The organism is Curtobacterium sp. 8I-2, from assembly GCF_902506155.1.
GTDB classification, from domain to species: Bacteria; Actinomycetota; Actinomycetes; order Actinomycetales; family Microbacteriaceae; genus Curtobacterium; species Curtobacterium poinsettiae.
Genome location: NZ_LR732827.1, coordinates 1352347 through 1465530 on the forward strand (window position 1 = coordinate 1352347; position 113184 = coordinate 1465530).

General features: G+C 70.1%; 108 protein-coding genes, 4 tRNA genes and 2 pseudogenes (2 of these 114 cut by a window edge). 62 read left to right on the top strand and 52 right to left on the bottom strand.

What is annotated here, in order from left to right:
* On the top strand, positions 1 to 646 hold the 3' portion of the coding sequence (locus BOSE127_RS10220; RefSeq protein ID WP_159557091.1) for an aldo/keto reductase family protein. 365 nt of this gene lie to the left of the window's left edge; the window shows 646 of its 1011 coding nt (coding positions 366-1011); its start codon lies beyond the left edge, outside the window; its stop codon occupies positions 644 to 646.
* 140 nt (positions 647 to 786) lie between these two features.
* Here the strand turns inward: BOSE127_RS10220 and BOSE127_RS10225 are convergent.
* From BOSE127_RS10225 to BOSE127_RS10235, 3 genes are all read right to left on the bottom strand, one after another.
* Positions 787 to 859, bottom strand: a tRNA-Phe gene (locus BOSE127_RS10225).
* Position 860: 1 nt separating this feature from the next.
* A tRNA-Asp gene (locus BOSE127_RS10230) sits at positions 861 to 937 on the bottom strand.
* Positions 938 to 990: 53 nt separating this feature from the next.
* Positions 991 to 1063, bottom strand: a tRNA-Glu gene (locus BOSE127_RS10235).
* Positions 1064 to 1321: 258 nt separating this feature from the next.
* Between BOSE127_RS10235 and BOSE127_RS10240 the strand changes: the two genes are divergently transcribed.
* Complete coding sequence (locus BOSE127_RS10240) at positions 1322 to 2599, top strand: M23 family metallopeptidase (RefSeq protein WP_042537946.1); 1278 nt, start codon at positions 1322 to 1324, stop codon at positions 2597 to 2599.
* Between the two features lie 34 nt (positions 2600 to 2633).
* Entirely contained in the window at positions 2634 to 4106 is a 1473-nt protein-coding gene (locus BOSE127_RS10245; RefSeq protein ID WP_159557093.1) for a C40 family peptidase, read from the top strand.
* A 113-nt stretch (positions 4107 to 4219) separates the two neighbouring features.
* Here the strand turns inward: BOSE127_RS10245 and BOSE127_RS10250 are convergent, their stop codons facing one another.
* A complete protein-coding gene (locus tag BOSE127_RS10250) occupies positions 4220 to 4711 on the bottom strand; it encodes an inorganic diphosphatase (RefSeq protein ID WP_017887688.1) in 492 nt (163 codons plus the stop codon).
* A gap of 64 nt (positions 4712 to 4775) precedes the next feature.
* On the opposite strand from BOSE127_RS10250, the gene tilS reads away from it, so the two are divergent.
* From tilS to BOSE127_RS10320, 15 genes are all read left to right on the top strand, one after another.
* On the top strand, positions 4776 to 5795 hold the full coding sequence (gene tilS / locus BOSE127_RS10255; RefSeq protein WP_056072440.1) for a tRNA lysidine(34) synthetase TilS: 1020 nt from the start codon (positions 4776 to 4778) through the stop codon (positions 5793 to 5795).
* Positions 5796 to 5804: 9 nt separating this feature from the next.
* A complete protein-coding gene (gene hpt, locus BOSE127_RS10260) occupies positions 5805 to 6356 on the top strand; it encodes a hypoxanthine phosphoribosyltransferase (protein ID WP_017887686.1) in 552 nt (183 codons plus the stop codon).
* A 162-nt stretch (positions 6357 to 6518) separates the two neighbouring features.
* Positions 6519 to 8507, top strand: coding sequence for an ATP-dependent zinc metalloprotease FtsH (ftsH, locus tag BOSE127_RS10265; RefSeq protein WP_042537940.1), 1989 nt, complete (start codon positions 6519 to 6521; stop codon positions 8505 to 8507).
* A gap of 6 nt (positions 8508 to 8513) precedes the next feature.
* Complete coding sequence (gene folP / locus BOSE127_RS10270) at positions 8514 to 9482, top strand: dihydropteroate synthase (protein WP_197068627.1); 969 nt, start codon at positions 8514 to 8516, stop codon at positions 9480 to 9482.
* Entirely contained in the window at positions 9479 to 9868 is a 390-nt protein-coding gene (gene folB / locus BOSE127_RS10275) for a dihydroneopterin aldolase (RefSeq protein ID WP_042537938.1), read from the top strand. Before folP ends, folB begins: the two co-directional genes overlap by 4 nt.
* Positions 9865 to 10419, top strand: a complete 555-nt coding sequence (folK, locus tag BOSE127_RS10280; protein ID WP_159557095.1) for a 2-amino-4-hydroxy-6-hydroxymethyldihydropteridine diphosphokinase — start codon at positions 9865 to 9867, stop codon at positions 10417 to 10419. The genes folB and folK overlap by 4 nt, the downstream gene beginning before the upstream one ends.
* Positions 10416 to 10907, top strand: a complete 492-nt coding sequence (locus tag BOSE127_RS10285; RefSeq protein WP_017887681.1) for a DUF3180 domain-containing protein — start codon at positions 10416 to 10418, stop codon at positions 10905 to 10907. Before folK ends, BOSE127_RS10285 begins: the two co-directional genes overlap by 4 nt.
* A gap of 23 nt (positions 10908 to 10930) precedes the next feature.
* The gene (locus BOSE127_RS10290; RefSeq protein WP_056072434.1) at positions 10931 to 11452 is read left to right on the top strand and encodes a PH domain-containing protein; all 522 of its coding nucleotides are present in this window, start codon (positions 10931 to 10933) and stop codon (positions 11450 to 11452) included.
* A gap of 9 nt (positions 11453 to 11461) precedes the next feature.
* Positions 11462 to 13228 carry a PH domain-containing protein gene (locus BOSE127_RS10295; RefSeq protein ID WP_159557097.1) on the top strand — a complete coding sequence of 589 codons (1767 nt, stop codon included), beginning with the start codon at positions 11462 to 11464 and terminating at the stop codon, positions 13226 to 13228.
* Positions 13225 to 13917, top strand: a complete 693-nt coding sequence (locus BOSE127_RS10300) for a Rossmann-like and DUF2520 domain-containing protein (protein ID WP_031260037.1) — start codon at positions 13225 to 13227, stop codon at positions 13915 to 13917. The genes BOSE127_RS10295 and BOSE127_RS10300 overlap by 4 nt, the downstream gene beginning before the upstream one ends.
* Positions 13918 to 14174: 257 nt before the next feature.
* Complete coding sequence (gene lysS / locus BOSE127_RS10305) at positions 14175 to 15701, top strand: lysine--tRNA ligase (RefSeq protein ID WP_159557099.1); 1527 nt, start codon at positions 14175 to 14177, stop codon at positions 15699 to 15701.
* A 29-nt stretch (positions 15702 to 15730) separates the two neighbouring features.
* Entirely contained in the window at positions 15731 to 15934 is a 204-nt protein-coding gene (locus tag BOSE127_RS10310; RefSeq protein WP_017887676.1) for a hypothetical protein, read from the top strand.
* 58 nt (positions 15935 to 15992) lie between these two features.
* Positions 15993 to 16175 carry a hypothetical protein gene (locus BOSE127_RS10315; protein ID WP_139179570.1) on the top strand — a complete coding sequence of 61 codons (183 nt, stop codon included), beginning with the start codon at positions 15993 to 15995 and terminating at the stop codon, positions 16173 to 16175.
* Positions 16176 to 16238: 63 nt separating this feature from the next.
* Positions 16239 to 16373: a hypothetical protein gene (locus tag BOSE127_RS17450; RefSeq protein ID WP_258320880.1), complete on the top strand. Its 135-nt coding sequence runs from the start codon at positions 16239 to 16241 to the stop codon at positions 16371 to 16373.
* Between the two features lie 353 nt (positions 16374 to 16726).
* Positions 16727 to 17785: a sigma-70 family RNA polymerase sigma factor gene (locus tag BOSE127_RS10320; RefSeq protein ID WP_017887673.1), complete on the top strand. Its 1059-nt coding sequence runs from the start codon at positions 16727 to 16729 to the stop codon at positions 17783 to 17785.
* 150 nt (positions 17786 to 17935) lie between these two features.
* On the opposite strand, the gene BOSE127_RS10325 is transcribed toward BOSE127_RS10320, so the two are convergent.
* Positions 17936 to 18868 (bottom strand): NAD(+)/NADH kinase, encoded by a 933-nt coding sequence (locus BOSE127_RS10325; protein ID WP_017887672.1) that lies wholly within the window; start codon positions 18866 to 18868, stop codon positions 17936 to 17938.
* A 70-nt stretch (positions 18869 to 18938) separates the two neighbouring features.
* Between BOSE127_RS10325 and BOSE127_RS10330 the strand changes: the two genes are divergently transcribed.
* Complete coding sequence (locus BOSE127_RS10330; protein ID WP_159557101.1) at positions 18939 to 19415, top strand: Clp protease N-terminal domain-containing protein; 477 nt, start codon at positions 18939 to 18941, stop codon at positions 19413 to 19415.
* 280 nt (positions 19416 to 19695) lie between these two features.
* Positions 19696 to 22215 (top strand): ATP-dependent Clp protease ATP-binding subunit, encoded by a 2520-nt coding sequence (locus BOSE127_RS10335; protein WP_027467068.1) that lies wholly within the window; start codon positions 19696 to 19698, stop codon positions 22213 to 22215.
* 304 nt (positions 22216 to 22519) lie between these two features.
* On the opposite strand, the gene BOSE127_RS10340 is transcribed toward BOSE127_RS10335, so the two are convergent.
* The 5 genes from BOSE127_RS10340 to BOSE127_RS10360 all read right to left on the bottom strand — a co-directional run bounded on the left by BOSE127_RS10340 (position 22520) and on the right by BOSE127_RS10360 (position 26033).
* Positions 22520 to 23542 (bottom strand): hypothetical protein, encoded by a 1023-nt coding sequence (locus tag BOSE127_RS10340; protein ID WP_159557103.1) that lies wholly within the window; start codon positions 23540 to 23542, stop codon positions 22520 to 22522.
* Positions 23539 to 24489, bottom strand: a complete 951-nt coding sequence (locus tag BOSE127_RS10345; RefSeq protein WP_071249840.1) for a hypothetical protein — start codon at positions 24487 to 24489, stop codon at positions 23539 to 23541. Before BOSE127_RS10345 ends, BOSE127_RS10340 begins: the two co-directional genes overlap by 4 nt.
* Positions 24490 to 24493: 4 nt before the next feature.
* Positions 24494 to 24949 carry a hypothetical protein gene (locus BOSE127_RS10350; RefSeq protein WP_071249838.1) on the bottom strand — a complete coding sequence of 152 codons (456 nt, stop codon included), beginning with the start codon at positions 24947 to 24949 and terminating at the stop codon, positions 24494 to 24496.
* Positions 24946 to 25389, bottom strand: a complete 444-nt coding sequence (locus tag BOSE127_RS10355) for a hypothetical protein (protein WP_017887666.1) — start codon at positions 25387 to 25389, stop codon at positions 24946 to 24948. The genes BOSE127_RS10350 and BOSE127_RS10355 overlap by 4 nt, the downstream gene beginning before the upstream one ends.
* 191 nt (positions 25390 to 25580) lie before the next feature.
* A complete protein-coding gene (locus BOSE127_RS10360; protein WP_071249837.1) occupies positions 25581 to 26033 on the bottom strand; it encodes an SRPBCC family protein in 453 nt (150 codons plus the stop codon).
* A 77-nt stretch (positions 26034 to 26110) separates the two neighbouring features.
* Between BOSE127_RS10360 and BOSE127_RS10365 the strand changes: the two genes are divergently transcribed.
* On the top strand, positions 26111 to 26653 hold the full coding sequence (locus BOSE127_RS10365; protein WP_042536938.1) for an amino-acid N-acetyltransferase: 543 nt from the start codon (positions 26111 to 26113) through the stop codon (positions 26651 to 26653).
* A 64-nt stretch (positions 26654 to 26717) separates the two neighbouring features.
* Positions 26718 to 27419, top strand: coding sequence for a hypothetical protein (locus BOSE127_RS10370; RefSeq protein WP_159557105.1), 702 nt, complete (start codon positions 26718 to 26720; stop codon positions 27417 to 27419).
* A gap of 147 nt (positions 27420 to 27566) precedes the next feature.
* Here the strand turns inward: BOSE127_RS10370 and cspE are convergent, their stop codons facing one another.
* Entirely contained in the window at positions 27567 to 27776 is a 210-nt protein-coding gene (cspE, locus tag BOSE127_RS10375) for a transcription antiterminator/RNA stability regulator CspE (protein ID WP_017887662.1), read from the bottom strand.
* Positions 27777 to 28056: 280 nt separating this feature from the next.
* Between cspE and BOSE127_RS10380 the strand changes: the two genes are divergently transcribed.
* Positions 28057 to 28440 carry an SseB family protein gene (locus BOSE127_RS10380; RefSeq protein WP_017887661.1) on the top strand — a complete coding sequence of 128 codons (384 nt, stop codon included), beginning with the start codon at positions 28057 to 28059 and terminating at the stop codon, positions 28438 to 28440.
* A 4-nt stretch (positions 28441 to 28444) separates the two neighbouring features.
* Here BOSE127_RS10380 and radA read toward each other — a convergent pair whose 3' ends face one another.
* Together radA and BOSE127_RS10390 are read right to left on the bottom strand one after the other, a co-directional pair.
* On the bottom strand, positions 28445 to 29806 hold the full coding sequence (gene radA / locus BOSE127_RS10385; protein ID WP_017887660.1) for a DNA repair protein RadA: 1362 nt from the start codon (positions 29804 to 29806) through the stop codon (positions 28445 to 28447).
* A gap of 10 nt (positions 29807 to 29816) precedes the next feature.
* On the bottom strand, positions 29817 to 30824 hold the full coding sequence (locus tag BOSE127_RS10390; protein WP_071249833.1) for an SGNH/GDSL hydrolase family protein: 1008 nt from the start codon (positions 30822 to 30824) through the stop codon (positions 29817 to 29819).
* Positions 30825 to 30967: 143 nt separating this feature from the next.
* Here BOSE127_RS10390 and BOSE127_RS10395 point away from each other — a divergent pair.
* The 4 genes from BOSE127_RS10395 to BOSE127_RS10410 all read left to right on the top strand — a co-directional run bounded on the left by BOSE127_RS10395 (position 30968) and on the right by BOSE127_RS10410 (position 32963).
* Positions 30968 to 31057, top strand: a tRNA-Ser gene (locus BOSE127_RS10395).
* A 438-nt stretch (positions 31058 to 31495) separates the two neighbouring features.
* The gene (locus BOSE127_RS10400) at positions 31496 to 32098 is read left to right on the top strand and encodes a hypothetical protein (RefSeq protein WP_159557107.1); all 603 of its coding nucleotides are present in this window, start codon (positions 31496 to 31498) and stop codon (positions 32096 to 32098) included.
* Positions 32099 to 32113: 15 nt separating this feature from the next.
* Positions 32114 to 32290, top strand: coding sequence for a hypothetical protein (locus BOSE127_RS10405; protein WP_159557109.1), 177 nt, complete (start codon positions 32114 to 32116; stop codon positions 32288 to 32290).
* A gap of 160 nt (positions 32291 to 32450) precedes the next feature.
* Positions 32451 to 32963: an AAA family ATPase gene (locus BOSE127_RS10410; RefSeq protein WP_111032591.1), complete on the top strand. Its 513-nt coding sequence runs from the start codon at positions 32451 to 32453 to the stop codon at positions 32961 to 32963.
* A gap of 40 nt (positions 32964 to 33003) precedes the next feature.
* On the opposite strand, the gene BOSE127_RS10415 is transcribed toward BOSE127_RS10410, so the two are convergent.
* A complete protein-coding gene (locus BOSE127_RS10415; protein WP_159557111.1) occupies positions 33004 to 33255 on the bottom strand; it encodes a hypothetical protein in 252 nt (83 codons plus the stop codon).
* A 268-nt stretch (positions 33256 to 33523) separates the two neighbouring features.
* On the opposite strand from BOSE127_RS10415, the gene BOSE127_RS10420 reads away from it, so the two are divergent.
* Entirely contained in the window at positions 33524 to 35221 is a 1698-nt protein-coding gene (locus BOSE127_RS10420; protein WP_159557113.1) for an acid phosphatase, read from the top strand.
* A 52-nt stretch (positions 35222 to 35273) separates the two neighbouring features.
* Here the strand turns inward: BOSE127_RS10420 and BOSE127_RS10425 are convergent, their stop codons facing one another.
* Complete coding sequence (locus BOSE127_RS10425) at positions 35274 to 35771, bottom strand: MarR family winged helix-turn-helix transcriptional regulator (RefSeq protein ID WP_159557115.1); 498 nt, start codon at positions 35769 to 35771, stop codon at positions 35274 to 35276.
* A 98-nt stretch (positions 35772 to 35869) separates the two neighbouring features.
* On the opposite strand from BOSE127_RS10425, the gene BOSE127_RS10430 reads away from it, so the two are divergent.
* Positions 35870 to 36811: an EamA family transporter gene (locus BOSE127_RS10430; RefSeq protein ID WP_236559591.1), complete on the top strand. Its 942-nt coding sequence runs from the start codon at positions 35870 to 35872 to the stop codon at positions 36809 to 36811.
* Here the strand turns inward: BOSE127_RS10430 and BOSE127_RS10435 are convergent.
* On the bottom strand, positions 36771 to 37142 hold the full coding sequence (locus tag BOSE127_RS10435) for a hypothetical protein (RefSeq protein WP_159557119.1): 372 nt from the start codon (positions 37140 to 37142) through the stop codon (positions 36771 to 36773). The genes BOSE127_RS10430 and BOSE127_RS10435 overlap by 41 nt on opposite strands.
* Before the next feature lie 668 nt (positions 37143 to 37810).
* Here BOSE127_RS10435 and BOSE127_RS10440 point away from each other — a divergent pair.
* The 6 genes from BOSE127_RS10440 (at position 37811) to BOSE127_RS10465 (ending at position 45149) form a co-directional block, all read left to right on the top strand.
* The gene (locus tag BOSE127_RS10440) at positions 37811 to 38494 is read left to right on the top strand and encodes a hypothetical protein (protein WP_017887644.1); all 684 of its coding nucleotides are present in this window, start codon (positions 37811 to 37813) and stop codon (positions 38492 to 38494) included.
* Positions 38495 to 38577: 83 nt separating this feature from the next.
* Positions 38578 to 39744: a non-hydrolyzing UDP-N-acetylglucosamine 2-epimerase gene (gene wecB, locus BOSE127_RS10445; protein WP_017887643.1), complete on the top strand. Its 1167-nt coding sequence runs from the start codon at positions 38578 to 38580 to the stop codon at positions 39742 to 39744.
* Positions 39745 to 39764: 20 nt separating this feature from the next.
* Entirely contained in the window at positions 39765 to 40964 is a 1200-nt protein-coding gene (locus BOSE127_RS10450) for an MFS transporter (protein WP_017887642.1), read from the top strand.
* Positions 40965 to 40980: 16 nt separating this feature from the next.
* Entirely contained in the window at positions 40981 to 42243 is a 1263-nt protein-coding gene (locus tag BOSE127_RS10455; protein WP_017887641.1) for an FG-GAP repeat domain-containing protein, read from the top strand.
* Positions 42244 to 42246: 3 nt separating this feature from the next.
* Entirely contained in the window at positions 42247 to 43977 is a 1731-nt protein-coding gene (locus BOSE127_RS10460; RefSeq protein ID WP_017887640.1) for an FAD-dependent oxidoreductase, read from the top strand.
* Positions 43974 to 45149 carry an acyltransferase family protein gene (locus tag BOSE127_RS10465; protein WP_017887639.1) on the top strand — a complete coding sequence of 392 codons (1176 nt, stop codon included), beginning with the start codon at positions 43974 to 43976 and terminating at the stop codon, positions 45147 to 45149. Before BOSE127_RS10460 ends, BOSE127_RS10465 begins: the two co-directional genes overlap by 4 nt.
* Positions 45150 to 45198: 49 nt before the next feature.
* Here BOSE127_RS10465 and BOSE127_RS10470 read toward each other — a convergent pair whose 3' ends face one another.
* Positions 45199 to 46083, bottom strand: a complete 885-nt coding sequence (locus tag BOSE127_RS10470; protein WP_017887638.1) for a helix-turn-helix transcriptional regulator — start codon at positions 46081 to 46083, stop codon at positions 45199 to 45201.
* 214 nt (positions 46084 to 46297) lie between these two features.
* Between BOSE127_RS10470 and BOSE127_RS10475 the strand changes: the two genes are divergently transcribed.
* Positions 46298 to 47683, top strand: a complete 1386-nt coding sequence (locus BOSE127_RS10475; protein ID WP_040419874.1) for an MFS transporter — start codon at positions 46298 to 46300, stop codon at positions 47681 to 47683.
* Between the two features lie 81 nt (positions 47684 to 47764).
* On the opposite strand, the gene BOSE127_RS10480 is transcribed toward BOSE127_RS10475, so the two are convergent.
* The 14 genes from BOSE127_RS10480 to msrA all read right to left on the bottom strand — a co-directional run bounded on the left by BOSE127_RS10480 (position 47765) and on the right by msrA (position 62679).
* Entirely contained in the window at positions 47765 to 48478 is a 714-nt protein-coding gene (locus tag BOSE127_RS10480) for an NADPH-dependent F420 reductase (protein WP_071249825.1), read from the bottom strand.
* A 26-nt stretch (positions 48479 to 48504) separates the two neighbouring features.
* Positions 48505 to 49125 carry a TetR/AcrR family transcriptional regulator gene (locus tag BOSE127_RS10485; protein WP_017887635.1) on the bottom strand — a complete coding sequence of 207 codons (621 nt, stop codon included), beginning with the start codon at positions 49123 to 49125 and terminating at the stop codon, positions 48505 to 48507.
* A 104-nt stretch (positions 49126 to 49229) separates the two neighbouring features.
* Positions 49230 to 49571 carry a hypothetical protein gene (locus BOSE127_RS10490; RefSeq protein ID WP_017887634.1) on the bottom strand — a complete coding sequence of 114 codons (342 nt, stop codon included), beginning with the start codon at positions 49569 to 49571 and terminating at the stop codon, positions 49230 to 49232.
* Positions 49572 to 49620: 49 nt separating this feature from the next.
* Positions 49621 to 50151 (bottom strand): DUF6611 family protein, encoded by a 531-nt coding sequence (locus BOSE127_RS10495; RefSeq protein WP_071249819.1) that lies wholly within the window; start codon positions 50149 to 50151, stop codon positions 49621 to 49623.
* On the bottom strand, positions 50148 to 50729 hold the full coding sequence (locus BOSE127_RS10500) for a hypothetical protein (protein ID WP_156463869.1): 582 nt from the start codon (positions 50727 to 50729) through the stop codon (positions 50148 to 50150). Before BOSE127_RS10500 ends, BOSE127_RS10495 begins: the two co-directional genes overlap by 4 nt.
* Positions 50730 to 50814: 85 nt before the next feature.
* Positions 50815 to 51408, bottom strand: coding sequence for a biotin transporter BioY (locus BOSE127_RS10505; protein ID WP_159557121.1), 594 nt, complete (start codon positions 51406 to 51408; stop codon positions 50815 to 50817).
* A 43-nt stretch (positions 51409 to 51451) separates the two neighbouring features.
* Complete coding sequence (locus BOSE127_RS10510; protein WP_031260015.1) at positions 51452 to 52144, bottom strand: TetR/AcrR family transcriptional regulator; 693 nt, start codon at positions 52142 to 52144, stop codon at positions 51452 to 51454.
* Between the two features lie 26 nt (positions 52145 to 52170).
* Positions 52171 to 53871, bottom strand: a complete 1701-nt coding sequence (atzF, locus tag BOSE127_RS10515) for an allophanate hydrolase (protein WP_159557123.1) — start codon at positions 53869 to 53871, stop codon at positions 52171 to 52173.
* Positions 53868 to 57587 carry an urea carboxylase gene (gene uca / locus BOSE127_RS10520; RefSeq protein ID WP_442873456.1) on the bottom strand — a complete coding sequence of 1240 codons (3720 nt, stop codon included), beginning with the start codon at positions 57585 to 57587 and terminating at the stop codon, positions 53868 to 53870. Before uca ends, atzF begins: the two co-directional genes overlap by 4 nt.
* Positions 57584 to 58294 carry an urea amidolyase associated protein UAAP2 gene (locus tag BOSE127_RS10525; RefSeq protein WP_071249811.1) on the bottom strand — a complete coding sequence of 237 codons (711 nt, stop codon included), beginning with the start codon at positions 58292 to 58294 and terminating at the stop codon, positions 57584 to 57586. The genes uca and BOSE127_RS10525 overlap by 4 nt, the downstream gene beginning before the upstream one ends.
* The gene (locus tag BOSE127_RS10530) at positions 58294 to 59133 is read right to left on the bottom strand and encodes an urea amidolyase associated protein UAAP1 (protein WP_159557125.1); all 840 of its coding nucleotides are present in this window, start codon (positions 59131 to 59133) and stop codon (positions 58294 to 58296) included. The genes BOSE127_RS10525 and BOSE127_RS10530 overlap by 1 nt, the downstream gene beginning before the upstream one ends.
* A gap of 15 nt (positions 59134 to 59148) precedes the next feature.
* The gene (locus BOSE127_RS10535) at positions 59149 to 60798 is read right to left on the bottom strand and encodes an APC family permease (protein ID WP_017887625.1); all 1650 of its coding nucleotides are present in this window, start codon (positions 60796 to 60798) and stop codon (positions 59149 to 59151) included.
* A 161-nt stretch (positions 60799 to 60959) separates the two neighbouring features.
* Positions 60960 to 61868, bottom strand: coding sequence for a polyphosphate kinase 2 (gene ppk2 / locus BOSE127_RS10540; protein ID WP_017887624.1), 909 nt, complete (start codon positions 61866 to 61868; stop codon positions 60960 to 60962).
* Between the two features lie 289 nt (positions 61869 to 62157).
* Positions 62158 to 62679 carry a peptide-methionine (S)-S-oxide reductase MsrA gene (gene msrA / locus BOSE127_RS10545; RefSeq protein ID WP_159557127.1) on the bottom strand — a complete coding sequence of 174 codons (522 nt, stop codon included), beginning with the start codon at positions 62677 to 62679 and terminating at the stop codon, positions 62158 to 62160.
* 181 nt (positions 62680 to 62860) lie between these two features.
* Here msrA and BOSE127_RS10550 point away from each other — a divergent pair, with 181 nt between their 5' ends.
* Positions 62861 to 63238 (top strand): hypothetical protein, encoded by a 378-nt coding sequence (locus BOSE127_RS10550; RefSeq protein WP_042536973.1) that lies wholly within the window; start codon positions 62861 to 62863, stop codon positions 63236 to 63238.
* 147 nt (positions 63239 to 63385) lie between these two features.
* Here BOSE127_RS10550 and BOSE127_RS10555 read toward each other — a convergent pair whose 3' ends face one another.
* The 8 genes from BOSE127_RS10555 to BOSE127_RS10590 all read right to left on the bottom strand — a co-directional run bounded on the left by BOSE127_RS10555 (position 63386) and on the right by BOSE127_RS10590 (position 71090).
* A complete protein-coding gene (locus BOSE127_RS10555; protein WP_159557129.1) occupies positions 63386 to 63544 on the bottom strand; it encodes a hypothetical protein in 159 nt (52 codons plus the stop codon).
* Positions 63545 to 63666: 122 nt separating this feature from the next.
* Positions 63667 to 63939 carry a MoaD/ThiS family protein gene (locus tag BOSE127_RS10560; RefSeq protein ID WP_159145889.1) on the bottom strand — a complete coding sequence of 91 codons (273 nt, stop codon included), beginning with the start codon at positions 63937 to 63939 and terminating at the stop codon, positions 63667 to 63669.
* The gene (gene moeB / locus BOSE127_RS10565) at positions 63936 to 65060 is read right to left on the bottom strand and encodes a molybdopterin-synthase adenylyltransferase MoeB (protein WP_159557131.1); all 1125 of its coding nucleotides are present in this window, start codon (positions 65058 to 65060) and stop codon (positions 63936 to 63938) included. The genes BOSE127_RS10560 and moeB overlap by 4 nt, the downstream gene beginning before the upstream one ends.
* Positions 65057 to 66403 carry a CapA family protein gene (locus BOSE127_RS10570; protein ID WP_159557133.1) on the bottom strand — a complete coding sequence of 449 codons (1347 nt, stop codon included), beginning with the start codon at positions 66401 to 66403 and terminating at the stop codon, positions 65057 to 65059. Before BOSE127_RS10570 ends, moeB begins: the two co-directional genes overlap by 4 nt.
* Positions 66400 to 67104, bottom strand: a complete 705-nt coding sequence (locus tag BOSE127_RS10575; protein WP_159557135.1) for a hypothetical protein — start codon at positions 67102 to 67104, stop codon at positions 66400 to 66402. The genes BOSE127_RS10570 and BOSE127_RS10575 overlap by 4 nt, the downstream gene beginning before the upstream one ends.
* Before the next feature lie 59 nt (positions 67105 to 67163).
* A complete protein-coding gene (locus BOSE127_RS10580; RefSeq protein WP_159557137.1) occupies positions 67164 to 68309 on the bottom strand; it encodes a YcaO-like family protein in 1146 nt (381 codons plus the stop codon).
* Entirely contained in the window at positions 68306 to 69457 is a 1152-nt protein-coding gene (locus tag BOSE127_RS10585; RefSeq protein WP_159557139.1) for a TfuA-like protein, read from the bottom strand. Before BOSE127_RS10585 ends, BOSE127_RS10580 begins: the two co-directional genes overlap by 4 nt.
* 301 nt (positions 69458 to 69758) lie before the next feature.
* A complete protein-coding gene (locus BOSE127_RS10590) occupies positions 69759 to 71090 on the bottom strand; it encodes an MFS transporter (protein WP_159557141.1) in 1332 nt (443 codons plus the stop codon).
* 235 nt (positions 71091 to 71325) lie between these two features.
* Between BOSE127_RS10590 and BOSE127_RS10595 the strand changes: the two are divergent.
* From BOSE127_RS10595 to BOSE127_RS17375, 3 genes and pseudogenes are all read left to right on the top strand, one after another.
* Positions 71326 to 71934, top strand: a pseudogene (locus tag BOSE127_RS10595) (recombinase family protein).
* 84 nt (positions 71935 to 72018) lie between these two features.
* Positions 72019 to 72270: a leucine zipper domain-containing protein gene (locus tag BOSE127_RS17370; protein WP_236559533.1), complete on the top strand. Its 252-nt coding sequence runs from the start codon at positions 72019 to 72021 to the stop codon at positions 72268 to 72270.
* Positions 72271 to 72395: 125 nt separating this feature from the next.
* Positions 72396 to 72638, top strand: a pseudogene (locus tag BOSE127_RS17375) (Mu transposase C-terminal domain-containing protein); the annotation flags it as partial.
* Positions 72639 to 73046: 408 nt separating this feature from the next.
* Here BOSE127_RS17375 and BOSE127_RS10605 read toward each other — a convergent pair.
* The gene (locus BOSE127_RS10605; RefSeq protein ID WP_017887612.1) at positions 73047 to 73868 is read right to left on the bottom strand and encodes an aldo/keto reductase; all 822 of its coding nucleotides are present in this window, start codon (positions 73866 to 73868) and stop codon (positions 73047 to 73049) included.
* A gap of 200 nt (positions 73869 to 74068) precedes the next feature.
* Positions 74069 to 74530 (bottom strand): DUF4383 domain-containing protein, encoded by a 462-nt coding sequence (locus BOSE127_RS10610; RefSeq protein ID WP_017887611.1) that lies wholly within the window; start codon positions 74528 to 74530, stop codon positions 74069 to 74071.
* Positions 74531 to 74762: 232 nt separating this feature from the next.
* On the opposite strand from BOSE127_RS10610, the gene BOSE127_RS10615 reads away from it, so the two are divergent.
* Positions 74763 to 75377 (top strand): GNAT family N-acetyltransferase, encoded by a 615-nt coding sequence (locus BOSE127_RS10615; protein WP_017887610.1) that lies wholly within the window; start codon positions 74763 to 74765, stop codon positions 75375 to 75377.
* Positions 75378 to 75462: 85 nt separating this feature from the next.
* Complete coding sequence (locus BOSE127_RS10620; RefSeq protein ID WP_159557143.1) at positions 75463 to 75819, top strand: VOC family protein; 357 nt, start codon at positions 75463 to 75465, stop codon at positions 75817 to 75819.
* Between the two features lie 84 nt (positions 75820 to 75903).
* On the opposite strand, the gene BOSE127_RS10625 is transcribed toward BOSE127_RS10620, so the two are convergent.
* Positions 75904 to 76926 (bottom strand): LacI family DNA-binding transcriptional regulator, encoded by a 1023-nt coding sequence (locus BOSE127_RS10625; RefSeq protein ID WP_017887608.1) that lies wholly within the window; start codon positions 76924 to 76926, stop codon positions 75904 to 75906.
* 213 nt (positions 76927 to 77139) lie between these two features.
* On the opposite strand from BOSE127_RS10625, the gene BOSE127_RS10630 reads away from it, so the two are divergent.
* From BOSE127_RS10630 to BOSE127_RS10645, 4 genes are all read left to right on the top strand, one after another.
* On the top strand, positions 77140 to 79173 hold the full coding sequence (locus tag BOSE127_RS10630; protein ID WP_159557145.1) for a beta-galactosidase: 2034 nt from the start codon (positions 77140 to 77142) through the stop codon (positions 79171 to 79173).
* Entirely contained in the window at positions 79170 to 80084 is a 915-nt protein-coding gene (locus BOSE127_RS10635; RefSeq protein WP_017887606.1) for a carbohydrate ABC transporter permease, read from the top strand. Before BOSE127_RS10630 ends, BOSE127_RS10635 begins: the two co-directional genes overlap by 4 nt.
* Entirely contained in the window at positions 80081 to 81031 is a 951-nt protein-coding gene (locus tag BOSE127_RS10640) for a carbohydrate ABC transporter permease (RefSeq protein ID WP_235517738.1), read from the top strand. Before BOSE127_RS10635 ends, BOSE127_RS10640 begins: the two co-directional genes overlap by 4 nt.
* Positions 81032 to 81092: 61 nt before the next feature.
* A complete protein-coding gene (locus BOSE127_RS10645) occupies positions 81093 to 82430 on the top strand; it encodes an ABC transporter substrate-binding protein (protein WP_017887604.1) in 1338 nt (445 codons plus the stop codon).
* Between the two features lie 142 nt (positions 82431 to 82572).
* Here the strand turns inward: BOSE127_RS10645 and BOSE127_RS10650 are convergent, their stop codons facing one another.
* The 4 genes from BOSE127_RS10650 to aztB are packed head-to-tail and all read right to left on the bottom strand — an operon-like array spanning position 82573 to position 86769.
* Positions 82573 to 83751 (bottom strand): hypothetical protein, encoded by a 1179-nt coding sequence (locus BOSE127_RS10650; protein ID WP_071251786.1) that lies wholly within the window; start codon positions 83749 to 83751, stop codon positions 82573 to 82575.
* A gap of 26 nt (positions 83752 to 83777) precedes the next feature.
* Complete coding sequence (locus BOSE127_RS10655; RefSeq protein ID WP_020381113.1) at positions 83778 to 84662, bottom strand: metal ABC transporter substrate-binding protein; 885 nt, start codon at positions 84660 to 84662, stop codon at positions 83778 to 83780.
* Positions 84663 to 84676: 14 nt separating this feature from the next.
* A complete protein-coding gene (locus tag BOSE127_RS10660; RefSeq protein ID WP_159557147.1) occupies positions 84677 to 85879 on the bottom strand; it encodes an ABC transporter in 1203 nt (400 codons plus the stop codon).
* The gene (gene aztB, locus BOSE127_RS10665) at positions 85876 to 86769 is read right to left on the bottom strand and encodes a zinc ABC transporter permease AztB (protein WP_017887599.1); all 894 of its coding nucleotides are present in this window, start codon (positions 86767 to 86769) and stop codon (positions 85876 to 85878) included. Before aztB ends, BOSE127_RS10660 begins: the two co-directional genes overlap by 4 nt.
* A 50-nt stretch (positions 86770 to 86819) precedes the next feature.
* Here aztB and aztA point away from each other — a divergent pair, with 50 nt between their 5' ends.
* Complete coding sequence (gene aztA / locus BOSE127_RS10670) at positions 86820 to 87464, top strand: zinc ABC transporter ATP-binding protein AztA (protein WP_236558898.1); 645 nt, start codon at positions 86820 to 86822, stop codon at positions 87462 to 87464.
* Positions 87465 to 87672: 208 nt separating this feature from the next.
* Complete coding sequence (locus BOSE127_RS10675; RefSeq protein ID WP_236559534.1) at positions 87673 to 88854, top strand: Fic family protein; 1182 nt, start codon at positions 87673 to 87675, stop codon at positions 88852 to 88854.
* Between the two features lie 108 nt (positions 88855 to 88962).
* Here BOSE127_RS10675 and BOSE127_RS10680 read toward each other — a convergent pair whose 3' ends face one another.
* From BOSE127_RS10680 to BOSE127_RS10690, 3 genes are read right to left on the bottom strand one after another with little or no spacing between them, the layout of a single operon-like run.
* Entirely contained in the window at positions 88963 to 89700 is a 738-nt protein-coding gene (locus BOSE127_RS10680; RefSeq protein WP_017887596.1) for a copper homeostasis protein CutC, read from the bottom strand.
* The gene (locus BOSE127_RS10685; protein WP_201300447.1) at positions 89697 to 91265 is read right to left on the bottom strand and encodes a M81 family metallopeptidase; all 1569 of its coding nucleotides are present in this window, start codon (positions 91263 to 91265) and stop codon (positions 89697 to 89699) included. The genes BOSE127_RS10680 and BOSE127_RS10685 overlap by 4 nt, the downstream gene beginning before the upstream one ends.
* Entirely contained in the window at positions 91258 to 92442 is a 1185-nt protein-coding gene (locus BOSE127_RS10690; protein WP_159557151.1) for an ROK family protein, read from the bottom strand. The genes BOSE127_RS10685 and BOSE127_RS10690 overlap by 8 nt, the downstream gene beginning before the upstream one ends.
* 248 nt (positions 92443 to 92690) lie before the next feature.
* Between BOSE127_RS10690 and BOSE127_RS10695 the strand changes: the two genes are divergently transcribed.
* The 5 genes from BOSE127_RS10695 (at position 92691) to BOSE127_RS10715 (ending at position 99092) form a co-directional block, all read left to right on the top strand.
* On the top strand, positions 92691 to 94484 hold the full coding sequence (locus BOSE127_RS10695; protein ID WP_159557153.1) for a peptide ABC transporter substrate-binding protein: 1794 nt from the start codon (positions 92691 to 92693) through the stop codon (positions 94482 to 94484).
* Positions 94485 to 94580: 96 nt separating this feature from the next.
* Positions 94581 to 95540, top strand: a complete 960-nt coding sequence (locus BOSE127_RS10700; protein ID WP_017887592.1) for an ABC transporter permease — start codon at positions 94581 to 94583, stop codon at positions 95538 to 95540.
* Complete coding sequence (locus BOSE127_RS10705; RefSeq protein WP_159557155.1) at positions 95537 to 96430, top strand: ABC transporter permease; 894 nt, start codon at positions 95537 to 95539, stop codon at positions 96428 to 96430. Before BOSE127_RS10700 ends, BOSE127_RS10705 begins: the two co-directional genes overlap by 4 nt.
* Positions 96430 to 98172, top strand: coding sequence for a dipeptide ABC transporter ATP-binding protein (locus BOSE127_RS10710; protein ID WP_017887590.1), 1743 nt, complete (start codon positions 96430 to 96432; stop codon positions 98170 to 98172). The genes BOSE127_RS10705 and BOSE127_RS10710 overlap by 1 nt, the downstream gene beginning before the upstream one ends.
* The gene (locus BOSE127_RS10715; protein WP_159557157.1) at positions 98169 to 99092 is read left to right on the top strand and encodes an ROK family protein; all 924 of its coding nucleotides are present in this window, start codon (positions 98169 to 98171) and stop codon (positions 99090 to 99092) included. Before BOSE127_RS10710 ends, BOSE127_RS10715 begins: the two co-directional genes overlap by 4 nt.
* A 15-nt stretch (positions 99093 to 99107) precedes the next feature.
* On the opposite strand, the gene BOSE127_RS10720 is transcribed toward BOSE127_RS10715, so the two are convergent.
* Complete coding sequence (locus BOSE127_RS10720; RefSeq protein ID WP_159557159.1) at positions 99108 to 99842, bottom strand: hypothetical protein; 735 nt, start codon at positions 99840 to 99842, stop codon at positions 99108 to 99110.
* A 122-nt stretch (positions 99843 to 99964) separates the two neighbouring features.
* On the opposite strand from BOSE127_RS10720, the gene BOSE127_RS10725 reads away from it, so the two are divergent.
* The 5 genes from BOSE127_RS10725 to BOSE127_RS10745 all read left to right on the top strand — a co-directional run bounded on the left by BOSE127_RS10725 (position 99965) and on the right by BOSE127_RS10745 (position 108733).
* Positions 99965 to 101260, top strand: coding sequence for a HupE/UreJ family protein (locus tag BOSE127_RS10725; protein ID WP_175470764.1), 1296 nt, complete (start codon positions 99965 to 99967; stop codon positions 101258 to 101260).
* A 138-nt stretch (positions 101261 to 101398) separates the two neighbouring features.
* Entirely contained in the window at positions 101399 to 103534 is a 2136-nt protein-coding gene (locus tag BOSE127_RS10730; RefSeq protein WP_159557160.1) for an Ig-like domain repeat protein, read from the top strand.
* A 341-nt stretch (positions 103535 to 103875) separates the two neighbouring features.
* Positions 103876 to 105123, top strand: coding sequence for an ice-binding family protein (locus BOSE127_RS10735; RefSeq protein ID WP_056073284.1), 1248 nt, complete (start codon positions 103876 to 103878; stop codon positions 105121 to 105123).
* A gap of 302 nt (positions 105124 to 105425) precedes the next feature.
* Positions 105426 to 108227, top strand: a complete 2802-nt coding sequence (locus BOSE127_RS10740; protein ID WP_159557162.1) for a hypothetical protein — start codon at positions 105426 to 105428, stop codon at positions 108225 to 108227.
* Positions 108228 to 108229: 2 nt separating this feature from the next.
* Complete coding sequence (locus tag BOSE127_RS10745; protein ID WP_017887583.1) at positions 108230 to 108733, top strand: GNAT family N-acetyltransferase; 504 nt, start codon at positions 108230 to 108232, stop codon at positions 108731 to 108733.
* Between the two features lie 13 nt (positions 108734 to 108746).
* On the opposite strand, the gene BOSE127_RS10750 is transcribed toward BOSE127_RS10745, so the two are convergent.
* Positions 108747 to 109484 carry a GAF and ANTAR domain-containing protein gene (locus BOSE127_RS10750; RefSeq protein ID WP_017887582.1) on the bottom strand — a complete coding sequence of 246 codons (738 nt, stop codon included), beginning with the start codon at positions 109482 to 109484 and terminating at the stop codon, positions 108747 to 108749.
* A gap of 166 nt (positions 109485 to 109650) precedes the next feature.
* On the opposite strand from BOSE127_RS10750, the gene BOSE127_RS10755 reads away from it, so the two are divergent.
* The 3 genes from BOSE127_RS10755 (at position 109651) to BOSE127_RS10765 (ending at position 112115) form a co-directional block, all read left to right on the top strand.
* On the top strand, positions 109651 to 110802 hold the full coding sequence (locus BOSE127_RS10755) for a fatty acid desaturase family protein (protein WP_159557164.1): 1152 nt from the start codon (positions 109651 to 109653) through the stop codon (positions 110800 to 110802).
* Between the two features lie 82 nt (positions 110803 to 110884).
* Complete coding sequence (locus BOSE127_RS10760) at positions 110885 to 111061, top strand: hypothetical protein (protein ID WP_017887580.1); 177 nt, start codon at positions 110885 to 110887, stop codon at positions 111059 to 111061.
* 49 nt (positions 111062 to 111110) lie between these two features.
* Positions 111111 to 112115 carry a diacylglycerol/lipid kinase family protein gene (locus BOSE127_RS10765; protein WP_056073268.1) on the top strand — a complete coding sequence of 335 codons (1005 nt, stop codon included), beginning with the start codon at positions 111111 to 111113 and terminating at the stop codon, positions 112113 to 112115.
* Here the strand turns inward: BOSE127_RS10765 and BOSE127_RS10770 are convergent.
* On the bottom strand, positions 112112 to 112825 hold the full coding sequence (locus BOSE127_RS10770) for a GAF and ANTAR domain-containing protein (RefSeq protein ID WP_056073265.1): 714 nt from the start codon (positions 112823 to 112825) through the stop codon (positions 112112 to 112114). The two genes, BOSE127_RS10765 and BOSE127_RS10770, sit on opposite strands and share 4 nt — an antisense overlap.
* Before the next feature lie 199 nt (positions 112826 to 113024).
* Here BOSE127_RS10770 and BOSE127_RS10775 point away from each other — a divergent pair, with 199 nt between their 5' ends.
* Positions 113025 to 113184, top strand: partial view of a S1 family peptidase gene (locus BOSE127_RS10775; RefSeq protein ID WP_042541243.1) — the start only. It continues 572 nt past the right edge of the window; 160 of the gene's 732 nt are visible here — the first part of the coding sequence; the start codon lies at positions 113025 to 113027; the stop codon falls past the right edge of the window.

Here is a 113184-nt window from a genome sequence, read left to right on the forward strand (position 1 = left end):
CCGCTACGACCACGAGACTCCGCTCGAAGAGACGATGCAGGCCTTCGCCGACATCGTGCGCCAGGGCAAGGTCCTGTACGTCGGCGTCAGCGAGTGGACCGCGGACCAGCTGCGGGCCGGTGCTGCGCTCGCGAAGGACCTCGGCTTCCAGCTCATCTCGAACCAGCCGCAGTACTCGGCACTGTGGCGGGTCATCGAGGACGAGGTCGTCCCCACCTCGAAGGAGCTCGGCATCTCGCAGATCGTCTGGTCCCCGATCGCCCAGGGTGTGCTCACCGGCAAGTACAAGCCGGGTCAGCCGCTGCCCGAGGGTTCCCGTGCAACCGATGACAAGGGCGGCGCGGACATGATCAAGCGCTTCATGCGCGACGAGGTGCTGTCCTCGGTGCAGGAGCTCGAGCCGATCGCGAAGGAGCTCGACCTGTCGATGGCGCAGCTCGCGGTCGCCTGGGTCCTGCAGAACGAGAACGTCGCCTCGGCGATCATCGGGGCATCGCGCCCGGAGCAGGTGCACGACAACGCGGGCGCTGCCGGCGTCACGATCCCGGCGGAGCTCATGTCGCGGATCGACGATGCCCTGGGCGCCGTGGTCGAACGCGACCCGGCGAAGACGAACGACAGCAGCCCGAAGACCCGCGAGGCGTAGGCCCTCCGCGAAACACCGGTGTTCGCCCGTTGAACACGCGCATGCCGCGGCTCGATGCGCGAACACCGGTGTTTTGCGAGCAGGTCACACTGGCCGGACAACGGAAAAGGCCCCCTGCCGAAGCAGGGGGCCTTCACCGGTGGCTGGACACGGCATCGATCCGTGGACCTTTCGATTTTCAGTCGAACGCTCTACCAACTGAGCTATCCAGCCGTGGCGACCCTGACGGGACTTGAACCCGCGACCTCCGCCGTGACAGGGCGGCACGCTAACCAGCTGCGCTACAGGGCCATATTGAATTGCTGTGGTGTTGCTCAGTACTACTTGCTCGCTCACTCTAGGAGTGACCCCAACGGGATTCGAACCCGTGCTGCCGCCGTGAAAGGGCGGTGTCCTAGGCCACTAAACGATAGGGCCGCAAGCAGTGCATCGCGCTACCGATGGACAAGCATACGGATGCCCTCGGGGTTTCACAAATCCGACCTCGCCAACCGTGCATCCCCGGCGTGTCGCGCCGACCGTGCACGGGTCTCCGAAGCGGTCGGTGCGAGCATCGACGGCGGTCGCGCCCCTCGTCCGAGGGGCTGTCGCGCCTGCGACCGGTGTTGTTACTGTTGCAACTGTTAACAGTGTTACGTGCGTGAGCCTTGCCGCGCTGTTACGAAATCGAGATACATGTCGACCTCCACTCCGCTCTCCCTCAGCACCCGCAGCCGCCTGATCGCCGCCGCGGTCGCCGTCGCGCTCACGGCCGGCACGCTCGCGGCCCTCGCCCCGACGTCGTCCGCCAGCGCTGCGAGCTACCCCAGCTGGGACGAGGTGCAGCAGGCGAAGTCGTCGACCAGCGCCCAGCAGGCGAAGGTCAGTGAGATCAAGTCGCTCATCTCGTCACTGAAGAGCGAGGCCGCCGCCAAGCAGAAGGCCGCGCAGGCCGCCGGTGAGGCGTACCAGGCAGCGCAGAACAAGTACGACGAGGCGACGCTCAAGCAGAAGAAGTTCCAGTCGCAGGCCGACGATGCGAAGCAGACCGCCGCGCAGTCCGAGGCGCAGGCCGGCCAGCTCGCCGCCCAGCTCGGGCGCACCAGCGGCGACGACGTGACGACGGACATCCTCACGCACCCGTCCGACTCGGGCGACCTGCTGTACGAGCTCGGCGCCATGTCGAAGCTCAGCGAGCAGTCCGAGGGCATCTACGCACAGGCCTCGCAGGACCGTGGCGTGGCCCAGGGGCTCGCTGACAAGGCCGATCGTGCCAAGCAGGCCCTCGGGGACCTCGCCGACGCCGCGCAGTCGAAGATGCAGCAGGCCCAGGGCGCAGCCGACGCCGCACAGACCGCGGTCGACGCCCAGAACGACAACGAATCCCGGCTCGAGGCGCAGCTGACCGCGCTCACCTCGAAGCAGCGCGGCGTCGAGGCCGACTACCGCAAGGGCGTCGCCGCCGAGAAGGCCCGCCAGGCCCGCCTCGCCGCAGCCGCCGCGAAGGCAGCGGCCAAGGCCGCGGCGACCAGCCAGGGCGGCACCGGCGGCGGCAGCGCCAACCCCGCCGGGTGGGTCCGCCCCGCCGGAGGGTTCCAGACGAGCCCGTACGGCTACCGCGTCGACCCGTACACGCACATCAGCGCCCTGCACGCGGGCGTCGACCTGGCCCCGGCCTGCTACGCCCCGATCTACGCGGCACACGACGGCACCGTCACCTTCGCCGGCAACGGTGGCGGGTACGGCAACGAGGTCATCCTCGACAACGGCGGCGGCATCTCGACCGCGTACGGCCACGTCGTCGACGGCGGGATCATGGTCACCGCCGGCCAGCACGTCACCGCGGGGCAGCAGATCGCCAAGATCGGTTCGACCGGTTGGTCGACCGGGTGCCACCTCCACTTCGAGACCCGGATCAACGGCGCTGCCGTCGACCCGGTCCCCTTCATGGCAGCGCGGGGGATCTCGGTATGAGCATCAGCGCCACCGGAACGAGTCGTCCCACGTCATGACCACCTCCGCTCGCTCGTTCTCCTGCGGGATCGCGACCATCGCCGTGCTCGGCATCGGCCTGTCGGTCGTCATCGCCGGACCGGCCCAGGCCGCGCCCTCGGGCCCCTCCTGGGACGACGTCAAGGCCGCCAAGTCCGACGCGGCCGACGCCCAGCAGACGGTCGACGAGCTGAGCGACCGGCTCAGCACGCTGCAGGATGCCGCCGACCAGGCCGGCGTCGCCGAGCAGCAGGCCGGGCAGGCGTACGCCCTTGCCGCGTCGCAGCAGCAGGAGGCGAAGGACGACCTCGCCGACCTGTCCGCGCAGTCGAAGCGCGCGAAGGCCCGGGCGGACGACTCCGCCGGCCAGGTGGCCGGGCTCGTGGTCGAGCTGTCCCGCACCGGTGGCGGCGACCTGTCGACGACGATGCTCATGGACTCGTCGGACTCCAAGGACCTGCTCTACCGGGTCGGCACGATGTCGCACCTGTCCGAGCGCTCCGCGACGGTCCTGGCCGAGGCCCGCGCCGACCAGAAGACCGTGGAGTCCCTGGCAGCCCAGCAGTCCGCCGCCGAGAAGGCCCTGAGCAAGGCGACGAAGGCGACGAAGACCACCTTCGCGACGGCCAACGCCGCCGCTGCCGGCGCCCAGGAACGGGTGCAGAAGCAGCAGGAGCAGCAGGGCGAGGTCCTGCGCCAGCTCGCGTACCTGAAGGGCACGAGCGTCGCGACGGAGACCGCGTACTGGAGCGCCCAGCAGGCGAAGGCAGCCGCGGCGGCCATCGCGAAGCAGACGCGCAACTCCGGTGGCGGCACCACCGGCAGCTCCTCCGGCGGCACCGGCAGCACCGGCGGCGGCAGCAACTCCGGCACCACCGGCGGCACCGGCGGCACCGGCAGCACCGGCGGCGGCAGCAACTCCGGCACCACCGGCGGCACCTCCATTCCGGCCCAGCCCAGCACCCCGTCGAACCCCGGCACCCCGAGCAAGCCCAGCACGCCGACGCGGCCGAGCAACCCCGCCCCGGCTCCTGCACCGGCCCCGGCTCCCGCTCCTGCTCCAGCCCCAGCCCCGGCGCCCGCACCCAGCAGCCCCTCGAAGGCCGCCGGTGCGATCGCGTTCGCCCGCGGACAGCTCGGCAAGCCGTACGTGCTGACCGGTGCCGGCCCGAACACCTGGGACTGCTCCGGCCTGGTGATGATGGCCTACAGCTCGCAGGGCATCGCGACCGGCGGGCACAACGTCGTCTGGCAGTACAACTACTTCAAGTCGATCGGTCGCCTCGTCCCGCTGTCCCAGCGCCAGCCCGGCGACATCCTGTTCTACTCGTCGAACGGCACGTCGTCGGGGGCGTACCACGACTCGATCGTGACGAGCTACGGCACCATGGTCGAGGCTGCACGCCCCGGCGTCGGCGTCGTCGAGCGAGCGATCTGGCTGCCGAACCAGCTCATGCCGTACGTCGCCCGCCCGAGCGGCTCCCTGTAGCCAGCTCCCGGTGTGCCCGTTCCCTCCCAGAGCGGCTGCGGGAGCAGGCACCAGCACAGAACGGCGCCCGCCCTCCGGATGGAGAGCGGGCGCCGTTCGTCGTCAGGGGATCGTCAGTGCGAACCGGGCACGTACGCGGCCTGACCGGCCTGCACGATGCGCTCGGCCTCGGCGGCGTCGCCCCAGCCCTCGGCCTTGACCCACTTGTTCGGCTCGAGGTCCTTGTAGTGCTCGAAGAAGTGCGCGATCTCGGCCTTCGTCTGCTCCGGCACGTCCGCGATGTCCTGGATGTGCGCCCAGCGCGGGTCCTTGGCGGGGACGACGAGGACCTTCTCGTCGATGCCGGCCTCGTCGCTCATCTTGAAGACGCCGACCGGGCGGACCTTGACGCCCACGCCGGGGAACGTCGGGAACTCGAGCAGCAGCAGGGCGTCCACGGGGTCACCGTCGTCGGCCAGGGTCTTCTCGAAGAACCCGTAGTCGGTGGGGTAGACGAACGAGGTGAACAGCACGCGGTCGAGGTAGACACGACCGGTCTCGTGGTCCACCTCGTACTTGTTGCGGCTGCCCTTGGGGATCTCGACGACGACGTCGTACGCGGCCATGTTGCGCTCCTGTGTCTGCTTCGGGGACTGTCGTGTGTTGCGAAAGCGCGGCTAACGTTACCGGGTGAACTCTCCGCGTCCCCGGCTCGACCCCGCCGTCGCCGAGACCCGTCTGGCCGTCCGCGACCTGCTCGCCGCAGCCGTCGACGGCGGCGTGGTCGCCGAAGGCGACCTGGTCCTCGTCGCACTGAGCGGCGGACCGGACTCCCTCGCCCTCGCCGCGGCCACCGCGTTCGAGGCGGGCAAGCAGGGTCTCCGGGCCGGGGCAGTGGTCGTCGACCACGCGCTCCAGGCGGGCTCCGAGGCGGTCGCGAGCCGTGCCTCCCGGCAGGCATCCGAGCTGGGACTCGACCCGGTGACGGTCCGCAGGGTCGCGGTCGGCTCCGACGGTGGCCCGGAAGGCGCCGCCCGGGAGGCCCGCCACGCGTCGATCGCCGAGGTCGCGGCCGCCACCGGGTCACCCCTGGTGCTGCTGGGGCACACCCTGGACGACCAGGCCGAGACGGTGCTGCTCGGCCTGCTGCGCGGCAGCGGGCCGGACAGCCTGTCCGGCATGCAGCCGCTCGCCCGGCGTGACGCCGGTCCGGCCTACGGCCGTCCGCTGCTGACCGTCCGGCGGCACGCGACCCGGCAGGCGTGCGCCGCAGCGGGGCTGGCACCCTGGCACGACCCGCAGAACGACGACCCCGCGTACGCACGGGTGCGGGTGCGGAACACCCTGCTGCCGGTGCTCGAACGGGAGCTCGGCGCCGGGGTCCCCGAGGCCCTGGCCCGGACGGCCGACCAGCTGCGCGAGGACTCCGCGGCACTCGACCACTTCGCCGAGGAGATCGCGGAGGACATCGCCGAGCACTCCGAGGCGGGCATCTCGCTGTCGGTGCGGGCGCTCGGGGCGAACCCGCCGGCACTCCGGCAGCGGCTCGTGCGCCTGGCGGTGGAGAGCGAGTTCGGGGTGACGCTGTCCCGCGTGCAGACGCTCGAGGTCTGCCGGCTCGTCACGGACTGGAGCGGACAGGGCCCGATCGACCTGCCGGGCGTCCGTGCCACGCGGACCGGCGACCGCATCGAGTTCAGCGCCGGTTAGGCTGGCGTGGTGGAACTCTCCGACGTCCAGGCAGACCTGTCCGAAGTGCTCTTCACCCCCGAGCAGATCGACGAGAAGCTCGCCGAGCTCGCGGCGGTCGTCGACGCCGACTACGCGGGCCGCGACCCGCTGCTCGTCGGGGTGCTCAAGGGTGCCGTCATGGTGATGGCGGACTTCTCGCGCCACCTCAAGATGCAGGCGCGGATGGACTGGATGGCGGTGTCGTCGTACGGCTCCGGCACGAAGTCGTCCGGCGTGGTGCGGATCCTCAAGGACCTCGACACCGACCTGCACGGGCGCGACGTCCTGATCGTCGAGGACATCATCGACTCCGGCCTGACCCTGTCGTGGCTCAAGCAGAACCTGCAGTCGCGTGGTGCCGCGAGCGTCGAGATCGTCGCCCTGCTGCGCAAGCCCGAGGCAGCCAAGGTCGAGGTCGACGTGAAGTACGTGGGCTTCGACATCCCCGACGCGTTCGTCGTCGGGTACGGCCTGGACTACGACGAGCGTTACCGCAACCTGCGCGGCGTCGGCGTCCTCGCCCCGCACGTCTACTCCTGACCGACGAGCGACCCGCTGCGCGCGGGTCGCACTCGGCCGACTCTGGCCCGGGGGTGAGTTCGCCCGCAGAGGACACCCATTCTCGCCACAGAATCGCGGCCGTATGCTGACCTGCACGCAACTTCGGCAGAGAAAGGTGTCGGGCACTCGCGCCCGGATCACATGAACTTCAAGCGCATCTTCCGCGGCCCGTACCTCTACGTGCTGATCGCGCTGGCGGGCATCTTCATCGGCTGGAGCGTCATCAGCCAGGGCAGCACGCAAGAGATCAACACCCAGAAGGGTCTCGAGCAGCTCGCCGACGACAAGGTCTCGTCCGTGACCGTCAACTCCACGGAGCAGCGGGTCGACCTCGTCCTCAAGGACGGCGACAAGCAGGAGCAGTTCTACTACTCCACGCCCCGCGGCGAAGAGGTCATCCAGGCGGTGAACGACTCCAACCTGCCCAAGGGCTACAACGACACCGTGCAGCAGGGCAACTGGTTCCTGTCGCTGCTCAGCATCCTGCTGCCGTTCCTGATCATCGGTGCCCTGTTCTGGTTCCTGCTCTCGAGCGCCCAGGGCGGCGGCTCGAAGGTGATGCAGTTCGGCAAGTCGAAGGCCAAGATCAACAACAAGGAGAACCCGCAGGTGTCGTTCGCCGACGTCGCGGGTGCCGACGAGGCGATCGAGGAACTCCACGAGATCAAGGAGTTCCTCAAGGAGCCCGCGAAGTTCCAGGCCGTCGGGGCGAAGATCCCCAAGGGCGTGCTGCTCTACGGCCCTCCCGGAACCGGCAAGACCCTGCTCGCCCGCGCCGTCGCGGGTGAAGCCGGTGTGCCGTTCTACTCGATCTCCGGTTCGGACTTCGTCGAGATGTTCGTCGGTGTCGGTGCGAGCCGCGTCCGTGACCTCTTCGAACAGGCCAAGGCGAACTCGCCGGCCATCGTCTTCATCGACGAGATCGACGCCGTGGGTCGTCACCGTGGTGCCGGCATCGGCGGTGGCAACGACGAGCGCGAGCAGACGCTGAACCAGCTCCTGGTCGAGATGGACGGCTTCGACGGCAAGACGAACGTCATCCTCATCGCCGCGACGAACCGTCCCGACGTGCTCGACCCCGCGCTCCTGCGCCCCGGCCGCTTCGACCGCCAGATCGGCGTCGACGCCCCGGGCCTCGCCGGCCGCAAGCAGATCCTCGAGGTGCACGCGAAGGGCAAGCCGCTCGCCGCGAGCGTCGACCTCGAGCTGCTCGCCCGCAAGACGCCGGGCTTCACCGGCGCCGACCTGGCGAACGTCCTGAACGAGGCGGCCCTGCTGACCGCCCGCTCGAACGCGCAGCTCATCGACAACCGTGCCCTCGACGAGGCCGTCGACCGCGTGATGGCCGGCCCGCAGCGCCGCACCCGGATCATGTCCGACCAGGAACGCCTGATCACCGCGTACCACGAGGGCGGCCACGCCCTGGCGGCAGCGGCGATGCGGCACACCGACCCGGTCACGAAGATCACGATCCTGCCCCGCGGCCGTGCCCTCGGCTACACGATGGTGCTCCCGCTCGAGGACAAGTACTCGGTCACCCGCAACGAGCTCCTCGACCAGCTCACCTACGCCATGGGTGGTCGCGTCGCCGAGGAGATCGTGTTCCACGACCCGACCACGGGCGCCTCGAACGACATCGAGAAGGCCACCGGCACCGCCCGCAAGATGGTGACGGAGTACGGCATGAGCCAGGCCGTCGGGTCCGTGAAGCTCGGTTCCGGGTCCAGCGAGCCGTTCGTCGGCCGTGACATGAGCGGTGGCACCGGTCGGGACTACTCGGAGAACATCGCCCAGACGGTCGACGCCGAGACCCGCGCCCTGCTCGAGGCCGCGCACGACGAGGCCTACCAGGTCCTCAACGACAACCGCGACATCCTCGACCGCCTGGCCGGTGAGCTCCTCGAGAAGGAGACGCTCGACGCCCCGGAGCTCGTGGAGATCTTCAAGGACGTCCGCAAGCTGCCCGAGCGCCCGCAGTGGCTCTCGAGCGACAAGCGCCCGGTCAGCAACCTGCCCGCGATCGACGTGCCCGGCAAGGCCGCCGCGACCGCAGCGGACCCGACGGACTCCGAGTCGACCTCGAAGACCCGTCGTCGCCCGTTCGGCAACCCGGGTATCGCCCCCGCGTAGGCCCGCATGTCCGAGCTGCCGACGCGACGAGAGCGTCGACTCGCCGAGGTGAGTCGTGCCCGCGCCGCCGCCGCCGAACCGGCGACGGTCGCGATCGACGTCCGTGCACCCCAGCCGGTGCCCGAGGTCGTGACCGGCCGTCGCCGTGACCGCGGTGGTCCGGCCGAGGAGCGCACCCGGGTGCTCGGCATCCTCAACGTCACCCCCGACTCGTTCAGCGACGGCGGTCTGCACCAGGCCTACGACGCCGCCGTGCAGCACGCACGTGACCTCGTCGCCGCCGGTGCCGACGTCATCGACGTCGGTGGCGAGTCCACCCGGCCCGGGTCCGAGCGCGTGCCCGTGCCCGTCGAGCAGGAACGCGTGCTGCCGGTCGTGCAGCAGCTCGTCGCCGAGGGCATCCCGGTCAGTGTCGACACGATGAACGCCGCGACGGCCGAGCGTGCCGTCGACCTCGGTGCCGCCATCGTCAACGACGTCTCCGGTGGCCTCGCCGACCCGGACATGGCCCGCGTCGTGGCGTCCACGGGCGTCGGCTTCGTCGTCATGCACTGGCGGGGACACAGCGACCGGATGTACCGCAACGCCGAGTACACCCACGCCGTCGAAGAAGTCCGTCGCGAGGTCGAGCTCCGCGTCGCCGAGCTCATCGTGCTCGGCGTCCGGCAGGAGCAGGTCGTCATCGACCCGGGCCTCGGCTTCGCCAAGCACGGCGTGCAGAACTGGGAGATCCTGGCCGGCTACGAGCGCTTCGCCTCCATCGGCCTGCCGGTGCTCGTCGCCGCCTCACGCAAGCGGTTCCTCGACGGTGTCGGGAGCCCCGAGGGCGCTCCTCCCAGGGAGCGCGACCTCGCCACCGCCGCCATCAGCCTGCTCGCCGCCGAACGCGGCGCGTGGGGTGTGCGCGTGCACGACCCGGCACCGACCCGTGCCGTGCTCGACGTCTGGGACGCCTGGAGGGCAGCTCGATCGTGAACGACACCATCCGACTCACCGGGGTCCGCGCCCGCGGACACCACGGCGTCTTCGACCACGAGCGCGAGGACGGCCAGGACTTCGTCGTCGACGTCGCCGTGGAGCTCGACGCCCGTGCGGCCTCGGGCAGCGACGACCTCGACGCCACCGTGCACTACGGCGTGCTCGCCGAGCAGGTCGTCGCCGAGATCGAACGCGACCCCGTCGACCTGATCGAGACGCTGGCCGAGCGCATCGCCGCGGCCGTGCTCACCCACCGTGCCGCGCTGGCGACCGAGGTCACGGTGCACAAGCCGCAGGCGCCGATCACCGTGCCGTTCACCGACGTCTCGATCACCATCCACCGCAGCCGCGGCACCACGGTGCCGGACGAGGAAGAAGAATGACCCACCGGGTCGTCGTCGCCCTCGGTGCGAACCTCGGTGACCGGGGGAGCACCCTCCGCGCGGCGGCCACCGCGATCGCCGCCCTGCCCGGGGTGGTGCCGGTGGCCTCGAGCCGCGAGGTCGAGTCGGTCGCCGTGACCCTGGACGGGCTCGACACCTCGAAGCCCCGCTACCGGAACGCCGTCGTGGTCGTCGAGACCGACCTCGAGCCGCAGCCCTTCCTCGACGCCCTGCACGGCATCGAGGACGCCCACGGCCGCACGCGCGAGGTCCGGTGGGGCGACCGCACCCTCGACCTCGACGTCGTCGCCGTGGACGACCTGCGGATCGCCACGGACACACTGGTCGTGCCGCACCCCCGGGCAGCGGAGCGCGCCTTCGTGCTCGCCCCGTGGCTCGACGCCGACCCCGATGCCGTCCTGCCCGGCGCCGGACCGGTGGCCGACCTGCTCGCCGCCGTGGGGGACGACACCGAGCGCGTCGACGAGCCGCGCCTGTTCGCGGAGCCGGCACGGGCCTCCAGACCGGCGGGGAGCGCGACCAGCGCATGAAGCCCACCCGCGCCTCCACGCTGCTCAGCATCGCCGTCGTGACGGTGGCCGCCGGGTTCGCCCTCGACGCCGTCCTGGCGTCGCGCCAGCTGCCGACGTTCCTGTTCTCGCTCCCGCTCGGCATCACGCTCGCGTTCATCGGCGTCGCCGTCGTGCTGATGGCCAGACCGGTGCGCCGCCACGCACGCGAGGGCGCCGGGCGGCAGCGGCCCGTCGACCCGCTCTACGCGACCCGCGTCGTCGTGCTCGCGAAGGCGTCCAGCATCTGCGGCACGCTGCTCGGTGGGTTCGCCCTGGGCCTGGTGCTGTACCTGCTGACCCGTTCCGCGACGCCTTCGCTAGGCTCGACCCTGCCGAACGTGATCGCCGTCGGGGGCGGGATCGTCCTGACGGTCTGCGCACTGGTCGCGGAACGGATGTGCGTCGCACCCCCGGGTGACGACGACGACCGTGACGATCCCCGCAACGGCTCGACGACGGTGAACTGACCGAGCAACCCCAGGAGGCCGCGATGCCGCGTGAACGACTCGACGAGCCGGGCCTCGGCCTCGGTGGGATCTCCTGGCACCGGGTGTCCACGAAGCTCGTGTGGACCGAACTCATCGCCACGCTCGTGATCGGTGTCGTGCTCACCGCGGGCTTCGTGCTCATCGGGGTCGTCAACGACGGCTTCGGTTCCGGGGCCGGCACCGTCTGGCTCTCCGTCGGCATCGCGGTCGCGGTCACCACGGCGATCACCGCCGCGCTCACGCCCCGACGGGTCCGGGCCATCGGCTACGCGCTCCGCGACGACGACCTGGTCGTGCGCCGCGGGCTGATGTGGCAGCGCTTCACGGCCGTGCCCTACGGCCGGATGCAGCTCGTCGACGTCGCCCGGGGCCCGCTCGACCGGGCGCTCGGCATGAGCGAGCTGAAGTTCGTCACCGCCGCCGCCGCGACCAACGTGCGGATCCCCGGTGTGCCGGCAGCGGACGCCGACGAGCTGCGCGACCGCCTCGTCGAGCTCGCCGAGTCCCGTCGCGCCGGACTGTAGGGGCCGTTCGTGACCTTCCGACCCGGCACCCCGCCGCCCGCTCCGCCCGCGCCGCCCACCGGGGGCAACGCGGCCGCCGCGGCACCCCTGACCGACGGCCAGTGGCACCGCCTGCACCCGCTCACCCCGCTGCTCAAGGGCGGGATCTTCCTCATCGTCGTCCTCGGCTACGTGCTGAACAGCCTGCGGGACCAGCTCGTCGAGTTCTTCATCCCCGGCGACCAGCAGGAGGACGGTGACCCGGTCCGGTACGTGTACGAGCACGGCGTCGTCGGCTGGGTCCTGCTCGGCATCGTGGTGCTGCTCCTGGTGCTGATCGGGCTGTTCTACCTGTCCTGGCGCATGCACGAGTTCCGCGTCACCGGCGAGATCGTCGAGGTGCGCTCCGGCGTGCTGTTCCGGAACCACCGCAAGGCCCGGCTCGACCGGATCCAGGGCATCAACATCCAGCGGCCGCTCGTGCCCCGGGTGTTCGGTACCGCCAAGCTCGAGATCGCGCAGGCCGGCAACGACGCCAACGTGCAGCTCGCCTACCTCGGGGTCCGCGCCGCCGACGACCTGCGGCAGCGGATCCTGGTGCTGGCGTCCGGCGCCAAGGACGACGACGGCCACGGTGGTCCGTCGCGGCAGTCGCACGGCGCACTGCAAGACCGCGTCGACGAGATGTTCTCGCCCGAGCTCGACCCGGTGGCCGTGCACGCCACCCGCATCGTCAAGGTGCGCCCGGGGCGGCTGATCGCGTCGATGCTGCTGTCCGGCACGACGCTGTTCCTGCTGCTCGTCATCGCCGGCATGATCGTCAGCGTCGCCCTCACCGGCGAGTTCGCGGTGCTGTTCGGGCTGTTCCCCGCCGTCCTCGGTGCCGGCGGGTACTACGTCCGCAAGTTCTCCCGCTCGTTGCAGTACACGATCGCCGAGACGCGTGACGGCATCCGGATCGGCTTCGGGCTGGTCTCGACGTCGAACGAGACGCTGCCGCCCGGGCGCATCCACGCCGTGAGCGTCGCGCAGCCGCTGCTGTGGCGCCCGTTCGGCTGGTGGGACATCCGCATCAACCGCGCGACGAGCGCCGGCAACGGGGCATCCAGCAACCAGCAGGTGTCCTCGATCGTGCTGCCCGTGGGCACGACGGCGGACGTCCGCGAGGTCCTCGACATCATCCTGCCGGGGCTCGTCGGCACCGTCGTCGCCGGCCCCGAGGCCTCGCCGGAAGCCCTGCGCGAGGGCGCGGCCGAAGCCGTGGACGTCGTCGACGACAGCCTCACCACCTCGGGTGACCGCGGCGGCTTCGTGCACTCCCCACGGCGAGGCGCGTGGCTCCGCCCGTTCGCGTTCCGGCGCAACGGCTACCGGTTCGTGCAGGGCGCGGTGCTGCTGCGGCTCGGCGCCGTCTGGCGGTCGCTCGTCATCGTGCCGCTGCCCCGCGTGCAGAGCGTCAAGGTCGAGCAGGGACCGCTCGAGCGTGCCCTGCGGGTCGCGACCGTCCACGTCCACACCGTCGCCGGTCCGGTCTCGGCACGCATCGGCGCGCTCGACGCGCGTGACGCGCAGCGCTTCTGGTCCGAGACCACCCAGCGCGCCGTCGATGCCGCCGCCGTCGACACGACCCACCGCTGGCGCGAACGGGAGGCCCGCCCCGCGTCCGCCACACACGCTGCGGACGCACCGTGGCCCGGGTCCGGAGCCCCTGCCGGGCCCGCCGCGGCCCACCGGCAGGACGCCGCGCCTCCCGGCCCGGGGTGGGGCGACGTCCCGCCCACCGGAGCCGCACGATGAGGGCCGGGCGTCTCGGGGTCGGCATCGTCGGCGCCGGACGGGTCGGACCCGTCCTCGGAGCAGCCCTGGCGAACGCGGAGCACGCCGTCGTCGGCGTGACCGCCGTGTCGGAAGAGGGCCGCGACCGTGCCGAGGCGATGCTGCCCGGCGCCCCGGTGCTCGCGACGCCCGACCTGGTCGAGCGCAGCGAACTCGTCCTGCTCGCGGTGCCGGACGACCAGCTCGCCTCGCTCGTGCAGGGGTTGGCCGACGCCGGCATCTGGCAGCCCGGGCAGCTCGTCGTGCACACCAGCCCGGACCACGGCGTCGGCATCCTCGCCCCGGCGATGGCGGCCGGCGCGATCCCGCTCGCGATCCACCCCGCGATGGCGTTCACGGGCACCAGCGTCGACCTGTCACGGCTCCGTGACGCGTACTGCGCGGTGACCGCTCCGGCACCCGTGCTCCCCATCGCGCAGGCCCTGGTGGTCGAGATGGGCGCCGAGCCGTTCGTCGTGGCGGAGGGCGACCGGCCCGCGTACGCCGATGCGGTGCGGGCGGCCGTGAGCTTCTCGACGGCGATCGTCGACCAGTCCGCAGGCACCCTGTCCGGCATCGGTGTCGAACACCCGGGTCGCGTCCTCGGGGCGCTCGTCCGCTCCGCCGTCGACAACGCGCTGACCGCGGCCGACGGGCAGTCGACGCTGTAGGTCGGGGTCGGGGTCGGGGTCGGTCGGGGTCGCGGTCGGTCGGCGGTCGGTCATGACTCCCCGCTCAGTTCCCCCGAGTGGTCACGACCTGTCGGCTGCGAGCGCTCCGGCCGACAGATCGTGACCGGCGGGCGTGATGCATGCGGGGTGTTGTGACCGCGGCCTCGGCTCCTGGTCCGGCGGGCACGGTTCCGGGGCGGGAGCGTGGCGCGGGTAGCATTTCCCCCGACCCCCACGACCATCGGAGCCGCACCCGCATGACCGACGAGACCGTCACCCCCGACACCGCGATCACCGACGCCGCCGCACTGGCCGAGCAGGAGACCAGCGAGCAGCGACAGGTCCGGCTCGACAAGCGGGCGAAGCTGCTGGAGTCGGGCATCGAGGCGTACCCCGCCGAGCTCCCCCTCACCACGACGATCCCGGCCGTGCGCGAGCAGTACGCGCACCTGGAGACCGGCGAGGAGACCCAGGACGTCGTCGGCATCGCCGGCCGTGTCGTGTTCTCGCGCAACACCGGCAAGCTCTGCTTCGCGTCGCTGCAGTCCGGCGACGGCGCACGCATCCAGGCGATGGTCTCCCTGGCCGAGGTGGGGGACGACTCCCTCGCCCGCTGGAAGGAGTTCGTCGACCTCGGTGACCACGTGTTCGTGCACGGCCGCGTGATCTCCTCGCGCCGCGGCGAGCTGTCGATCATGGTCGACGACTGGGCGATCGCGGCGAAGGCGATCCTGCCGCTGCCGAACCTGCACAACGAGCTCAACGAGGAGACGCGGGTCCGCCAGCGTTACCTCGACCTCATCGTCCGTGACGAAGCCCGCGCCACCGTGCGTGCTCGAGCTGCCGTGATGGCGTCGCTCCGCCAGACCTTCACCGCGCACGAGTACCTCGAGGTCGAGACCCCGATGCTGCAGACCCAGCACGGCGGCGCCTCGGCCCGACCGTTCGTGACGCACTCGAACGCCTTCGACACCGAGCTGTTCCTGCGCATCGCCCCCGAGCTGTTCCTGAAGCGGGCCGTCGTCGGCGGCATCGACCGGGTGTTCGAGATCAACCGCAACTTCCGGAACGAGGGTGCCGACTCGTCGCACTCGCCCGAGTTCGCGATGGTCGAGGCGTACCAGGCGTACGGCAACTACGAGCAGATGGCCGACCTGACCCAGGAGCTCGTGCAGAACGCGACCCGCGCCGTCACCGGTGGTGCGCTCGAGGTCACCCTGCCCGACGGCAGCACCTACGACCTGGGCGGCGAGTGGCCCCGCATCGACATGTACGGCTCGCTGTCCGAGGCCGCCGGGCGCGAGATCAGCCCGGAGACCCCGCTGTCCGAGCTGCAGGCGCTCGCCGAGACCGAGGGCGTCGAGGTCGCCCACGCCACGCACGGCAAGTACGTCGAGGAACTCTGGGAGCACTTCGTCATCGACTCGCTCGACCGTCCGACCTTCGTGATGAACTTCCCGGTCGACACCTCGCCGCTCACCCGGCAGCACCGCACCCGTCCGGGCGTCGTCGAGAAGTGGGACCTGTACGTCCGTGGCTTCGAGCTCGGCACGGCGTACTCCGAGCTCGTCGACCCGGTCGTGCAGCGGGAGCGCTTCGTCGAGCAGGCGAAGCTCGCGGCCGGCGGCGACCTCGAAGCGATGCGTGTGGACGAGGACTTCCTGCGGGCGCTCGAGCACGCGATGCCCCCGTCGGGCGGCATGGGCATGGGGATCGACCGCCTGCTCATGGCCATCACGGGCCTCGGCATCCGCGAGACGATCCTGTTCCCGCTGGTCAAATAACTCCGAGTCCACCGGGGTACGATGCTCGGGTGCCTGATGGAGTCGTAAGCGGGATCGTCTTCGCCCTGACGCCGACCATCGTCGTCGGCCTGATCTTCTGGTTCGTGATGCGCGCGATCATGCGTGCCGACCGGACCGAGCGCGCTGCGTACGCCAAGGTCGAGGCCGAAGAGCGCGCCCGCTTCGAGCGCGAGCACGGTCGTCCCGCGCCGGCTCCGACCCCCGGCGAGTAGCCGCCCGCGCACGATCCACTTCACCCCGTGTTCACCGCGCGGTGTGATCCTGTCGCGCATGCCGACCTCCCCCGATCCCGTCGACGACCTCGACGACCTCGACGTGGAGGACGCCTTCGGCCACCGGGTGTCGGGCACATCCGGCGCGCCGAACGGCACGGACGGACCCGGCGGAGCCACCGGCGTCGCCGACGGTGGAGCCCTCGACGACGAGGGCGACGTCGACGACCTCGACGTCTGAGCGCCGACGGACCGTCACACACCGTTCACCTCGCCGACGCGTGCCGGGGTGAGCATCGTCCGCATGGCAACCACCGCACATCCCTTCACGGGCCGCAGCCTCGTCGGGGACATCGAGAGCGAGTACGACGAGTTCGACCGAGACGCCGACCTCGAGGTGTCCAAGCGCCGGGACGGGTGGCTCGAACCCTCCTGGTGACCCCCACCCATCCCTTGTTCGGGGTACGACGACCAGATCGCACTGATCGGGTCGCACGTACCCCTTTTGCATGTCCGGAGTACGCAGTCGCTCGGGGTACACGGTTGGAAACGCTGGTGAAACACGTCTGCAACGCCGGAAACACGGCAGTTCCGGCTTGATCCGGGGCCTGATGGGGGACCAGACTGGCGGTGTGCTGTACCCCGCTGGGGATGCTGCCGAGGGTGAAGCACGGAGATCCCTGAGAATCGCTCCGAACGATTTGTGGGGTACACCTCCGGGCCGCTTTACTCATCAGCACCCCCCGGTACCACCCCACGAAGCCATCACCGTCGAACGCAGGGAGAAACACCATGACGATCGCAACGGCTGCACCCAGCACCACCCGCCGCACCGCCACCAAGAAGGCATCGGCATCGAAGACCGCGACCGCCGAGTCCGCCACCACCTCCCTCGACACCGAGGTCGAGGCCGACGAGCAGCTCGCCGGTGTCCGCGGTGCCTCGGTCGACCAGGTCGGCGACTACCTCCGTCACATCGGCCGTCTCTCGCTCCTCACCGCCGAGGAAGAAGCGCAGATCGCCCGCCGCATCGAGGTCGGGCTCTTCGCCGAAGAGAAGCTCGCCACCGAGAAGGGTCTGGCGAAGACCCTGCAGCGTGAACTCCGCTGGCTCGTCCGCGACGGTGAGCGCGCCAAGGAGCGCATGATCACCTCGAACCTCCGCCTCGTCGTGAGCATCGCCAAGCGGTACTCGCAGCGCGGCCTGCCCTTCATGGACGTCATCCAGGAAGGCAACCTCGGCCTGGTCCGCGCGGTCGAGAAGTTCGACTTCACGCAGGGCTACAAGTTCTCGACCTACGCCACCTGGTGGATCCGCCAGGCGATCTCGCGTGGTCTCGCCGACAAGGCGCGCACGATCCGCATCCCGGTGCACACCGTCGAGCTCATCAACAAGATCTCGCGCACCGAGCGTGACCTGACCGTCGACCTCGGCCGCGCGCCGATGCCGGAAGAGGTCGCGGCCGAGCTGAGCATGAGCGTCGAGGAACTCGTCGACCTCAAGGGCCGCTCGCACGAGCCGGTCTCGATCCACACGGTCGTCGGCGACTCGGACGACAGCGAACTCGGTGACTTCATCGAGGACGAGGACGCCGCCAGCCCGAACGAGCTCACCGAGACGACGCTGCTGCACCGCGACATCCGCTCCATCGTCTCCGAGCTGCCGAGCGACGAGGCCAACGTCATCCGCATGCGCTACGGCCTGGACGACGACAAGCCGATGACGCTCGACGAGATCTCGAAGATCGTGCACACGACCCGCCAGGCGGTCAGCCGGGTGGAGTCGCGCGCCAAGCTGCGCCTGTTCGCCAAGGCGGTCTCGCAGGACATGCAGCTGTACCTGACCGACTAGGTCAGTGGACTTCGGCCGGCACGCTCACCCGTGTCGGCGCGGGGAAACCGGGTCGTTCTGTGGGAAGACGATCCGGTGGGGTGATGGGACGGCCCGCTCGAGCACTGCTCGAGCGGGCCATTCACGTTCCCGGGGCACCCGCCCGCGGTGTCAGTCGTCGATCTCGCGCCGGAGCTTCTGCCGCAGGTCGCTCGGGATGAGCTCGACCAGCTGGTCGGGCCGCACCGGCAGGTCGAGCAGGCTGAGTTTCACGCGGCCGGTGCGCCCGTGCCGCTCGGCATCGAGGCGCACCACGCTGCCGGCGTCCTTGCGGAGTCGCATGTCGATCTGCGCCCCGGTCGCGACCTCGCCGACCACGAGCCCGTCGACCTCGAGCGCTGCGCTCCTGGTGCCCTCGGCGATGTCGAAGCGGTAGCGCTCGCGCGCGGAGAGCACCACGGAGCGGTCGATCCCCGCCATCGGCGCGACCGGGGTCACCACGGAGCCGGAGAGTGCGGGGGAGAGCACCGGGCCGCCGGCGGCGTAGTTGTACGCGGTGGAGCCCGCCGGAGTGGCGGCCACGATGGCGTCGGCGCGGTAGTACCCGTACCCGAGGCCGCCGACGCTCAGGTCGGCCGAGACCTGCCCGGAGCCGGGCCGCCGCACGATGGTCAGGTCGTTGAACGCCAGGTAGTCGGTGCGAGCGCCGCCCCAGGACAGCCGGGCCTCGAGCGCGTGGTGCGGCTCGAGCTGGTACTCGCCGGCGGACAACCGGTCGAGCGCGCTCTCGAGTTCGGGCGGTTCGATCTCGACCAGGAACCCGACGTTGCCGTAGTTCACGCCGAGGACGGGCACGGGGCGGCTCGCCACGAGCCGCATCGCGCCGAGCATGGTGCCGTCGCCGCCGAGCGCCACGACCAGGTCGACGCGGTCGGTGAAGTCGTCGTCGTCGACCACCTCGACCCCGCCACCGATGCGCTGGGCGTCCGCGCGGCGGGCGAGCAGTTCGCCCTGGCCGGACGCGTTCCAGCGCTGCAGGGTCGTGACGGACTCCTGCACGTTCTTGGTCGGGTGGACGACGAGGCCGACGACGGGCTGCTCCATGAGCGGATCGTACCGAGCGGACCTCCGATACGGGCTGGTCGATCGAACAGGTATGCGATATTCTGAATACATGCAGACCGCTCAGCTCTCCGTCGCCCTCCCTTCCGTCCGGCACGGCCGCGAGATCGTGCTGCTCGCCGACCTCGAATCCCACGAGTCCGGCTTCGGGTTCGTCGACGCCGAGCACCTGCTCCTCGCGGCCGTCACCCTGTGTGCCGGTGCGCCCCGCTTCCGGCCGGTCCTCGACGCCCACCGGGTCTCGCCCGACGCCGTCCGGGCGAGCATCCGCGCGTTCGTCGGGGCGCACACCACCTGCCCCGGCGAGCACGACCGGGTCGCCTGCACACCCGCTGCGATGCGCGTGCTCGCCCGAGCCGCGACGATCGCCGGTCGATCGGAACGCATCCGGCCGCCGCACGTCGTGCTCGCCGTGCTCGACGCCGTCGACGACCCGCTCGCCGGATCGGCGCACGACGTCCTCGACGCCCTCGGCGTCGACCCGCGCCGCTTCCGACGTGACCTGCGTCGCGCGGTGCGGCGCGCCTGACCCAGCGCGGCCACAGAGCAGACGGGAGGCCCGTGGCGGGATCGCCACGGGCCTCCCGGCTGTACGGCGGACCCGCCGCTGGCGCGTCGGTTCGGTACCGGCGGCGGGGCCCGGTCCGTCTCGTCGTTCGCTCACTGCGCACAAGACGCACGTCGGTCACGCCCACGGCGAACAGGGGCAGCCCGCGGGGGGAGCGCTGGTTACTCTCGAAGTACTTGGCCGGACTCACACGAGACCGGCACAGCGTCGGCTCCGCTCATCAGGGGCCAAGGGAGAGCACATGTTCGAGAGATTCACCGACCGGGCCCGTCGTGTTGTCGTCCTCGCTCAAGAAGAAGCGAAGATGCTCAACCACAACTACATCGGCACCGAGCACATCCTCCTCGGCCTCATCCACGAGGGCGAGGGCGTCGCCGCCAAGGCGCTGGAGTCGCTGGGCATCTCGCTCGACGCCGTGCGCGAGCAGGTCCAGGACATCATCGGGCAGGGCCAGCAGCAGCCGACCGGGCACATCCCGTTCACGCCGCGCGCCAAGAAGGTGCTCGAGCTGTCCCTGCGCGAGGCGCTGCAGCTCGGCCACAACTACATCGGCACGGAGCACATCCTGCTCGGCCTGATCCGCGAGGGCGAGGGTGTCGCAGCCCAGGTCCTCGTGAAGCTCGGCGCCGACCTGAACCGGGTGCGCCAGCAGGTCATCCAGCTCCTGTCCGGCTACCAGGGCAAGGAAGCGGTCGCCGTCGGCGGCGAGCAGCAGCAGAACGCGCAGCAGGGTTCGCAGGTCCTCGACCAGTTCGGTCGGAACCTCACCCAGGCCGCGCGTGACGGCAAGCTCGACCCCGTCATCGGGCGCGAGAAGGAGATGGAGCGGGTCATGCAGATCCTCTCCCGCCGCTCCAAGAACAACCCCGTCCTGATCGGTGAGCCCGGCGTCGGCAAGACCGCCGTCGTCGAGGGCCTCGCCCAGGCGATCGTCAAGGGCGACGTGCCCGAGACGCTGAAGGACAAGCAGCTCTACTCGCTCGACCTCGGGTCGCTCATCGCCGGGTCCCGCTACCGCGGCGACTTCGAGGAGCGCCTGAAGAAGGTCACGAAGGAGATCCGCACCCGCGGCGACATCATCGTCTTCATCGACGAGATCCACACGCTCGTCGGTGCCGGTGCAGCCGAGGGCGCGATCGACGCCGCGTCGATCCTCAAGCCGCTCCTCGCCCGCGGTGAGCTCCAGACCATCGGTGCCACCACGCTCGACGAGTACCGCAAGCACTTCGAGAAGGACGCCGCACTCGAGCGTCGCTTCCAGCCGGTGCAGGTCAACGAGCCGTCGCTGCCCCACGCGATCAACATCCTCAAGGGTCTGCGCGACAAGTACGAGGCGTTCCACAAGGTGTCCATCACCGACGGTGCGATCGTCGCCGCGGCGAACCTGGCGGACCGCTACGTGCAGGACCGCTTCCTGCCCGACAAGGCCATCGACCTGATCGACGAGGCCGGCGCCCGCCTGCGCCTGTCGATCCTGTCGGCGCCGCCGGAGCTCCGTGAGTTCGACGAGAAGATCTCGACGGTCCGCGGGTCGAAGGAAGCCGCCATCGAGGAGCAGGACTTCGAGAAGGCCGCGAGCCTGCGCGACGAGGAGAAGAAGCTCCTCGGCGAGCGTCTCCGCCTCGAGAAGCAGTGGCGTGCCGGTGACGTCGCCGCGTCCGGCACCGTCGACGAGGGCATCATCGCCGAGGTCCTGGCGCAGGCCACGGGCATCCCGGTGTTCAAGCTCACCGAAGAGGAGACCTCGCGTCTCGTCTTCATGGAGAAGGCACTGCACGAGCGCGTCATCGGTCAGGAAGAGGCCATCTCGGCCCTGTCCAAGACGATCCGCCGTACCCGTGCCGGCCTGAAGGACCCGAACCGTCCCTCCGGCTCGTTCATCTTCGCCGGCCCCACGGGCGTCGGGAAGACCGAGCTCGCCAAGGCACTCGCCGAGTTCCTGTTCGACGACGAGGGTGCGCTGATCTCCCTCGACATGTCGGAGTTCGGTGAGAAGCACACCGTGTCCCGCCTGTTCGGTGCCCCTCCCGGGTTCGTCGGGTTCGAAGAGGGCGGCCAGCTCACCGAGAAGGTGCGCCGCAAGCCGTTCTCCGTGGTCCTGTTCGACGAGATCGAGAAGGCCCACCCGGACATCTTCAACTCGCTGCTGCAGGTGCTCGAGGAAGGCCGTCTCACCGACGGTCAGGGCCGCGTGGTCGACTTCAAGAACACCGTCATCATCATGACCACGAACCTCGGTTCGCAGGGCATCGCCGGTGGCCCGGTGGGCTTCCAGGTCGAGGGCGACTCGGCCGTCGGCTACGACCGCATGCGCGGCAAGGTCAACGAGGAGCTCAAGAAGCACTTCAAGCCCGAGTTCCTGAACCGTGTCGACGACACGATCGTGTTCCCGCAGCTGTCGCAGCCCGAGCTGCTGCAGATCGTGGACCTGTTCGTGAAGCGTCTGGCCGACCGTCTGCTCGACCGCGACATGACCGTCGAGCTCACGCTGCCGGCCAAGGAGCAGCTCATCAAGGTCGGGTTCGACCCGTCCCTCGGTGCTCGGCCCCTGCGTCGCGCGATGCAGCACGAGGTCGAGGACCAGCTGTCCGAGCACATCCTGCAGGGTGAGCTCAACGCCGGTGACCACGTGAAGGTCGACTTCGTCGACGGTGCGTTCCACTTCGAGACCGGGCGTCAGCCGGGCCGCGAAGAGGTCCTCGCCGGTGCAGCCGCGGTCGAGGCCGCGACCGACACACCCCAGGGTGAGATCGAGTCCTAGGACCTGACACTCCACGAACAGGAGGCTCGGTGCCAGCTGGCACCGGGCCTCCTGTCCGTTCTCGGGTCGCGTCCAGATCTCCACCCGCCGATCTGCGCGTCGTGCGCCCATCGGCCCCCGTCCGGGGGTACTGTTGTGGCAACGCGCGAGACGTTCCCCCCAACTCCTCGCGCGTCGCGCTCGACCGGTTCCCCCCAACGGGTCGAGACGCAGCCGGCCCCGGTCTGTTCGCAGACCGGGGCCGTTGCACGTTTCAGGGGTGGTGCCGCCGGTCGGCCGTGCGTGCGGGCGGGCGTCCGCCGCGTCAGGCGGCGTCGGGCAGCTGTGCGGCGAAGTCGCGGACGGCGCGCTCCCAGCGCTCCGGGTCCTCGTTCCACTCCAGCGTGTGCGGAGCCGTGCGGAAGGCGAGGGTGGTGGCACCCGACCGTGCAGCCACCGTGGCGACGTCGTCGGCGGCGACCAGGGCGTCCGCCTCGGAGTGGATCAGCAGCGTCGGCGTCGCGGAGTCCTGCCAGGTCGTCGTCGTGACGGGCGTCGAGGCCCCGGCGAGACGGGACAGCACGTTCGTGGTCGCGATCCGGCCGGCGACGGTCCCGACGAAGGCGGGCAGGCGTGCACCACGGACGGCGCCGCGGAGTGCCGAGGCGACGTCGAGCAGCGGGGAGACGGCGACGATCCCGTCGACGTCCACCCGGCCGGCGGCGACGGAGCAGGCGAGGGCTCCGGCGGACCAGCCCTGCAGGACGACGCGCCGGGCACCGCGGGCACGGGCGGCGCGGACGGCGGCGACGATGCGCTCGGCGGCCCCGGCATCGAGGGAGCGGAGCGGCAGGTCGGTGGTGTCGATGACCTCGGACGAGGCGCCGAGCGAACGCCAGACCCCGACGCCCCGCAGCACCTGGCGCGGGCCGAGGGACTGTCCGTGTACGTGGACCACGTGGGTCGTGGGGGCCTCGGGCTCGGTGCCGGGCACGTCGTCCGGCCCGTCGTACCGCATGGCGTCCCAGGCCCACTCGCCGGTCGGCACGGGGCCGGTCGCACTGCGTCGGACGGTGTCGCCGTCGCCGCTGGCCCCGTCCTGGGTGCTCGCGGTGGTGATCGCGCCGACCTGCACCCGGGTACCGTCCCGCTGCAGGTCGTAGGTGCCCGGCAGGCGGGTGTCGCGGGTGGCGGTGAGCTCGACCTCGGTGTCCGTGGCACTGCGGACCGTGGCGGTCGCCGTGTAGGGCGTGGGGAACAGCAGCCGCCGTGCGACGAAGGCGCTGAGGCCGAGCGTGCCGACCGCCCCCGCTGCGGTGCCGAGTGCCGTGATGCGTGCGCCGGTCATGTGATCTCCCTGAGTCGTGCCGTGGTGAGCGTCGCAGCGGCCGGCACTGCCTGCCCGGCCTCGCGCGCGCGGTCTTCGATCTCGACGGAGAGCCGGTGCTGCCGGCTCCGCCACTGGCGACGCTGCCACACGATCGTGAAGTAGAGCCCGGTGTTGCCCGAAGCCGTCTCGAGCCGACGGAGTTCCGGCTCGAGGGCGCGGAACCGGCGTCGGGCGGCCCGCCAGTCGCGGAACTCCCGAGCGGCGTCGGGCAGCACACCGCCGGCCGCACCGATGGCGAGCAGGACCATCGAGCCGAGGAACACCGGCGTGTAGAGCTTCGACAGCACCCCGACCGCGCCGTCGGCACCGGCGACGTGCACGGCGTCCAGGGCGATCGCGATGCCGGCGAGGAGCACCAGACCGGCTGCCCCGACGACGAAGAGCCAGTACAGGCGGCCGAGTCCGTCCCCGCTCCGGAACCCGCGCAGCACGGCGACGGCGGACCGGGCGATGACGATGGCGATGTAGGTCATCTCGACGGCGGAGTACAGCGCGGTCGGCAGCTGGTCGCCGTAGACCACCATGAACTGCGCCGTCGGGGTCGGTGCGTCGATGCGACTGAACAGCACGACGAGGGCGACGAGCACGAGCACGCAGCCGATGATGCGGCTGGCGCGCAGGAGCTTGGCGGAGCGCGCCGCTGCCTCGACGGACTGCGCGAGGGCGAACATGCCGCACACCATCAGGCAGCGGCCGATCAGGTCGGCGATGTTCGGCACGTTCGTCACGCCGGCGAGGAACGTGGTGACGTCGGGCTGGTTGATCGTGAGCCCCACCGCGACACAGCTGCAGCAGACCATCAGCCAGGTGACGCTGGCCGACTGGGTGCGCACGAGGAACAGCCGGACGACCAGGACCGCCAGGATGAGCCAGACCGGGATCGATCCCCAGACGTGCAGTGTCATCGCATCACCGGAAGATCCCGGGGTGACCCTCGGGGTCGAGCAGCCCGATCCGCAGCGCGAGCTGGTCGGCGACGAGTTCGACGGCCTGCTCGTGCGGGGTGTCCAGCGAACGGGTGAACGCCGTCCGGCCGGTGAGCAGCCCCGTGTACGCCTGGTGGTCGCAGCCGGTGTCGTCCATGAACACGTGGGCGAGCTCGTGCAGCACGCAGGCGACCCGGGAGCGCTCGGACAGCCCGGGGCGGGTCTCGAGCAGGGCGTGGTCGGTGCGCTGGATGAGCCGCGCCGACAGGTCGCCCGGCAGCTCGGTGGTGCGCACGTGGATGGGCTTGCCGAGCGCCGCCTCGGCCCGCGCGGTCAGTTCCGGCAGGGTCAGCCGGCGGGGGAGCCCGAGACGCTGCACGCGACGACGGGCCTCGGTCTGCCGGCGCAGGGCGCCGAACCGGTCGCGGTACCCGCTCACGGGGTGCCGCCCGACTCGTCGAGCCGACGCAGGTGGTCGGTGAAGTCGCGGATCTCGTCCGCCGAGGCGAACTCGCCCAGACGCCGGGTGGCGAACGCCACGACCTCGCGCTTGCGCAGTTCGAGCACGAGTTCGAGCTGCGCCTGCACCCGCTCGGGCACGTCCGTGTTGCCGGCGGCGTCGGTCAGGTACTCCGCCGGGACGCCGAAGTAGGCCGCCAGGGCCGCCAGGAGTCGCTGGTCACGGACGGCCGGACCGTTGCCGCCGAGCATGTAGCCCCAGCGCGGTCGGCTCATCGACGCACCCTGCGCCTCGATCTCGGCGGCGATCTCCTTGTACGGGGGTCGCTGACCCGAGTTGGCCTCGACGACGTCCATCAGGAGCTGCAGTTTGCGCGACAGTTCCCGACGGTGTGCGTCGTCGTCGTTGTACTCGATCACGTGTCCCCACTCTCACATCTGTCTCAGACATGATAAAACTGATCCAGCGCGTCAGCCGGTGTCACCACTCTGCCAGGCTCGCGCTCGCTCGTCAGGTCGGCATTTCGATGGGGGGATGCCGAACGGGGGACGACGAACGGGAGGCGCGGTGCCAGCTGGCACCGCGCCTCCCGTTCGTCGTGTGGTGCGGACTACGCCTGCACGTCGCCGCGCCAGCCCGGCTGGGTCGGCGCGTTCTCGACGCGCTCCTTGTAGTTCTGCAGGTCCTTCTTGACGGCGTGGCCGCCGACGCCCACGGCGGAGCCGAGCTTCTCGAGGAAGCCGGACGGCTCCCAGTCGATCTGCACGGTGACGCGCGTCTCGTCGTCCGAGAGCTTGTGGAAGGTGACGACACCGGCGTGGTCGGTCTCGCCGTCCTTCACGGTCCACGCGACACGCTCGTCGGGGTGCTGCTCGGTGATCACGGCACGGAACTCGCGCTCCTGGCCTGCGACCTTCACGGTCCAGTCGGTGGTCTTGTCGTCCACCTGGACGATCTTCTCGACCTCGTCGAGGAAGTGCGGGAACTCCTCGAAGCGGGTCCACTGGTCGTAGGCCGGGCGGACGGGGACGTTGACGTCGACGGTTTCGATGATCTGAGGCATGTACCGGACGGTAGGCCGATCGACCTGGGCGGCACTCAGCAGCGCTGTCCCCCTGCGACACCAGTAGTGTGGGGCGGATGACAGAGCACGGGAAGCACGCGTTCCACGAGCGCGACGACCACGGGATCCTCGTGCGTCCGGCGCTCGCCTCGGACGTCCCGCACATCCAGCGGCTCATCGCCCCCTACGTCGACCGGCGCATCCTGCTCGGCAAGGAGAACGTCGCCCTGTACGGTTCGATCCAGCAGTTCCGGATCGCCGAGGGTCCCGACGGCACCCCCATCGGGTGCGGCGCGCTCGCCGTCTTCTGGGACGACATCGCCGAGGTCCGCACCCTGGCCCTCGACGAGCAGTGGATCCACAAGCGCGTCGGGCACCGGATGCTCGAGGCGCTCGAACACGACGCCCGCGAACTCGGCGTCGCCCGGATCTTCTGCCTGACCTTCGAGGTCGACTTCTTCACGAAGCACGGGTACCTGGAGATCGGCGAGAGCGTCGTCCCGCCGGAGGTCTACGCCGAACTGGTCCGCTCGTCGGACGAAGGGGTCGCGGAGTTCCTCGACCTCGCCCGGGTCAAGCCGAACACCCTCGGCAACACCCGGATGCTGAAGAACCTCTGACGCTTTCTCGTGCCGCCCGGCGGGGTGGCCGTGCGTGGCCCGCGCCGTTGTCTACCCTGTGCGCATGTCGTCGTTGCGTCACCCCGTCGGACCCGAGAAGCCGGTCGTCTACTGGCGTCGCCGGGCGCTCGTGCTCGGGGCGCTGCTGGTCGTCGTCCTGGTCGTGGTGCTCATCGTCGTCGGGCGGGGGAACGGGGCCACGTCGGCGGCGCCGAGCGCGTCGGCCTCTGCCGGCGCCGGGTCTGGTGCCGGTGCATCGTCTGCCGGGTCTGCCGGTTCCGGTTCCGGTTCTGGGTCCTCGCGGTCTGCGGCGCCGAAGCCGTCCGCCTCGGCTGCTGCGACGAAGCCCGCTGCTGCCGACGGCTCGACCTGCACGAAGGACCAGATCGTCCTGACCCCGGTGCTCGACAAGTCGGCGTACGGCCCCACCGAGGACCCGAAGATCGCGATGTCGATCAAGAACTCCGGCACGAACTCCTGCCACCTGGACCTCGGTTCGGCGCAGCAGGTGCTGACGATCAGCTCGGGCCAGGAGCAGTACTGGTCGTCGAAGGACTGCCAGACCGGCGGCACGAACCAGGACGTCACGATCAAGTCCGGTCAGACGCTCACGACGCCCGCGATCGCGTGGGACCGCACCCGCTCGTCCACGTCGACGTGCGACTCGTCACGGCCGGCCGTCACCGCCGGGGGAGCGAGCTACCACCTGCAGGTCGCCGTCGGGAACCTCGAGTCGAAGACCTCGGTGCAGTTCATCCTGCAGTAGGCGGCGGGTTCGCGGTTCGCGGTTCGCGGTTCGCGGTTCGCGATTCCGATCCGTTCCCTTCCGGCTGCGCTGTGCCGATCAGGGGCGCCGGGAACAGCAACAGGCCCCGTCGTCCGAAGACGACGGGGCCTGTTCAAGCTGATGTGATCAGCCGAGGACGGTGATGTTCTCCGCCTGCGGGCCCTTGCGGCCCTCGGTGATGTCGAACTCCACCTTCTGGTTCTCCTCGAGCGACTTGTAGCCGTTGCCAGCAATCGCAGAGAAGTGCGCGAAGACGTCAGCGCTGCCGTCGTCCGGGGCGATGAAGCCGAAGCCCTTTTCGTTGTTGAACCACTTGACGGTACCGGTAGATGCCATGATGGCGTTTCCTTAGCTTTCTTGCTTCCGCCAAGGTGCAGATGCACCGACGGAGACCCCGACGTACGTCGACGGGGGTAATGCGCCACGCGGGCAGGTGCCGGCGGGACGGGTTCGGGGTCAGGCCTGTCGGCCAGTGACCCTGGGGCCCGGGTTGAGGGGCAAACCACCTCGCCCGGACGTTGAGCGCCGCCGAAGCGGTTCCATCAGGCTAGCGTGCTCTGGGCCGACTGGCTACCCGTGCGTCCCGGAACGTCGAAAATCTGGTGGAATTGAGCTGATGGCAGACAAGGAACAGCGCTTCCGCAGCGAACAGCTCGAGGAAGCCCTCGCGAAGCAGGACGTCGCCGCGGTGGCGTTCGCGCTCCGCCACGACATCGTGATCGTCCCCCGGCTCGTCACCGGCAAGAAGGACATGCAGGTGCGGGTGTTCGGCCGTGAGGGGTCGGACAAGCGCATCCTGCTGCTGTTCTCGTCGGCGGACGCCTACACGGCGATGGTGCCGGACGAGAAGATCCGGCAGGTGATGGTCTACGACGGACCGCGGCTGGAGGAGTTCCTGGCCGCCCACCTCGACATGCTCGAGGGCGTGTTCTTCGACATCGCCGGCCCGCACACCATGCAGGCTGCACCGGCGGACCTGCTGGCCGCTTTGCGCGCGTAGCGCCTCAGAACGCGCGGTCGAGCTCGCGTTCGCGCGGGGACTGCGTCATCGAGAAGGCCACCCGCAGGGCTTCGCGCAGGTGCCCGGAGTCCGAGCCGAGCACCGTGGTGAACCCGAGGCGGGTGGCCTCGTTCACGCGCTGCTTCGTGCCCGTGGCCGGACGGATCTCGCCGGCGAGGCTGATCTCGCCCACGGCTGCGAGCGTGTGCGGGTACGGACGGTCTCGTGCGGCGCTCGCGAGGGCCAGCGCGATCGCCAGGTCGGCGCCGGGCTCGGTGAGCTTCATGCCGCCCACCGTGGACACGTACACATCGGCGTCGGACAGCTTCAGGCCGGCGCGTCGTTCGAGGACCGCGAGCAGCATCGCCACACGCGAGGCATCGACACCGTTCACGACCCGGCGTGGCTGTGGCGCGGAACTGGGGACGATGAGGGCCTGCACCTCGACCGGCAGTGCTCGACGCCCTTCGAGTGCGACGGTGACGCAGGTGCCGGACACCGGGGTGGTGTTCTTCGACATGAACAGGCCGCTGGGGTCGGGGACCTCGTGGATGCCGTCGCCGCCCATGTCGAAGCACCCGACCTCGTCCGTGGGGCCGAAGCGGTTCTTGAGCGCCCGGACGAAGCGCAGGGCGGTCTGCCGGTCGCCCTCGAAGTGGCAGACGACGTCGACCAGGTGCTCGAGCAGCCGCGGGCCGGCGATCGTGCCGTCCTTCGTGACGTGGCCGACGATGAGGACGGGCAGGGCGCGGTCCTTCGCGATGCGGATCAGGGTCGAGGCGACCTCGCGCACCTGGGACGTGCCGCCCGCGATGCCGTCGATCGAGCTCGACGAGATGGTCTGCACGGAGTCGGCGATGAGCAGGTCGGGCTGCACCTGGTCGATCTGGCCGATGATGACGCCGAGGTCCACTTCGCTCGCCAGGTACAGGTCGTCGTGCATCGCCCCGGTGCGTTCGGCACGGAGCCGGACCTGGTCGACGGACTCTTCGGCGCTGACGTAGAGGACGCGCTTGCCCGAGGCCGCGGCTCGCGAGGCCACCTCGAGCAGCAGGGTCGACTTGCCGACACCCGGCTCGCCGCTCAGCAGGACGGCCGCACCCGGCACCACGCCGCCGCCGAGGACGCGGTCGAACTCGCCGATGCCGGTCTGCCAACGCTGCACCGAGGTGCCGCGGGCTTCGGTGATCGGTCGTGCGGCCCGGGCACCGGTGACGGCGACCGCGGACGTGCCCCGGGTGCTCGCCGACGCCGCAGAGCTGTCTTCGACGGTGCCCCAGGTCTGGCACTCACCGCACCGGCCGACCCACTTGATGCTGGTCCAGCCGCACTCGGTGCAACGGTAGAGGGACTGCGGGCGCGCCATGTCGTCGAGGCTAGGCCGTACGGCCGACATCACCGGCGCGGTCGCCCGGCTCGTCCGGTCCGCCGTGTCCGCCCGACTCGTCGCCGTCGTCGGGGACCGCGATCGACCCCGTCATCCGGTGGCGCAGGCGCTCGACCGGTCCCGGAGCCTGCCGTGAGGCGTGGTCGAGCGCCTCGGCGCCGTCGGTGTCCTGCTCGGCGCGGGCGTTCGCCACCGCCCCGGCTTCACGACCGAGGTTCTCGGCCTCGCGCACGGACAGGTAGTGCCGGATCGCCGCCACGGTGTCGACCCGGGCGTCGACCGCAGGCTCGAACGCACTCGCCCAGACCTCGTAGCCGCGGTCGTTCGGGTGGAAGAGGTCGCCGTAGCTGTTGAAGAAGGTGCGGCGGACACCGACGCGCTTCGTGATGGTGTGCAGCGGCGCCACCGTCAGCCCGAACTCGTCGGCCACCCGGTGCACGATCTCGTTCGCCACCGCCACCTTGCGCTCCCGGTCCGGCACGAACATGCACGGCAACTCGGCCACCACGGCGTGCGAGGGGACCGCGCCGTAGATCGCCCGGATGTTCCGCTCGAACTTGTCCGGGTCGAAGTCGGCGATGTCGTTCGCCCCGATCGACACCGTGCAGATGTCGGGCGCGTAGTGCCGGAGCTTCGGCAGCTGATCACGCTTCGCGCCCCACGTGGTCGAACCGGAGACGCTGAGGTTCACCACCCGCACGGACATGTGCGAGCGGTGCCGGATGCGCCGGGTCAGGAGCCCCACGTAGCCACGGCCGGGGGCGGTCGCGCCGACCCCCTGTGCCGCAGAGTCACCGATCGCCACGTAGAGCAGCTGCCCCTCGTGCTGCTGTCGTTCCCGCCACCAGTCGGCGTGGATCGGGAGCATGTCGACGACCCGTTGCGCCGCTGCCCGTTGGCCCTTCACGCCAGCGCGGGCACCGACGGCTGCGGCGCCGACGACGCCGAGGCTGCCGATGACGGAGGTGAGGAGTGCGATGAGCGTGCGGGATCTCATGCCGTGGACGGTACGCCCGCCGGTCTTGCCGGAGACGAGGAGGACCTGTGGGTGTGGGGAGAGCCCTGCAGGGGACCGCCTGTGGAGGGGGAGCCGACCCGGGGTGTCATCACGGGCCTCCCGGATCGTGTAAACTCTTTCCCGGTACCGTGTCCGAGCGGCCGAAGGATCATGTCTCGAAAACATGTGTGGGGGCAACTCCACCGTGGGTTCAAATCCCACCGGTACCGCCAACGCAAAGAGCCCCAGATCCCCGTCACAACGGGGATCTGGGGCTCTTTCGCTCTGTCCCGGGAAGGTGTGAGCAACCGCAACTTCCGGGCCGTTACTCGGTGGCCGTCGTCCTCCTCGACGAAGGTGACACCCGACTCCGTTGCGGTCGTGGGCTCCGGAACTTGCGATAGGTGGCACTATGCGTTGGTTTGAGTCCCACCCTTTGAAGTGACCTGATGCTGCGTCTGTCTGCGGACATCGACGACGTCGATCGCTCCGGCGGTGGTCGGTCGAGTGCCCGCGGCTCCTAGGCTCGACGCATGGGGATGCACAGGGACCAACGACTCGCCGTGATCATCGGGAGCGCCACGGCGGTGCTCGTCGGTGGCGGGCTGGTCATCGCAGTGGCTCTCGGCCTGATCGGCTCGTAGCCTGAGCAGCGAGCACGAGGAGGGGTGATGGCGCAGACGGCAGAACCGCCGGCGGCCGCGGATGGTCATCAGCAGCTCGGCTCGAGGCACAAGAACGGCGATCGTCGCTTCGGTGTCGCGGGGCTCATGGCAGGTGTGTACGCCGGCCGAGGAACGCCGATGCTGTCGAGCCTGCATCACTCGACGGTCACCGAGCACATCGGATCAGTCCGCGTCGGCGACGAGCTCCACGTCGAGTGGCGAGGGACCCACTGGTGGGCGTCGTCGGACGAAGGCGCCGTCGGCCGGCTCTCCTGGTCGAAGGGGCTTCGCGAGCAGACGGCGTACGCACCGGACGGGCCCAGCCCCTACGACTTCGACGACGGGACGCTGTACGTGCAGCACGTCACGGTGAACGCCGCCGGCGAGGTCGTCGACTGCGGCGGGTACGTCGTTCCGGACAACTACGAGCCGTCGGACTGGCCGATGACGCCGATCCCGGACCCTGCGGAGCGCGAGCTGACCATCACGATCGGCGCGCCGGCGCCCATGACTCGGCCCGTGCCGGCGGCGGGGGAGTCACCACCCCAGGCGAGTAGCGAGACCACTACGCGCTCCGGCTGGCTTCGGCGGCTGCGCGGGCGCGGCTGAGAGGGAGAGCAACCGATGACGACGTACACACCGCGAGAGCTGGCAGCCGAGCTCGGCTACACGAACGAGTCTCGTCCGGGGCGGGCCGTGCGGGCCTACCTGCGGGAGCGTTACCCGGAGCACACCGGATTCTGGGTACTCGACGAGGCGCAGGCCGACGACGTGCGCGCGAACGTGCCCCGCGCGTCGTGACGTGCGTCAGCCGCTGCGACGGTGCAGATCTCGCCCGTCCGAGGGCTTCACGGCGCGTCATTCGGACACGTCATCGGAAGCCGACGAAGGTATCCACTTCGCTGGTGCTGCGTGTCCAGGACCGATAGACAAGGAGCTCCGGGGAACGAAGGAGTTGCCGATGCTGGTTCAGGTTTGTGGTCTTCCCGGTGCAGGGAAGTCGACGCTGTCTGCTGCGATCGCGGAGCTGACGCCTTCACTGACGCTTCGCGTTGATGCGATCGAGGGCGCGATGTGGAAGTACCAGATTCCGCGCGAGCAGTCCGGGATCGCCGCCTACTCGATCATGCACGCCATCGCGGTGCCGAATCTGCTTCGCGGACAGGTGGTCATCGCCGACGCGGTGAGTGGTGTCGAACCCGCTCGGGCTGGATGGGCGTCGACAGCGGAAGCCGCCGGGGTTCCGCTGCGCGTGATCGAGGTCGTGTGTGCGGACGTCAACGAGCACCGTCGCCGGGTGGAGCAGCGTGCGAACGACCTGCCCGGGTTCATCTTGCCGACGTGGGACGAGGTACAGCGGGCCGCCGACGAGTACGAGCCCCGCACGGACGATCGACTCGTCATCGACAGCACCCGCCCGCTTGAAGAGACGGTGCGCCGGGCCCTCGACTACCTCGAGCTCCACGTCCGGTAACGGACAGTTCGACGGTCCGGCAGGAGTGACGGGTGCGCGGCTACTTCCTCTCGTACCTGCTCCAGTAGCGCACGAGCGCCGCCTGACCCGGTCGCGCCGTTGTGAACAGGAGCAGAGCAAACCCGACGACGACGAGAACCGCCGCCAGACGGTCGAGCCTGCCGTCCGAGTGGGCCATCAACACGAAGCCGATGATGATGACCAGCAGCCCCAGCGTCATGAGTGCAACGCGTCGAGGGGTCATGAGGGCGAACCTGTCGTCGCCGTACCCGGCGGGGTCCGTGGTGAGCAACAGCGCGAGTACGGCGGTGGTTCACACACCTGCCACTTCCGGTTCACGCGCCTGCGCCACGCTTCTGCTCTGTGTCACCGAATCGTGTGACCACGCTTCGAGTGGAGAGAACGCCATGCGCCGGTTCCTGATCGCTGTTCCGAGACGTCGGGCCCGCACGGTGATGGGGGTCCTGGCGGTGGCGTGCGCCGTGTCCTTGATCGCTCCGGCGGGCGCATCTGCGGCGACATCCCGGACCGCGCCGCGTCCAGGCGCCTACGGGTACTTCGTGGACACCTACAAGACGAACACCCCTGCCGCCACGACGCCGGAGACGAACGCCGCGACCGGGGTGCTGTCGCAGTTCGGCACCCTGTGGCGCCCGGGATCGTCGTGGGACAACGGGGTCGCCACCAGCGCTGCAGCGCAGCGGATCCTGGACTCGAACATCGCGCAGGCAGCGCGGACCACGCAGACCCGGACGGATGCGCAGGGGCACGAGGCGTACCTGATCGACCGACGGAACCAGAGTTACTCGGCCATCGCGGGTTTCGGTGACCTGTCCGACGCGGTGCGGACCGCGACGAACGCGGGCACGACGATCCCCGACGAGATCCCGGCGGACGCCACGACGAAGCAGTACGCCGACCAGGGCAACGCGAAGGGCGCGTGGGCGGACACCGATTCGGAGCTCGGCGACGTCGTCCAGCTGGTGAACACGCTGCGGGGCGACTACTCCTCTGCCAGCAACGCGAAGAAGTACTACCAGTACCCGCGGCCGTACCGGCAGAGCCAGGACGTCAAGGTGCTGCCGCAGCTCGTCCCCGAGAAGTCCCCGACGCCCGCCACGGACGGCGGCTTCCCCAGCGGACACACCAACGCCGGCTACCTGGCATCTCTGGCCTTCGCGTACGCGTACCCGGAGAAGTACACCGAGCTCCTCACCAACGGCTCGGAGATCGGCAACAGTCGGATCGTCGCGGGGATGCACTCGCCGCTCGACGTCATGGGCGGACGGGTCCTGGCGACTGCGCTGGCAGCGGCCGTCCTGAACGACCCGGCCAACACGCAGCTCGAGCAGCAGGCGCACCAGCAGGCGGAGAAGGTCCTCGCCGCAGCCGGCCCGAGCGCGGTCGATCGGTACGCGGACTACGCAGCGGACAAGAAGAACTACCGCAAACGTCTGACGTACGGGTTCGCGCGCACCGGCGCGAAGACCACCCCGGCCACGGTGCCGAAGGGTGCTGAAGCGCTCCTGCGGACCCGCCTGCCGTACCTCAGCGACGCCCAGATCCGAGAGGTGCTCCGGACGACCGCGCTGCCGTCGGGCTACCCCCTGCTGGACGATGCGGAAGGGTGGGGGCGACTCGATCTGTTCTCGGCAGCGTCCGGCTACGGAGCGTTCGACAGCGCGGTGTCGGTGTCGATGAACGCCGCCGAGAAGGGCCTGGACGCCGCCGACACCTGGCGCAACAACATCGGCGGGAACGGGTCACTGACCAAGCGGGGTACCGGCAGCCTCGCCCTCGCCGGCTCGAACCGCTACACCGGGGGCACCATCGTCCGCGGTGGGACGCTGACGGCGGACTCCGCTGCTGCCCTGGGCAAGGGGTCGGTGGCCACTGTCTCCGGCACGCTCGCCGATGCCAGCACCAGGGTGATCCGAATCGGCGGCAACCTGACGCAGCGCTCGCACGCTGCACTGTCGCTGAGCGTCTCCGGGTCCCGTCCAGCCATGCGCGTCGACGGCACGGCGTCGTTCGGCGGGACGCTGCGGGTGCACGTCGCCAAGGGCACGGCCGTGTCCAACGACGTGGTCCTGATCACGGCGGACCGGCTCGCGAAGGGCTCGAGCTTCAGCAGGGTCCGCGTCGCCGGCCTGCCCGCCGGGTACAAGCCCGTGTTGGAGCGCCACGGCAACGAACTGCACCTCGTCAACGCCAACGCGACGAAGCACGGCCACGGCCGGGGCCACGGCGCCGCCTGAGACGGAGCGCGTCAGGCGACTCTCCGGGGCCGGTGGCCACGGCGGGCTGTGCTCAGTCCGCCCCGTCACCGAGGCCGAGCAGCAGCTTCCGGAGGAGCCCGGCCAGCTGCTGCTCCTCGTCGCTGCTCAGCGTGCCGAGGAGCTCCCGTTCGTTCTCGACGTGCCGGGCCAACGCTGCGTCCACCACCGTCAGCCCGTGATCGGTCAACGTGACCAGCACGCTGCGTCGGTTCGAGGGGTCGGTCTGCCGCGTGACGAAGCCCTTCGCGACGAGCCGGTTCAAGCGGTTCGTGACGGCCCCGGAGGTCACCATCGTCGAGGCGAGCATCTGTCCGACGGCCAGCCGATGTGGCGATCCCGAACGTCGGAGGGTCGCGAGGAGGTCGAACTCACCCGGGAGCAGGTCGTGCTCGGCGAGGACGGCACCGACCTTCCGGTCGAGGATCGCTTCGGCGCGCCCGATGCGCCCGATGACGGCCATCGCGCGGACGTCGAGGTCTGGTCGTTCCCGGCCCCACTGGGCCAGGACTCGATCGACGGCATCCTCCATCAGAGCACTCCTTCACGCTGAACTGTTTGACGCGAGCCTATCGGGGCCATAATGTCTCAACGTTGAGAAGTTCAGCCTGAAGGAAAGGCGGTGTGCAGATGACCGACCGCTCCCGATCCACGTCCGCGTCTGCCGGCATCACGCTCACCGCGGCCGTGGCGCCGATCGTCTGGGGATCCACCTACGTGGTCACCACGGAGCTCCTGCCCGCTGATCACCCGATGACTGCGAGCGTCCTGCGTGCACTCCCCGCCGGCCTGCTGCTGCTCGCGATCCGGCCGGGAGTCCCACCGCGGGGCTGGCGCCTCCGGACGTTCGTGCTCGGCATGCTCAACATCGGGTGCTTCTTCCCGCTGCTGTTCGTCGCGGCCGACCGGTTGCCGGGAGGCCTGGCGGCCATCGTCGGTGCGCTCCAGCCGCTCGTCGTCGTGGCACTGACCGTGGCGCTGCGGTGGGGGCGGCCCGCGATCGCCCACGTGGTGTGGGGCGTCGTGGCCCTGGTGGGCGTCGCGCTCGTCTCCCTCAGCGGAGATGCGGTGTTCGACGTGCTCGGGCTCGGGGCGGCGGCGCTCGGGACGGTGTCCATGGCGTTGGGGCTCCTGCTCACTCGTCGGTGGGGCACCCCGGAGGGCACGCACCCCCTGACCTCGACCGCATGGCAACTCATCGCCGGGGGAGTGGTGATCGCCCCGCTCCTCCCGTTCGTCGACAGCGGACCGTGGGAACCGACCGCCGCCGGGTACGCGGGGTACGCCTGGCTCATGCTGGTCGGTGGAGCCCTGGCCTACGGCGTCTGGTTCCGAGGCGCACGGGCGCTGCCGTCGGCCCGGATCGCGTTGTTGGGCGTCCTCAGTCCGTTGACCGCTGCGGTGCTCGGGTGGGTCGTCCTCGGCCAGGCGCTGTCGCCGCTGCAGATCGTCGGCTTCGTCGTCGCACTCCTCGGCTCCCTGGGTGGGCAGCTCGGACAAGCGGGGTCTCGGGGCCCTTCTTCCGAGCCGCTCAGCCGTAGATCGAGTCCGGGATCTCCGGGCAGGCGGTGACGAGCTCGTAGTACTGGGACTGCGGCAGATCGACCGACCGGTACGGCGACCACGCCCCGTCGCTGTCGACGAACTCCTGCTCGCTCGGGCCGCGCTTCACCGCGATGCCGTGGTCCTGCAGGCACTTCGTGAGCTCGCCCGTGGAGTAGCGGTAGAGCCACTCCAGCTGGGACGCGTTGAAGGCAGTCTGGTACTTTGCGGCCATGGGGTACTCGACCCCGCACGTGTACTCGGCGACCGCGAACGGCTCGGACTGTTCCGCCGGGACTTGTCCGGAGGCGAGGCTCGCGTCGGGCATCGCCTTCGCCTGCGGGAACCCCGCGGCGGTCATGCAGCGTTCCTGCGTCGGGGCCCAGTCGGCGTGCGAGACGGTCCGAACGCGGCCGACCACCGGCCGCTCGAGCCCCGGATGGCGTGACGCGACCAGCTGCCATGCCTGATCGGCGTTCGCGTCGAGGATGTTCTCCGCTCGCGCCGCGCTCAGCGCATCGGGCTCCGGCCCAGAGGCAGCCCCAGGCGTGGCACATGCGGACAATCCGGTGACCACTGCGATGCAGACCACGCCCGCCGCTGCGGTGAGGAGCTGATGGTTTCGTCCCCGCAAGGTTCCCCCAAAGAATTGCGATCGGTTCGCTCACGTTAGGCGACTCCATGAGGATGCGCCGCACGGTGTTGATCCTGCGGAACAAGATTCCGGCAATCTTCATCATCTGGAAATCGATTTGTTACGTCGCGCTCGTCGTGCAGCGAGAACGGCGGTGCAACGCGCGCGTCCCTAGCGCGCAGATCTCACCTGGGTCAAGAGAAACGCGGAAGCAGCCTGTCACTGTCAGGGAGTGGATGCTTTGGCTGAGCAACTGCTGTCATTGCCTCACTGCGGGACGAGGAAGTGCCACACGGTCAGTCAACCGGCTTCTTCATCCCGCAGTTTTTCCTGTTCAGAGTGGGGGTTCGGCAGGAGCGCCCTTGCCTGGCATCAAATGACTCAGGGGGGTCAGCATGGAAAACACCATCGCCGAGAAACTGAACTTCGACAGCGAACTCGCGACGGTCGCGCTCATCCGGGATGCCGTCGATTTTCCGATCACCGAACGCACAGTGATCGTGAACCTGGCGCAGACCGATGCATTCACCGGTACGACGCAGCTCGCTCCTCTTCCTCCGCTGAGTTCGACGATCCTCGTCAAAGGGGTGGTCACCGGCGAGCTCATCCTCGCCGTCGCGGCGGCATCCGAGGATGAACAGGAGCGGCGTGCGCGCGCCATCGGCTGGCACGACTTCTACGGTGAGGGCGGGCCGGTTCTGCTGAAGTCGCCGCAAGCAGTGATCGGAACGGTGCTCATCGACCGGCGCACGGTGCTCCACCAGCCGGCGCTTCCGTCGCGGCCCGAACGGTTCACGGTCAAGGCGAACCTGTGGTTCAGCCCGGCCGGCACGGACTGCGGCATCCACAACGTCCATCCGTTCATCGAAGTGCACACACAGATCAGCGGACTCGGGCGAATGCAGAAGTTCGACGAGAAGACCCATCGATCCCTGTACGAGGACCAGATGCTGAGTCCGGGCACCACGAACCCGATCCCGTTCTGTGTCGACGTCGAGGGCACCTTCACCTACCCGTGGCACCAGTACCGAGCCGACTCGGACTGTCTCTGGCTCGCACTCGAGTTCCACGCGGCCTGATCCAGCACCGCCCACCACCACCGACGCCGACCGGTTCGTCACCGGTTCGTCCGGCGTCCCCGAAACCAGGCAGGAGCTCCACCATGAAGACCATCGGCATCGTCTTCGGCACTCGCCCCGAAGCCGTCAAGTACGCACCGCTCATCCACGCACTCCGAGGCGACGAGCGTTTCCGCACCGTGCTCATCTCCACCGGTCAGCACCGGGAGATGCTCACCAGCACGCTCGACGAGTTCGGCATCACGCCGGACGTCGACCTCGCGGTCATGAAGGACGGGCAGAGCCTGTCCGAGGTCACGCACCGGATCCTCGAAGGTCTGTGCTCGGGGAACCACCTCGACGGCCTTGACGCAGTGCTCGTGCACGGAGACACCGCGACGACCCTCGCCGGCGCGCTCGCCGGACTGCACGCGCAGGTCCCCGTCATCCACGTCGAAGCGGGTCTCCGCTCCGGCAACAACTCGTCACCGTTCCCAGAGGAGGCGAACCGCAAGCTCGTCGGTCAGATCGCCGCGCTCCATCTCGCGCCGACACCGGGGAACCACGCGAACCTCATCCGAGAAGGAATCCGAGAGAGCGCGATCACGGTCACGGGCAACACCATCGTCGACGCTCTCGCCTGGGGGATGCAGAACCTCCGCTCCTACGGCGACCCCCGTCTCGAGGACCTCGACACGGATCCCCGACGCGTCATCCTCGCGACCACGCACCGCCGAGAGAGCCACGGACAGCCGATGCTCGAGATCGCTGAGGCCCTCGCGGACATCGCGACCCGCGACGACGTCCGCATCGTCGTGCCGTTGCACCTGAACCCGAAGGTCCGCTCGGTGCTGGTCCCGGTCTTGTCGGGCATCGACAACGTGGACCTCGTCGACCCGCTGCCGTACCTGTCGTTCTGCCGACTGCTCCGTCGGAGTGACGTCATCCTGTCGGACAGCTCGGGGGCTGAGGAAGAAGGCCCCGCCCTGGGGAAGCCGACGCTCGTGCTCCGTGAGGTCACGGAACGCAGCGAGTCGATCCTCACCGGCTCGTCCCGCCTCGTCAGCCGGCATCGTGGCCAGATCGTCGCTGAGGTGCAGCGCCTCCTGAACGACCCGGAGGCCTACGCGGAGATGTCGAACGCGATCAACCCGTACGGTGACGGACGCGCGACCGACCGGACCATCGCGGCCATCGCAAACTACTTCGGCATGGGGCCGGCCGTCATGCCCTTCGTCCCCGGCGCCGACGTGGTGCCCTCGCTCGCATGACCACGCCTTCGACGGCGAGGGTGCCCGCCGGTCTCGTCGCGCTCGCGATCGGTGGGTTCGGCATCGGCCTGACCGAGTTCGTCATCCTCGGATTGCTCCCCGAGGTCGCGACGGACTTCGCCGTCTCCATCCCCCAGGCGGGGTACCTCGTGTCCGGCTACGCCGTCAGCGTCGCATTCGGCGGTGTCTTCGTCACGGCGGTCACGGCGTCGATGCGACCGAAGACGGTGCTGTGCACCCTGATGGTGCTCTTCATCGTCGGCAACCTCGTCTCCGCCGTGGCGAGCGGGTTCGGAGTGATGCTCGTGGGCCGGATCATCGCGGCCCTGTGCCACGGCGCGTTCTTCGGGATCGGTTCGGTGCTCGCCGCCTCGCTCGTCCCGGCGGACCGACGGGCGCGAGCGATCTCGATCATGTTCCTCGGACTCACGATCGCCAACGTGCTCGGGGTTCCGCTCGGCACGTTCCTGGGACAGTCGTACGGCTGGCGGTCGACGTTCTGGACCATCACGGCGATCGGCATCATCGCGCTCCTCGGCCTGCTGGCGTTCATCCCGACGCGGGCCGCGGAACAGCGACCGGCAGGACAGTTCCGCCGAGAGCTCTCGGCGTTCCGCAACGGGCAAGTGTGGCTGTCGATCCTCGTGACGGTCTTCGGCTTCGGCGCGATGTTCGGCACGTTCACCTACGTCGCACCGATCCTCACCGACGTCGCTGGTTTCCCTGACGCAGCGGTTCCGTGGATGCTCGTGCTGTTCGGTGGCGGACTGTTCGTCGGCAACATCGTCGGTGGACGCGCCGCGGACGTGCAGCTCGACCGGACGCTCCTCGTGCTGCTCGGCGCACTGATCGTCGTCCTCGTCGGCTTCGCGATCGTCGCGGGCACACCGTGGGCAGCAGGCCTCGCACTCTTCCTGCTCGGTGCCGTCGGCTTCGCGTCCGTACCGGGGATGCAGATGCGCGTCCTCGAGTTCGCCTCTGCGGCCCCGACCCTGGCATCGGGCGTCAACATCTCCGCCTTCAACGCGGGGAACGCCATCGGCGCCTGGTTGGGCGGTCTCACGATCACCGCTGGTCTGGGCTACCGGTCGCCGATCATCGTCGGCGCTGCGCTCGCCACCACGGCGCTCATCCTCATGATCGCGGCAGCGAGCGCGCATCGGCGCCGCTCCGCATCGTCTCCCACAGCGGCTCCACGCCCCGTCACCATCCCCTCCTGAACCGGAAGGCACACTCATGACACTCGAAGCACTCCGCCCCGCGTCGCCGGCCCTGGCGCTCACCCCGCCGTCGTTCGACTCGGAGACCGTCACCGACTTCCTCCGGGACGGCTACTGGCTCGAAGCAGCCGACGTCGACGGCGACGGCAACCTCGACCTCATCGGCTACGGCCTGACCGTCGGGGAGATCTACTGGTACAAGTCCCCGACGTGGGAGAAGCACCTCATCGTCGACCGGATCAAGGAACCGGTCGGTGCCGACACGGGCGACATCACCGGCAACGGGCTGCCCGACCTGGTCGTCTGCTACCAGCTGTACGGTCCGGGCGGAACCATCCACCACGCCGACGGCGGCGGCGGCAAGATCGACTGGCTGGAGAACCCCGGTGACCCGGCCACGGCCACCGAGAACTGGAAGCGACACTACGTCGGCCGGGCGACCGGCATGCATCGCCTCCGTGTCGGGCACTTCTCCCGGACGGACCGCGTCCAGATCATCGGGTTCCCGATCGTCGCGGTCGAGGACGTGCACGCGGTCCTCCCGGTGATGCTGTTCACCCAACCCGACGACCCCACTGCGGAATGGGACGCCGAAGTGATCAGCCGCACCGATTTCCGGATGATCCACGGCGTCGCCAGCAAACCCGGTCTCATCCCCGGTTCCGCTCTGGACACCATCCTGATGGCGTCCGACGAAGGCGTCACTTGGCTCTACTACGACGATGTGACCGGACGGTTCGCCTGGGAACACATCGGCGACGGTGAGTCGAGCCAGTTCGAGCAGACGACGTTCAAGGGCTCCGGCGACGTCGACGGGGGCCGGATCGGGGACGACCCCCTGGCGTACGTCGCCGCGATCGAACCGTTCCACGGCAACACGGTCGCGGTGTACACGCGGACCACCGCCGACGCCACGGCGTCGACGTGGCAGCGGCACCTCCTCGACATCTACGGCGACCCGAACGAGAACGGTGAGGGCCCCGGCCACACGGTGATGTGTCGTGACTTCGACGGTGACGGCGACGACGAGTTCCTGATCGGCCTCCGCGGGCCGGATCCCTGGCAGGGCGCCTACTACTACAAGGCAGTCGACTTGGAGAAGGGGCTGTTCGTGAAGTGGAAGGTGTCCAGCGAATCCATCGCCCGCATCGTCGCCGGTGACTTCGAAGGCCGCGGGATCGACGACTTCGCCACCATCTCGTACTCGGTGCCGCACTACTTCGTCGCGCCGAAGGCCGAGATCACCCTCCACCGCAACCGCACGCCCCAGGAAGGCTGAACCATGCAGGCGAAGACCAGCACCGAAGTACCTCCCCCGAAGAACAGGGTCGGCCGACGGGGGTTCCTGTTCGGCTCTGCCGGCACAGCCGCGGCCGGGGCGATGATGGCGCTCGAGAACGGCAACCCGCTCGCAGCGATGGCGTCCGAGACGAACCACGATGCGCGCACGGTGGCAGGGGCCACGATCACGGCGAGTGATTCCCGGTACCTGGACATGATGACGGGCAACAACGTGCGATTCGTCGCTCGGCCCGACTACATCCGGCTCATCGGTTCGGCGAAGGACGCGGAGAGTGCGGTCCGATCGGCAGTCCGCGCCGGCAAGAAGCTCTCCGTCCGCAGCGGCGGCCACTGCTTCGCCGACTTCGTGTGCAACCCGGAGGTCGAGGTCATCCTCGACCTCTCCACGATGACGGACGTGTACTACGACCCCGCGATGCGCGCGTTCGCCGTCGAGCCCGGTGCACGGCTGCTGAACGTGTACGAGAAGCTCTTCAAGGGATGGGGTGTCACGATCCCGGGAGGCATCTGTTACAGCGTCGGCGCTGGCGGCCACATCGCCGGTGGTGGGTACGGCCTGCTCACCCGTGCACACGGCCTGGTGGTCGATCACCTCCACGCGGTCGAGGTCGTGACCGTCGACGAGCACGGCACGGTCTCGACGCACGTGGCCACTCGTGAGTCCAAGGGGGCGCTCGGCGACCTCTGGTGGGCGCACACCGGCGGTGGTGGGGGGAACTTCGGCATCGTCACGAAGTACTGGTTCCGATCCCCCGGCGCGACGGGGACGAACCCGTCGGACCTGCTCGTGAAGGCACCGTCCCGCGTGCTCGTGAGTGCGCTGTCGTTCCCTTGGGACCAGGTGGACGAGACCGCCTTCCGACGGCTCATGACCAACTGGAACACCTGGCACGAACGGTACAAGGACCCCGGCACGCCGGAATCGAACCTGTCGAGCCTGTTCAACCTGAACCACCGGGCACACGGCAGCCTGGGGATGTTCACCCAGATCGACGCGGATGCGCCGGACGCCGCTGGTGTGCTGCATCGGTTCATCGCTGCCATCACCGCCGGCGTCGATGTCAGCTCGGAGCCGATGACCGCTCCCAGCGGTGAGCTCCCTGCGCTCCCGGACTTCTACGAGACCAAGCAGATCTCATGGATGCAGGCAACTCGGACGGTCGGCACGAACAATCCCACCATCACGAACCCGACCAGTCGCGGCGCGCACAAGAGCGCCTACTTCAAGAAGGGGTTCACGGACCGACAGCTCGGCGTCATGTGGAAACAGATGACGCGGACCGACTTCACCAACCCGGACACGATGATGGTCGTGTTCTCCTTCGGGGGCCAAGTGAACGCCGTCGCCGAGGACGCCACCGCGAACGCGCAACGCGACACGATCTTCAAGATCTGCCTGCAGACCTTCTGGCAGGACGAGAAGGACGACGCCTTCTACCTCGGCTGGGAACGGGAGACCTTCGAGGGGCTCTTCCCGGAGACCGGTGGTGCGCCGGTTCCCGGCGATCAGATGGACGGTTGCTACATCAACTACCCAGACAACGACATGGCGGATCCGAAGCGCAACCGGTCGGGTGTGCCGTGGTCGACCTTGTACTACAAGGGCAACTACCCGCGGCTGCAGCGCGCGAAGCGACGATGGGACCCCGCCAATCACTTCACGCACAAGCTCGGTGTCGAGCTCCCGCCGAGGAAGGACGGGAACCGATGACCATCGAAGCCCCCACCACGAAGCGGCCACCGAAGCTGCCGTCGCTCACCGGTCTGCGGTTCTTCGCCGCGCTGCTGGTCTTCGGGTTCCACATCACGCTGTCCGCGTCTCCGATACCGCCGAACGATCCGATCAACCTCTTCGCGGACGAGCGGGTCGCGGACACCGCCGAGAGGATCTTCGTCACCACGGGCTACATCGGCGTCTCGTTCTTCTTCGTCCTCAGCGGGTTCCTGCTCGCGTGGGCCGCGAAGCCCGGCGAACGGATGACGTCCTTCTGGCGGCGCCGGCTCGTGAAGATCTTCCCGAACCACCTGGTGATGTGGGTGCTCGCCATGGTGTTGTTCGCCGCTTCGATCACGCCCGCCCACGCAGTCGTCCTAAACTTCTTCCTGCTCAACTCGTACTCTCCTGACGGCGCCGTGAACGTCGCCGTGAACCCACCATCCTGGACACTCTGCAGCGAGTTGTTGTTCTACATGCTCTTCCCGCTCATCATCATCGGGCTGCGGAAGATCCCGGGGAACCGGTTGTGGTTCTGGGCGGCGATGATGGTCGTCGGGATGATCCTGGTGCAGATCATCAACCTCACGGTCGTGCCGGACAGCCCGAGATCCGCGCTCACCCCCGTGTCCTCGTTCCAGTTCTGGTTCGGTTACATCTTCCCGCCGGCACGCCTGTTCGAGTTCATCCTCGGATCGCTCCTCGCCCGTATCGTCATGGAGCACCGCTGGCCCGCCGTGCGCATGTGGCAGGCACTGCTCGCGTGCGCCGCTGGCTACGCGCTCGCCAACGTGGTGCCCTTCGTGTGGACGTTCAACGTGGCGACGATCGTCCCCATCGCGATGCTCATCGCGACGGCGGCCAGCGGTGACGCGGCCGGTAGGCCGACCTTCCTGCGGTCTCGGCCGATGCAGTGGCTCGGTGACACGTCGTTCGGGTTCTACCTGTGTCAGGGCGTCGTCATCTTCTGGGTCCGCCAGATGATGCAGAACGCGACCTTCTCGACGCCGGTGGCGCTGTTGCTCATCGCGGCGTTCTTCGGTCTGACGATCCTCGGCGGCTGGGCGCTCTACGCGCTCGTCGAGAAACCCATGATGGATCGGTTCGCACGGCCTCGTCGGAAGTTACTCCCGGCGCCCGAGCCGGCAGTGGCGACGCCGACGGTGTGAGCAGCGAGAAGGCCCGACCCCAGCGGGGTCGGGCCTTCTCGCTGCGCGCTCAGCGCACAGCCGGAGCAGCGTTCGTGACCCGTTCCTCCACTCCGCGTCCGAGCAGCTCGAGCGCACCGGCTGCAGCTGATCCGGCGTCCGGCGTGTACATCAGGACGCGGTGGCCGGAGTCGTCCGGCGGTGTGAGCACCTCGAAGTTGAGGTCGAAGTCGCCGACCTCCGGATGGCGGAACGACTTCAGGCCGGACACGCAGTTCTCCACGGGGTGCTTCGCCCACAGCGTGCCGAACTCCGGGCTCTTCACGGTCAATTCGCCGACGAGCGCGGTCAGCTGCGTGTCTTCGGGGCTCTTCCCGCCGAGGACCCGGAGGGACGACACCGCCCGGACAGCTTCTTCCTGCCACCGCGTGTACAGCTCGCGGGTGTGGGCATCGAGGAAGAGCATGCGCGTCATGTTCGGCCGCTCACCCATCCGCTCGGGGCTCTCGAAGTCGAGGTGCCCGGCGACCAGGCGGTGCCCGAGGGCGTTCCAGCCGAGTACTTCACTGCGTTTGCCGATGATGACCGCCGGCGTCGATGCCAGCGAGGTGATCAGCCGGACGGTGCCCGGCCGGGCGTGGTCCGGCTTCGCGGCAGATCGCCGTTTCGGCGTCGAGTGCTCGGGACGCGCGAGGTTGAAGAGGTGTGCACGCTCGTCGTCATTCAGGTTGAGTGCACGGGCGATCGAAGCGATCACCGCCTCTGACGCGTTCGTGCTCAGACCCTGCTCGAGCCTCGAGTAGTAGGTCGGGCTGACACCGGCGAGCATGGCGAGCTCTTCGCGGCGGAGTCCCGGAACCCGGCGCACACCGTAGCCCTGCAGCCCGACGTCTTCGGGCTGCAGGGCGGCGCGACGGACGCGAAGGAAGTTCCCCAGTTCGTTCGGACCGTTCATCTGCTCATTCTGCTGCCGGATAGACCGATCTGTCCTGTCACTGTCAGTGACAGGCACGGCGGGGTGTGGCTGGTGGATCGGGTGGTGGCGATGGTTGGAACACGTCAGAACCCTGGCGAACCTGATCCACCGGGCACGAAGAGAGGCCACCGTGACCACTGAACACGCAACGGACGTCACGTCGACCACGTCGACGACGGGCGACGGCAGGGCGATGACGACGAAGCAGCGGGTCGCACTGACCGTGCTCCTCACCGCGAGCTTCACACTCGCCGTCGACTTCTCGATCCTCAACGTCGCACTGCCGACCATCGGGGCCGACGTCGGGTTCGCGATCGAGAACCTGCAGTGGATCGCGACGGCGTTCGCACTGTGCGCCGCCGGATTCACCCTCCTGATGGGTCGAGTGGCCGACATCGCAGGTCGTCGCCGCATGTTCCTGATCGGGATGGTGCTCCTCGGCTCGGGCTCGTTGGCGGGCGGGCTCGCGACGACTCCGGAACTCCTGCTCGTCGCCCGAGTCGCACAGGGCTTCGCCACCGCGATCGTCGTTCCCGCTGCCCTCGCACTCCTGCTCAGCGCCTTCCCCGAAGGCGCCGCCCGGGACAAGGCGCTCGGGTTGAACGGCTCGCTGATGGCCGCCGGGTTCACCACCGGCGCGATCCTCGGCGGGCTGCTCACCGACCTGCTGTCCTGGCGGTGGGCGTTCCTGATCAACGTCCCGGTCGCGGTCGCGGTGCTCGTCGTGGCACCGATGGTGCTGCAGGACAGTCGAGCCGCCCAGCGGACGCGCCTCGACGTCCCGGGCGCCATCACGGTCACGCTCGGCCTGCTCGCCCTGGTGTTCGGGCTGACCACCGCTGCTGAGACGTCCTGGATCGACCCGGTCGTCATCGTGTCGTTCGCTGCCGCAGTGGTGCTGCTCATCGCCTTCGCGTTCATCGAACGGCGTGCGTCGTTCCCCTTGGTGCCGCTCGGTGTCCTCCGGCGCTCCAGCGTGTCCTGGGGCAACATCGCCGGGATGCTCGCGTTCGTCACCGAGACCTCGTTGGTCTTCCTGCTGACGCTGTACCTGCAGAAGGTGCTCGGGTACACGCCACTGGCAGCGGGGCTGTCCTTCGCCGTGCTCGGCATCGGGACGGTCCTCGGTGGTCTCGTCGGTCCGCGGGTCATCGGCCGGTTCGGGAACAAGGCGGCCATCGTCGGGGGCTTCGTCGTCCAGGGGATCGCGACGCTCACGCTCGTGCTGATCTCCGACGACGCATCGTCGATCTGGCTGGTCCTCGCAGCCACGTTCGTCGGAGGAGTCGCGAACCTCGTCGTCATCGTCGGGTTCATGGTCACCGCGACGTCCGGGCTCCCGGAAAGCGAGCAGGGCATGGCGACGGGGCTCACGACCATGAGTCAGCAAGTCGGCATCACGATGGGCACCCCGATCATGAGTGCCGTCTTCACGGCAGTGGCCCTCGCGAGCACCGCGCCGCAGGCCGAGGCCGTGCTGACCGGCGTCACGACCGCGATCTGGGTGAACGGCGGGATCTGCATCGCCGCCGCCGTCGCCGTCGCGCTCTTCCTCCGGGGGCGTGTCAAGACCGCCTGATCGGATCAGGCAGGCGGACGGCCTCGCGTGCACCCCCTGTGCGCGAGGCCGCTGCACGGGGTCATGCGCAGGGGCGACGACTCAGAACTGCCGGTTCGCCACATCCGCCCGGTGCGACACCGCCAGGACGTCCCGCAGCCGCTCCGCCGGCAACGGTGCTCCCTGATCCGCCAGGTAGTCCGCCGCGAACCCCTCGGCACTCGCCGCGTAGATCCCCGTGTACGCCCCGGACTCCGGCTCGAAGCGCCACGACTCGGCCAGGGTCCCGGCGTCCACGGTGTCGAATCCGAGCAGCTGCACGAGCTCGGCGACCACGGCCTTGGCCTGCTCGTCGTCGCCCGCGATCGGCAGTGCGGTGCGGGGCGCGGAGTCGGCGAGGTTCGGGATGTGGTGCGCGACGATGTTGTTGAACGCCTTGACGATCCGGGTGCCGGGCAGGAGCGTCTGCTCGCACTCCGCCGTGGTCGTCGCGAGGCTGTCGAGCTGCTCGATCCGCCCGTCGCGACCGGGGTAGTAGTTGCCCGTCGACAGCACGGTCCGCCCGGCGAAGGCATCGAGGTCGGGTGCGAGTGCCGGGTAGGCGGTGAGCGGGATGGCGAGGACGGGCACGTCGCCGAACTCGACGGCCTGTCGCACGGTGCCGGCCTGGGCGCGCGGGCCGAGCTCGGCGACGAGGTCCTGCAGCGACTCGGGGCCGCGCGAGTTCGCGATGAGGACGTCGAGGTCGGCGGCGACGGCCAGGCGTGCGATCGCGGTGCCGATGGCTCCGCTGCCGATGATGCCGATGCGGTTCATGTGGTGCCCTTTCAACAGTGGGGAGGTCAGGGGAGAGCGGGGGCTTCCCACCCGCGCCGCGACAGGGCGGAGAGGGCAGCGGACGACGAGTCGTCGGCCATCGCGGCACCCCGGACCCAGCTGGTCGCCAACGCGGCGAGGAACAGGTCCCTTGCGCGGACGTCGGCACGCGCGCGACCGGAACGCTGCGCGGCGCGGAGGAACTCGTCGGTCGTGGTGATGAACCCCTGGCAGGTCATGGCGAGCGGCGACGAGTCCGACGAGGCTGCGGCACGGAGCGGTTCGGGCAGCCCGTCGAACGTGCCGGCCCACTCGGTGACCGCATCGAGCCAGCCGTGCAGGGCGTCGGCGGCGTCGACGGAGCCGTCTCGCAGGGCTTCGCGACGGGCCACCAGGTGTTCGTCGCGCGCGGCGAGGAGCTCGGCGAGCAGGGCCTCGCGCGTGGGGAAGTGCCGGTACAGGGTGCCGGCGCCGACGCCGGCCTGCTTGGCGATCGCGTCGAGCGAGCCGGTCACGCCGTGCTCGGTGAACGCGCGCTCGGCGACCCGCAGGATGTGGTCCCGGTTCCGCAGCGCGTCAGCGCGCGCGGGACGCGGGGAGTGCAGTGAACGCGGCGCGCGCCCGGCGGGAGCGGTCTGCTCGGGCATGGCGGGCCTCCAGGCTGTGCCATCGAGTACCGGAGAGGCTCTCCGGAATCACCACCGTACAGGAGACCCTCTCCGTTTCGAAGCTGCAGCGCGACGCCCAGGCGTCAGTGCTCCTCGGCAGCCTCCGCCGCGTCCGCCAGGTCCGTCCGCGTGTTCGCGTGGATCGGCTCGCTGTGCCCGAAGGTCTTCGCGGCGGCGCGCAGCCGCCCGACGAACTCCCGGTTGTCCATCTCGAGTTCGTCCTCTTCCGCGTCCGCGACGACGATCTCGCTCGCGGGCCCGATCAGGATCTTCGTGGTCGTCATGGTGCCGTCGTCGGCCACGGCCGGCACGTCGACGGTGTCGGCCCGGTCGCCTCCGGCGAGGGCCGCGGCGTACTCGATCACGGCGTCGGCGACGTCGTCACCGACCAGGATCGTGGTGGCGTCGTAGTGGATGTGCTTCATCGCGTACTCCTTCCCGGACCCATACAAACGCGGGGCGCGGGAACCGGCTTCAGGATGACCGCTGCGCGCGGTGGTCCGGGTCCGGGGACTCCAGGGCGTTCCACACGTCCGCCCAGACGAGCTCGAAGTCGACGGCGCTGATGCGGTCCGACCGGAGCGCCTGCTCCAGGATCGACAGGGCGTCGAGGGAGCCGGTGAGCAGGCGTTCGTCGCCGTGGACCTCGCGGCGGCCGTCGCCCAGGAACGTCGTCACGGTGACGGACCGCACCCGTGGGCGGAGCGCGCGGGTGGCACGGGCGAGGACCGCGAAGCCACCGCCGTAGACGAGCAGCGCGGTGGTCGTGCCGACGGCGGGGACCGAGACGGCGAGCACCAGGGCGGCGAGGGCGACGAGCGCCCCGACGGCCGGCCAGACGTGCCAGGCGCGCAGCAGCAGGCGCTCGCCGGTGTTCGTGCCGGGCGGGAACACGACCAGGGTCCGCGAGCTCCACAGCGTCCGGCCGACGGGCCGGATCGTGTACCGGCCCCACAGGTGGGTGCCGTCGAGCAGCCGGGTGCGGACCGGCAGCGCGGTCGTCATCGGTCGACCGGCGCGAGTTCGGTCCGGGCGGGCGCGAGTTCCGCGCGCACCGGCGCGAGTTCCGCCCGGACCGGTTCGACGACGTCGCGGTGCCGGACGGTCGCCAGGCACGGGAAGCAGACCAGGTCGCCTTCGCGGACGTCGGCGGGCAACGGAGCCGGGAGGCGGTGGAACGGACCGTCGGCCTGACCGTCACAGCGGGTGACGACGTACATCGGGGAGAGGGGAGCGGTGCTCCGGCGTCCGATCAGGCGCACCTGGTCGAGCACGGCGCAGGTCGGCAGGACCGCGTCCAGTTCCAGGAGCACCACGCCGGGGCGCGGTCGCCGCACGCGGGTGACCGACGCCACGGCGACGCTCACGTCGCGGGCCACCCAGCCGCGCGGCCGGTACCGCGGCGGGGACTGCTCGGCGGTGTGCACCGTCGGGGTGCCGGTGAGGTCGGCGAGCCGGACCATCGAGATGGCCGAGACGAGCAGGTCGTCGGTGGTCGCGACGGTGTGGGCCGGCCAGAGGGACGGGTCCATCGGATCGGGGAGCGACGCGCGGAGCGTCGGCATGATCGCAGTCAGTGTCACGACCACACGCTCTCGCGCGCTCGAACGGCGCGGAAGGGCTCCTGACGGAACCCCTACGGCCGGCGGCGGAGTCCTGACGGAGTGCTCACCGGCGGGTGGCCGAGCGCAGCGCTGCGGTCCACCCGAGGGAGATCACGCCGGCACCGATCAGGGTCTTCACCACGCCACCGAGGACGAACGGGTACAGCCCGTACTGCAGGGTCTGCTGCAGGTCGAGGCCGAGTGCCACCGTGAGCCAGGCCATCCCGGCGGCGAAGGTGACGACGGTGCCCAGGGCGAAGGACAGCAGCGCGTTCCGCAGCGGGCGGTCGCCGAAGCGCTCGGCGACCCATCCGACCAGGGCCGCGGCGGCGACGAAGCCGACGATGTACCCGCCCGAGGGACCGACGAGCACGCCGACCCCGGCCGAACCGTCCGCGAAGACCGGCAGCCCGACGACGCCGAGCAGCGCGTAGACGAGCATCGACATGGCACCGCGGCGAGCACCGAGGGCACTGCCGACGAGCAGCACGGCCAGGGTCTGCCCGGTGATCGGGACGGGCCAGATCGGGACGGACACCTGCGCGGCTCCGGCGGTCAGCAGTGCGCCACCGAGGACCAGGGCGGTGCTGACGACCGCGGTGCGGGGGAGCAGTGCGTCGGCGAGCGGACGGTGTGCGGCGGGGGTGATCGTGGTCATGGTGTTCCTCGCTGGGGGAAGAAGGAGGTCGGGGGAGAAGGGGTCAGACCGCGACGGCGGCCAGCAGGGACTCGGCGTCGCGTCGGGCCTCGGCCACCGCGGCGGCGTCGAGGCCGCAGGCGCGCAGGCAGGTCGCGACGAGGGCGTCGCGGTCGGCGTCCTGCACGGGCCCGGACCGGCGGAGCTGGATGACGGTCTCGGCGATCTGGATGAGCACGGCACCGAGGCGCGACGGGGAGACGCCGGATGCGACCTCTGCGGTGGCGGCGCGCGAGCCGAGGCGCCCGTAGGCCTCCTGCAGCTCCACGCGCTCGGCCCGGAAGCCGTCGTAGCGCTCGCCCTGCACCTCGGGCAGCAGGTACAGCGTGCCGATGTTGTGCGGCGTGCGGGCGAGGGTGTCCACGTCGGCGACGACCAGCGCGGCCAGGGCACCGGCGGCCGAGGCCGACTCCGGCACGAGCTGCTCGAGGCCGCGGACCAGCTCGAGGCTCGGACGCACCGAGGTCGTGAGCAGCTCGACGAGCATGTCGTCCTTGCCGGCGAAGTGGTAGTACAGCGAGGCCTGCCGGATCCCGACCCGTTCGGCGATCGCCCGGGTCGAGGTCGCGCTGATGCCGTTCTCGACGAACAGCGCGGCGGCGGCGTCGAGGATCTGGTCGCGGGGGCTCATCGCGGAGTCGGCGTTCGGCACGGCCCGAGGCCGGCCGGGGCGTACAGGCCGGTCGTCGGGGGTCATGCTCCCATCCTGGCAGCCGGCGTCCGTCACGACTGCTCCCGGTACGCGCGCCAGCCACGGTGGTGGGTGATGTCCTCGGCGCCCTCGACCGCGAACGGCTCGACCAGGAACCCGGTGACCTCGGTGCCGTCGTCGAGCGCCACGGTGCCGATCGCCATCGGTGCCGGCAGGCCCGCGACGAAGGTGCCGAAGCCGGCGGCGGGCAGGCGCCAGACCTCCCCGACGATGCCGGAGCCCGGCGCAGCAGCGCCGGACGCGACCGGACCCACGCGGACCAGCCCGGGCTTGGGCGGCACCGTGTCGAGGGCGTACAGCCGGTAGTCGGACGCGGTGCGGGCCTCCCGGACGAACGATCCGCCGGACGCGACCAGCTGTCCGTTCAGCGGCTGATCGCGCAGGTGCGCCCCGACGACCAGCAGGTCGAGGGTCGGGGCGGCGAACGCGGCCGCCAACGCCGCCAGGCGGCGGTCGCTGAACGCCGGACCGGTGAGCATCACGCCGAACGGCAGCCCGTCGACGAAGCCGGCGGGCACGGCGAGCGAGGCCATGTCGAGCAGGTTCGCGAAGTTCGTGTACCGACCCATCCGGCTGTTCGCGCCGATCGGGTCGGCCGCGACCTGCTCGAGCGTCGGGTGCCATGTCGTCGTCGGGGTGAGCAGGGCGGTCGTGCCCTCGAGGGCGGCGCGACCCGCTGCCCCGAACGCGTCGAGTCGTTCCTGGTCGGCGAAGAGCTCCGCGGCGGTCGGTCGTGCACCGCCGAGCACGATCGCGGCGACGGACGGGTCGAGGTCGGCACCGACCTCGTCGCGGTGGGCCTCGATGTGGGCGCCGACGGCCGCGTACCGCTCGGCGACGAACGCGCCGTCGTAGAGCAGCGACGCGGCGTCGAGCAGGGGTGCGATGTCGACCTCGACCACCTGGTGTCCGAGCGTGCGGAACCGTTCGACGGCGGCGGCGAACGCCTCGGCCCAGCCGGGTGCGAGCCCCTCGAGCTGTGACGGCAGCGGTACCGCGATGCGCGGGACGGCGGGCAGGTCGGCGAGGGCGAGGTCGGGCCGTGCGAGCGGGTCGACGCCGTCCGGACCGGCCATCAGCTCGGCCGCCGTGCGCGCCAGGTCGAGCGACCGGGCGAACACCGTGACGCAGTCCTGCGAGCGGCAGGCTGGGACGACCCCGGTGTTCGGCACGAGCCCCTTCGTCGGCTTCACCCCGACCAGGTTGCCGAGCGCGGCGGGCACCCGGCCGGACCCGGCGGTGTCGGTGCCGAGCGCGAAGTCGACGATGCCCAGGGCGACCGCCGTGGCGGAACCGCTCGACGAGCCGCCGGAGATCCGCGTCGGGTCCCAGGCGTTCCGGACCGCGCCGAAGGGCGAGCGGGTGCCGACCAGGCCGGTGGCGAACTGGTCGAGGTTCGTCTTGCCGACGACGACGGCGCCGGCGGCACGGAGCCGGGCGACGGCGGTCGCGTCGGCGGCGGGGTCGTGGGCGTAGGAGCGGGCGGCGGCGGTCGTGGGCAGGCCGGCGACGTCGATGTTGTCCTTCACGGCGAACAGCAGGCCCGCCAGGGGCAGGGACGGGTCGACGGCGAGGGCCTCGGCCAGGACGTCGGTGCGGTCGCGCAGGGTGATCCAGACCTCGGGGCGGTCGACGGCGTCGATGCGGGCGAAGGCGTCGCGGACGCGGGCCGCGGCGGACGTCGTGGCGGCCGCGGCGGCGGTCCCGCTCACGCTGCCGCTCCGATCGCGGCGAGGACCTGGCCCGGTGCGACCTGGTCGCCCGGCTTGATGTAGACCTCGAGCACGTGGCCCGGAACGGGTGCGTGCACCATCGACTCCATCTTCATCGCCTCCACGGCCAGCAGCTTCTGCCCCTCGTCCACGCGGTCACCCGGGCGGACGTCCACCTGCCACACGGTCGAGGTGAACGGGGCGTACACGGCGGTCGACCCCTCGGGCACGGTCACGGCGTCGGCCACCACGGCGGCCGGCTCGTCACGGACGTCGAACTCGCCCGACGCCCTCCACCGCTCCTTCTCCTCGCCGAACGCCTGCGCCTGCTGCGCCCGGAAGTCGGCGATGGACCCGGCGTTGTCGGCGAGGAACCGGTTGTACGACGCGATCGAGAACTCGCCCTCGACGGTCTCGAACGAGCCCCGCCCGGCGTCCGTCTCGGCGCGCAGCTCGAGCAGTTCGTCGGCGCCGACCGGGTACCACTCGATCCGGTCGAAGAACCGCAGCGCCCAGGGGTCCTCCTGGAACAGCCCACCCCGGCGGAACCGGTTCCAGATCTGCACGGTGCGGCCGACGAACTGGTAGCCGCCAGGACCCTCCATGCCGTAGATGCACAGGTACGCGCCACCGATGCCGACGGAGTTCTCGGCGGTCCAGGTGCGGGCCGGGTTGTACTTCGTCGTGACCAGCCGGTGCCGGGGGTCGAGCGGCGTCGCGACCGGGGCGCCGAGGTACACGTCACCGAGCCCGAGCACCAGGTAGCTCGCGTCGAACACGGTGCGGAAGACGTCGTCGACGCTCTCGAGCCCGTTGATCCGACGGATGAACTCGATGTTCCACGGGGTCCACGGGGCGTCGTTCCGGACGCCGTTCATGTACCGCTCGATCGCCAGGCGGGTGGCCGGGTCGTCCCACGACAGCGGCAGCTTGACGGTGCGCGACGGCACGACGAGCTGGTCGGTCGGCGGGATCTCGTCCTCGAGCTCGCGGAGCAGCCCCGCCACGTCGCGCGCCTTGAGCACGGACGCGTCGGTGTGCACCTGCAGCGACCGGATGCCGGGCGTGATGTCGAGGATCCCCTTCGGCGTGTGCTCCTGCAGCTTCGTCATGAGCGCGTGCACGCGCATCCGCAGCGCGATGTCGAGGGTCATGTCGCCGTACTCGACGAGCACGTTGTCGTCGCCGTCGCGTCGGTACGCGACGCTCGGCCGCACGTCGGTCGCGTCCAGGCGGGCGATCACGCCGTCGTCGCCGTCGCCTCCGGTGCTGCCGTCGCTCCCGGTGCGCGGCACCGTCCTGGAGGCCCGGTGTGCGTCGAGCGCGGCGGCGTCGGCCTCGCGGACGGGGACGAACCGGACCGTGTCACCGGGTCGGAGCTGGCCCAGCTTCCACAGGTCGCCGCTGGCCACCACGGCGGGGCAGACGAAGCCGCCGAGCGACGGCCCGTCCGGCCCCAGGATGATCGGGGTGTCCCCGGTGAAGTCGATCGCACCGACCGCGTACGGGGTGTCGTGGATGTTCGACGGGTGCAGACCGGCCTCGCCGCCGTCGGTCCGCGCCCACTCGGGTCGGGGGCCGATGAGCCGGATGCCGGTGCGCGCCGAGTTGTGGTGCACGGCGTAGTCGGTGGCGTAGAAGACGTCGAGGTCGGCGCGGGTGAAGAAGTCCGGGGCCGCGTGCGGGCCTTCCGTGACGCCGATCTCCCACGCGTCGGTCAGGGCGGTGCGACGGTCGGCCGGGGTCGGCCCGCCCACCAGACCCAGACGGGTACCGGACGGGAACGCCGGGTGCGGGGCGTCCGAGTCCGGGGAGCCCGGGCGCAGGACGTCGCCGGCGAGCAGTGCCCGACCTGCGTGGCCACCGAAGCCACCGAGCGTGAAGGTCGCGGTCGACCCGAGGTATGTCGGCACGTCGAAGCCGCCGCGGACCGCCAGGTAGGTGCGGAGGCCCGGACCGGGGGCCGTGCCGATCGCCAGGGTCTGGCCGGCGCCGACCTCGACCGGCTCCCACAGCGCCACGGGTTCGCCGTCGAGGGTGACCGGGGCCGGTGCACCCGTGAGCGCGACCACCGAGGCGGCCGAGAACCGGAGCGTCGGGCCGGTGGCGGTGACCTCGAGCGCGGGGGCGCCGTCGGGGTTGCCCACCGCGCGGTTCGCCTCGGCGAAGGACGCCGCGTCGAACGGGCCGCTCGGCGGCACACCCACCTGCCAGTACCCGACCCGGCCGGGCAGGTCCTGGATCATCGTCATGGTGCCCGGCGCGACGACGTCGATGCGCGGGTCCGGGTCCTCCGTTGCGTCGAGCGTCGAGGTGGAGTGCGTGGCGGTGCGGAGCTCGAGGTCGTCGGTCAGCGCGCGGAGGAGCCCGGCGTTCGTGACGATGCCGTCGATGCGGGTGGTCGCGAGCCCGTCGCGCAGCAGGTCGAGGGCGTCGTCGCGGGTCTCCCCGGTCGCGATCACCTTCGCGAGCATCGGGTCGTAGAACGCGGACACCTCGGAGCCGGTCTCGACCCAGCCGTCGACGCGGATGCCGGTGCGCTCGCCGGATGCGGTGGTCGCGCTCGGGAACACCGCCTGAGTGACGAGGCCGCTGGAGGGCAGCGAGCCCTTCGCGGGGTCCTCGGCGTAGACGCGGGCCTCGACGGCGTGGCCGTTCGGGGTCCAGGTGCGGTCGAACACGTCGGGGTCGATGCCGGCGGCACCGTCGCGGGCCAGGCGGAGCATGAGCTCGACGAGGTCGACGCCGAACACCTCCTCGGTGACCGGGTGCTCGACCTGCAGGCGGGTGTTCACCTCGAGGAACGACGCCTCTTCGCGCACCGGGTCGTAGACGAACTCGACGGTGCCGGCGCTCCGGTACCCGACGCTCTCGGCCAGGCGGCGGGCGGACGCGTGCAGCTCGGCGCGGACGTGGTCGGGCAGCGCCGGTGCCGGGGCCTCCTCGATGACCTTCTGGTTGCGGCGCTGCAGGGAGCAGTCGCGGTCGCCGATCACCGCGACGCGGCCCTCGCCGTCGCCGAAGAGCTGGACCTCGACGTGCCGGGCCGGCCGCACGAGCCGTTCGAGGAAGATGCCGGCCGACCCGAAGTTCGCGGTCGCCAGCCGGACGACGCTCGTGTACGCCTCGCGGACCTCGTCGAGCGTCGAGCAGGCCTGCATGCCGATCCCGCCGCCACCCCCGGTGGCCTTGAGCATGACGGGCAGCCCGATGCGCTCGGCCTCGGTCACGGCGTCGTCGACGCTGGCGAGCAGCCCGGTGCCGGCGAGCATCGGGACCCCGGCGGCTGCGGCGAGCTCGCGGGCGGTGTGCTTCGCGCCGAACCGGACGATCTGGTCGGCGGTCGGTCCGACGAACCGGATGCCGGCGTCCTCGCAGGCGCGGGCGAACTCGGTGTTCTCGGACAGGAACCCGTAGCCGGGGTGCACGAGTCCGGCGCCGGTGTCCTTCGCGGCCTGCACCACGGCGTCGATGCGCAGGTACGAGTCGCGGGCGGGTGCGGGACCGAGCCGGACGGCGGTGTCGGCCTCGCGGACGTGGGGTGCCGCGCGGTCGGCGTCGGAGTAGACGGCGACGGTGCGCATGCCGAGTGCCTTGGCGGAGCGGATGATGCGGCGGGCGATCTCACCGCGGTTCGCGACGAGGACGGTGTCGGTGCTGAGCGCGGGGGTCTGGTTCACGGTGGCGGTCCCGGTGGGGTCGGGCGCGGCGGTCACGGCTGGACCACGATCATGCGCAGTGGTGTGCAGGAGAAGTCGTTGCAGGGGTTGTTCATCTGCGGGCAGTTCGAGACGACGACGAGCACGTCCCGCTCGGCACGGATCGCGACCCGCTTGCCGGGGGCGCTCATGCCGTCGACGATCCCGAGGGCGCCGTCGGCCTCGACCGGCACGTTCATGAACCAGTTGAGGTTCGACACGATGTCGCGGGCACCGAGTCCGTGGCGGCCGGCCTCGGCCAGGAAGTTCTCGCGGCAGCCGTGCTGGTACTGGGTGTGGTGCCCGTACCGCAGGGTGTTCGACTCCTTCGAGCACGCGCCGCCGATGGTGTCCTGCCGGTCGATCTCGTTCGCGACGACGGTCATCAGCGGACGGCCCTCGTTCGACATCAGGACGGTGCCGGTCCGGACGTACGCGTTGCCCTGTGCGGCGAGGGTGTCCGGCACGCTGTACCGCTCGTCGGGGTCGTGGGCGTCGTAGAGCAGGCAGTCGGCGCTCTGGTTGCCGCCGACGTCGACGATGGTGAGCACCTGGCCGGCACGGACCACGGCGGACCACGGTGCGAGCGGGGCGACCCGGTCGTCGCGGACCACCGCGCCGGGCACCAGGGACTCGCTCCAGTCGAGGGCGACGTCCGGGTCGTGGACGGCCCCGACGGGGACGGTGGAGGTGCGGATGTGGGTGTGGGTCGTCGTACCGGTCATCACAGGCCTCGGGCTTCCGCGTAGTCGATCGAGTTCAGGTAGGCGCGGGTGAGCTCCGGCGTCGCGGTGAACCGTTCGTCGGCCGCGGTCGTCGGGGTCCCGCGCCAGGCGTGCACCCGGAGCGGTCCGACGACGTAGTCCGGTCGCGGGTCGATCGGGTGCGCGACGTTGGCGACCAGCACGAGCAGCGGCAGCTCGGCGACGAGCGTGACGTGGGTGCCCGCTCCGGCCGAGCCGGTGAAGGTCATCGCCCCCTCGTCGTCGATCCGTACGCCCTGGAAGAACGAGACGCTCGGTGGCAGGTCACGCTTGGTGAGCCCGTGCTTGGCGGCGGCCTTCGCGAAGAGCGACCGACCGCTCGGGGAGCGTCCCTCGGGTGCGGCGTCGCCGTACTTCCGTTCGTTCCACGCGTCGGTCGAGGTGCCGCAGAAGGCGTCGTGGTGCCCGGAGGTGTCCTCGAGCACGGTCGCCAGTGCCCGGCCGTCCCCGCTCAGCAGCGGCGACCCCTGGCCCAGGTACGCCTGCCACGGGATCTTCTGGGTGTCGGCGACGTTGAGCCGCTCCCACGGTTCGAGCGCGTTGCACACCAGGACGTTGGCGCAGGCGTCACCCGTCGGGTCGTCGAACCGCAGCCGTGACCCGCGGGCCAGCACCTTGTGCGTGTACCCGCCGGGTGCCACCGTCTCCGCCCACATGAGCTGTGCGGGGTCGACGCCCGCGGGGGCGAACGGCGACGACGACGCCGGCAGGTACGGCATGTACTCGGACTGCGAGCCGGCCTGGGCACGTGCGTCGGACCGGGAGGCGAGCACGCTGTCGGTCTGGTGGAGGTCGCGCATGGGGTTCCTTCCGGGTCAGGCTTCGACGGAGGCGGAGGCGGACGCCGGGGCTTCGGCCACCGGGTTCGCGGCAGCCGCGGCTGCGGGGACGGGCACCGCCGCGGTGGTGGGGACCTCGGCAAGGGTGATCGGGCCGTGCACCCGGTGCCGCCAGCTCGACCACGCCCAGCCGACGAGCAGCACGCCGCCGATGAACAGCAGGGCGCTGTACTGCAGCCACCACGACGTGCCGGTCAGGTCGTAGATCTCCGGCCGGGGCCAGATGAGGTTGATCGCCATGCCGATCTGGAACGCCACGGCCAGGGCGTTGAGCGGGATGCCCCAGCGGCCGAGCGTGAACAGCGGCTTGCCGTCCTCGTCCACCCCGGTCGGCAGGCCCGTGCGGCGGAGCGTGATGCGCTGGACCAGCAGCGGCCCGGTGACCCCGAGGTAGGCCAGGTAGAGCATCGCGATGCACAGGCTCGACAGGGCGGTGAAGATCGCGGACTGCCCGATGTTGACGGCGAGGGCCAGCCCGGCGCCGACCCCGACGACGATCGACGCGGCGATCGGGGTGCCGGTGCGGGGTGAGACCCGGGCGAGGGTGCGGTGGAAGGGCAGCGCCTTCTCGCGGGCCATCGAGTAGACCATCCGGGCGCCGGCGGTCTGCACGGCCAGGGTGCAGGCGAAGACCGCGACGGCGACGGTGCAGAGCAGCAGCCGACCGAAGACGTCGCCGAGGGTCGAGGTGATCACCCACGCCAGGCCCTGCGAGGCGAGCTTGCCGTCGGTCAGGCTCGGCGCGGCGACCAGGGCGCCGATGATGAGCAACCCGCCGCCGAGGCCGGAGACCGTCAGCGCCCGGACGATCGTCTTCGGGGTGGTCCGGCGCGGGTTGTGGGTCTCCTCCGCGAGCTCACCGGCGGAGTCGAAGCCGACCATCACGTACGCGGCCATCAGCGAGGACGCCAGGAACGCCCACACGTACGGCTCGGTGCTCGTCGAGCCGGCGGTCGTGAACACCACGGAGGCACTGCGGTGCGGCAGCAGGAACAGGGCGCCGATGAGCACGACCACGCCGACGATCTCGATGAGCACGCCGAAGCTCGTCACGCGGGCCATCAGCCGGACGCTCGTGATGTTCACGATCGTGGTCACGGCGAGCATCACCAGCCCGAGGACCACCGCGTTCGCAGCACCGGTCGGCGACGCGACGGACGGGTCGGCGCCCGGACCGCCGACGATCTGGAACCCGTCCCAGATCGCGGGGAGCACGGCCTGCACAGCGATGGCCGCCACCGCGACGGTGAGGATCTGGCCGATGATCATCGTCCAGCCGGTGAACCACCCGAAGCGGGCTCCGGCCAGACGGCTCGACCACTGGAAGATCGCGCCCGAGATGGGCCAGCGGGCCGCGAGCTGCGCGAAGTTCAGCGCCACCAGCAGCTGGCCGCCGAAGACCAGCGGCCACGCCCAGAAGAACGCGGCACCGCCCAGCCCGAAGCCGAGTCCGAACAGCTGGAAGACCGTGGTGAGGATCGAGACGAAGGAGAAGCCCGCCGCGAAGGAGGAGAACGAGCCGACCCCGCGGTGGAGCTCCTGCTCGTAGCCGAGGCGGGCGAGCCCCTGCGTGTCGACGTCGGACGTGGCGCGCGGTGCGTGGAGCGGTGCTTGCGGAGAACGCATGACTGCAGACCTTTCGCGGAGTACCTGTCGGGTGACAGGTAGTGCGACAAGTGTCTTGCTGCCCTGTGTCGGCGCCGTTGCCCGTCTGTTTCGAGTGCGTGACGGGAAGCGGCGGCGTGTAAACGTTCCGAGTCGGCGGGCGGTTCAGCCGCCGCGGGGGATCACTCGATGTCGACGTCCCGCTTGCCCCGGCGGACGATGAGCGGGTCCGGCTTGCCGATCACGTCGGCGTCCTTGTCCGGGTAGTCGAACTGCGTCAGGAAGTACCGCATCGCGTTGAGCCGTGCGCGCTTCTTGTCGTTCGACCGCACGATCGTCCACGGCGCGTACCGCTTGCTCGTCCGGGTGAACATCGCCATCTTCGCCTCGGTGTAGTCCTCCCACCGGTCGAGCGACAGCAGGTCGATGTCGGACAGCTTCCACCGCCGCACCGGGTCGAGCTGCCGCATCGCGAACCGGGTCCGCTGCTCGCGCCGGGTCACCGAGAACCAGAACTTCGTCAGGTGGATGCCGGAGTCGACGAGCATCCGCTCGAACTGCGGCACCTGGGTCATGAAGGACTCGTACTCGTCGTCGTCGCAGAACCCCATCACCCGTTCGACGCCGGCACGGTTGTACCAGGAGCGGTCGAACAGGACCATCTCACCGGCGGCCGGCAGGTGCTGCACGTACCGCTGGAAGTACCACTCACCGCGTTCGCGCTCGGTCGGCTTGCTCAGCGCGACCACCCGCGAGGTCCGGGGGTTGAGGTGCTCCGTGAACCGCTTGATCGTGCCGCCCTTGCCCGCGGCGTCACGCCCCTCGAACAGCACGACGACCTTCTGCCCGGTGTCCTCGAGCCAGTACTGGCACTTCAGCAGCTCGATCTGCAGCAGGTACTTCTGGTACTCGTACTCGTCCCGCGGCAGGCGTTCCGAGTACGGGTAGTCGTCCTGCCAGGTCAGCACCGGGTTGCCGTGCGGGTCGATCAGGTCCGGGTCGGCCGTCTGGCCGCCCGCGACGCTGTACCCCTCGGTCCGCAGCTGTTCGATGTACTCCCGCAACGGCTGCGAGTACGGCGCTGTGTCCACGGTGTCCTCCCTCTGCGAGCCGATCGGCTGTCGGCCCCAGAACCATCCTGGCCCGGCCACCCGCACGACCGCCCCACGCCTCGCCCTGGACGCGACCCGACGACGGCCTGGAGGCGCGGTGCGGGCCCGCCCCGTGCCTCCCGTCCGCATGTGGTCCTTCACAGGCATGGCGGAGCCATGGCCGGCCGGTCACCCCGTGATGCAGACAGTCCCCGGGTCGGCGGATCGCCGTCCCGGGGACTGGTTGGAACTGCTCGGCGGATCACGCTGATCCGCCGCGTTCGTCAGGTCAGACGGCCGCGGTCGCCTCATCGCGGTGCGGGAGCTTCCAGCCCGGACGAACGAAGTGGCAGGTGTAGCCGTGCGGGTTCTTCTCGAGGTAGTCCTGGTGCTCGTCCTCGGCCTCCCAGAACGGGCCGGCCGCGGTGACCTCGGTGACGACCTTGCCGGGCCAGATGCCCGACGCATCGACGTCGGCGATGGTGTCGAGCGCGACCTGCTTCTGCTCGTCGGTCGTGTAGAAGACGGCCGAACGGTAGCTGCGACCGATGTCGTTGCCCTGGCGGTCCTTCGTCGACGGGTCGTGGATCTGGAAGAAGAACTCCAGCAGGTCCCGGTACGAGATCCGGGACGGGTCGAAGACGATCTCGACCGACTCGGCGTGGTCGCCGTGGTTGCGGTACGTCGCGTTCGGCACGTCGCCGCCGGAGTAGCCGACGCGGGTGCTGACGATGCCGGGACGACGACGGAGGAGCTGCTGCGCTCCCCAGAAGCATCCGCCGGCGAGGATGGCGGTCTCGGTGGTGGTCATGGTGGCCTCCTGGGCTCTCGTGTCACTGGCTGCGACACCGTGTGGTGCAACCGGCAACAGGGACGATCTGTTCCCGTCGTCAGGTCCGCTGTGGGGCGCGGACCCACCCGGGTGTGCGGTCGGTACGACTCGACCCTACGAGTCCGTGCTCCGTGTCGCCCCTGCGCTACGGTCAGGCCACATGAAGCGGTCATCCGTGCACGACGAGGGGCAGCGCCGTCCGCGTGGTTCGTGGGGACTGGGGCTCGCGCTCTGTTCCCTCGTGTTCCTCGAGGTGTTCGCGACGATCGGCTCGCTGCCGGGGATGGTCGCCGCGCAACTGGAGCAGTACACGCCCTGCGCTTCCGACGTGACGTTGCAGTGTTCGTACGCCGTCGGGGAGACCGCGCAGTTCCTCGTACCGCTGGTCGCACTCATCGTCACGATCACGACCTGGGTCATCGGAGCGTCCGGTGTTCCCACGGTGCGGCGACGGGTAGTGACGCCAGCGATCGGCCTCGTGGTCATCGTCCTGACCTTCGTGCTCGGCGTCGTCGCGATCGATCTGTCGATCAGGTGACCGTCGTCAAGCGAACTCGCCGCCACACGCTCCCGAGGACCTGATGCCGTTCACTCCAGGTCGGTTACAAGACAGGGCCGACTGCGGGGTGGATGGCGTCGTCGACGGACTCAGGAGCGCTGGTCTCGGTGCCCGATAGCCGATCCTCTAACGGCCGCGCCGCCCGTCACTTCGACGTCGCCGCCACTTTGCGTCGGCGTAGGCGTAGGCGTAGGCGTAGGCGTAGGTGAGCGTGTACAGCCCGCCGGTGGCGAGTGGCGAGACAGCTAGAAGGACCGCCATCGAATCGACGAGGAACAACAGCATCGCGGCGACGCCGAGAGGAACGAAGTGTGGGCAGCTTCGCTCAGCGTCGTTGATTTCTTTGCACTACGTGTCCCGGCCGCCTCCCGCGGCCGCCGATCGTGCGCATCCTTGGCGAGTTCTAGCTAGCCTCCTGCAATTGCAGAGACGAGCTCGAGGAGTGCTACGCCGTGTAGTGAGCTGTCCTGCCCTTGGAGGGAGCGCACGTCTTGACCATCGACGTAGACGTTGATGAATCTGTTGACGTTGTCGTTCGTGTCGAACAGTCGTCGTTGCGCAGCCGGATTTCCGGCAACGAGACTCCGTAACGCCTCGCCGACCGTACTGACGCTCGTCGTCGTCTCTCGCACACCGAGCACCTCGGCGAGGGATGCTGGCACCAGGATCGTCGTTGTCATGCTGTTGTCTCCATGTGGGTTTGAATGGTGACTCCGCTCCAAGCGTCGAGGCCGCCGGCGAAGGATTCGACGTGCGTGAAACCGGCGTCCACCGCGATCTCGCCCGCGGCTCGGGAGCGTTGCCCGCGCTGACAAACGAGGACGAGCTGGTCGGTCGGTGTAGCATGCTCGCCCAGTTGCGCGGCAAAAGAGTCGAGCGGAACGTTGACGGTGCCTGGAATATGTCCTGCGGCGAATTCCTGGGGAGTCCTGACGTCCAGCACCACCGCGGATGAACCGAGCCGCGCACGAAGCGCGTTTTCCTCGATCGTGAGAATCCGCGATGGAATGACCGCGCACACATCCTGATAGTCCCCGAGTGCGGTTACTTGTTCGCGGGCGTCGTCGACCGGGATCGCGAGTTCACGCCACCGGGCGGTTTCAGCATCGTAGATCGCCAGGCGACCGCTGAGCGTCTGTCCGACACTGGTAACCAGCTTGATCGCTTCCATGGCCATGGTGGCTCCGATCACGCCGCAGAGCGCGCCCAATACTCCAGCCTCGCTGCACGTCGGCGCGAACTCGGGCGGCGGCGCGATCGGGAAGAGGTCGCGGTAACTGGGGCCGGCCGCGTCGAACACGCTCACCTGGCCCGAGTACTCGTGGACGGATCCCCAGACGTGAGGGATACCAGTGATCGTGGCAGCATCGCTTGTCAGATACCGCGCTGCGAAGCTGTCTGCCCCGTCAACAACGACGTCGTACTGGCTGAGCAGGTCTAATGCGTTCTCAGAAGTGAGCGCTTCGTTGTAGGTGACGACAGCGACGTTGGGGTTCAATGCGCGGAGAGTAGCGGCCGCGGAATCAACCTTCGACATGCCGACCGACGCTGTCGCGTGGACGACCTGCCGTTGCAGGTTGCTCAAGTCCACCGTGTCGGGATCGATGATCGCCAGAGTCCCCACACCTGCGGCAGCTAGGTAGAGAAGTGCCGGAGATCCAAGACCTCCTGCTCCGATCACGAGGATCCGTGCGTTGTTGAGGCTTGTCTGTCCTTGCTCTCCGAAACCGCGCAGGAGTGCGTGCCTGGAGTACCGCTCTGTGAGCTGATCCGCGGCTTCAGGCGTAGGGTTGGACGTCATGTGTGATCCTTTCGGACGGTGATGGTCCCAGCGTTGCCGTCGATGACGACGTCAGTGCCGAAGAGGGCGCTCATATCGGCCACATCTCGAAGCGCCGTTGCTGCAGTCGTTTCGTCAGCGTCAGCCGGCAGCCCGGCGTCTGCGCCAAATTGGAAGCCTTGAAGGCTGAACGGTCGGATCGTGACGCGACGCAGTGCGGCGCGATTGAACGTGCATGTCGCCGCGAGTCCTACGGCGAAATCAGAGGACCCGAAGTAGGCCTGCTGGCGCGCGGCCATGAGTTCCGGCCCCGTGATCGCTTCCGCGTCGGCTTGGTGCTTCTCAAACAGGTCTCGTGGCACCTCCGCTTGGGCTGCGTGGTTCCACACGAATGAGCCGAGCGAATACAAGATCGGCGCGCCGTTGTGCAGTTCGATGCCTCGCACACGGTGTGGCCCGTGAATGTGCACCACGTTCGCGCCGGCATCAACTGCGTCGCGTGCGAGTTCGACCAGGTACGGCGGGGGGTCGATGGCGTCGTTACTGGGGTCGTGTGAATGGATCGCAGCGACGACGATATGAGCGGTCTCAAACGCGAGTTGAATACTTGCGAGGAACCGTTGGCGGTCCGATGCCGCGACGGTGTCGTCAATCAGCATTTGGCCTGGCGGTAGGAGATCGTCGGAGGTGTAGCGCCCGCCGAACAGATGCACGGCGTCGTCGTAGACCCGATTCGGACCATGCGCCGACCCGGCAAGCGAGGAGAGTGTTTCGTAGTCGACTGCGCTTACCCGGGCGGATCGGACTCGACGAAGCACATGCGCCCCCGCGCGTCCAGGTACGGAGCCGTTAGCGTCCTGCGCACGGAAACCAGAAGGCGCGGTTACCGTCGCGGAGACAAGAGCAACTCGGTCTGCTCCGAGTGGTAAGTACGCGGGGGCGGCAGCGTGATACCTCGATGTCCCAGTTCCGGCGTGCGCGATGTTCGACTCGTCGAGTGCGCGGCACGTCGCTGCGATGCCAATAGGGCCCCAGTCGGCGGCATGGTTGTTCGCAAGGCTGACGCCTCGGATGCCAAGCTGTCGAAGTTCGGCTGCATACTTCGGGTCAGCGAGGGGCCAGGCCCCGCCTGATTCTGCAGCAGGCTGGAGACCGGGTTCATCGAGCCGGGCGAACGTCGTTTCGAGGTTCGCGATGGTCGCGTCGCTGGCTCGAAGAACCTCAGTGAGTCGCGGTGCTGATTGCGCGATGGCCGACGCACTCGGCATTGGTGCCACGATGTCGCCCACGAGCGTGATTGTCACGTCGACAGGGGGGCCGATGTGCGCGATGGGTCCCACGCGCTGGTTCGAGGTGTAGGTCATGATGTCCGATGAGTCAGTACGTTGTCGAATATTCGGGTCGCGGCACCGTATTCGCGCCAGTAGACGTCGTTATTCATGGTTCCGTGAGTCTGCCCGTTTCGCACTATCCGATGATCAACGGCCTTCGAGTGGTTCGTCGCTGACCAAAGTGGGTAGATGTGGTCGCGGAGGTGCCGGTGATCACGGTCGTTGGTCAAGGTGAAGATGCAGCATTGGGGTCGGAGGCTGTTCTCGTGGATGTAATCCGAGAGCCGAAACGGTGTCGCGGCACGTTGGTCCCCCGCGAGCATTGAGAATTCGGTGAAGTCCTTGTACAGGCGCGGGTCGTTCTGCGGGGCCACGGCAATCGCGAGCGCGGGGAGCTGGGAGCGTAACGCGTTCCGGATTGCGGCCCATCCGCCCGCCGAAGAACCGTGCCATACGACACCGTTGAGGGATTCTGCTGCGACACGGGCTGTGGCGAAGTGCTCGATGACGGGCCACAACGCTTCGTCGTCCCAGAGGTACCAGCCGACCGAGCAATCCACGTCGAGGTCGAGCACGGGGTCGCTGAGAAAAATCCGGTGCATGCCTCGTCCCCGACTGCTTGAACGTCGATAGAAGACCGGGGGCGAGTATCGCTCCCGCCGTGCTTGCCCATGGAGGAAAACATGGAGATACGGGTCGGTGCGCTCGTCTGGAACCGATTCGAGCATTGCCATCGTGGCTCCGGTGTCCGGGTCGCGCAGGTACCCAATCGCCTCGTGGTCACTGTTTGAAGTCAACGAGGAACGTAGCCTCTCGCCGTGAAGCGCGCTCCGGGGGCGACCACTCGGACAACACTGAAGTCTTCCCGGCGCGTGGACAGGTCCACGACGACCGGCTCCCAGCCGTTTTGCTCGCCGAGAACATCCGCAACCGAGTCCACGGCCGACGCAATGTCCGGCGATGGCGCGTGGGCAAAGGCCTCGACGGCCGCGCCCCAGGACGCGCCATGCTGCTGAAACGTCGGTGGCGTACGGTAACCGTCGAAAGCGGTGACCATACTGGGGAGATCGTCGCGCATCCCGGAGATACAGGTCAGGCGTGTCTGAATCGCTTCGGTGATAGCCCGCGTTGCGGCGATCACCGGGTCAAGGTGTGCCCCGGAACCGGCACACGTCTCGGGGAACTGGGGTGACCAGATATGCGCCGTCGAGGTGGGTATTCCGTAGCGGTTGGGAACCATCGAGAGCTCCAGGTCAACCCCCGCCGTCTGCAACCGGTGAACGAGTCCCACAAGCGTGGGTTCCGTGAGGTGGTGCAGGTCAACAATGATCCGACTGTCTGCACCAAACTCGGTGAGGTCGCTGAGCACGTCGCGTTCGAGAATCTCGAAGAGCGCGTGCAGTGTCGCTTCGTCGAGCGTGTTGCCCGATGCGAGTCCGGTGCTGCTGGTCTTGAATATTGCCGGCTCCCCATCTTCCTCCGCAGTGTGCGAGAGGCGGACGAGGTCGAATGGGACGAGTTGGGTTTGCTTCGAGCGCAGCCCCACCCCTTGCACCCATCTGAACTGCACCGTCCGTGCGATCTCGTCTGGGACGCGGAGTTGGAAGCACGACGGTGGGTATGTAGCCGACACTGAGAGTGTGGTTTCGATTGTGGGAAGGCTTGGCCGTTCCGCGTGCCAGAGCTCTACGGCTTCGAATATGGCAGAGAGTTTGGCTAAGAGGGGAGTCACCCCTTTGCCTTGTGAGACAGAGAGAGTCCTGGAGGCTGGCCGCACCGCCTGAAACACCGGCAGGCCGATGTCGTCGAGGCCGGTGACGTCGGCAACCCGAGTGATGCCGTACCGCCGAAGGAGCGGCCGCATGTGTTCCCACGTCGCTTCGGGAGCTCGGGACCGCCATGTGCCTTCAGTGACGACGGGATGCGTCTGGGTAGTCATCGCTGCCCCTCAAGTACGTAGCCGAGCGCAAATGCATTGAACGCGTCGAGCGCCTCGCGCGGGTATCGAAAGCCTCGCTCAAGGGCCCCTTCGTCGAACTCCGACGTGTCCCACAGTTCTGTGAGCAGCCCTTCGGCGACATGGTCGTGGAGGACGGTTGCTCGCCAGCGAGGTTGTTGCTCGCGGAACGCCTTGGTAGAGGCGACCAAGCGGGCAGCTCGTTCCCTGTCATCCTCGCGCTCTTCCCGGAGCAGCATCGCGAGCGTCGTTCGATCGCCGAGGTCGAACCGCGGACGGAAGATTCGTGCGTGCTCCCCGTCGACCAGGGCGCTGAGCGTGCTGGCCGTCGCGTGCGCTCGGACTAGCCGGTCGCGAACGCTGGGCCAGACGTCGACGAACGCGGGGTTGAAGATCTGCTGGTATCGGACCCGTTGGAATTCGTCTGCGTACTGGATGGCGTTGCGCCAGTCGCGGAGGAAAGCCGTGTTTGGTAGGTCGAATTCGGCGGATGCCGTCTCGTCGACAGTGAGGGTGCGTATCGCGCCAAGGGCGTCGGCCTTCTTTTGGTCGACGAGACCGTCACAACCGGAGAGAAAGAAGACGACGTCATCGAGGCCGGCATCGGTGAGGTCATGGAGCAGCGCGGACAGGGTACGCAACGGGTAGTAGATCCGGCGTGCACGGACGATCGCGAGGTCCGCAGCGCTCTGGCTCAGGAGGCCTCGAGTGACTGCGGGCGCGAGTGTGTACCGCAGGTTGATCAGCGCGACCGTGCCAGTACGGCGATCGCCTTCGTCCCGATGAGCGACTGCGACCTCATCATCGCCATCGATCGTGCCTGAACGGTAGTCCTGGTAGATCGCTCCGTGCCCGGTCATTCCGAAGTCGTCGAGTTCAGCAGCGCGCATCGCGCCAATGCTCGAAGCCCCGGCCACGTGCACACCACGGGCGAGCGCGTCAAGAATCTCCTTGTGTCGCAGCGCGGGATTATGGTGGTACAGGCCGTCAATGAGCAGGACAGTGTCGCCGGAGCGGATCTCCGAGGAGAACAGATCGCCGTGGCGCACCGGCGGATGCACTCGCGCAGAAGGTGCGGCGCGCGCAGTTTCCCGAGGCGAGAGGGTCGGTCCCGTGTAAATGTGCAGCATTTTGTGGATCGAAGGTGGAGCGGCCGGGCAGGACCCGACCGCTCCCCGGCTTCAGTCCTGCGTGTCGGCGTCCGACGCGGCAACGTTGATGAAGCGCTCGTCGAGCACCTCGGTGAATCGCTCAGCGGTGAGGCTCTCAGCCGCTGCTTCTCGGATGGTCTTGGACTCCATTGTTTCCTTTCCGAGGAGGGCAGGTCCCCCCTCTGCCTGGCAGCAGAGCCGCCAAGCAGAGGCTATCGACGGAATGTTTCAGCTGCGATGCATTTTTCCTGCGAAGGGATTCAACATTGCAGGTCCGGCTTTACGCGGAGGTGGGGATGTCTCGGATACGCCGGATTGGGGACAGCAGATACACCACGAGCGCTGAGAGAGGTGCGGCAGCGGCAACATCGAATACCACGCCGGAGGACCACACGGAAGCGATCAGACCCCCAGCGAGAGCGCCGAGGGGAACCGCGCCGATTGTAATGAAGCGCCGGGCGGAGGTGACTCTGCCGAGAAGTGACGACGGGGTGAGCCGCGCGAAGACCCCGACTGAGCTGATGCTCGCGACGACGATCAGCACGCTCAACAGGAAGATCACGATCGTGACGTACGGGAAGGCGGCGAGGCCATGTGCCGGCGCCAGCGTCAGTCCAACGAACGGGATCGTGAGCAGCGCGTAGCAGGTGATCTGGGCGCGCAGCGGGCCGAGGGCGTTCTTCACTCGGACACCGATCAGAGACCCGACGACGCCTCCGACTGCGCCGATGGAGAGAGCCAGTCCGTACGCGTTGGCGGGCAGCTCGAGGTGCCGGAGGATGTAGAGGGCGTACTGGCTGTTGTACATCCCGGCACCAAAGTTGACGAGGGCGCCGATTGTGACAAGCACCCTGAGCGTCGGCTCCTGGAGAGTAAACGCAACGCCCGCCCGAACCGCTGACCAGAAGGGTTCTCGCTCGGCTGCTGGCTTTCGGGGTTCCTCCTCCGGACGCATGCGCCACGCGAAGAAGCTCGACAGTAGGTGAGTCACCGCGGTGGCGAAATACGGCACCGGAGCTGCCGTGAGCGTTGCGAGCTGCCCTGCAGCCGCCGGCACGATGATTTCCGTAGTTGAGTCAGTCGACTGGAGGCGCGCAGACGCCTCACTGACGTGGTCCTTCCCGACGATCAGCGGAACAATCGCCGTATGCGCGACATCGAAGAAGACGTTAGCGGTGCTGAGAAGCGCGGTACAGACCATGAGCTGCCAGATAGAGAGCGCATGAAGCACCCATGCAACAGGAATGCTGAGAACGATCACCGCCCGCAGGAGATCAGTGCAGATGAGAACGCCACGCTTCGGCAGGTGATCAACCCACACACCGATCGGAATACCAAGGACCAGGTAGGCGGCGCGATTCAATGCCGCGATTATCGCCACCTGCCACGGCTCAGCATGCAGAAGCGTCACCGCGGTCAGGCTCAGCGCGACCGACGCTGCATCCTCACCAATGTCCCCGAACGCATTCGCCGCCCAAAGCCTGCGGAAATTGCGGTCGCCCGTGACAGGGACGGCCGGATGCTTCTCACGTACTGCGCTCGTACCCAAACGGCGAGCACCCCCTTCAATCGACGACGACTCCGCAAAAACATACAAGTCGCCGGAGCCCATTTCGACTGCGGCGGGCCATCCTGTGGTTAGTCGCAGGTTTAGATCATCAGTAGCGCGCCCGTCACTGAGGTGCTCCAACGCCGTCAGTGCGATCCCATAAACCTCTGATTCCCCTACAAGGGACCGGGGTCGCGGTGAGACATCCGTCACGGCGGCGTGTCTTGTAGCGAAACCCAGGCCCGAAAACTACGTCCCGCTACTACCCTCACCGGTCGAGTCTCGCTACGTTCTTCCCATGGGTCACCTCCTCGGGTACGCGCGCGCGTCCACCACCGACCAGGACGCGTCGCTACAGATCGACGCGCTCAACGCTGCCGGCTGCTACCGCGTGTTCGTTGACACCATGTCCGGATCGCTCCAACACCGGCCCGAGCTCGACAACCTCTTCGACCAGCTCCGCCCCGGGGACACCCTCGTCGTCTAGCGACTCAACCGGCTTGGTCGATCCATCCGGCACCTCATCGACCAGCTGCATGGCCTTGCCGGGCGCGGGAGCGGGTTCCGGTCGCTGCAGGAGACCATCGACACCATCTCACCCGGTGGGCGGCTCGTGTTCCACGTCTTCGCCGCGCTGGCGGAGTTCGAACTGGACCTCATCAAAGAACGCACCAACGCCGGCCTCGCCGCCGCCGCCGCCCGCGCCCGCGGCCGCACCGGCGGCCGGCCGTCCCGTCTCACGGCGGACCAGGTGCAGACCGCGCGTCGGCTCTACGAGCAGCAGGGCATGACCGTCGCGCAGATCGGTGACGTCCTTGGCGTCAGCCGCACCGCCATCTACCGGGCCATCGCCCGCCACGCTGAACCGGTCGCTGCCAGGCGGCCGAAGCCCTCACCCACGATGTAGCCAGTCATGGACGCGAGCGAGCGGTGGCGGATCCTTTGACTGCACGTCGACGACGCCATTCCGCTCGCCACCCTCGCCCGCAGCATGGGCATCGCCGAGCGCACCCTGCAACGCTGGCTCGCCCGCTACCGGACTGGCGGGTACGTCGCCCTCGCCGACGGCACCCGGACCGATCACGGCGTCCGACGGACGGCACCGGAAGTCGTCCGCCTAGTTGAAGAGCTTGCGCTCACCAGGCGAGACCGTCGATCGCCACCATTCACCGTCAAATCAGCGTCCACTGCGCTGAACGGGGACAGCCGGCACCGTCGCACTCCGTCGCGCGGTCGATCGTGAATGCGCTCAACCCCGGGATGGTGACGCTCGCGTTCGATGGGCCGGCCCCGTACCGAGACAAGCACGAGCTGCTGCTCCGACGTCGCGCCGACCATCCCAATGCGATCTGGCAGGCGGACCACACGATGCTGGACCTGCTCATCGTCGGCCCCGACGGGAAGCCCGCACGGCCCTGGTTCACGGTGATCCTCGACGACCACTCCCGCTCCATCTGCGGGTACATGGTGTTCCTTGGGGCCCCATCAGCGGCGAACACCGCCCTCGCACTCCGGCAAGCGATTTGGCACAAGCCTGAGCCGGACTGGCCTGTCTCCGGGATCCCGGACGTCCTCTACACGGACCACGGGTCCGACTTCACTAGCCACCGCCTCGGCGACACCGCCGCCGTGCTGCACCTCCGCATCGTCCACTCCCAGGTCGCTCGACCCAAGGGGCGCGGAAAGATCGAGCGGTTCTTCGGCACGATCAACACCGAGCTGCTCCCAACGCTCCCCGGCCACCTCGCACCCGGATCCTCGGCGCCGCCGCCTGCGCTGGATCTCGCTGGTGTCGACAGCGCCATCAACACGTTCATTCGCCGCTACAACGCTCGAACCCACCGTGAGCTCCGGACGAGCCCGCTGGATGCGTGGATCGCGGACGGGTGGCTTCCACGTCTGCCGGACTCCCTCGAACAGCTCGACGGGTTCCTTCTCCGCGTCCCAACCACGCGCGTCGTGCAGACCGGAGGCGCGGTGCCAGCCGGCACCGCGCCTCCCGTCCGGGGTGGGGCCGCGTCAGCTCGCGGTGTCCTCGAGCGCGTCGAGCGCGGCCGCGTCCTCGGCGGCGAGCACGAAGTCGACGTCGGCGTTCTCGGCGATGCGCGACGGGGTCGTGGACTTCGGCAGGGGCAGGACGTCCTTCTCGAGCAGGTAGCGGATGGCGACCTGGGCGACGGTCTTGTCGTACTTCGCCGCGATCTCGGCGATCTGCTCGTTCTCGAGCAGGCCGCCGGTGGCGAGCGGCGAGTAGCCCTCGGTCAGGATGTCGTGCTCGCGGTCGAAGGCGGTCGTCTCGTCCTGGGTGTTGCCGATGAACCAGCGGATCTGGTTGGCGTGCGGGACGACGTCCGTGCGGCCGAGCAGGTCCTCGAGGTCGGCGACGGCGAAGTTCGAGACACCGATGCTCTTGGTGCGGCCGGCGTCGTAGAGCTCCTCGAAGACCTTCCAGACCTCGACGTTGCCGTCGCGGTGGTCGGAGCCCATGTCGCTCCAGGGCCACGGCGCGTGGATCAGGTACAGGTCGACGTGTCCGAGGTCGAGGTTGTTGCTCGACTCCTCGAAGGCGTCGCGGGCGTCCGAGGCCGTCTTGATCTCGGCCGGCAGCTTCGTGGTGATGAAGAGTTCGTCGCGGGGGATGCCGCTGTCGCGGACGGCCTCGCCGACGCTCGCCTCGTTGCCGTACGCCAGGGCGGTGTCGATGTGGCGGTAGCCGAGCTCGAGGGCCGTCTTCGTGGCGTCGTACGCGTCGGTGCCGGACGGGATCTGCCACGTGCCGAAGCCGATCTTCGGGATGTGCAGACCGTTGGACAGGGTGAACGTGTCGATGAGTGCGGGCATGCAGCGGACAGTACGCCGGTCGGGTTCGGCCACGGTCACGGTGCGGAGCGCGGTGCCTTCGCGCGTCGCGCCCCTGTTCGGGCATCGCGCCCCGACGCACAGGGGCGCGATGCCTGCCAGGGGGCGCGACCGGGGGCAGCGACGGACGGGAGGCCCGTGGCGGTGTCGCCACGGGCCTCCCGTCCGGTGTGTGCTGCGGTTCAGCGCGCGGTGCGCGTGCCGATCCGCGGCAGGACGAAACCGAGCACGATCATCGCGACGGCGAGGAAGGCGTGCAGCACGTTGTCTGCGCTGTTCAGCGGCACGAAGTTCGCGCCACCGGCCATGCCCGCGGTGAAGAGCCCGTAGACGAAGAGCACCGCGTAGACGATGCCGCCGGCGACGAGGTACAGGCGCGCTGAGGCTGCACGGCGGGCGGCGAGCAGCCCGACGATGCCGAAGAGCAGGTGCACGATGTTGTGCAGGACGGACACCTGGAACAGGCCCAGGAGCAGGGCCATGGAGCCGTGGCCGGCCACGGACATCGAGCCCATGTCCATGGTGAGTCCGGGGATGAACCCGGCGATGCCGACGATCAGGAAGACGACACCGAAGACGAACGCGCCCCGCTGGGTCCACGTCGAGCCGGAGCCGGTGCGTGCGGTTGCTGCGCTGCTGGTCATGATCAGCCCTCTTTTCTGTACGCGCCGCAGTGTGCGGCACACATGACATTCGGAGCGCTTCTACGGTCGGTTTGCAGGTCAGGGGTGCGAAAGGCTGCGATGGCCGATTCACGCACCGGCAGCGCCCGCGATCTGCCCTCGATCCTCTCGGGAAGTGCCCGGTGCGCGTGCAGGAAGGCCCGCCAAGATGAAGTCGGCCAAGTGGCCAAGTCGTTCGACCCGAGGAGTCACCATGGAGACCGTCGTCCGAGCAGCAGGACCCGCCGAACTCGAAGCGGCCGCAGCGGTCCTGGCCGAGGCCTTCGCCGACGACCCGGTGCTCGCCGAGTTCCGACCGCCCCGATCCGGCGAGGACCGTCCCGCCGTGCTGGCCCGCCTCTTCGCGGCCCTCATCCGCTCGGTGCCGACGACCGGTCGTCGGGTGGACGTCGCCACGATCGGTGACCGCGTGGTCGGCGCCGCGTTCTGGCAGGCGCCCGGTCGGCACACCGGCGGCTTCGGCGCCTTCGTTCGACAGGTGCCCGAGTTCCTCCGGACGCTCGGGATCCGCGGTGCGCTCCGCGCCGTGACGCACCTGCGCCGCATGGAGCGCGCCCGCCCGATGACCCCGCACTGGTACCTCACCGAGATCGGGGTGTCGGCCGCCGCGCGGGGTCGTGGCGTCGGTGGCCTGCTGCTCGGGCACGCACTCGAACGCGCCGACCGGTCGTCCCGGGGCGCCTACCTGGAGTCGTCCACCCCGGTGAACCGCCGGCTGTACCGACGGCACGGGTTCGCGGACGGCGCGCCGATCGCGGGGTTCCGCGCGGCGACCCCGATCAGCATGTGGCGTCCGGCGGCGGGCTGACCCGGCGCCGGGGGACACCGACCCTGTACCGGCGTGCACGCGCGCTGCCTACCGTCCACGGCACACCACGACGAGAGGAAACACCATGGCAAGTGGAGTCGCAGCAGTCTGGGTCCCGGTCAGCGACATGGAGCGCGCCGTCGCGTTCTACCGCGACACGCTCGGTCTCACCGTCAAGGACCAGTCCGACGACTGGAGCGAGATCGACGCCGGTGGTCTGATGATCGGCCTGAACGGACGCGAGTCCGCCAGCCAGGCGAGCGACGGCGGCGCCGTCGTGTCGTTCCAGCCGGACGGCAGCATCGAGGACGAGGTCACCTCGCTCAAGGAGCGCGGCGCGGACATCCAGGGCGAGATCAGCGAGCACCCGTGGGGCAAGATCATCCCCTTCAAGGACAGCGAGGGCAACGACCTGCAGCTCTACTCGCCGCCGCAGGGCTGACCCAGCCGGGTGCGGAACGCACCCACGGACGGACGGGAGGCCCGTGGCGACGCCGCCACGGGCCTCCCGTCCGTCCGCGGCCGGCTACGCGGACCCGCGCCAGACGACCTCCGTCGGCAACAGCAGACCGCGTGGGCCGTCGTCGGTACCGCCGATCTGCTCGAGGACCTGGTGTGCCGCCTGCTCGCCGAGCAGGCGCGCCGGCTGCCGCACCGTCGACAGCTGCGGGTCGCACCGCAGCGCCCAGGCGCTGTCGTCGAACCCGACCACACCGACGTCCGACGGCACGCTCCGGCCGCTGCGCTGCAGGACGTCCATGGCACCGGCGGCGACGGCGTCCGACGCGGCGAACACCCCGTCGATGTCCGGGGCCCGCTCGAGCAGCTCGCGCATGCCCTCGGCGCCGGCGGTGTAGCTGAACAGGGGGTTCCGGGCGACGAGGTCGGGGTCGAAGCGCTCGCCGAGTGCCGCGGTGAACCCCGCCAGGCGGTCCTGGCCGGAGTCGCGGTCGAGCCCGGAGGCGAGCATCCCGATCCGTCGTCGGCCGGTGTCGACCAGCCGTCGGGTGATCTGCTCGGCGGCGTCGCGGTTGTCGATGCCGATGTACGAGATGTTCGCGGCGTCGGACGGGTGCCCGACGAAGCACGCGGGCATGCCGATCTCCTCGATCGCCCCGGTGATCGGGTCGCCGTCGCGGGCGGACAGCACGATGGCGCCGTCGACGAAGCCGCCGCGCAGGTACTCGACCACCCGCTCGCTGTCGCGGGCGGAGTCGACCATGATCGTGACGAGCTGCTGGTCGGCGTCGGACAGCACGGCGTTCGTGCCGATCAGGATGTTGCCGATGTTGGGGTCGTCGAGCACCACGACCGAGGGTTCGTGCACGATGAGCGCGATCGCCCCGGAACGCCGGGTGACCAGGCTGCGGGCGGCGGCACTGCGCACGTAGCCGACACGTCGGACGGCGTCCTGCACGGCCTCGCGCGCCTTCGGTGACACGTACGGCTCGTCGTTGAGCACTCGTGAGACGGTGCCGCGGGACATCCCCGCTTCGTCCGCGACGTCCTGGATCGTGGCGCGCTGACGAGCGGATCGGACCTCGGACATGGGGCAACCATATCCGCCGCTGAGGAGCCCTCGGAACGCCTCGCAGTTGACAGGGTGCAGCCGCTGGTGTTTGATCTGGGAGCGCTCCCAGAAACCTCCGGCCCCGATCCCCGGTGCGGCCTGGGAGCGCTCCCAGAACACTGGGTGGCCTTCGCCGTCGAAGGGGTCGCACGCGGCCGAGGCGGCGGGTCGCCCCGATCAGCGAGGATCCCCGTGACGACCACCACCCTGCCGACGACCGCCACCGGCGCGCTCGGCCTCGGCTCGACGGGCCTCGCGTTCGGGTGCGACTACAACCCCGAGCAGTGGGACCCCGAGGTGTGGGCCGAGGACGTCCGGCTCATGCGCGAGGCCGGCGTGAACCTCGTCGCGATCAACGTCTTCGGCTGGTCGCACGTCGAACCCCGGCAGGGTGAGTACGACTTCGCCGCGCTCGACACCGTCATCGAACTGCTGCACGGCGCGGGCATCGGGGTCGACCTGGGCACCGGCACCGCCTCGACGCCGCCGTGGCTCACCACCCGCCACCCCGAGGTCCTGCCCGTCGTCGCCGACGGCACGACCCGCTGGCCCGGTGGCCGCCAGGCGTTCTGCCCGAGCTCCCCGGTCTACCGCGAGCACGCCCTCGCCCTGGTCCGCGCCACCGCCGAGCGCTACGGCGACCACCCCGCCGTGCGGCTCTGGCACGTGTCGAACGAGCTCGGCTGCCACAACGCGCACTGCTACTGCGACGTCTCCGCCCAGGCGTTCCGCGGCTGGCTGCAGGCCCGGTACGGCACGGTCGACGCGCTGAACGCCGCCTGGGGCACCTCGTTCTGGAGCCAGCGCTACTCGGCGTGGGAGCAGGTGCTGCCGCCCCGCGCGACGCTGTCGTTCACGAACCCGGCACAGACCATCGACTTCGACCGGTTCTCGTCCGACGAGCTCCTCGGCCACCACCGTGCCGAGGCCGCCGTCCTGCGCGAGCTGAGCGACAAGCCCGTCACGACGAACTTCATGGTCGCCGCGCACATCACGGCGCTCGACTACTGGTCGTGGGCCGGCGACATGGACGTCATCGCGAACGACCACTACCTGGACCACCGTCTGCCCCGGCCGCACGTCGAACTCGCCTTCGCCGCCGACACCACGCGTGGCCTGGCCGGCGGTGCCCCCTGGCTGCTCATGGAGCACTCGACGGGTGCCGTCAACTGGCAGCCGCACAACGTCGCGAAGGCCCCGGGCGAGATGCTCCGGAACACCGCGGCGCACATCGCCCGCGGCGCCGACGGGGTCTGCTTCTTCCAGTGGCGCGCATCCGTGCAGGGCAGCGAGAAGTTCCACTCGGCGCTGCTGCCGCACGCCGGCACCGAGTCGACGACGTGGCACGACGTGGTCGCGCTCGGCGCCCTGGTCGAGCGGCTCGGCGAACTGCGGGGCTCACGCGTGGTCGCCGACGTGGCGCTCGTCTTCAGCTGGGAGAACCAGTGGGCCGCCGACCTGGAGGCCCACCCCAGCACCGCGCTCCGCTACCTGGAGCAGGTCCACGCGTTCCACGCCGCGCTGTGGGACCTCGGCGTGACCGTCGACGTCGTCGCCCCCGGAGCACCCCTCGACGGGTACGCGCTCGTCGTCGTCCCCGAGCTCTACCTGGTGCGCGACGAGCACGCGGCCGTCATCGCCGACCACGTCGCCGCCGGCGGGCACGCCGTCGTCAGCTGCTTCAGCGGCATCGTCGACGAGCGCGACCGGGTCCGCACCGGCGGCTACCCGGGCGCCTTCCGCGACCTGCTCGGCGTGCGGGTGGACGAGTTCCTGCCGCTCGCCGCCGACGCCACGATCGCGCTGTCCGACGGCACGACCGGCAGCGTCTGGTCCGAGCCGGTCGAGCTGCGCGGCGCGACGAGCGTCGTCGACTACGCCGAGGGCTCCCTCGCCGGGCGCCCCGCCGTGACCCGCAACGAGCACGGCGCCGGCACCGCCTGGTACACGTCCACGGTCCTCGACGCCGCAGCGCTGGGCGGGTTCGTCCACCGCGTGCTCGACGAGGGCGGGGTACACGCCGACCCCGCCGTCCGCCCAGGGCTCGAGGTCGTCCGTCGCCGCGACGACACCCACGAGTGGGTCTTCCTGCTGAACCACTCCGACCGCACCGTCGAGCACCACGAGGCCGGCCACGAACTCGTCGCCGACCGCCCCGTCACCGGCACCACCGCCATCGCCCCCGGCGGGACCCAGATCATCCGCACCGACAGGAACCGCTCATGACCACCACCGCACAGTCGCCCAGCGCGACCCGACGACGCCGGGGCGGCGGGTTCCGCTACCGCCGCGCGATCGCGATCTTCGTCCTGCCGTTCGCCGTCCTGTTCACGGCGTTCTACCTGGTCCCCATCCTCTACGCCGTGTGGGAGTCGCTGCAGAAGATCGAGCGGCAGGGCACGTTCGGCGCCCCGACGCAGGTCTTCGGCGGCCTGAGCCAGTACGCCCTGGTGTTCCAGGACGGCGAGTTCTGGAGCTCGGTGCTCCGCGTGCTGCTGTTCGGTGTCGTGCAGGTCCCGGTGATGCTCGGGCTCGCGCTCCTGTTCGCCCTGCTGCTCGACTCCCCGCTGCTGCGCGGCAAGCGGTTCTTCCGCCTGGCGTTCTTCGCGCCGTACGCGGTGCCCGGCGTCATCGCCGCGATCATGTGGGGCTACCTCTACGCCCCCGACCTGTCGCCGTTCTCCGCGGTGACGTCGCGGGTCGACCTGCTCGGCGGCAGCACCGTGCTGTGGGCGGTCGCCAACGTCGTGACCTGGGTCTACGTCGGCTACAACATGCTCATCATCTACTCGTCGCTCCTCGCGATCCCCGCCGAGGTGTACGAGGCGGCGAAGCTCGACGGTGCGTCCCAGCTCCGGATCGCCCTGTCGATCAAGATCCCGCTCGTGGTGCCGGCGATCGTCCTCACCGCGGTGTTCTCCGTCATCGGCACCCTGCAGCTGCTGACCGAGCCGACCGTCTTCCGGCAGTTCACCTCGACCATCTCGTCGACGTTCACGCCGAACATGCTCGTCTACTCGACGTCCTCGGTGCCGAACTTCAACCTCGCCGCGGCGTTCTCGGTCGTCCTCGCCGTCGCCACGTTCGTCCTGTCGATCGGGTTCCTCCGACTGACCCAGCGGAAGGCCGCCCAGTGACCGTCAACGCCCCGTCCCCAGGTGACCTCGTCCGCGACGTCGGCCGACCGCTCGAGCCGAACCGGGCCTCCCGTCCGCGCCAGCGCGGAGCGCGCGGTCCCCGTGAGAGCGTCATCTCGCGCAGCGCCGCGATGATCGTGATGGGGGTCTTCACCCTCTACTTCCTGCTGCCGATCTTCTGGCTGCTGGTCTCGTCCACCAAGACCGCCGCGAACTTCAACTCGACGTTCTCGCTGTGGTTCAGCGCCACCTCGGTGCAGGACTTCTTCGGCAACCTCGTCGAGCTGTTCACGCGGCAGGACGGCATCTACCTGCGCTGGCTGCTGAACAGCATCGCCTACGCCGGGGTCGCCGGGCTGCTCGGCACCGTGCTCTCCGCGATGTGCGGGTACGCCCTGGCGAAGTACCGGTTCCGTGGCCGCGAGGTCCTGTTCAACGTGTTCCTCGGCGGCGTGCTCGTGCCGGCGACCGCCCTGGCCCTGCCGCTGTTCCTCATCTTCAGCCAGGTCGACCTGACCGACACGTTCTGGTCGGTGTTCCTGCCGAGCATCGTCAGCCCGTTCGGCGTCTACCTGTCACGGTTGTTCGCGGCGTCGAGCGTGCCCGACGAGATCATCGAGGCCGCCCGCATCGACGGTTCCGGCGAGGTCCGCACGTTCTTCACCGTGGCCGTGCGGCTCATGTCGCCCGCGCTCGTGACGATCTTCCTGTTCCAGTTCGTCGCCGTCTGGAACAACTTCTTCCTGCCGCTCGTGATGCTCCGCGACTCGTCGCTGTTCCCCGTCACCCTCGGCCTCTACACGTGGAACTCGAGCGTGAACCAGTACCCGGACCTGCGCACCCTCGTGCTCATCGGGTCGTTCGTCTCGATCATCCCGCTGCTCGTCGCCTTCCTGAGCCTGCAGCGCTTCTGGCGCTCCGGCCTGGGCTCCGGCGGCCTGAAGTAGCCCCCGACCCGCACCCCTTCCCGCACCAGCACTCCCCACACCACATCCGAACGGAAACAGCATGAAGACAACGAAGTTCCTCAGCGTCGCCGCGATCGCCGTGGCCGCCACCGTGGCCCTCGCCGGCTGCAGCACCGGCGGCAGCAGCAACGGCGGCGGGTCCGGCACCGCGGCCGCCAGCTGCAAGCCCTCGGGCGGCAAGGTCACCCTCGACTTCACGACCTGGGTGCCGAACATGGACAAGGTCGTCGCGATCTGGAACAAGGCCAACCCGGACATCCAGGTCAAGGTCTCGATCGTCGCGAACGGCAACAGCGGCACCTACCAGAACTTCTTCAACCAGCTGAAGGCCAAGCAGGCGCCGGACATCGGGCAGGTCGAGTACGACACCCTGCCGGCGTTCCGCGTGCAGGGCGGCCTGGAGGACATCGGCGCGTGCTCCGGCATCAGCGACGCGAAGAAGGACTTCTCCGACGGCCTGTGGAACCAGGTCACCTTCGGCGAGGGGAAGTCGGTCTACGCCGTGCCGCAGGACTCCGGTCCGATGGCCCTGTACTACCGCAAGGACCTGTTCGAGAAGGCCGGCCTCGACGCCCCGAAGACGTGGGAGGAGTACGCCGAGGACGCCGTGAAGATCAAGAAGCTCGGCGGCAACATCACCAACTTCGCCAAGGGCGACGTCAACCAGTTCGCCGGGCTCGTCTCGCAGGCCGGTGGCCAGTGGTTCGAGAACTCGGGCCAGGACTGGAAGGTCAACCTGGACGACGCCGCGTCGAAGAAGGTCGCCGACTACTGGCAGGACCTGATCGACAAGAAGCTCGTGAACACCCTGCCGAGCTTCACCGACCAGTGGAACAACGCCTACGACAGCGGCAAGGACTGGACCTGGGTCTCCGCGGTCTGGGGTGCGAACACCATCTCGAGCGGTGCCCCGTCGACCTCGGGCAAGTGGGCCGTCGCCCCGATGCCGCAGTGGAAGTCCGGCGAGACCAAGTCGGCCGCCTGGGGCGGTTCGTCGAACGTCGTCTTCGCGGGCAGCAAGCACCCGGCCGAGGCGTCGAAGTTCCTGGTCTGGCTGAACACCTCGACCGAGGCGCTCTCCGCACTGAACAAGGAGGCCAACCTGTACCCGGCCTCGACCACCGGCGCCGAGCTGCCGGCCCTGACCCAGGGGCTCGACTTCTACGGTGGCCAGAAGATCTACGAGGAGTTCGCCACCGCTGCGAAGGACATCCAGCCCTTCACCTGGGGTCCGACGATGACGCAGACCTACTCGGACGTCTCCGACGGCTTCGGGCAGGCCGCGTCCGGCTCGGGCACGCTGAGCGAGGCGCTCGAGTCCGGGCAGTCCAAGACCATCGCGGCACTCAAGGCGCAGTCGATCCCGGTCAAGGGCTGACGCACGGCGGCTGACGTCGCGCGGTCCACGCGCTGACAGCGGACAGGAGGCCCGTGGCGGGATCGCCACGGGCCTCCTGTTGCGTCTCGGGGTCGTGTTCCGGACCCCTCGCTTGTTCGCTTGTTCGCTTGTTCGCTCGTCGCTACGCGACCGCGATCTCGTTGGGCACGCCCGGCAGCTCGTCGCTCGAGGCGATCACCTTGCCGGTGGTCAGGTCGACCGCGTGGATCCTCTGCTCGGCGGGGTCGGTGACGTAGGCGACGTCACCGGCGACCTTCAGGGCGGGGTGGGCGTCCTGCCACTCGGCCGGGCCGTCCCACGCGTCGATCACCGGGTACGACTCGAGCGGCTCGCCGGTCGTCTCGTCGAAGGTGTGCAGAGCACCGTCGTCGCCGAGCACGACGGCCTCGTCGCCGGGGCCGCGGGCCAGGTCGCGGAAGGTGAAGCCGACGCCGTCGGGCATGTCCGCGACGGTGTACTTCCCCGAGGCCGCGTCGATCAGGGCGATCTGGTCGAGCAGGTAGCCCTCGCTGTCGGGGTCGTCGTTGTAGTCGCCGACGGCGACGGACGAGTCCTCGGTGGTGAACAGGTTGCCGGTGCGGCCGTACTCGGTCGGGGCGTCGATCTTCTCGAACGTGCCGTCGTCGTAGACCAGGGCGCCGTCGGTGCAGCCGAACACCGCGACCTCACCCTTGACGGCACCCTCACCGTGCACGTCGGGGCACTGCTCGGACCGGGCGATCTCCTCGCCGTCGGCGTCCAGGGCGCGCACGCCGGAGCGGCTCTCCTCGGTGCCGATGGTGGTCAGGAGCGTGCCGTCCTCGAGCTCGATCGCGACGCCGTGGTGGGCGGCCTCGGACTTCGTCGTCTCGACCTCGGGCAGGTCGGCGCCGTCGAGCTCGGTGTGGTCGAACGTCGTCACGTCCCCGGTGCCGTCGGCGAACAGGGCGGTGCGGTCGCCGTGGACGACCGCGTGGCCGCCGGTGTCGGCGGGGAACACCGCGTCGGTCAGGGCCGGCTCGGCCTGGGTGTCGAGGACCCGGAAGCCCTCGGGCACGGTGACGAGCACGTGGCGTCCGTCACCGGCCGGGTTGACCCGGGTGAAGCCGTCGATCGGGTCGTCGGCCACCACCTGCAGGTCCTGGTCGAGGACGAGCAGTCCGCCGTCGTAGGTCAGGGTGATGCGGGTCCCGTCGGCCTTCGGGGTGTCCGTGGTGTCGGACCCGGCGTCGGTGTCCGTGGCGCACCCGGTCAGGGCCAGGGCGGCCGCACCGAGCAGGGCGGCGGGCCACACGGCCCGGAGCGTCTTCGTGTTCGTCATGTCGCTCACTGTATTGATTCTCATTCTCATTTACCAGTCGACAGGCCGTCGACGATGGCCTCGGTGTTCGAGCGCATCATGCCGAGGTAGGTGGAGGCGTCGCCGTCCTCGGTGAGGGACTCCGTCGCGAGCGGGCGGATCTCGACGTGCAGGTCGACCTCGTCCGCGAGCACCTCGGCCAGCCGTGCCGGTTGCGAGGCGTCGGCGAAGATCGTCCGGACGCCCGCTTCGTCGATGGCGTCGGCCAGGTCGCGCAGGTCGGCGGCGCTCGGGGAGGCCAGGGTCGTCCCGCTCGGGATCACCGCCCCGACGACCCGGAAGCCGTAGTGGTCGGCCAGGTACCCGAACACGTGGTGGTTCGTGACGAGCGCCCGGCGTTCCTCGGGCACGGTGCTGAACGCGGTCGTCATCGTGTCGTCCAGGTCGCGGAGCTCGTCCAGGTAGGCGTCCGTGCCGGCCGGTTCGATCCCGGCGTCGCGCAGGTCCTGGTCGAGGGCCTCGACGACGTCGACCATCCGGGCCGGGTCGGTCCAGAAGTGCGGGTCGGGGCCGCTGTCGTCCTCGGTGGTCCACTCGAGCGGGTCGAACGCGTCCCCGGCGGTGGAGACCGGCACACCGTCCTCGGCCGCCGCCGCGACGTGCCGGGCGACCCCCTCTTCGAGCCCGAGCCCGTTCTCGACCACCAGGTCGGCGCTCCGGAGCCGTGCGGCCTGCTGCGCGGAGACCTCGAACGAGTGCGGGTCGGCGCCCGGCGGCATGAGGACCATGACGTCGGCCCGGTCCCCGACCACTTCGCTGACGACGTCGCCGAGGATGTTCGTCGTCACCGCGACGAGGGGCCGGTCGGAGCCGGCGGTGGCGCACCCCGTGGCGACGAGGGCGAGCGCTGCGGTGACGAGGCCCGCGGTCATGGCCCTGGTGCGCGTCACAGTCCGGCCTCGGCGAAGGCGACCGGGGCGACGGGGAGCTCGATCGTGCGGGCGACCCGGGCCCCGTCTGCGAAGTCGATCTCGTGCACGGTGCCGTCCGCGGGGTCGGCCAGGTAGGCGCGCTGGGCATCGAGCTGCAGCAGCGGGGCGTCGTCGTCGGGGCTGGCGTCGACCAGTGCCTTCGTCGTGGCGACCTTCCCCGTCGAGGCGGTCACGACCACCACCCGCCCGGAGTCGTCGACGCCGACCACGTGCTCGTCCTCGTCGTCCACCGCGACCACGGCGCGCAGGGGCCGCTCGGTCGGCACGAGGCGCCAGGAACCCTGTCGCGCGTCGAGCAGCCAGAACCCGGTGGTGCCCGCCAGCCCGGCGACGGTGGGTCGGCCGGCACGTGCGGCGAAGGCCGTCGGCCGCTCGGCACCGTCGGGCAGGTCGACGAACGACGTCTCGCCGGCGTCGTCCACCACGACCGCCCCGTCGGCACAGCCCACGACTGCGCCGGCGCGGGTGACGATCCCGCCGGCGGGGTCGGTGCAGGCCTGGGTGTCGGTGTCGGTGGCGTTCGTCGCCTCGCCGTCGGCGTCGAGCACGCGGACCCGGTCGCCGTCGGCCGCCACGAGATGCTCGCCCATCGGCAGCAGGACGCGCGCGTCGATCCGTGCGGTCTCGTCGACCTCGCCCTGTCCCAGTGCCTCGCGGTCGAGCACGACCGCCTCGGCTCGGTCGGGCCAGGTGATTGTCGTCATGGTCTCGGACGAGTGCACCTCGACCCGGCCGCCGCCGTCGATCGTGCCGACGACGCGGGGTTCTGCGGCGTAGTAGTGCGTGTGGTCGCCGTGGTCGACGGTCCAGGACCCGCCGTCGACGATCGTCGTGCGGTCGGCGTCGCTGGTCACGAGGAACCGGCCGTCGGTCGCCGAGTGCTCCGGTGCGTCCACGTCGTCGAGTTCGGTGGTCTCCTCGGTGAGCAGGTCGTGCAGCGCGGTCGCGCCGGTCGCCGACACGGCCAGGAGGCGCACCTGGGGTTCCTGGGACTCACTCGCGCCCGCCACGTAGCCGTGGGGACGGGCGGTGCCGGTCGAGCTGTCGGCCGACGGGGTGCCCGTGGAGCAGGCGGTGACGGTGAGGGCCAGGCCGATGGCGAGGCCGATGGTGGACAGGAGGCGCGCGGGGGCGCGGTTGGTGGTCGAGTGCTTCATGCTCCCTCTCGAGACGGTGCGGCGGATCGTGGTGCTGCCGGCGCGGCCGCGCGCGCCGGTGTCGGGATCGGGGTGCGCCGCAGGACGACGGCGGCCAGGGCGCGCGAGACCACGACGCCGCCGACGGCGACCGCGGCGATGCTCGCGCCGGCGGCGGTGCCGGCGTGCCAGGAGACGAGGAGCCCGACGAGCACGGCGGCCGCACCGATGCCGGCGCCGAGGAGCATCGTCGAGGCCACGTGCCGGGTCCACGCGCGGGCAGCGGCGGCGGGCGCGAGCAGCAGGCCCACGACGAGCAGGGTGCCGACCGCCCGGTACGAGGCGACGACCGCCAGGGTGACGAGCGCGATGAGCACGACCTCGGCCAGGCGCGGGTGCAGGCCGAGCGTCGTGGCCTTGCGGGTGTCGAACGCCAGCGCGGTGAACGGCCGGTGGAACGCCACGGCGACGGCCAGGGCGACGGCCGCGGCGATCGCGAGGCCGCCGACGTCCGCCCGGGTGACGGCGAGGACGTCCCCGAACAGGATCGCGGTGACGTCGGTGGCGAACGACCGCGACGACGACACGATGATCACCCCGAGCGCGAGCATCCCGACGAAGAGCAGGCCGATCGAGGTGTCGTACGACAGTCGGGCGCGACGACGCAGCGCTCCGACACCGAGCACCATGACGCCGGCGCTCACCGCGGCGCCGAGCACCGGCGGGACCCCGGTCAGGGTGGCGATCGCGACGCCGGGCAGCATGCCGTGCGAGAGCGCCTCGCCCAGGAACGCCATGCCGCGCACCAGCACCCACGTGCCGACGACGGCGCACAGGACCGCCGCCAGGGAGCCGCCGACCAGGGCGCGCACCATGAAGTCGACGGAGAACGGATCGGTCAGCCAGGTCACGGTCCGAGACGCTACATGAAAACGAGTATCGATACTGATAGCGTGCTCAGGTGCCTGCGACCGAGCCGACCGACCCCGCCGATCCCCGATCTGCCGTCCACCTGGACCGGGTGACGGCCGTCCTCGGCGACCGGACCGTCCTCGACGGTGTGGACGCGGTCTTCCCCGCCGGGGTCGTCACCGCGCTCACCGGGCCGAACGGATCCGGCAAGTCGACGCTGCTCGACGTGGTCGCGGACGTCGTGCGGCCGACCGCCGGGCGGGTGACGGGCCTCCCGTCCGACGGTGTCGCCTACGTGACCCAGTCCGTGCCGCCGACCACGCTCCCGCTCACCGTCCGCGCGGCCGTCACGATGGGGCGGTGGCGGCACCGCGCGTGGTGGCGGCCGCTCGGACGCGCTGACCGAGCGGTCGTCGACGCGCAGCTCGAGCGGATGGCGATCACGGACCTTGCCGATCGGCCGATCGAGGAGCTCTCCGGCGGGCAGCGGCAGCGCACGCTCGTCGCGCTCGGGCTGGCCCAGCGGGCGGGGGTGCTGCTGGTCGACGAACCGACCGCCGGGGTCGATGCTGAGTCGGCGGCGCTCGTGGTGGCGGCGCTCGCCGACGAGGCCGCAGCCGGTGTCGTGGTCGTGCACGCGGCCCACGACCCCGCGGCGATCGCCGCAGCCGACCGCATCGTCACGCTGACCTGACCCTGCCCGTGGGGCGTGCCGATTTCGCAAAACACCGGTGTTCGCCTGTCGAACCGCTGTCTGCGCGTGTTCAGCGCGCGAACACCGGTGTCTTGCGGACGCCGGAGCAGGTGACGGTGTCGATCTCAGAATACGGGCACCAGATTTTCTGAGATGATGGCTTATGTCAGAAAATCTGACGGACCGAGTCTGGTTTCAGGGAGTGATCGTGACCACGTGGCCCGCGCTGCAGTACGAGGAACTCGACTGGGAGCGCCGCGACGCCGACTACGGTCCGCGGGCGGCTCGACGCGGCACGGTTCGGGAATCGTACGCTGCAGCGGTTCCGCCCGCGATCGCGGGACTCCCGATCGAGCTGAGCGACGACGTGGCGACCCTCGTTGACGAAGCCTCGACCGCGCTCGTGCGGTTCGACAGTGAACTCGGTGGTGAGGTGGCTTCGTTCGCCTCGCTCCTGCTGCGCTCGGAAGCAGCAGCATCGTCGCAGATCGAGCACCTCACGGCGAGCGCTCGGCAGGTGTTCGCCGCTGAGATCGGTGCCCCCGGCAAGCGCAACGCCACCGCGATCGCCTCGAACACGCGCGCGATGCGGACCGCGATCGAACTGTCCGATCAATTGACTTCCGACACCGTGCTCGCGATACACGAGGTCCTGCTCGAACACGACCCCCATCACGATGCTGGAGCGTTCCGGCGTGAATCCGTGTGGATCGGCACCGACGGTCGCAGCCCGGTCGGAGCCGACTTCGTCGCCCCGGCATGGGAACGGGTTCCGGGACTGGTCGACGACGTCATGGCCTTCGCGCGGCGACTGAACCTGCCCCGGCTGGCGCAGGTCGCCGTGGCCCACGCGCAGTTCGAGACCATCCACCCGTTCACCGACGGCAACGGTCGCACCGGGCGTGCACTGTTGCAGGCCATGCTGCGGTCGAACGAGTTGACGCGCAACGTGACGGTCCCGGTCTCGGCAGGCCTCCTGATCGACACTGCGGGCTACGTCGAGGCGCTGACGGCGTACCGCCGTGGCGACGTCGAGCCGATCATCCGGCGGGTGGCCGAAGCCGCGTTCGCCGCGATCGGGAACGCGACGGAGCTCGTCGAAGACATCCGACGGATCCGGAGGAGCTGGCAGGACCGGATCGAGGCTCGACGAGACTCCGGCGTCTGGGACGCGCTGGACGTGGTCGCACGGCAGCCCGTGTTGAACGCGACGGTGCTCGCCGCCGAGATGGGTGTCGTGACGAGGAACGTGTACCCGCACCTCCAGAAGCTCGTCGACGCCGGCATCCTGCTGTCGAAGAACGAGTACCGGCACGGCGTCCTGTACCGCAACGACGAAGTGCTCTCGGCGCTCGACGCGTTCGCCGCGCGGTCCGGTCGCCGGGGGTGACGCGGGCTCAGGCGGTCAGGGGCCGCTGAACACCGGTGTTCGTCGTTCGAACCGCGGTCTGCGGGTGTGCAACCGGCGAACACCGGTGTCTTGCGGGCCCAGAACGGGTCAGGCGTCGAGCGCGCGCCGTGCGGCGGTGACGACTTCGGCGTCGGTGACGAAGTGCGCGGAACCGTCGTCGCCGGCGCCCATCGGCACCCCGGCGTGCGTGCTGCCGGCGGCTGGGCGCTTGGCCGACAGGTGCACCGCGGCGGCTCCGGTGGCGAGCAGCGCACGGACGTCGGCGGGGGTGACGCCGGCGCCGGCCATCACCTGGACGGGCCCGGCTGCCCCGACCATGCGCGCGATCGTCTCGGCACCGGCGACCGCGGTGGGGGCGGCGCCGGAGGTCAGGACGCGGGTGAACCCGAGCGCGGCGAGCGATCCGGCGGCGGCGACGGGGTCGATCGCGTGGTCGATCGCCCGGTGCAGGGTGATCTCGGCGGTGGTGCTGACCGAGCGGGCGGCGTCCACGAAGCGGCGGAGGGCGTCCTCGTCCAGGGTCCGGTCGGGGCGCAGGGCTCCGACCACGACGCCGGCGGCCCCGGAGCGCAGGACCGTGCGGACCTCGCGCACCATGAGCTCGACCTCGTCGGGGGAGTGCACGAACCCGCCCGGGCGGCAGCGGACCAGCGCGTGCGCCGGGATCCCGGTCTCGTGGGTCGTCTCGACCAGGGCCTGGGACGGGGTGAGCCCGCCGAGCTCGAGACCGACGCAGAGTTCGACGCGGTCGGCGCCGCCGTCCCGCGCGGTGATCGCGCCGGCCGGTGAGGTGACGGCGATCTCGAGTGCGGCGGTGGTGCTCATGCAGGGGCTCCGAGCGGTTCGTTGGAGGCGGGGACGATGCGGGCGCGGAGGTCCGGTGCCGTCGGGAACACTCGATCGTAGGGGAACATCGGGCGCTCGATCCTGTGGTGCCCGAGGCGCAGCAGGTCCTGGTCGACGCCGCCCGGGGTGAGCGCGAGCATCCAGTCGGCGGACATGTCGAACAGCTCCGGCTCGAGGTACCCGATCTTCACGATGACGACGTCCGCCTGCCGCGGCGCCAGGTCGAGGTCGGTGAAGTCGTGCTCGTGGTGGTACGGCTTCCGCAGCTTCGTCAGGATCGCGAACACGCTGCCGACCTGCAGCACGACCTCGGTCTCGGCGTCCCGGTCGCCCTGCTTGATCGCGTGCACCCGACCGGTCATCGTGATCGGACCCGCGTGCACGTGGTCGACCGTCGCACCGGCGGTCACGGTGATCGTCGCACCGACGCCGGCTTCCACCGCGGCGGCGACGGCGGCCGCGCCGGGCACGCTCGCGTAGATGACGGTGGGGCCCGACGGGTCCTGGAACTCCGGACGGGCGAGCACCTGCGTCAGCCCCCACGTCATGTCCCCGGAGCCGCCCGCCGTGGGGTTGTCGCCCGAGTCCGAGACGAAGTACGGCTTCGCGGCGCCAGGGGCGAGCGCGGCGTCGAGGCACTCCTCGAACGTGCCGGTGGGTGCGACGAAGACGAAGTCCTCGCGGGCATCCCAGAACGCCGCTGCGAGCCGCTCGGCGCCGGCGGCGACGGCTGCCTCGTCCCACCCGGTGACGACGGTCACGGCCTGGTCGCGGGGCTGGTCGGCCCAGGCGTACCCGACCCAGATCGCGGCGTCGAGCACCCCCTCGGTCTGCTCGACGAGCGGGACCTGCGCGTACAGGGACTTCGCCGGCTCGAGCCGGGTCGAGGTCTGCTCGCCGGGCAGCAGGACGGGGATCGGGATCCAGGCCTTCACGGGGCGCTGCGCACCGACGGGCCGTTCGGTCAGCACGTCGACGAGGTTGCGGACGGCGCGCTCCTTCGTCTCGAGGGTGTCCTCGTGCGGGGCCATCCGGTAGCAGGTGACGAGGTCGACCTGGTGGGCGAGCTCGCGCGTGACGTTGCCGTGCAGGTCCATCGACGCGGACACGATGACGTCGGGGCCGACGACCTGGCGGATGCGACCGAGCAGGTCCGTCTCGGCGTCGTCGAGCCCCTCGACCACCATCGCGCCGTGGATGTCGTACCAGAGGCCGTCGACCGGCCCCATCGCACCCAGCCGCTCGACGATCTCGTCGGCCAGCGCGTCGTACGACGCCCGGTCGACGATCCCGCCGGGCAGTGCGTGCCCGATGAGCGCACCGCGGAAGTCCGCACGGTCGGCCATGGTCGCCAGGAACGGGTAGCGGGTGATGGCCTCGTCGCCGCGGTCCGGGTGGAACGCGGGGGCGTGGGTCCGGGTCGGGGTGAACGTCGAGGTCTCGATGGCCAGGCCGGCGATGGCGATGACCGGGCGACCGGCGCCGGCGGCGCTGGCGGCGCTGGCGGGGGAGGCGGCGGGGGTGACGGGACCGGTCTCAGACACGGGCGCTCCTGTTCCTGGTGGTGGACTGGGGGATGGGCGCGGAGAGCTCCTCGAGCGAGGCGGCGAGGCCCCGCTGCAGGGCGAACTGCCCGGCGCCGACGAGGCCGGCGTCGGCGCCGAGCGACACCGGCTCGATCGCCAGGTGCTGGGTCATCAGCGGGTGGCAGCTCTCGTAGAGCTGGCTCCGCACGGCGGCGATGAAGGGGTCGAGGGTCGACAGGATGCCGCCGAGGTACACGGCGTCCGGGTTGAAGAAGTTCACGTTGGCGGCGAGCACCTCGCCCAGGTACTTGCCCGCCATCCGCACGGCGCGGGTCGCCTCGGGGTGCGCGTCCGAGGCGAGCCGCACGACGTCGGCGGTCGAGGCGACGTCGACCCCGGCGTTCGACAGGATGCGGACCAGGGCGGCGCCGGACGCCACGGTCTCGAGGCACCCGGTGTTCCCGCACGAGCACGGGGTGTCCCCGGCGGCGTCGATGCGCACGTGCGTGATGTCCCCGGCCGCGCCGGTCGACCCGCGGTAGAGCCGGCCGTCGATGACGATGCCCGCGCCGATCGCCGAGCCCGCCTTGATCGTGATGGTCTGGCGTCGAGCCGGGTCCTGCACGGTCTGCTCACCCGCCGCCATGCAGTTCGCGTCGTTGTCGACGATCGCCGGCAGCCCGAACCGCTCGCTCAGCCAGGCGGCCACGGGGAACCCGTTCCACCCCGGCATCCGGCTCGGCAGGTCGACGACGCCGGCGACGACGTCGACGGGCCCGGGCAGGCTGAGCCCGACGCCCCGCAGCCCTTCGCGACCACGGTCGTCGGCGAGCCGCTCGAGCAACGCGGCCAGCCGCTGGAGCCCGGCGGTCGGACCGTCGGAGAGCGCGAACGGGACGTTCGCGACCGACTCGAGCGCGCCTCCCGGCAGCACCACGCCGATGCGCGCGTGCCCGCCGCCGACGTCCGCGGCGACCGCGTACTCGTCGACGCCGCCGATGCGGAGCACCTTGCGGGGGCGGCCGCCGGTGGAGACGTCGGTGCCCTCCTCGGCGAGGATCCCGTGTTCCAGGAGTTGGCCGACGACGTGCGAGACGGTCGACGGGGCGGCCCCGAGCACCTTCGCGATCTCGGTCCGGCTGGCGGCCTGCCCCGAGGCGACGAGCTCGAGGACGCGGGCGCTGAGATCGGCCACGACTTTCTCCAATCCGGACGGAACACCGGCGGCTGCCGGCGGAACGGGAACAGGACACGGGTGGATGCCCGGTTCTGCGGCGAGCCTACGGGGCGGATCGAGCGGTCCACCCTTTCCACCGTTCCGCAGTAACGCAGTTTTTACATCGAGATGTTTGTTTTTCCAATGGCTTTGGTCCTTGACTGTCCTCGTGCCGCTCGGCACCTCGTGCTCCACTCCCCGAAGTCCCTCGCACAAGGAGACACCGCATGTCCAAGCCCCGTCGCTGGGCGCTCCTCACCGGAGCTGCGATCGCCGTGAGCGCGCTGCTCGCCGGCTGTTCCGGAGGCGGCAACGCCTCGCCGGGATCGACCGACGAGATCGACTACGCGCTCCCCGCCAACTTCACGCCGAACTGGATCCTGCCGATCGGCACCGCCGCGCACCTCAACACGAACAACGGCTCCATCGCCCAGTCGCTGTACGAACCGCTCGTCGCGTACGACGGCTCCACCGGCAAGATCGCGTGGAACAAGGCCGGCTCCGTCGCCACCGACGCGAAGTTCGCCGACGACGGCAAGAGCGTCACGATGACGCTCGGCGACCGGCACTGGTCCGACGGCGAGGCGATCACGAGCCGCGACGTCGAGTTCTGGTTCAACCTGATCAAGGCCAACAAGGCGCAGTGGGGCGGGTACTCCAAGGGCAAGGCGCCGGACAACTGGACCTCGTTCAAGGCCGTCGACGACACGCACTTCACCATCACGTTCGACAAGGCGTACAACTCGGAATGGATGCTCGCCAACCAGCTGAGCAACATCATCCCGCTGCCGCAGCACGCCTGGGACAAGACCAGCGCGAGCGCGAAGGTCACCGACGCCGACGAGACCCCCGCCGGCGCGAAGCAGGTCTGGAAGTACCTGAACACCGCCGCCGGCAAGATCAGCGACTACGCCAGCGACCCCCTGTGGAAGACGATCTCGGGCCCCTACGGCGTCAAGACCTTCACCACGGCCGGCAACGTCACCCTCGTCGCCAACAAGAAGTACGACGGCGGTCAGAAGCCCGCCATCACCACGGTCAACCTGCTCCCCTTCACCACGGCCGACGCCGAGGTGAACGCGGTCCGCTCGGGCGAGGTCGACTACGGCTACATCAACGCCACCGACATGGACCAGAAGTCGTCCTTCACGGCGAAGGGCTACTCCGTGGAGCCCTGGACCGGCTGGGCCATCACGTACATGCCGTACAACTTCAACAACCCGACGATGGGCGCCGTCTTCAAGCAGCTGTACGCCCGGCAGGCCGTCCAGATGTCGATCGACCAGAAGTCGCTGTCGAAGGTCGTCTTCAACGGCACCGCGACCTCGACCTACGGTCCCGTCCCGCAGGCGCAGGAGTCCGACTACGTCTCCGACGTGCAGAAGTCGAACCCGTACCCGTTCAGCACCTCGAAGGCCAAGGACCTGCTCACCAGCCACGGCTGGGAGGAGCAGGGCGGCACGATGGTCTGCACCGACCCGGGCACCTCGGCCAGCCAGTGCGGCGAGGGTGTCGAGCAGGGCACGAAGTTCTCGATGCAGGTGCTGTCGCAGTCCGGTTCGACCGTGACCGACAACATGATGAGCGCGATCCAGTCCTCGCTCGCGAAGACCGGCATCGACTTCACCATCAAGACCGCGCCGGTGTCGAGCGTGCTGTCGCAGACCCCCACCTGCACCTCGGACGAGGTCAGCTGCGACTGGGACCTGTCGTTCTTCGGCACCGCGGGCAGCTGGTACTTCCCGGCCTACCCGACCGGTGAGTCGCTCTTCCAGACCGGCGGTTCGGCGAACTTCGGCAGCTACTCGAACAAGCAGGTCGACGGCCTGATCGACGCGACCACCACCTCGACCGACGCCACCGCCGTGCAGGACTACAGCGCAGCGGTCGCGAAGGACCTGCCGGTGATCTGGCTGCCGAGCCCCGACTACCAGATCTCGGTCGTCAAGAAGGGCCTGTCCGGGTTCGACCAGGACTCGCTCGCCAACTTCCACCCGGCCCAGTGGAAGTGGACCAAGTAGGTCGCTGACGCGACCACGGCCTGGAGGCGCGGTGCGGGCACGACCCGCACCGCGCCTCCGCCCCGGCTCACGCAAGAACCGACCATCGGAACCCGCATGACCACAGCTCTCTACCTCACCAGGCGCGTCCTGCAGGCGCTCGCGGTGATCCTCATCGTCACCGTCGTGGTGTTCTGCCTGTTGCACGCGCTGCCCGGCGGCCCCGCCCGCGGCGTGCTCGGCGTCTCCGCGACGCCCACGCAGATCGCCCAGTTCAACCAGGCGCAGGGGCTCGACCAGCCGCTGCCCGTCCAGTACCTGCGGTTCCTCGGTCGTCTGCTCACCGGCGACCTCGGCACCTCGTACACGCTCAACGAGCCGGTCTCGCAGCTCATCGCCGAGCGCCTGCCGAAGACCCTCGTGCTCACCGGCATCTCCGCGGTGCTCGGACTCGTCGTCGCGATCCCGGTCGGCATGCTCCAGGCGGCCCGCCGCAACGGTGCGGTCGACTACGCCGCCACCGCCCTGGCGTTCGTCTTCTACTCGACGCCGGCGTTCTTCCTCGGCCTCGTCCTGATCATCGTGTTCAGCCAGCAGCTGCCGTGGCTGCCGTCCCAGGCACCGAGCGGCAACACCCTGGCCGAGGTGTTCCAGGACCCGGCCGGACTCGTGCTGCCCGTGGTGACCGGAGCGCTGGCGATGATCGCGGTGTTCAGTCGCTACATGCGCGCCTCGACGCTCGAGAACCTGCAGGAGGACTACGTCCGCACCGCCCGTGCCGGCGGCGCCTCGACCGCGACGATCCTGCGGCGGCACGTCTTCCGCAACTCGCTCACCCCGGTCGTGGCGATGCTCGGGTACTACCTGCCGGTGCTGTTCGGCGGCGCCCTGGTGACCGAGCAGCTGTTCAACTACCCCGGCATGGGGCTGCTGTTCTGGAACGCCGCGCAGTCCTCCGACTACCCGACGCTGCTCGGCTGCGTGCTCGTCATCTCCATCGCGACCGTCATCGGCACCCTGCTCGCCGACGTCGCACAGTCCCTCATCGACCCCCGAGTGAAGGCGAGCCGCGCATGACCGCCGTCCAGATGGCCCCCGAAGCCCCGGGCGCCCCCGTCACCGTCGCGGCCACCGGGTTCCGGCTCGCCGCCCGCCGGTTCCGGAGCAACACCCTCGCCGTGATCGGCCTCGCCCTGATCGTCGTCATCGTGCTGTTCTGCTTCGTCGGCCCGTTCCTGTGCCCGACCGACCAGACGCACACGATGCTCGAGCAGGCCAACCAGGGCCCGAGCGCCGCGCACTGGCTCGGCACCGACGCCGTCGGCCACGACGTCCTCGGCCGCCTGATGTACGGCGGCAAGGTCTCCCTGATGGTCGGCATCGCCGCCGGGGTCCTGGCCACCGTCGTCGGCACCCTGTGGGGCTCCGTCGCCGGGTACGTCGGCGGCTGGGTCGACGCCCTGATGATGCGCGTCGTCGACGCCGGCATCGCGATCCCGGCCCTGTTCATCCTGCTCGTCATCTCGGCGATCACGAACCCCGGCGTCGGCGGCCTCATCGTCATCCTCGGCCTGGTGTCGTGGCTCGTGCCGTCCCGCCTGATCCGTGCCGAGACCCTGACGCTCAAGAACCGCGACTACGTCCTGACCCTGCGCGCGATCGGCGGCTCGCACGCCCGCGCGATCGGCAAGCACCTGTTGCCGAACTCGGTGTCGACGATCGTCGTCGCGGCGACGTTCCAGGTCGCCGACGCGATCCTGCTGGTCGCCTACGTCTCGTACCTCGGGCTCGGCGTGCAGCCGCCCGCGACGGACTGGGGCGGCATGCTCTCGGCGGGACTCACCGCCGCGTACTCCGGACACTGGTGGCTCATCGTGCCGCCGGGTCTGGCCGTGATCCTGGTCGTCTGCGCGTTCAACGCGGTGGGCGACGGACTGCGGGACGCCTTCGACGTGCGGGGCCGCTGATGACCAACGAACCGATCCTGCGGACGACCGACCTCGGCGTCTCCTTCAGCACCGAGTCCGGCACCGTCGATGCCGTGCGGGGGGTGTCCCTGTCGGTCGCCCCCGGCGAGACCCTCGCCCTGGTCGGCGAGTCCGGCTCCGGCAAGTCGACGGTCGCCCTCGCGGCGATGGGCCTGCTCTCCGGCAACGCGACGGCATCGGGCAGCGCCGTCGTCGCCGGGCACGAGGTCGTCGGGGCAGCCGAACCCGAACTCCGGGCACTGCGCGGCTCGACCGTCTCGATGGTCTTCCAGGAGCCCGCGACCGCCCTCGACCCGCTCACCCGCGTCGGCGCCCAGATCGCCGAGGTGATCCGGAACCACCGTGACGTCTCCGCGTCCGCCGCCGCGGCCGAGGCCGTCGACCTGCTCCGCCGCGTCGGCATCCCCGACCCCGAGTCGCGCACCCGGTCGTTCCCGTTCCAGCTGTCCGGTGGGCAGCGCCAGCGCGTGGTCATCGCGATGGCGATCGCGAACGCACCGAAGCTGCTCATCGCGGACGAGCCGACCACCGCGCTCGACGTGACCGTCCAGGCCGAGATCCTCGAGCTCCTGCGCGCGCTCGCCGTCGAGACCGGCACCGGCGTGCTGCTGGTCACGCACAACATGGGCGTCGTGGCGGACTTCGCCGACCGGGTCGCGGTCATGCTCCAGGGCGAGATCGTCGAGACCGGCGGGGTCGAGGACGTCCTGCTCCGCCCGGAGCACGAGTACACCAAGCGGCTCCTCGCCGCGGTGCCGCGGCTCGAGACACCGGCGTCGGCATCCGACGCCGCCGAGTCGGCGAGACGCCTCCAGATCCGGGGGCGTGACGCGGAGACGCCGGCGTCTTCCGAGCTGGGTGCGTCGGGTGCGGCGGACGGGAGGCCCGGTGCGGCCCCGGTGGTCGACCTGCGGGACGTCTCGGTGACGTTCGGGCGCGGGGCGCGCGCCGTCCACGCGCTCGCCGGCATCGACATCACGGTGCACGCCGGTGAGACCGTCGGTCTGGTCGGCGAGTCCGGTTCGGGCAAGTCGACCGCGGCCCGGGTGGCGCTCGGTCTGATCAAGCCGACGTCCGGCACGGTGTCGCTGTTCGGGCAGGACCTGCGGACGGCCAAGGGGCGCGACCGCCGTGCCCTCCGGTCCGGCATCGGCGTGGTGCTGCAGGACCCGGTGGCGTCCCTCGACGCCCGGATGTCCGTGGCCGAGTGCATCGCGGAGCCCCTGGCCGTGCACCGTCGCGGGATGTCCTCGGCCGACCGGCGTCGCCGCATCGACGAGGTGCTCGACGCCGTCCGGCTGCCGCGGACCCTGGCATCCCGGGCCCCGCGTGAGCTCTCCGGTGGGCAGCGCCAGCGGGTCTCGCTCGCCCGGGCGCTGGTGCTCGAGCCGCGGCTGCTCGTCGCCGACGAACCGACCTCGGCGCTCGACGTCAGCGTGCAGGAGACCGTGCTCGAGGTGCTCGGCGAGCTGCAGGACGACCTCGGGTTCGCGTGCCTGTTCGTCTCGCACGACCTGGCCGTCGTGCAGCACTTCGCCGAGCGTGTCGTGGTGATGCGCCAGGGCGTCGTCGAGGAGCAGGGCACCACCGGCACCACGCTCCTGCACCCCACCACCGACTACACCCGACGCCTGCTCGCCGCGGTGCCGGTGCCCGACCCCGTGCTGCAACGACAGCGCCGGGCCGCGCGCCTCGCCTCGCTCGCGGCGGTGACCGCGTGAGCCGGGTCCTGGTCGGGGTCGACATCGGCGGGACGAACACCAAGGTCGTCCTGACCACGCACGACCTCGAGGTCATCGACCGGGTCGACCTGCCGACGCCCGCCCACGCGGGCGGGGCAGCGATCGTGACGGCCGCCCTCGGGGCGGTGACGGGTCTGCTCGAGACGCACCGGGCCTCCCTTGCGGGTGTCGGGGTGGGCGCGGCCGGTGTCGTCGACCGGGCCACGGGGACCGTGCTGGTCACCGGCAACTCGTTCACCGGCTGGGCCGGGTACGGCGTGACGCGGGCCGTCACCGACGCGCTCGGCGTGCCCGCGACCCTGGACAACGACGTGAACGCGTTCCTGCTCGGCGAGATCGCGACCGGCGCGGTGGTGGGGGAGTCCGACGTGCTCGGCATGACCCTCGGCACCGGGGTCGGCGGCGCCCTCGTCCTCGACGGACGGCTCTTCGCCGGCCCGCGCGGCGCCGCCGGCGAGATCGGCCACGTCCCCGGGTTCGGCGACGCCCGCTGCACCTGCGGGCAGACCGGGCACCTGGAGACCATCGCGGGCGCCCGCGGCATCGCCGACCGCTACGCCGAGCGCTCCGGGCGCACGCTCTCGGCACGGGACGTCGCCGTCGCAGCGCGCGGCGGCGACGCCGACGCGGCCGCCGTCTTCGCCACCGCGGGATGGGGTCTCGCCCGTGCCGCGCTGCTGACCGCGGGGATCCTCGACGTCACCACCGTCCTGATCGGCGGCGGCATCGCACGGTCGTGGGACCTGCTCCAGCCCGCCATCTCGGCGGCGATCGACGCGGAACCGCCCGTCAGCGGAGCGACGATCCGGCTCGCACAGTCGACGCTCGGGGCTGATGCCGTGGCCCTCGGGGCAGCGGCGCAGGTGCGGGCCCGGGTGCTGGAGCCGGAGACCGCGTAGCGGGGGAAGGCCGGGTCAGGGCACCCAGACGACGATGCCGCGCAGGTCGTGCAGCACCGCGGCGAGGCCGGCGCGCAGCCCGCGAGCGGCACGGTCCTCGGTGAAGGTGCCGGGGTCGTAGTGGCTCGACGGACCGAGGCCCTCGCCACGGAACCCGCCGCCCGTCCAGTCCGCCGCCGTGACGTTCGACGTCGGCTCCGCGATCTCGGCACCGACGACCAGGAACTGCTGGTGGAGCGCGGTCGGTGAGACGGCCGCGAGCGGGTCGACCATGTGGTTGCCGACGGTGATGACGAGGTCGGGCTCGGCGTCGACGGCGCGCAGGACCGCGGCGATCCGGTCGTCGGCGTCCTTCGCCGAGACCGGGGTGACGGTGACGTCCTCGTCCGACGCCCACGAGTCGACGGCGTCGAGCAGGGTCCGGGTCGGGGCGTCCGCGGCGTCCCCCGCGTCGGAGAGCAGCACGACGTCGTAGCCCGCGGGAGCGTGCACGCCGGACCACGAACCCGGCTCGGGGTGGATGGTGGCCTCGGGTGCCGGGGGCTGGTCCGGCTCGGAGAACCCGGTGCCCAGGAGGCCGGCGGACGCGTGCGCCGAGGCGTTCGCCGTCGGGCCGGGGCCGGTGCCGGTGCCGGTGCCGCCGGTGGTGCCGTCCGACGCCCGGGAGCAGCCGGCCAGCAGGGTGGCGCCGGCCGCGGCGAGGGCGACGGCGGTCAACAGGGAGGTCGTCCGGGTGGCTGGGCGGATCACGGCACCATGCAAGCACGCCCGACGGCCGCTCCGGGCCGGTCGGGGGACCTGTCCAACACCCGTCCCGTTGCTGGTCACCGGTTGTTCACCTTCCGGTCGTCTGTGAGCCGGATCGTCTGCGCGTGCCCTCCGGAACCACCGCCGCGCTCCTGCGCGCCCGCCCCGTCCACTCGTCTTCCCCGACCGCGCTGACTGCGCTGGCCGCACGGGTCGCCGCCGCGCTCGTGCTGCTCGGGGTGGTCGTGATCAGCGTGCTCGGGGGAGCCGCACCGGCGTCGGCGCACGGCTTCAGCTCGGTCGTGTACGCCGACGTGACGTCCACGAAGCCGACGGTCGTGCGGGCGGAGCTCGGGCTCGAGTACGACCTGATGCTCGTCTCGGTGGCCACGAGCGAGCACGACGACGCGCTGCACGAGCAAGGGCAGCGCGCCTGGGACGACGGGGACTTCCCGGGGATGGTGACGGCCGCCGAGGCGCACACCGACGCGATCGGGGAGTACGTGTTCGACCGGTTCACGGTGACCGGAGCCGGTGGGCGGGCCTGCACGGGCACCCTCGACCCCACGGTCACGGTCGACCTGCGGGACGAGGTGCCGTACGCCCACGTCACCGCCGACTTCACCTGCCCGGAGGCGTCCGAGACGCAGTCGGGACACGTGGTGTCGTCGACGCTGTTCCCCGACGACGAGTCCTTCGTCCGCGACACCAAGACGATCGTCACGTACGACGTCGACGACCGCGCGGGATCGGCCACCCTCGACGCCTCGCAGCGCACGTTCTCCACCGAACAGTCGGCGGGGGAGCGCTTCTGGGAGTTCTTCCGCCTGGGCGCCGAACACCTGCTGACCGGCATCGACCACATCCTGTTCCTCGTCGCGCTCATCGCCGGGTCGCGTCGCCTGCGCGAGGTCGTCTACACGGCGTCCGCGTTCACGATCGCGCACTCGATCACGTTCATCCTCGCCGCGCTCGGTGTGGTCAGCCCACCCGCGATCGTCGTCGAGCCGCTCATCGCCCTGTCGATCGCCGCGGTCGCCGGCTGGTACCTGTGGCGGCTCTGGCGACGCCGGTCGCGGGCCGACGAACTGGTGGTCGGCGAACACGGACACTTCTCGCTCGACCGCGCCGGCTGGACCCGGCTGGCCGTCGTCTTCGCCTTCGGACTCATCCACGGGCTCGGGTTCGCCGGTGCCCTGGGCATCCACGAGGCGTTCTCGTGGCAGCTGCTCGTCTCGCTCCTCGTCTTCAACGTCGGCATCGAGGCCGTGCAGCTCGCGATCATCGTCATCGTGTTCCCGCCGCTCTCGCTGCTGCGGCGGAAGGCGCACCGGGTGTCGCTCTGGGTGACGGGCGCGGTGACCGCCGGGGTCTTCGTGATGGGGATGATCTGGTTCGTCGAACGGCTGGCCGCGGGCTGACCGGGCCCGTCGTCCCGGGGGCGTTCGACGTCCGTTCCTGAACAACGATGAACCGTCACTCAGCGTTTACCAAGACGTTTTGCAGGGCGTGCAGAGTCTTCCGTGCTGCACCATCCCACGTCTGAGAAACGGACCCACATGAGTCTCCTGTCCGGCGCCACTACCCGGCGCAGAACCACCACCCTCCGCGTCTGCGGAGCCGTCCTCGGGGCCGCGCTCATCGCCGGTGCCTCGATGGTCGGCACGAACGCCGCCACCGCGGCGACGAACACCCCCACCACCAACATCTCCACCGGTGGCCCGATCCACATCCTGCTCGGCGTCGGCGCGACCGAGAGCCAGCGCATCGCCTCGTGGTACTTCCCCACGAACGTCGCGCAGTCCGTCGAGATCCAGAAGACCGCGTCCATGACGGACGGGGTCTTCACCGACGCCAAGAAGACGATCGACGCCTCGGAGGCCGTGAACACCGCCGCCGACACGAGCGCGACCGACTCGAACACCAAGGGCATCGCGGGCATCGCCGCCCAGTCGGGCTACATCAACGCCCACGCGGCGATCTCGGACCTCGAGCCGAACACCTCGTACACGTACCACGTCGGTGCGGCGGACGGCTCGGCCTGGTCCGCGTCGTACACCTTCACCACGAAGAGCTTCTCCGGCGACTTCGACTTCCTGTTCTTCGGTGACCCGCAGATCGGTTCGTCCGGCTTCACCGACGACGACGGCGCCGGCTGGGCGGACACGCTCGAGTACGCCACGTCGACCGAGCCGGACGCCGAGCTCCTGGTCTCCGGTGGCGACCAGGTCGAGCACGCCAACAACGAGTACGAGTGGGGCGCGTTCGCGGACAGCAGCGACGTGCTGAAGCGCTACCCGTGGGCCTCGACCATCGGCAACCACGACGTCGGCGGCAAGGCCTACGAGCAGCACAACCAGGTGCCGAACTCCCTCAAGGTGCCGGACTTCTACCCGGGCGGCAACACGACCGCGAACTCGGGTGGCGACTACTGGTACATGTACAAGGGCGTCCTGTTCATCGACATCAACTCGAACGCCTACGCGGCCGGTTCGGACGCTGCCCACGTGAACTACGTGCGCGACGTCATCAACCGCTACGGCGACGACGCGAAGTGGACCACGCTGGTCTACCACCACTCGATCTACTCGCCGGCCGACCACGCGAACGACCGTGACAACCAGCAGCGCCGGTTCGACTTCACGCGTTCGTTCTCGGACATGGGCGTCGACCTCGTCCTGCAGGGCCACGACCACTCCTACTCGCGCAGCTACGCGATCAAGAACGGCAAGAAGGCCAACGTCAACGAGCAGCCCGCTGCTCCCGAGGTCTTCTCCGGCCCCGGCGGTGTCATCTACATGACGGCGAACTCGGCCTCCGGCTCGAAGTACTACGACCTCACCACCCCGGACGCCACCCAGGGCGGCTACGGCGCGGACCCGCTCGACCCCACCGGTCAGCGTCACTTCGCCAACTCGGTCGAGAACCAGGAACACGTCCGCACCTTCGTGAAGGTCTCGGTCACCGACGACAAGCTCGCCGTCGAGAACATCCGCGCCAGCGACTGCACCACCCGCAACTCGGCGGTGCAGCACGGCAAGGTCGACAGCTGCGGCGTGACCCTCCAGCCGACGGCCACCGCCGACCCGGCCGCGATCGGTTCGACGGTCGACAGGTTCGACCTGCACGCCACGCTGCCGACGACGACCACCACGCTCTCCGCGTCGGCCGCCGAGCAGACCTACCGCACCGCGAAGCCGGCCACGGTCACCGCGACCATCGCCGGTGGCATCGGCACCCAGCAGGGCACGGTGACGTTCAAGGACGGCAGCAAGGTCCTCGGCACCGCCCCGGTCAAGGACGGCGCGGCCAGCATGACGCTGCCGAAGACGCTCGCCATCGGCAAGCACTCGGTGACGGCCTCGTTCGTCAACGCGGACCCGGTCTACTCGGGAACGAACTCGAAGACCGCGAAGGCCATGACGGTCTCCGTCGAGAAGGCCCCGTCGCGCACCGCCGTCAAGTACAGCGGTGGCAAGGCGACCGTCCAGGTGAAGGCCACCGGCTTCAGCGTCGACGGCACCGCCCGGATCTACCAGGGCTCGAAGCGCCTCGCCACCGTCACGGTGCAGGACGGCGTGGTCACGTCGAAGCTCCCGCTGAAGAAGGGCGCGCACAACCTGCACGCCGTCTTCGCCGGGACCTCGGAGCTCACCACGAGCACCAGCCCGACCATCACGGTCGTCGTCAAGTAACACCCGGTACCAGCGAGGGCCCCGCGATCTCGATCGCGGGGCCCTTCGCCGTGTGGCACGGGGGGTGGGCGACCTGCCCAACCCGAGGACAGGCGCCGCACCGGCTGACGGGAGACCCGAACTCCCTACCCGGCCGCCGCTGGTGCGAGCGACCGGTCAACCTGTGGTGATCATGCGCTCGCGTCCCCCGATCCGGCTGGGATCCGGGCCGATTGTCAGGCTTCGACCGGATGTGCAGACATTCCTAGGTCCTGGCTGTGGAGAAGCGCATACTTCGAGTCTCCGAGAATGCGCGCTCGTCGCCGACGTCACCCCGCCTCTCCCAGCAGGAAGAGACGGCCATGCACGCTCTCCACCGCCGACGGGGCTCCCTCCTCGTCGTCTCGGCCGCGGCCGTCGCAGCGTTGATCACCCTCGGCACCGGCGGCGGAGCATCAGCCGCCACGGTCATCGACGGTCCCGTCAACCTCGGCACAGCATCGACCTACGGCGTCCTCGGCGCCAGTGCGGTCACGAACACCGGCCCCTCCGTGGTCAACGGCGACCTCGGCTTGTCGCCGGGCACGTCGATCACGGGCTTCGGCGGTGCACCGAACGGCGTCGTCAACGGCACCACGCACCAGACCGACGCCGCAGCCGCACAGGCCCAGCGCGACACCACCACCGCCTACAACGTCGCCGCGTCGCTCTCCCCGACCCAGACCGGTCTGACCGAGCTGAACGGTCTCTCGCTCTCGCCCGGTGTGTACTCCGGTGGCGCGCTCGCCCTGGCGAACAACGGCGCACTGACCCTGGCCGGCAGCGCGGACTCCGTGTGGGTGTTCCAGGCCGCGTCGACCCTGACCATCGGGTCCGCCAGCCGGATCACGATCACCGGTGGCGCCAGCTCGTGCAACGTCTTCTGGCAGGTCGGCAGCTCGGCCACCGTCGGCACCGGCGCGCAGTTCCAGGGCACCGTCCTGGCACAGCGGTCCGTGACCGCCACCACCGGCGCGACCGTGCAGGGCCGACTGCTGGCCCGCACCGGCGCGGTGACCCTCGACACCAACACGATCACCGCCTCGAACGGTTGCCCCGCCCCGGGCACCCCGTCCGAGTCGCCGACCATCACCTCGGGCACCCCGTCCGACGGCACCGTGGACGTGCCCTACTCGTCCACCGTCACCGCGACCGGCACCCCGAACCCGACCTTCACCGCCACGGGCCTGCCCGACGGCCTGACGATCAACAGCACCACGGGCGTCATCTCGGGTACCCCGACCACCCCGGGTACCTCGACCGTGACGATCACCGCGTCCAACGGGACCAGCCCGGACGACACCCAGACGGTCACCATCACGGTCCGTGCCCCGGCACCGGTGCCCACCGCGACACCCAGCCCGACCGCTCCGGCCGTGGTGCCCACCGACACCCCGACCGGCCCCGCGGGCGCCGGCGGTGGCGGCGGAACCGACCAGCCCACCGGTCAGCTCGCCTTCACCGGATCGGACCCGACCATCCCGCTGAGCATCGCCGCGGCCCTGCTCGCCGCTGGAGCCACGCTCATGGTCCTGCTGCGTCGCCGCCGCCGCACCGTCGGCCGCATCTGATCCACCCGCACCACCGACGGCCCCGCGACCCTGGTCGCGGGGCCGTCTGCGTGCCGTCACCGGACTCGCGAACGGTCCACGTGCCCGACCGCGCGGGGGCATGCCGACCGACGGCGTCGTCGACGACGTGCCACGGGCCTCCCGGCTCGTCGAGGACGACCCGGTCATCGCACCCGTGAGGACCCTCAGGTACTGAGCCGTCACGTCATCCTCCAGGACGATCCGGTGCCAACAGCTGTCTCCCTACTGTTGGCGACGGAGCGTGCGGTGGCGCATGCCCGTCGCACCAGGGGAGATCCGACGTGAACCGTTCGCCGAGACGCCGTTCCACCATCGCGCTGCAGATCGCGTGTTCGACACTCATCGCCGGGGCGCTCGCCGTCTCCGGCACGATCGCGGCACTGCCCGCGACCGCAGCACCGGGCGACGGGCCCACCGCCGCGACGGGGACGACCACGATCACGACCCCGGGCACGCCCGTCGCGCAGGGCGAGGACTGGACCGTGACGCCCACCGACGGCGGGTACACCGTCGTCCTGACCCTCGCCGAGCCCCTGCCGATCCGCGCAGCGGCACCGGTCCTGCTGGTCGACGGCACGGACATCGGCGTGGCGCAGACGAGCCTCGACCAGCGGCAGCTGACGGTCACCACGACCGACCCCACGGTCGCCGACGCCCGCAGCGTCGAACTCGGATGGTCGGGTGCGACCGACCTGCAGGGCAACCGCCAGTCGGCGACCGCACCGCAGACGGTGGCGCCGCGCGAGGCCCCGGCACCCCTGACCGACGACCCCGCTGCAGCGGGCCCGTACGCGGTCACCCGGGCCGACTACGACCTGGGCAACGAGGCCGAGACGATCAAGGGCTTCGGCCGCAAGGGCGAGATGCGTGCCGCGGTCTTCGTCCCGGAGGACGCCCCGGGCAAGCGCCCCGTCGTCGTGTTCCTGCACGGCCGCCACGAGGCCTGCGTCGGCGGCACCGAGAACCCCAGGGCGTGGCCGTGCGGGAAGGGCCAGACGGACATCCCGAGCTACCTCGGCTACAACGCCGCGGCGACCGCGCTCGCCAGCCACGGCAACGTCGTCGTGTCGATCTCCGCGAACGCGATCAACGCCCTCGACGGCAGCTACTCGGACGACGGCGGAGCGGTGGCCCGCGGCCAGCTCGTCCTCGACCACCTCAGCCTGCTCCAGCGCGCCGACGCCGGGCAGGAACCCCGCCTGTCACCGCTGCTGACCGGCAAGCTCGACCTGCAGCACGTCGGGCTGATGGGGCACTCGCGCGGCGGTGACGGCGTGGTCCGAGCGGCCCTGCTCAACATGCAGCGCACCAGCCCCTTCGGCATCCGTGCCGTCCTGCCCCTGGCGCCGACCGACTTCGGGCGCATGACCCTGCCGGACACGAACACGGCGGTGGTCCTGCCGTACTGCGACGGTGACGTGTCCGACCTGCAGGGCCAGCACTTCTACGACGACTCCCGCACGGCCTTCGGGGACGACGTGCTGCGCTCCTCGGTCCTGGTGATGGGCGCGAACCACAACTTCTTCAACACGACGTGGACCCCGGGCAAGTACGCGAAGGCGTCGTCGGACGACTGGTACGACGAGTCCGACACGGTCTGCGGCGCGAAGGCGAAGCACACCACCCGACTGTCGTCCGACCAGCAGTACGCCGTCGGCACGAGCCTGATCAGCGGGTTCTTCCGCCTGACGCTCGACGGTGAGCAGCAGTTCCTGCCGATGTTCGACGGCACCGACCGGCAGCCCGCCGCCCTGGGCGCGGCGGACATCCGGGTGACGGCCTCGCAGCCCGGCGCGAGCCGACGTGACCTGGCCCTGTTCGACACGACGAACCCGGCGGTCACCACCACCGGTGCCCTGACGGCGAAGACCTGCGCGAGCACCGACAACCTGCCCGCGAAGCAGACCCTGCCGGCGTGCGTCTCGATCACGTCGAACGCCCCGGACTACACGCCCGCGTTCCTGGGCTCCTCGGTGCCGGCGACCCCTGCCCTGCACGTCACGCCCACCAAGGCGGCGACCGGCGGACAGGTGCACGTCCCGGTGGCCCCGACGGCCGGTGACTTCACCGGGTTCCAGGCGCTGTCGCTCCGGCTCACCCCGGACGACACGGCGACGACGAACGCCGACGTCTCGATCAGCCTCCGCGACGCCACCGGTGCCGTGGCGACCCGACGCGTGTCGGACACCAGCCGTGCCGGTCAGCTGCTCCCCGGCACCCGGACAGCGCCGCGCAAGACGATCCTGCAGCAGGCACGCATCCCGCTCGACACCTTCACCGGCATCGACCTGGCGTCGGTGCGCGAGGTGACGATCGACGTCCCGCAGAAGAACAGCGGGATGCTGCTGAGCGACCTCTCGCTCCTGCCCGCAGCGACCCTCGGTACCCCGGTGGTCACGAACCGTCCCACCGCCCGCATCGCCGACCGCTTCGTCGACGAGGGGCGCACCCGCACGGTCGTCCGGGCAGCGGTCGTGCTCTCGCGGCCGGCCGAACAGGCGACGACGGTCTCCTTCGACCTCGACCAGGCGTCGGACAACCGCATCCGTCCGGCGATGCAGGCCGTCACGTTCCAGCCGGGCGAGGTCTGCCGCGCGGTCGCCGTGTCGGTGAACGGCGACCGCACCCCGTCGTTCTCGCGGACGGCGGACTACCCGATGACGCTCAGCAACACCCGGGGCGGCTCGGTGATCGGCGACTCGATCGGCACCATGCGCATCCGCGAGGACGACGGCGTGCGCGCCGTGAACGGACGCGTGACCGCATCCGCTCCGGCGGTCGGTACCCCGGGCGACGCGTGTGCCGAGGCCCAGGCGACGAGCACCCCGATCGCGGTGACGCCGGCGAGCAGCCGGAAGGGTGCCAAGGTCGCGATCTCGGCGACGGGCTTCCGCGCCGGCGAGTCGGTCACCGTCAGCATCGACGGCGGCCGGGCCACCCGCACGACGGCCAACGCCGCCGGCAAGGTCCGCCTGAAGGTCACGAAGACCGTGGCGGCGCTGGCACCGGGCACGCACGTGGTGCACGCCCGTGGCTACGGCTCGGACCAGCGGGCTCGGGGCACCTTCACGACGACGAAGTAGCCGTGCACGGTCCGGCACCGGTCATCGCGCGCGCCACCACGGCTGACGCGCGCGAGATCGGTGCGTTCCAGGCGCGCTGCTGGGAGCAGACGTACCGCGGGGTGGTGCCGGACGCCTTCCTCGACGGAACGGCTGGTGCCGACCGCGCCGCGCGCTGGGCGGAGCGGATCCGGACACGCACCCGCGGGGTGCTCACCGCGCGGGCCGACGACGGGACCCTGCTCGGCGTCGCGAGCACCGAGCGCCGAGCGGACCCGGCCGGCGGGCTCCCCGAGCTCCAACTCGTCACCCTGTACGTCGACCGGGGTGCGCACGGCACCGGTGTCGCCGCCCTGCTCCTCGACGCGGCCATCGGCGACGAGGACGCACACCTGCTCGTCTTCGCGGCGAACACCCGTGCGCGCCGGTTCTACGCCAAGCACGGCTTCGTGCCGGAGGGTCCGCGACTGACCGACCCCGGGACGGGGCTCGACGAGGAACGGTGGGTCCGGAGGCGGCCCGTGTGAACCCTCAGGGCGCTCAGGACGCTCCGGCGGCCACGAGGTCGGCGAGCGGGACGTCGTCGCGCGCCACGTCGGCGGCGACCTGGCTCAGGGACCGCTGGGTGGCACGTGCGTAGCGACGGATCATGCCGAACGCCTGCTCGACGTCGACCCCGGCCGCACGTGCGAGGTACCCCTTGGCCTGCTCGATGGCGACCCGGCTGTCGAGGGCACGCTGGAGCTGCTCCGCGGTGAGGGTCGCGTGCTCGAGGGTCCGTTGCTGCAACAGGCTGATCGTCGCGACGTCGGCGAGGGCCTGGGCGGCCCGGGCATCGGCTCCGTTCAGCGCCCCTTCCGTCTCGCGGAACAGGTTCAACGACCCGACGGTGGTGTCCCGCAGCCGGAGCGGGATGGCGTGGACGCCCGCGTAGCCACGCGCCCGCGACGCCTCGGCGAACCGTGGCCAGTGCTGCCGCAGGTCGTCGGCGTTCTCCGACGTCACCAACCGGCCGGTGGTCACGGCGGTGATGCAGGGCCCCTCGCCGGCGTTGAGCTGGAGCAGGCCGATGAAGCTGCTGCGCTCGCTCGTCGAGGCGACGACCCGCAGCTCGTCGTGCTTGTCGAGCAGGTGGATGGCGCCCGCGGCGGCGTCGAACAGCTCGACGGCCCGGTCGACCAGCGTCTGCAGCACGTCGACCACGTCGTAGTCCGCCACCAGAGAGTCCGTGAGGGTCACGAACGTCTCGACCAGTCGTGCTTCGCGTACCTCGGTCATGTGGGGAACGGTCCTTCCGTCGAGCAGGCGGGACAACCGTAGTCGAGCGGCGGACACGCGGACCTGTGGCTTGCACCCGGGAGCGTGACGGCTCTAGCGTTGGACCAGCAGCCCCAGACCCCGGCCGCCGGAACGTTCTTCCATTCCGATGACGACCAGGGAACCCATGACCACGCAGCACGCCGGTACCAGCCCGCAGCGGGAGACCAGCTCGAAACCCCTCTCCAGCGGCTTCCGGAAGACCGGTTCCCCGGCCGGACCACGGACCGGTGGCACCTCGTCGTACTCCGCGCTGCTGGCGCAGGTGAAGGAAGCCGGGCTGCTCCGTCGCCGTCGGGGCTTCTACTGGGCGCTGTTCACCGCACTCGTCGTCGCCACGGCCGCGTGCTGGGTCGTCTTCGCGTTCCTGAGTGACTCGTGGTTCCAGCTGATCGTGGCCGGTGCGCTGGGGGTGCTGTTCACGCAGTTCGCGTTCCTGTCGCACGAGGCTGCGCACCGTCAGGTGTTCGAGTCCCAGAAGTGGAACGACCGCGCGGGCCGCTGGCTCGGCACGTTCCTGGTGGGGCTGAGCTACTCGTGGTGGATGAACAAGCACACCCGGCACCATGGCAACCCGAACACCGTCGGCAAGGACCCGGACATCGCCCCCGACGCGATCCGCTTCCTGCCCGAGGACGCAGCGGCTGTCAAGAACGGGCCGCTCCGGGTGTTCGTGCAGAACCAGGGCTGGTTGTTCTTCCCGCTGCTCACGCTCGAGGGCATCAACCTGCACCGGGCCGCCGTCATGTCGGTGCTCCGCGGGACGGGCGGACGCAGCGACGTCCGGGGGCGCGTCCTCGAGGGCATCCTGCTGGTGGCGCGGTTCGCGATCTACCTGACGGTGGTGTTCTGGTTCCTGCCGTTCGGGATGGCGTGTGCGTTCCTCGGGGTGCAGCTGGCCGTGTTCGGCGTGATGATGGGTGCCTCGTTCGCCCCGAACCACAAGGGCATGCCGACCATCGCCCACGACGCGAAGGTCGACTTCTTCTCCCGCCAGGTGCGGACTTCGCGCAACATCCGTGGCGGCTGGTGGGTGTCGTTCCTGATGGGTGGGCTCAACTACCAGGTCGAGCACCACCTGTTCCCGTCGATGCCGCGTCCGGCGTTGAAGCAGGCCCGCCTGTTGGTGCGGGACCACTGCGACACCCTCGACGTGCCCTACACGGAGACCACGTTGCTGCGTTCGTACGGCATCGTCGTCCGGTACCTCAACCGTGTCGGCCTCGCCGCCCGCGACCCCTTCGTCTGCCCCATGGTGACCGAGCTCCGGATCCACTGACACGGCCACCCCGCCCCGCCCGACGCCCACCCCGCCCGACCCCGACCCGCACGCACCACACCCCACCGAAGGAACCACCACCGTGAAGACCGTCATCGTCCTCGTCGTCATCTGGGCCGTCCTGTCCATCGTCGGCTTCGCCCTGAAGGGCCTGCTCTGGCTCGGCATCATCGGCATCGTCCTGCTGCTCGGCACGATCGTCTTCGGCGCCGTCCGCCGCAGCGGCAACAAGGCTCGCAACGCCGGCCGGACCAACTAGTCCGCCACTGGCGAAGCGCACCACCAGCAGGAACCCCCGCACCGACCGCATGCCGACGCCCCCGAACGAACCCGGCCCGCTGCGCGCCGCCGTGGTCGTGAACCCGACCAAGATCGACGCGGCCCGGCTCCGGGCCGTGCTCCGCACCGAGGAGCGCGCGCACGGATGGGACGAGTCGCTCTGGCTCACCACCAGCGCCGACGACGACGGACGCGCGGCCGCCAGGGCGGCGTGCGCGGCACACCCGAGCGTCGTCCTGGTCGCCGGCGGCGACGGCACGCTCCGGATCGTCGCCGAGGAGCTCCGCGGCACCGGGATCCCGGTGGCGCTCCTCCCGAGCGGCACCGGCAACCTGTTCGCGCGCAACCTCGGCCTGCCCCTCGGCGACCTCCAGCGGTCCGTTCGTGCGGGCCTCACCGGGGTCGACCGCCCGATCGACGTCGGACTGGCCGACCTGACTGACCCGGCCGGCGTCACCACGTCCCACGCGTTCCTGGTGATGACCGGCATCGGCCTCGACGCGAGCATGGCGGCGGACACGAACGCCTGGGTCAAGAAGCGCCTGGGGTGGGTGGCCTACTCGGACCCCATCGCCCGGTCCGTCATCGGCAACCGGCAGATCCCGGTGCACTACGGGATCGACGACGCCCCGCTCCGCAGCATGAGCGCGCACACGATCATCGTCGGCAACTGCGGCACGCTGACCGCCGGCATCCTGCTGCTGCCCGCGGCGCGACCGGACGACGGGGTCCTCGACGCCGTGGCGTTCCGGCCCGCCGGGTGGTTCGGGTGGACGAAGGTCGGGTACGCCCTGACGCTCAACCGGTTCTTCTCGCGCACCCGGTTCGGGCGGCTCCTGGCCCGGGTCCTGCCGACGTCACGTGCGCTCCGGTACACCCGGGCGCGGACGCTCCGGCTGACCGTCGACACCCCCGAGCGCGTGCAGCTCGACGGCGATGCGTTCGGCGAGGTGGTCGCGGTGACGCTCACCACCGACCACCACGGCCTGGTGCTGCGGACGGAGCCGGACGGGCCGCGGACCCGACGGGCCTAGCCGGTGCTGCCGAGGTCGGCGCCCCGGTGCACGACGTCCTCGGCCAGCGCGCGGAGGCTGCGGCCGGCGTCGGCCGCAGCACGTCGCAGCAGCTGGAACGCCTCGTCCATCCGGATGCCCCGCCGGTAGGCGAGCGCACCCTTCGCCTGCTCGACGAGCACCCGCGCCCCGAGGGCGTCCTCGACCCGGTCCTCGATCGTGACGGGGCCACCACGGTCCCGCTGGCGCACGAGGGCAGCCGAAGCGGCGTCGGCGAGCAGTTGGATCAGCACGACGTCCTCGTCGCTGTGGCCGCGGGTGTGGTCGGCGAAGACGCACAGCGAGCCGATCGTCCGGTCCCGCAACCGGATCGGCTCGGCGAACGTGCCCTGCAGCCCACGGTCACGCATCGTCGTCACGAATGCCGGCCACTCCGACTCGTGCGTCGACACGTCGGCCACGTCGACGGTCGTGCCGGTCCGGTAGCAGTCGAGGCACGAGCCCTCGTCCGTCCCGAGCTGGGCTTCTTCGGCCTCGCTGCTGCGCTCACTCGTCGAGGCCAGGACCTGCAGCGTGCCGAACCGGTCCGCGATGACGATGCCTGCCTCGATCGCCGAGGTCGCCTCGACGCACGCGGCGATGACGCGGTCCACGGCGTCGAGTACGTCGAGACCCGGTTCCAAGACCCGCGCGACCCGGTCCGGGAAGGCGGTCTCGTCACTCGTCGTCATGCACTCGACGCTACGTCGAGACCGTTGGCGCACCGCCCAGCCAGTTCGCGTACCGGACGACCGGTACCGGCCCGCGGGGACACGATCGACGCCCGCGTCCGTCGAAGTGCGGACTGGTGCGAACCCTGAGCAAGGGGCAAGGATGGCGCATCAGTTGCACAACGCAACTGGTAGGTGCTTCACCGACAGAGGAGTCGTCATGAAGAAGTCCATCGCAGCCGCGTTCGCCGCGGTCGCCGTCATCACCGCCGGCGTGTTCGCCGCTTCGCCCGCGTCCGCGCTGCCCGTCAGCACGAAGGTCGTCGGCGGCGAGAAGGCCCCCACCACCTCGTGGGCCGTGCAGCTCGAAGCATCCGGCG

Coding starts and splice junctions, on each gene's coding strand:
- BOSE127_RS10240 (WP_042537946.1), top strand. CDS start 1,322: ATGTCGACCTCCACTCCGCTCTCCCTCAGCACCCGCAGCCGCCTGATC.
- BOSE127_RS10245 (WP_159557093.1), top strand. CDS start 2,634: ATGACCACCTCCGCTCGCTCGTTCTCCTGCGGGATCGCGACCATCGCC.
- BOSE127_RS10250 (WP_017887688.1), bottom strand. CDS start 4,711: ATGGCCGCGTACGACGTCGTCGTCGAGATCCCCAAGGGCAGCCGCAAC.
- ftsH (WP_042537940.1), top strand. CDS start 6,519: ATGAACTTCAAGCGCATCTTCCGCGGCCCGTACCTCTACGTGCTGATC.
- folP (WP_197068627.1), top strand. CDS start 8,514: ATGTCCGAGCTGCCGACGCGACGAGAGCGTCGACTCGCCGAGGTGAGT.
- folK (WP_159557095.1), top strand. CDS start 9,865: ATGACCCACCGGGTCGTCGTCGCCCTCGGTGCGAACCTCGGTGACCGG.
- BOSE127_RS10285 (WP_017887681.1), top strand. CDS start 10,416: ATGAAGCCCACCCGCGCCTCCACGCTGCTCAGCATCGCCGTCGTGACG.
- BOSE127_RS10290 (WP_056072434.1), top strand. CDS start 10,931: ATGCCGCGTGAACGACTCGACGAGCCGGGCCTCGGCCTCGGTGGGATC.
- BOSE127_RS10300 (WP_031260037.1), top strand. CDS start 13,225: ATGAGGGCCGGGCGTCTCGGGGTCGGCATCGTCGGCGCCGGACGGGTC.
- lysS (WP_159557099.1), top strand. CDS start 14,175: ATGACCGACGAGACCGTCACCCCCGACACCGCGATCACCGACGCCGCC.
- BOSE127_RS10315 (WP_139179570.1), top strand. CDS start 15,993: ATGCCGACCTCCCCCGATCCCGTCGACGACCTCGACGACCTCGACGTG.
- BOSE127_RS17450 (WP_258320880.1), top strand. CDS start 16,239: ATGGCAACCACCGCACATCCCTTCACGGGCCGCAGCCTCGTCGGGGAC.
- BOSE127_RS10320 (WP_017887673.1), top strand. CDS start 16,727: ATGACGATCGCAACGGCTGCACCCAGCACCACCCGCCGCACCGCCACC.
- BOSE127_RS10325 (WP_017887672.1), bottom strand. CDS start 18,868: ATGGAGCAGCCCGTCGTCGGCCTCGTCGTCCACCCGACCAAGAACGTG.
- BOSE127_RS10330 (WP_159557101.1), top strand. CDS start 18,939: ATGCAGACCGCTCAGCTCTCCGTCGCCCTCCCTTCCGTCCGGCACGGC.
- BOSE127_RS10335 (WP_027467068.1), top strand. CDS start 19,696: ATGTTCGAGAGATTCACCGACCGGGCCCGTCGTGTTGTCGTCCTCGCT.
- BOSE127_RS10340 (WP_159557103.1), bottom strand. CDS start 23,542: ATGACCGGCGCACGCATCACGGCACTCGGCACCGCAGCGGGGGCGGTC.
- BOSE127_RS10345 (WP_071249840.1), bottom strand. CDS start 24,489: ATGACACTGCACGTCTGGGGATCGATCCCGGTCTGGCTCATCCTGGCG.
- BOSE127_RS10360 (WP_071249837.1), bottom strand. CDS start 26,033: ATGCCTCAGATCATCGAAACCGTCGACGTCAACGTCCCCGTCCGCCCG.
- BOSE127_RS10365 (WP_042536938.1), top strand. CDS start 26,111: ATGACAGAGCACGGGAAGCACGCGTTCCACGAGCGCGACGACCACGGG.
- BOSE127_RS10370 (WP_159557105.1), top strand. CDS start 26,718: ATGTCGTCGTTGCGTCACCCCGTCGGACCCGAGAAGCCGGTCGTCTAC.
- cspE (WP_017887662.1), bottom strand. CDS start 27,776: ATGGCATCTACCGGTACCGTCAAGTGGTTCAACAACGAAAAGGGCTTC.
- BOSE127_RS10380 (WP_017887661.1), top strand. CDS start 28,057: ATGGCAGACAAGGAACAGCGCTTCCGCAGCGAACAGCTCGAGGAAGCC.
- radA (WP_017887660.1), bottom strand. CDS start 29,806: ATGGCGCGCCCGCAGTCCCTCTACCGTTGCACCGAGTGCGGCTGGACC.
- BOSE127_RS10390 (WP_071249833.1), bottom strand. CDS start 30,824: ATGAGATCCCGCACGCTCATCGCACTCCTCACCTCCGTCATCGGCAGC.
- BOSE127_RS10400 (WP_159557107.1), top strand. CDS start 31,496: ATGGCGCAGACGGCAGAACCGCCGGCGGCCGCGGATGGTCATCAGCAG.
- BOSE127_RS10405 (WP_159557109.1), top strand. CDS start 32,114: ATGACGACGTACACACCGCGAGAGCTGGCAGCCGAGCTCGGCTACACG.
- BOSE127_RS10410 (WP_111032591.1), top strand. CDS start 32,451: ATGCTGGTTCAGGTTTGTGGTCTTCCCGGTGCAGGGAAGTCGACGCTG.
- BOSE127_RS10425 (WP_159557115.1), bottom strand. CDS start 35,771: ATGGAGGATGCCGTCGATCGAGTCCTGGCCCAGTGGGGCCGGGAACGA.
- BOSE127_RS10430 (WP_236559591.1), top strand. CDS start 35,870: ATGACCGACCGCTCCCGATCCACGTCCGCGTCTGCCGGCATCACGCTC.
- BOSE127_RS10435 (WP_159557119.1), bottom strand. CDS start 37,142: ATGACCGCCGCGGGGTTCCCGCAGGCGAAGGCGATGCCCGACGCGAGC.
- BOSE127_RS10440 (WP_017887644.1), top strand. CDS start 37,811: ATGGAAAACACCATCGCCGAGAAACTGAACTTCGACAGCGAACTCGCG.
- wecB (WP_017887643.1), top strand. CDS start 38,578: ATGAAGACCATCGGCATCGTCTTCGGCACTCGCCCCGAAGCCGTCAAG.
- BOSE127_RS10455 (WP_017887641.1), top strand. CDS start 40,981: ATGACACTCGAAGCACTCCGCCCCGCGTCGCCGGCCCTGGCGCTCACC.
- BOSE127_RS10460 (WP_017887640.1), top strand. CDS start 42,247: ATGCAGGCGAAGACCAGCACCGAAGTACCTCCCCCGAAGAACAGGGTC.
- BOSE127_RS10465 (WP_017887639.1), top strand. CDS start 43,974: ATGACCATCGAAGCCCCCACCACGAAGCGGCCACCGAAGCTGCCGTCG.
- BOSE127_RS10470 (WP_017887638.1), bottom strand. CDS start 46,083: ATGAACGGTCCGAACGAACTGGGGAACTTCCTTCGCGTCCGTCGCGCC.
- BOSE127_RS10475 (WP_040419874.1), top strand. CDS start 46,298: ATGACGACGAAGCAGCGGGTCGCACTGACCGTGCTCCTCACCGCGAGC.
- BOSE127_RS10480 (WP_071249825.1), bottom strand. CDS start 48,478: ATGAACCGCATCGGCATCATCGGCAGCGGAGCCATCGGCACCGCGATC.
- BOSE127_RS10485 (WP_017887635.1), bottom strand. CDS start 49,125: ATGCCCGAGCAGACCGCTCCCGCCGGGCGCGCGCCGCGTTCACTGCAC.
- BOSE127_RS10490 (WP_017887634.1), bottom strand. CDS start 49,571: ATGAAGCACATCCACTACGACGCCACCACGATCCTGGTCGGTGACGAC.
- BOSE127_RS10495 (WP_071249819.1), bottom strand. CDS start 50,151: ATGACGACCGCGCTGCCGGTCCGCACCCGGCTGCTCGACGGCACCCAC.
- BOSE127_RS10505 (WP_159557121.1), bottom strand. CDS start 51,408: ATGACCACGATCACCCCCGCCGCACACCGTCCGCTCGCCGACGCACTG.
- BOSE127_RS10510 (WP_031260015.1), bottom strand. CDS start 52,144: ATGACCCCCGACGACCGGCCTGTACGCCCCGGCCGGCCTCGGGCCGTG.
- BOSE127_RS10525 (WP_071249811.1), bottom strand. CDS start 58,294: ATGACCGGTACGACGACCCACACCCACATCCGCACCTCCACCGTCCCC.
- BOSE127_RS10530 (WP_159557125.1), bottom strand. CDS start 59,133: ATGCGCGACCTCCACCAGACCGACAGCGTGCTCGCCTCCCGGTCCGAC.
- BOSE127_RS10535 (WP_017887625.1), bottom strand. CDS start 60,798: ATGCGTTCTCCGCAAGCACCGCTCCACGCACCGCGCGCCACGTCCGAC.
- msrA (WP_159557127.1), bottom strand. CDS start 62,679: ATGACCACCACCGAGACCGCCATCCTCGCCGGCGGATGCTTCTGGGGA.
- BOSE127_RS10550 (WP_042536973.1), top strand. CDS start 62,861: ATGAAGCGGTCATCCGTGCACGACGAGGGGCAGCGCCGTCCGCGTGGT.
- BOSE127_RS10555 (WP_159557129.1), bottom strand. CDS start 63,544: ATGCTGTTGTTCCTCGTCGATTCGATGGCGGTCCTTCTAGCTGTCTCG.
- BOSE127_RS10560 (WP_159145889.1), bottom strand. CDS start 63,939: ATGACAACGACGATCCTGGTGCCAGCATCCCTCGCCGAGGTGCTCGGT.
- moeB (WP_159557131.1), bottom strand. CDS start 65,060: ATGACGTCCAACCCTACGCCTGAAGCCGCGGATCAGCTCACAGAGCGG.
- BOSE127_RS10570 (WP_159557133.1), bottom strand. CDS start 66,403: ATGACCTACACCTCGAACCAGCGCGTGGGACCCATCGCGCACATCGGC.
- BOSE127_RS10575 (WP_159557135.1), bottom strand. CDS start 67,104: ATGGCAATGCTCGAATCGGTTCCAGACGAGCGCACCGACCCGTATCTC.
- BOSE127_RS10580 (WP_159557137.1), bottom strand. CDS start 68,309: ATGACTACCCAGACGCATCCCGTCGTCACTGAAGGCACATGGCGGTCC.
- BOSE127_RS10585 (WP_159557139.1), bottom strand. CDS start 69,457: ATGCTGCACATTTACACGGGACCGACCCTCTCGCCTCGGGAAACTGCG.
- BOSE127_RS10590 (WP_159557141.1), bottom strand. CDS start 71,090: ATGGGCTCCGGCGACTTGTATGTTTTTGCGGAGTCGTCGTCGATTGAA.
- BOSE127_RS17370 (WP_236559533.1), top strand. CDS start 72,019: ATGGGCATCGCCGAGCGCACCCTGCAACGCTGGCTCGCCCGCTACCGG.
- BOSE127_RS10605 (WP_017887612.1), bottom strand. CDS start 73,868: ATGCCCGCACTCATCGACACGTTCACCCTGTCCAACGGTCTGCACATC.
- BOSE127_RS10610 (WP_017887611.1), bottom strand. CDS start 74,530: ATGACCAGCAGCGCAGCAACCGCACGCACCGGCTCCGGCTCGACGTGG.
- BOSE127_RS10615 (WP_017887610.1), top strand. CDS start 74,763: ATGGAGACCGTCGTCCGAGCAGCAGGACCCGCCGAACTCGAAGCGGCC.
- BOSE127_RS10620 (WP_159557143.1), top strand. CDS start 75,463: ATGGCAAGTGGAGTCGCAGCAGTCTGGGTCCCGGTCAGCGACATGGAG.
- BOSE127_RS10625 (WP_017887608.1), bottom strand. CDS start 76,926: ATGTCCGAGGTCCGATCCGCTCGTCAGCGCGCCACGATCCAGGACGTC.
- BOSE127_RS10635 (WP_017887606.1), top strand. CDS start 79,170: ATGACCACCACCGCACAGTCGCCCAGCGCGACCCGACGACGCCGGGGC.
- BOSE127_RS10645 (WP_017887604.1), top strand. CDS start 81,093: ATGAAGACAACGAAGTTCCTCAGCGTCGCCGCGATCGCCGTGGCCGCC.
- BOSE127_RS10650 (WP_071251786.1), bottom strand. CDS start 83,751: ATGACGAACACGAAGACGCTCCGGGCCGTGTGGCCCGCCGCCCTGCTC.
- BOSE127_RS10655 (WP_020381113.1), bottom strand. CDS start 84,662: ATGACCGCGGGCCTCGTCACCGCAGCGCTCGCCCTCGTCGCCACGGGG.
- BOSE127_RS10660 (WP_159557147.1), bottom strand. CDS start 85,879: ATGAAGCACTCGACCACCAACCGCGCCCCCGCGCGCCTCCTGTCCACC.
- BOSE127_RS10680 (WP_017887596.1), bottom strand. CDS start 89,700: ATGAGCACCACCGCCGCACTCGAGATCGCCGTCACCTCACCGGCCGGC.
- BOSE127_RS10695 (WP_159557153.1), top strand. CDS start 92,691: ATGTCCAAGCCCCGTCGCTGGGCGCTCCTCACCGGAGCTGCGATCGCC.
- BOSE127_RS10700 (WP_017887592.1), top strand. CDS start 94,581: ATGACCACAGCTCTCTACCTCACCAGGCGCGTCCTGCAGGCGCTCGCG.
- BOSE127_RS10705 (WP_159557155.1), top strand. CDS start 95,537: ATGACCGCCGTCCAGATGGCCCCCGAAGCCCCGGGCGCCCCCGTCACC.
- BOSE127_RS10710 (WP_017887590.1), top strand. CDS start 96,430: ATGACCAACGAACCGATCCTGCGGACGACCGACCTCGGCGTCTCCTTC.
- BOSE127_RS10730 (WP_159557160.1), top strand. CDS start 101,399: ATGAGTCTCCTGTCCGGCGCCACTACCCGGCGCAGAACCACCACCCTC.
- BOSE127_RS10735 (WP_056073284.1), top strand. CDS start 103,876: ATGCACGCTCTCCACCGCCGACGGGGCTCCCTCCTCGTCGTCTCGGCC.
- BOSE127_RS10750 (WP_017887582.1), bottom strand. CDS start 109,484: ATGACCGAGGTACGCGAAGCACGACTGGTCGAGACGTTCGTGACCCTC.
- BOSE127_RS10755 (WP_159557164.1), top strand. CDS start 109,651: ATGACCACGCAGCACGCCGGTACCAGCCCGCAGCGGGAGACCAGCTCG.
- BOSE127_RS10765 (WP_056073268.1), top strand. CDS start 111,111: ATGCCGACGCCCCCGAACGAACCCGGCCCGCTGCGCGCCGCCGTGGTC.
- BOSE127_RS10770 (WP_056073265.1), bottom strand. CDS start 112,825: ATGACGACGAGTGACGAGACCGCCTTCCCGGACCGGGTCGCGCGGGTC.